The sequence below is a fragment of the Deinococcus koreensis genome, from assembly GCF_002901445.1.
In the GTDB taxonomy this organism is placed as follows: domain Bacteria; phylum Deinococcota; class Deinococci; order Deinococcales; family Deinococcaceae; genus Deinococcus; species Deinococcus koreensis.
In genome coordinates, this window is sequence record NZ_PPPD01000001.1 from 1,609,606 (window position 1) to 1,724,948 (window position 115,343).

Annotated in this window: 94 protein-coding genes and 1 tRNA gene (1 of these 95 running past the window's edge); 54 read left to right on the forward strand and 41 right to left on the reverse strand. The window is 69.9% G+C overall.

The genetic code is table 11. The features are described from left to right. Positions 1-957, reverse strand: the 5' portion of a protein-coding gene (der, locus tag CVO96_RS07695) for a ribosome biogenesis GTPase Der (protein ID WP_103311729.1). Its footprint begins 369 nt before the window's first position; only the first 957 of its 1,326 coding nucleotides appear in the window; the start codon lies at positions 955-957; the stop codon falls past the left edge of the window. Between the two features lie 923 nt (positions 958-1,880). Here der and CVO96_RS07700 point away from each other — a divergent pair. After that, the gene (locus CVO96_RS07700; RefSeq protein ID WP_103311730.1) at positions 1,881-2,750 is read left to right on the forward strand and encodes a sulfurtransferase; all 870 of its coding nucleotides are present in this window, start codon (positions 1,881-1,883) and stop codon (positions 2,748-2,750) included. Next, positions 2,747-3,235, forward strand: a complete 489-nt coding sequence (locus CVO96_RS07705; RefSeq protein ID WP_103311731.1) for a hypothetical protein — start codon at positions 2,747-2,749, stop codon at positions 3,233-3,235. The genes CVO96_RS07700 and CVO96_RS07705 overlap by 4 nt, the downstream gene beginning before the upstream one ends. Positions 3,236-3,251: 16 nt before the next feature. On the opposite strand, the gene xseA is transcribed toward CVO96_RS07705, so the two are convergent. Next, the gene (xseA, locus tag CVO96_RS07710; protein WP_103311732.1) at positions 3,252-4,457 is read right to left on the reverse strand and encodes an exodeoxyribonuclease VII large subunit; all 1,206 of its coding nucleotides are present in this window, start codon (positions 4,455-4,457) and stop codon (positions 3,252-3,254) included. Positions 4,458-4,487: 30 nt separating this feature from the next. Continuing rightward, a complete protein-coding gene (locus CVO96_RS07715; RefSeq protein ID WP_103311733.1) occupies positions 4,488-4,850 on the reverse strand; it encodes a fluoride efflux transporter FluC in 363 nt (120 codons plus the stop codon). A gap of 106 nt (positions 4,851-4,956) precedes the next feature. Here CVO96_RS07715 and CVO96_RS07720 point away from each other — a divergent pair, with 106 nt between their 5' ends. After that, positions 4,957-5,874, forward strand: coding sequence for a magnesium transporter CorA family protein (locus CVO96_RS07720; RefSeq protein ID WP_103311734.1), 918 nt, complete (start codon positions 4,957-4,959; stop codon positions 5,872-5,874). Between the two features lie 378 nt (positions 5,875-6,252). Then, positions 6,253-8,871: a S8 family serine peptidase gene (locus tag CVO96_RS07725; RefSeq protein WP_103311735.1), complete on the forward strand. Its 2,619-nt coding sequence runs from the start codon at positions 6,253-6,255 to the stop codon at positions 8,869-8,871. A 78-nt stretch (positions 8,872-8,949) separates the two neighbouring features. Here CVO96_RS07725 and CVO96_RS07730 read toward each other — a convergent pair whose 3' ends face one another. From CVO96_RS07730 to CVO96_RS07740, 3 genes are read right to left on the reverse strand one after another with little or no spacing between them, the layout of a single operon-like run. After that, complete coding sequence (locus CVO96_RS07730) at positions 8,950-9,678, reverse strand: alpha/beta hydrolase (protein WP_103311736.1); 729 nt, start codon at positions 9,676-9,678, stop codon at positions 8,950-8,952. Continuing rightward, entirely contained in the window at positions 9,675-10,475 is an 801-nt protein-coding gene (locus CVO96_RS07735; RefSeq protein WP_103311737.1) for a MerR family transcriptional regulator, read from the reverse strand. The genes CVO96_RS07730 and CVO96_RS07735 overlap by 4 nt, the downstream gene beginning before the upstream one ends. A 56-nt stretch (positions 10,476-10,531) precedes the next feature. Continuing rightward, complete coding sequence (locus tag CVO96_RS07740; RefSeq protein WP_103313352.1) at positions 10,532-13,099, reverse strand: polynucleotide kinase-phosphatase; 2,568 nt, start codon at positions 13,097-13,099, stop codon at positions 10,532-10,534. Positions 13,100-13,205: 106 nt separating this feature from the next. Here CVO96_RS07740 and CVO96_RS07745 point away from each other — a divergent pair, with 106 nt between their 5' ends. Continuing rightward, positions 13,206-14,795 (forward strand): hypothetical protein, encoded by a 1,590-nt coding sequence (locus CVO96_RS07745; protein ID WP_243398211.1) that lies wholly within the window; start codon positions 13,206-13,208, stop codon positions 14,793-14,795. Between the two features lie 6 nt (positions 14,796-14,801). Here the strand turns inward: CVO96_RS07745 and CVO96_RS07750 are convergent, their stop codons facing one another. Continuing rightward, a complete protein-coding gene (locus tag CVO96_RS07750) occupies positions 14,802-15,707 on the reverse strand; it encodes a GNAT family N-acetyltransferase (protein WP_103311738.1) in 906 nt (301 codons plus the stop codon). A gap of 88 nt (positions 15,708-15,795) precedes the next feature. Then, positions 15,796-17,193 (reverse strand): 3' terminal RNA ribose 2'-O-methyltransferase Hen1, encoded by a 1,398-nt coding sequence (locus CVO96_RS07755; protein WP_103311739.1) that lies wholly within the window; start codon positions 17,191-17,193, stop codon positions 15,796-15,798. 197 nt (positions 17,194-17,390) lie between these two features. On the opposite strand from CVO96_RS07755, the gene CVO96_RS07760 reads away from it, so the two are divergent. From CVO96_RS07760 to nikC, 3 genes are all read left to right on the forward strand, one after another. After that, positions 17,391-18,962 (forward strand): ABC transporter substrate-binding protein, encoded by a 1,572-nt coding sequence (locus CVO96_RS07760; protein ID WP_243398212.1) that lies wholly within the window; start codon positions 17,391-17,393, stop codon positions 18,960-18,962. A gap of 111 nt (positions 18,963-19,073) precedes the next feature. Continuing rightward, positions 19,074-20,081: an ABC transporter permease gene (locus tag CVO96_RS07765; RefSeq protein WP_103311741.1), complete on the forward strand. Its 1,008-nt coding sequence runs from the start codon at positions 19,074-19,076 to the stop codon at positions 20,079-20,081. 2 nt (positions 20,082-20,083) lie between these two features. Continuing rightward, positions 20,084-20,938, forward strand: coding sequence for a nickel transporter permease (gene nikC / locus CVO96_RS07770; protein ID WP_243398213.1), 855 nt, complete (start codon positions 20,084-20,086; stop codon positions 20,936-20,938). A gap of 35 nt (positions 20,939-20,973) precedes the next feature. Here the strand turns inward: nikC and CVO96_RS07775 are convergent, their stop codons facing one another. Continuing rightward, positions 20,974-23,892, reverse strand: a complete 2,919-nt coding sequence (locus CVO96_RS07775) for a DUF4132 domain-containing protein (protein ID WP_103311742.1) — start codon at positions 23,890-23,892, stop codon at positions 20,974-20,976. After that, complete coding sequence (locus CVO96_RS07780) at positions 23,893-24,297, reverse strand: hypothetical protein (RefSeq protein ID WP_103311743.1); 405 nt, start codon at positions 24,295-24,297, stop codon at positions 23,893-23,895. Positions 24,298-24,437: 140 nt separating this feature from the next. Here CVO96_RS07780 and CVO96_RS07785 point away from each other — a divergent pair, with 140 nt between their 5' ends. Next, positions 24,438-24,845, forward strand: a complete 408-nt coding sequence (locus tag CVO96_RS07785) for a VOC family protein (protein ID WP_103311744.1) — start codon at positions 24,438-24,440, stop codon at positions 24,843-24,845. 196 nt (positions 24,846-25,041) lie between these two features. Continuing rightward, positions 25,042-25,932: a metalloenzyme domain protein gene (locus tag CVO96_RS07790; protein ID WP_103311745.1), complete on the forward strand. Its 891-nt coding sequence runs from the start codon at positions 25,042-25,044 to the stop codon at positions 25,930-25,932. Between the two features lie 198 nt (positions 25,933-26,130). Here the strand turns inward: CVO96_RS07790 and CVO96_RS07795 are convergent, their stop codons facing one another. Continuing rightward, on the reverse strand, positions 26,131-26,685 hold the full coding sequence (locus tag CVO96_RS07795; RefSeq protein ID WP_243398449.1) for a phosphoribosylanthranilate isomerase: 555 nt from the start codon (positions 26,683-26,685) through the stop codon (positions 26,131-26,133). A gap of 49 nt (positions 26,686-26,734) precedes the next feature. Then, positions 26,735-26,971: a hypothetical protein gene (locus tag CVO96_RS07800; protein ID WP_103311747.1), complete on the reverse strand. Its 237-nt coding sequence runs from the start codon at positions 26,969-26,971 to the stop codon at positions 26,735-26,737. Positions 26,972-27,031: 60 nt separating this feature from the next. Between CVO96_RS07800 and CVO96_RS07805 the strand changes: the two genes are divergently transcribed. Continuing rightward, on the forward strand, positions 27,032-28,363 hold the full coding sequence (locus CVO96_RS07805) for an aminoglycoside phosphotransferase family protein (RefSeq protein ID WP_133161765.1): 1,332 nt from the start codon (positions 27,032-27,034) through the stop codon (positions 28,361-28,363). A 9-nt stretch (positions 28,364-28,372) separates the two neighbouring features. Here the strand turns inward: CVO96_RS07805 and cobT are convergent, their stop codons facing one another. The 5 genes from cobT to CVO96_RS07830 all read right to left on the reverse strand — a co-directional run bounded on the left by cobT (position 28,373) and on the right by CVO96_RS07830 (position 32,329). Continuing rightward, positions 28,373-29,503 carry a nicotinate-nucleotide--dimethylbenzimidazole phosphoribosyltransferase gene (gene cobT, locus CVO96_RS07810; RefSeq protein WP_103311749.1) on the reverse strand — a complete coding sequence of 377 codons (1,131 nt, stop codon included), beginning with the start codon at positions 29,501-29,503 and terminating at the stop codon, positions 28,373-28,375. 81 nt (positions 29,504-29,584) lie between these two features. Then, the gene (locus tag CVO96_RS07815) at positions 29,585-30,181 is read right to left on the reverse strand and encodes a histidine phosphatase family protein (protein WP_243398214.1); all 597 of its coding nucleotides are present in this window, start codon (positions 30,179-30,181) and stop codon (positions 29,585-29,587) included. Beyond that, complete coding sequence (locus tag CVO96_RS07820) at positions 30,157-30,894, reverse strand: adenosylcobinamide-GDP ribazoletransferase (protein ID WP_243398215.1); 738 nt, start codon at positions 30,892-30,894, stop codon at positions 30,157-30,159. The genes CVO96_RS07815 and CVO96_RS07820 overlap by 25 nt, the downstream gene beginning before the upstream one ends. Continuing rightward, on the reverse strand, positions 30,891-31,652 hold the full coding sequence (locus tag CVO96_RS21405; protein ID WP_103311750.1) for a thermonuclease family protein: 762 nt from the start codon (positions 31,650-31,652) through the stop codon (positions 30,891-30,893). The genes CVO96_RS07820 and CVO96_RS21405 overlap by 4 nt, the downstream gene beginning before the upstream one ends. Beyond that, complete coding sequence (locus CVO96_RS07830; protein WP_103311751.1) at positions 31,649-32,329, reverse strand: metal-dependent transcriptional regulator; 681 nt, start codon at positions 32,327-32,329, stop codon at positions 31,649-31,651. The genes CVO96_RS21405 and CVO96_RS07830 overlap by 4 nt, the downstream gene beginning before the upstream one ends. 127 nt (positions 32,330-32,456) lie before the next feature. Between CVO96_RS07830 and CVO96_RS07835 the strand changes: the two genes are divergently transcribed. From CVO96_RS07835 to CVO96_RS07860, 6 genes are all read left to right on the forward strand, one after another. Beyond that, the gene (locus CVO96_RS07835; RefSeq protein ID WP_341476168.1) at positions 32,457-33,011 is read left to right on the forward strand and encodes an RNA polymerase sigma factor; all 555 of its coding nucleotides are present in this window, start codon (positions 32,457-32,459) and stop codon (positions 33,009-33,011) included. Positions 33,012-33,056: 45 nt separating this feature from the next. Beyond that, positions 33,057-33,326, forward strand: coding sequence for a hypothetical protein (locus CVO96_RS07840; protein ID WP_103311752.1), 270 nt, complete (start codon positions 33,057-33,059; stop codon positions 33,324-33,326). Next, complete coding sequence (locus CVO96_RS07845) at positions 33,323-34,105, forward strand: transcriptional regulator (protein WP_243398217.1); 783 nt, start codon at positions 33,323-33,325, stop codon at positions 34,103-34,105. The genes CVO96_RS07840 and CVO96_RS07845 overlap by 4 nt, the downstream gene beginning before the upstream one ends. 24 nt (positions 34,106-34,129) lie before the next feature. Further along, entirely contained in the window at positions 34,130-35,395 is a 1,266-nt protein-coding gene (locus tag CVO96_RS07850; protein WP_103311754.1) for a DUF1800 domain-containing protein, read from the forward strand. A 143-nt stretch (positions 35,396-35,538) separates the two neighbouring features. Continuing rightward, positions 35,539-36,714, forward strand: coding sequence for a DUF1501 domain-containing protein (locus tag CVO96_RS07855; RefSeq protein WP_103311755.1), 1,176 nt, complete (start codon positions 35,539-35,541; stop codon positions 36,712-36,714). After that, entirely contained in the window at positions 36,702-37,184 is a 483-nt protein-coding gene (locus CVO96_RS07860) for a hypothetical protein (protein WP_243398218.1), read from the forward strand. The genes CVO96_RS07855 and CVO96_RS07860 overlap by 13 nt, the downstream gene beginning before the upstream one ends. Positions 37,185-37,392: 208 nt before the next feature. Here the strand turns inward: CVO96_RS07860 and CVO96_RS07865 are convergent, their stop codons facing one another. After that, positions 37,393-38,499, reverse strand: a complete 1,107-nt coding sequence (locus tag CVO96_RS07865; protein ID WP_103311756.1) for a GGDEF domain-containing protein — start codon at positions 38,497-38,499, stop codon at positions 37,393-37,395. Between the two features lie 232 nt (positions 38,500-38,731). Beyond that, complete coding sequence (locus tag CVO96_RS07870; RefSeq protein ID WP_103311757.1) at positions 38,732-39,673, reverse strand: GNAT family N-acetyltransferase; 942 nt, start codon at positions 39,671-39,673, stop codon at positions 38,732-38,734. Between the two features lie 369 nt (positions 39,674-40,042). Between CVO96_RS07870 and CVO96_RS07875 the strand changes: the two genes are divergently transcribed. Next, positions 40,043-40,501 carry a GntR family transcriptional regulator gene (locus CVO96_RS07875; RefSeq protein ID WP_165795238.1) on the forward strand — a complete coding sequence of 153 codons (459 nt, stop codon included), beginning with the start codon at positions 40,043-40,045 and terminating at the stop codon, positions 40,499-40,501. A 137-nt stretch (positions 40,502-40,638) separates the two neighbouring features. Then, positions 40,639-42,612 carry a transketolase gene (gene tkt / locus CVO96_RS07880; protein WP_103311759.1) on the forward strand — a complete coding sequence of 658 codons (1,974 nt, stop codon included), beginning with the start codon at positions 40,639-40,641 and terminating at the stop codon, positions 42,610-42,612. 841 nt (positions 42,613-43,453) lie between these two features. Here tkt and CVO96_RS07895 read toward each other — a convergent pair. The 6 genes from CVO96_RS07895 to CVO96_RS07920 form a co-directional block, all read right to left on the reverse strand. Continuing rightward, positions 43,454-44,305, reverse strand: coding sequence for a sugar phosphate isomerase/epimerase family protein (locus tag CVO96_RS07895; RefSeq protein WP_103311761.1), 852 nt, complete (start codon positions 44,303-44,305; stop codon positions 43,454-43,456). Beyond that, a complete protein-coding gene (locus CVO96_RS07900) occupies positions 44,302-45,723 on the reverse strand; it encodes a CehA/McbA family metallohydrolase (protein WP_103311762.1) in 1,422 nt (473 codons plus the stop codon). The genes CVO96_RS07895 and CVO96_RS07900 overlap by 4 nt, the downstream gene beginning before the upstream one ends. 272 nt (positions 45,724-45,995) lie before the next feature. Next, positions 45,996-47,207, reverse strand: coding sequence for an ABC transporter substrate-binding protein (locus CVO96_RS07905; protein WP_103311763.1), 1,212 nt, complete (start codon positions 47,205-47,207; stop codon positions 45,996-45,998). 179 nt (positions 47,208-47,386) lie between these two features. After that, positions 47,387-48,205, reverse strand: coding sequence for a carbohydrate ABC transporter permease (locus tag CVO96_RS07910; RefSeq protein ID WP_243398219.1), 819 nt, complete (start codon positions 48,203-48,205; stop codon positions 47,387-47,389). Beyond that, complete coding sequence (locus CVO96_RS07915; protein ID WP_243398220.1) at positions 48,202-49,056, reverse strand: carbohydrate ABC transporter permease; 855 nt, start codon at positions 49,054-49,056, stop codon at positions 48,202-48,204. The genes CVO96_RS07910 and CVO96_RS07915 overlap by 4 nt, the downstream gene beginning before the upstream one ends. Before the next feature lie 343 nt (positions 49,057-49,399). Continuing rightward, the gene (locus tag CVO96_RS07920; protein ID WP_103311764.1) at positions 49,400-50,179 is read right to left on the reverse strand and encodes an HAD family hydrolase; all 780 of its coding nucleotides are present in this window, start codon (positions 50,177-50,179) and stop codon (positions 49,400-49,402) included. A 126-nt stretch (positions 50,180-50,305) separates the two neighbouring features. On the opposite strand from CVO96_RS07920, the gene CVO96_RS07925 reads away from it, so the two are divergent. After that, positions 50,306-51,667 (forward strand): MBL fold metallo-hydrolase, encoded by a 1,362-nt coding sequence (locus CVO96_RS07925; RefSeq protein WP_103311765.1) that lies wholly within the window; start codon positions 50,306-50,308, stop codon positions 51,665-51,667. A 515-nt stretch (positions 51,668-52,182) separates the two neighbouring features. Next, the gene (locus CVO96_RS07930) at positions 52,183-53,310 is read left to right on the forward strand and encodes a glycerophosphodiester phosphodiesterase family protein (RefSeq protein WP_103311766.1); all 1,128 of its coding nucleotides are present in this window, start codon (positions 52,183-52,185) and stop codon (positions 53,308-53,310) included. A gap of 608 nt (positions 53,311-53,918) precedes the next feature. Here CVO96_RS07930 and CVO96_RS07935 read toward each other — a convergent pair. After that, positions 53,919-53,995, reverse strand: a tRNA-Arg gene (locus CVO96_RS07935). Between the two features lie 159 nt (positions 53,996-54,154). Between CVO96_RS07935 and CVO96_RS07940 the strand changes: the two genes are divergently transcribed. The 6 genes from CVO96_RS07940 (at position 54,155) to pta (ending at position 62,702) form a co-directional block, all read left to right on the forward strand. Next, complete coding sequence (locus CVO96_RS07940; RefSeq protein WP_103311767.1) at positions 54,155-54,880, forward strand: roadblock/LC7 domain-containing protein; 726 nt, start codon at positions 54,155-54,157, stop codon at positions 54,878-54,880. Beyond that, positions 54,877-56,505: a hypothetical protein gene (locus CVO96_RS07945; protein WP_103311768.1), complete on the forward strand. Its 1,629-nt coding sequence runs from the start codon at positions 54,877-54,879 to the stop codon at positions 56,503-56,505. The genes CVO96_RS07940 and CVO96_RS07945 overlap by 4 nt, the downstream gene beginning before the upstream one ends. Continuing rightward, positions 56,505-58,517: a coiled-coil domain-containing protein gene (locus CVO96_RS07950; protein WP_165795239.1), complete on the forward strand. Its 2,013-nt coding sequence runs from the start codon at positions 56,505-56,507 to the stop codon at positions 58,515-58,517. The genes CVO96_RS07945 and CVO96_RS07950 overlap by 1 nt, the downstream gene beginning before the upstream one ends. Positions 58,518-58,693: 176 nt before the next feature. Continuing rightward, positions 58,694-59,143 (forward strand): tRNA (adenosine(37)-N6)-threonylcarbamoyltransferase complex ATPase subunit type 1 TsaE, encoded by a 450-nt coding sequence (tsaE, locus tag CVO96_RS07955; RefSeq protein ID WP_103311769.1) that lies wholly within the window; start codon positions 58,694-58,696, stop codon positions 59,141-59,143. Positions 59,144-59,271: 128 nt separating this feature from the next. Next, positions 59,272-60,471 carry an acetate kinase gene (locus CVO96_RS07960; protein ID WP_103311770.1) on the forward strand — a complete coding sequence of 400 codons (1,200 nt, stop codon included), beginning with the start codon at positions 59,272-59,274 and terminating at the stop codon, positions 60,469-60,471. A gap of 80 nt (positions 60,472-60,551) precedes the next feature. After that, complete coding sequence (gene pta, locus CVO96_RS07965; RefSeq protein ID WP_103311771.1) at positions 60,552-62,702, forward strand: phosphate acetyltransferase; 2,151 nt, start codon at positions 60,552-60,554, stop codon at positions 62,700-62,702. 385 nt (positions 62,703-63,087) lie between these two features. Here pta and CVO96_RS07970 read toward each other — a convergent pair whose 3' ends face one another. The 3 genes from CVO96_RS07970 to CVO96_RS07980 all read right to left on the reverse strand — a co-directional run bounded on the left by CVO96_RS07970 (position 63,088) and on the right by CVO96_RS07980 (position 66,704). Beyond that, positions 63,088-64,464, reverse strand: a complete 1,377-nt coding sequence (locus CVO96_RS07970) for an SAM-dependent methyltransferase (protein ID WP_103311772.1) — start codon at positions 64,462-64,464, stop codon at positions 63,088-63,090. A gap of 61 nt (positions 64,465-64,525) precedes the next feature. After that, positions 64,526-65,632 carry an LptF/LptG family permease gene (locus CVO96_RS07975; protein ID WP_103311773.1) on the reverse strand — a complete coding sequence of 369 codons (1,107 nt, stop codon included), beginning with the start codon at positions 65,630-65,632 and terminating at the stop codon, positions 64,526-64,528. A 28-nt stretch (positions 65,633-65,660) separates the two neighbouring features. Then, positions 65,661-66,704 carry an LptF/LptG family permease gene (locus CVO96_RS07980; protein WP_341476169.1) on the reverse strand — a complete coding sequence of 348 codons (1,044 nt, stop codon included), beginning with the start codon at positions 66,702-66,704 and terminating at the stop codon, positions 65,661-65,663. A gap of 92 nt (positions 66,705-66,796) precedes the next feature. Here CVO96_RS07980 and CVO96_RS07985 point away from each other — a divergent pair, with 92 nt between their 5' ends. The 3 genes from CVO96_RS07985 to CVO96_RS08000 all read left to right on the forward strand — a co-directional run bounded on the left by CVO96_RS07985 (position 66,797) and on the right by CVO96_RS08000 (position 73,487). Beyond that, positions 66,797-69,934 (forward strand): ATP-binding protein, encoded by a 3,138-nt coding sequence (locus CVO96_RS07985; protein ID WP_103311775.1) that lies wholly within the window; start codon positions 66,797-66,799, stop codon positions 69,932-69,934. A 189-nt stretch (positions 69,935-70,123) separates the two neighbouring features. Continuing rightward, positions 70,124-71,377 (forward strand): right-handed parallel beta-helix repeat-containing protein, encoded by a 1,254-nt coding sequence (locus CVO96_RS07995; protein ID WP_165795240.1) that lies wholly within the window; start codon positions 70,124-70,126, stop codon positions 71,375-71,377. 178 nt (positions 71,378-71,555) lie between these two features. Continuing rightward, positions 71,556-73,487, forward strand: a complete 1,932-nt coding sequence (locus CVO96_RS08000) for a S8 family peptidase (protein WP_243398221.1) — start codon at positions 71,556-71,558, stop codon at positions 73,485-73,487. Between the two features lie 80 nt (positions 73,488-73,567). Here CVO96_RS08000 and ddrC read toward each other — a convergent pair whose 3' ends face one another. After that, on the reverse strand, positions 73,568-74,263 hold the full coding sequence (gene ddrC, locus CVO96_RS08005) for a DNA damage response protein DdrC (protein ID WP_103311778.1): 696 nt from the start codon (positions 74,261-74,263) through the stop codon (positions 73,568-73,570). Positions 74,264-74,562: 299 nt separating this feature from the next. Between ddrC and CVO96_RS08010 the strand changes: the two genes are divergently transcribed. Further along, a complete protein-coding gene (locus tag CVO96_RS08010; RefSeq protein WP_103311779.1) occupies positions 74,563-76,467 on the forward strand; it encodes an acetate--CoA ligase in 1,905 nt (634 codons plus the stop codon). Positions 76,468-76,522: 55 nt separating this feature from the next. After that, positions 76,523-76,729 (forward strand): hypothetical protein, encoded by a 207-nt coding sequence (locus tag CVO96_RS08015; protein ID WP_103311780.1) that lies wholly within the window; start codon positions 76,523-76,525, stop codon positions 76,727-76,729. Positions 76,730-77,063: 334 nt separating this feature from the next. Here CVO96_RS08015 and CVO96_RS08020 read toward each other — a convergent pair whose 3' ends face one another. Together CVO96_RS08020 and fumC are read right to left on the reverse strand one after the other, a co-directional pair. Next, on the reverse strand, positions 77,064-77,405 hold the full coding sequence (locus CVO96_RS08020; RefSeq protein ID WP_103311781.1) for a hypothetical protein: 342 nt from the start codon (positions 77,403-77,405) through the stop codon (positions 77,064-77,066). 85 nt (positions 77,406-77,490) lie between these two features. Continuing rightward, positions 77,491-78,879, reverse strand: a complete 1,389-nt coding sequence (gene fumC / locus CVO96_RS08025; protein ID WP_103311782.1) for a class II fumarate hydratase — start codon at positions 78,877-78,879, stop codon at positions 77,491-77,493. Positions 78,880-79,451: 572 nt separating this feature from the next. Here fumC and CVO96_RS08030 point away from each other — a divergent pair. Further along, the gene (locus tag CVO96_RS08030; RefSeq protein WP_103311783.1) at positions 79,452-80,636 is read left to right on the forward strand and encodes a DUF4397 domain-containing protein; all 1,185 of its coding nucleotides are present in this window, start codon (positions 79,452-79,454) and stop codon (positions 80,634-80,636) included. Between the two features lie 414 nt (positions 80,637-81,050). Here the strand turns inward: CVO96_RS08030 and CVO96_RS08035 are convergent, their stop codons facing one another. Continuing rightward, entirely contained in the window at positions 81,051-82,283 is a 1,233-nt protein-coding gene (locus tag CVO96_RS08035) for an MFS transporter (RefSeq protein ID WP_103311784.1), read from the reverse strand. A gap of 72 nt (positions 82,284-82,355) precedes the next feature. Between CVO96_RS08035 and CVO96_RS08040 the strand changes: the two genes are divergently transcribed. The 5 genes from CVO96_RS08040 (at position 82,356) to CVO96_RS08060 (ending at position 88,790) form a co-directional block, all read left to right on the forward strand. Next, positions 82,356-83,000 carry a helix-turn-helix domain-containing protein gene (locus tag CVO96_RS08040; protein WP_103311785.1) on the forward strand — a complete coding sequence of 215 codons (645 nt, stop codon included), beginning with the start codon at positions 82,356-82,358 and terminating at the stop codon, positions 82,998-83,000. Positions 83,001-83,074: 74 nt separating this feature from the next. After that, the gene (locus tag CVO96_RS08045) at positions 83,075-84,076 is read left to right on the forward strand and encodes a YpdA family putative bacillithiol disulfide reductase (RefSeq protein WP_103313363.1); all 1,002 of its coding nucleotides are present in this window, start codon (positions 83,075-83,077) and stop codon (positions 84,074-84,076) included. A gap of 155 nt (positions 84,077-84,231) precedes the next feature. Then, positions 84,232-85,866 (forward strand): DUF1800 domain-containing protein, encoded by a 1,635-nt coding sequence (locus CVO96_RS08050; RefSeq protein WP_103311786.1) that lies wholly within the window; start codon positions 84,232-84,234, stop codon positions 85,864-85,866. Between the two features lie 84 nt (positions 85,867-85,950). Then, on the forward strand, positions 85,951-87,216 hold the full coding sequence (locus CVO96_RS08055; RefSeq protein WP_103311787.1) for a DUF1501 domain-containing protein: 1,266 nt from the start codon (positions 85,951-85,953) through the stop codon (positions 87,214-87,216). A 137-nt stretch (positions 87,217-87,353) separates the two neighbouring features. Beyond that, complete coding sequence (locus tag CVO96_RS08060; protein WP_103311788.1) at positions 87,354-88,790, forward strand: VanW family protein; 1,437 nt, start codon at positions 87,354-87,356, stop codon at positions 88,788-88,790. A 74-nt stretch (positions 88,791-88,864) separates the two neighbouring features. Here CVO96_RS08060 and parB read toward each other — a convergent pair whose 3' ends face one another. The 5 genes from parB to mnmG form a co-directional block, all read right to left on the reverse strand. Next, positions 88,865-89,707: a ParB/RepB/Spo0J family partition protein ParB gene (parB, locus tag CVO96_RS08065; RefSeq protein WP_103311789.1), complete on the reverse strand. Its 843-nt coding sequence runs from the start codon at positions 89,705-89,707 to the stop codon at positions 88,865-88,867. After that, positions 89,691-90,440 (reverse strand): ParA family protein, encoded by a 750-nt coding sequence (locus tag CVO96_RS08070; RefSeq protein WP_103311790.1) that lies wholly within the window; start codon positions 90,438-90,440, stop codon positions 89,691-89,693. Before CVO96_RS08070 ends, parB begins: the two co-directional genes overlap by 17 nt. 10 nt (positions 90,441-90,450) lie before the next feature. Continuing rightward, positions 90,451-91,188: a 16S rRNA (guanine(527)-N(7))-methyltransferase RsmG gene (gene rsmG, locus CVO96_RS08075; protein WP_207795287.1), complete on the reverse strand. Its 738-nt coding sequence runs from the start codon at positions 91,186-91,188 to the stop codon at positions 90,451-90,453. Next, positions 91,185-91,505 (reverse strand): hypothetical protein, encoded by a 321-nt coding sequence (locus CVO96_RS21255; RefSeq protein ID WP_207795288.1) that lies wholly within the window; start codon positions 91,503-91,505, stop codon positions 91,185-91,187. The genes rsmG and CVO96_RS21255 overlap by 4 nt, the downstream gene beginning before the upstream one ends. 93 nt (positions 91,506-91,598) lie before the next feature. Continuing rightward, positions 91,599-93,404, reverse strand: a complete 1,806-nt coding sequence (gene mnmG / locus CVO96_RS08080) for a tRNA uridine-5-carboxymethylaminomethyl(34) synthesis enzyme MnmG (RefSeq protein ID WP_103311792.1) — start codon at positions 93,402-93,404, stop codon at positions 91,599-91,601. A 417-nt stretch (positions 93,405-93,821) separates the two neighbouring features. On the opposite strand from mnmG, the gene CVO96_RS08085 reads away from it, so the two are divergent. The 8 genes from CVO96_RS08085 to dprA all read left to right on the forward strand — a co-directional run bounded on the left by CVO96_RS08085 (position 93,822) and on the right by dprA (position 101,925). Continuing rightward, positions 93,822-94,946: a thiamine pyrophosphate-dependent dehydrogenase E1 component subunit alpha gene (locus CVO96_RS08085; RefSeq protein WP_103311793.1), complete on the forward strand. Its 1,125-nt coding sequence runs from the start codon at positions 93,822-93,824 to the stop codon at positions 94,944-94,946. Next, complete coding sequence (locus tag CVO96_RS08090; protein ID WP_103311794.1) at positions 94,943-95,962, forward strand: alpha-ketoacid dehydrogenase subunit beta; 1,020 nt, start codon at positions 94,943-94,945, stop codon at positions 95,960-95,962. The genes CVO96_RS08085 and CVO96_RS08090 overlap by 4 nt, the downstream gene beginning before the upstream one ends. A 64-nt stretch (positions 95,963-96,026) precedes the next feature. Beyond that, the gene (locus CVO96_RS08095; RefSeq protein WP_103311795.1) at positions 96,027-96,260 is read left to right on the forward strand and encodes a hypothetical protein; all 234 of its coding nucleotides are present in this window, start codon (positions 96,027-96,029) and stop codon (positions 96,258-96,260) included. 44 nt (positions 96,261-96,304) lie between these two features. Next, complete coding sequence (locus CVO96_RS08100) at positions 96,305-97,891, forward strand: dihydrolipoamide acetyltransferase family protein (RefSeq protein ID WP_103311796.1); 1,587 nt, start codon at positions 96,305-96,307, stop codon at positions 97,889-97,891. 254 nt (positions 97,892-98,145) lie between these two features. Next, complete coding sequence (locus tag CVO96_RS08105) at positions 98,146-98,568, forward strand: hypothetical protein (RefSeq protein WP_103313364.1); 423 nt, start codon at positions 98,146-98,148, stop codon at positions 98,566-98,568. A gap of 123 nt (positions 98,569-98,691) precedes the next feature. Further along, on the forward strand, positions 98,692-99,351 hold the full coding sequence (locus CVO96_RS08110) for a response regulator transcription factor (RefSeq protein ID WP_103311797.1): 660 nt from the start codon (positions 98,692-98,694) through the stop codon (positions 99,349-99,351). Between the two features lie 124 nt (positions 99,352-99,475). Then, positions 99,476-100,846 (forward strand): sensor histidine kinase, encoded by a 1,371-nt coding sequence (locus tag CVO96_RS08115; protein ID WP_103311798.1) that lies wholly within the window; start codon positions 99,476-99,478, stop codon positions 100,844-100,846. Next, complete coding sequence (gene dprA, locus CVO96_RS08120) at positions 100,843-101,925, forward strand: DNA-processing protein DprA (protein ID WP_103311799.1); 1,083 nt, start codon at positions 100,843-100,845, stop codon at positions 101,923-101,925. The genes CVO96_RS08115 and dprA overlap by 4 nt, the downstream gene beginning before the upstream one ends. A 28-nt stretch (positions 101,926-101,953) precedes the next feature. On the opposite strand, the gene CVO96_RS08125 is transcribed toward dprA, so the two are convergent. Continuing rightward, the gene (locus CVO96_RS08125) at positions 101,954-102,241 is read right to left on the reverse strand and encodes a hypothetical protein (protein ID WP_103311800.1); all 288 of its coding nucleotides are present in this window, start codon (positions 102,239-102,241) and stop codon (positions 101,954-101,956) included. Positions 102,242-102,258: 17 nt separating this feature from the next. Here CVO96_RS08125 and CVO96_RS08130 point away from each other — a divergent pair, with 17 nt between their 5' ends. From CVO96_RS08130 to pyk, 5 genes are all read left to right on the forward strand, one after another. Next, the gene (locus CVO96_RS08130) at positions 102,259-103,221 is read left to right on the forward strand and encodes an NAD-dependent epimerase/dehydratase family protein (protein ID WP_103311801.1); all 963 of its coding nucleotides are present in this window, start codon (positions 102,259-102,261) and stop codon (positions 103,219-103,221) included. Between the two features lie 97 nt (positions 103,222-103,318). Then, positions 103,319-104,698 (forward strand): chromosomal replication initiator protein DnaA, encoded by a 1,380-nt coding sequence (gene dnaA / locus CVO96_RS08135; protein ID WP_103313365.1) that lies wholly within the window; start codon positions 103,319-103,321, stop codon positions 104,696-104,698. Positions 104,699-105,060: 362 nt separating this feature from the next. Further along, positions 105,061-106,143, forward strand: a complete 1,083-nt coding sequence (dnaN, locus tag CVO96_RS08140; RefSeq protein ID WP_103311802.1) for a DNA polymerase III subunit beta — start codon at positions 105,061-105,063, stop codon at positions 106,141-106,143. A gap of 688 nt (positions 106,144-106,831) precedes the next feature. Then, positions 106,832-108,100, forward strand: coding sequence for a phosphopyruvate hydratase (gene eno / locus CVO96_RS08145; protein ID WP_103311803.1), 1,269 nt, complete (start codon positions 106,832-106,834; stop codon positions 108,098-108,100). A 113-nt stretch (positions 108,101-108,213) separates the two neighbouring features. Next, positions 108,214-109,662 carry a pyruvate kinase gene (gene pyk / locus CVO96_RS08150; protein WP_103311804.1) on the forward strand — a complete coding sequence of 483 codons (1,449 nt, stop codon included), beginning with the start codon at positions 108,214-108,216 and terminating at the stop codon, positions 109,660-109,662. A 271-nt stretch (positions 109,663-109,933) separates the two neighbouring features. On the opposite strand, the gene tyrS is transcribed toward pyk, so the two are convergent. Continuing rightward, entirely contained in the window at positions 109,934-111,190 is a 1,257-nt protein-coding gene (gene tyrS / locus CVO96_RS08155) for a tyrosine--tRNA ligase (protein WP_103311805.1), read from the reverse strand. A gap of 167 nt (positions 111,191-111,357) precedes the next feature. Here tyrS and CVO96_RS08160 point away from each other — a divergent pair, with 167 nt between their 5' ends. From CVO96_RS08160 to CVO96_RS08170, 3 genes are read left to right on the forward strand one after another with little or no spacing between them, the layout of a single operon-like run. Continuing rightward, positions 111,358-111,939, forward strand: a complete 582-nt coding sequence (locus tag CVO96_RS08160) for an MOSC domain-containing protein (RefSeq protein ID WP_165795241.1) — start codon at positions 111,358-111,360, stop codon at positions 111,937-111,939. Beyond that, positions 111,936-112,523 (forward strand): YqhA family protein, encoded by a 588-nt coding sequence (locus tag CVO96_RS08165; protein WP_103311806.1) that lies wholly within the window; start codon positions 111,936-111,938, stop codon positions 112,521-112,523. Before CVO96_RS08160 ends, CVO96_RS08165 begins: the two co-directional genes overlap by 4 nt. After that, a complete protein-coding gene (locus tag CVO96_RS08170; protein WP_103311807.1) occupies positions 112,510-113,178 on the forward strand; it encodes a tRNA (adenine(22)-N(1))-methyltransferase TrmK in 669 nt (222 codons plus the stop codon). Before CVO96_RS08165 ends, CVO96_RS08170 begins: the two co-directional genes overlap by 14 nt. 406 nt (positions 113,179-113,584) lie before the next feature. Here the strand turns inward: CVO96_RS08170 and rny are convergent, their stop codons facing one another. After that, positions 113,585-115,282, reverse strand: a complete 1,698-nt coding sequence (gene rny, locus CVO96_RS08175) for a ribonuclease Y (RefSeq protein ID WP_103311808.1) — start codon at positions 115,280-115,282, stop codon at positions 113,585-113,587. Between the last annotated feature and the right edge of the window lie 61 nt (positions 115,283-115,343).

Below are 115,343 nucleotides of genomic sequence, written 5' to 3' on the forward strand. Positions count from 1 at the left end.
GTACACGCGCGGCGCGAAGGAGATGTGGTGGAGCTTCTGCTTCAGATCCTTCTCGGTGCTTTTCAGGTCTTGATCGGGCACCAGATCCCACTTGTTCACGACCACGATCACGGGCTTGCCCGAGTCGTAGGCGAGGTTCGCCAGCTTCAGCTCGTGGTCACCCAGTTCGGTGGCGTTCACGACCAGCCAGATCAGGTCGGAGCGCGCGATGGCCGCCTGCGAGCGCTGGATGGCGTAGTCCTCGATGGCGGTGTCCGGCTTCTTGCGGATGCCGGCGGTGTCGACCAGCACGAAGCGCTGCCCGCCGTAGTCCCACTCGACGTCCAGCGAGTCGCGGGTGGTGCCCGGCTGGTCGGCCACGATGGCACGGTCGGACTGGGTGATGGCGTTCAGCAGGCTGGACTTGCCCACGTTCGGCCGCCCGATCAGCGAGATGCGGATCGGCGCGACTTCCGGCACGTCCTCGTCGTCCTCGGGCAGATGCACCATGATGCGGTCCATCAGGTCGTCCAGCCCGCGCGCGTGCTCGGCGCTGATGGGCACCGGATCGCCGAAGCCCAGGCCCCACAGCTCGGCCATGTAAACCTCGTGCTTCTGGGAATCGATCTTGTTCGCCACGACGATCACGGGCGTGCCCAGCTTGCGAAGCCAGTCGGCGACCTCGTAGTCGGCGGCCGACAGCCCCTCGCGGGGATCGACCACGAACATCACCGCCTGGGCGCCTTCCATGGCCCACTCGGCCTTCTGGCGGATGGCAGCTTCCCACTCGTCGCCGCTCCAGAGCCCCCCGGTGTCGACCAGGGTGATGCGGTGGTTCTGGTGGAGCATCAGCCCTTCCTTGGCGTCGCGGGTCACGCCGGGAAAGTCGGCCACGACCGCGTCGCGGCGGCCGATCAGGCGGTTGAACAGGCTGGACTTGCCGACGTTGGGTCGGCCTACGATGGCTACTTTATGCATGGAAGCCCTCCACGCCCGTCAGGGCGGCGAGCGGAGCGAGTAGGAGAAATGGTGCCCAGACGGAAGTCTGGAGGCACATCCAGCACATATGGGCCGGAAGACTGAAGTCTGGGTACATGTCAGACGCTCCTTGCGGTGTCGGAGCTGCCCAGCGTCAGGGTGCTCCGCCGAAGCCCGGTTCTCACGGCGAGAACACAGGCATAGACGTGCGAGTATACAGGAGTGCTGGAAGGGCGGGCGGGGACGCCTCGCAATCGGCCACGGTATACATCCGGATCGCCCCCGACTCAGGAAAAGTTCGCCCTGATACGGTGTTTTCTGGGAAACTGCATAGGGTTGACTTCCGCTGAATCCGGCGCTATCTTTATCCCATCACCGCCGAAGAGGCGGGTTTTTCGTTTCTGGGCTGAGGATGATCGGCGAGCAGAGAGGGACTTCCCTCCGCGCCGGGCCCGCCGCCGTGCCGGACATGGCCCGCTGGTGACGATGCCCGCGTTATGTATCCGTCCCGGTGTCTGAGGGCGGGAATCTGTGTACTGGAGGGCATTTTCCGGATGCCCTGTATGGATTTGACTTCTTCCGCATTCCACGCTATCTTTTCCCTATCACCGCCCGAGAGGCGGATTTTTTGTTTTGGCCCGTCGACGATGAGGAGGAACAACCGGCAAGACACCCTCGGAACGGCCATCCTGAGCGGAGTGAGGGATCTGCCCCAACACGCCTCGTGCTATACATTCACACCCACGCTTGCCCGGCAGAATATCCGTACTGGACAGCGCTTTCGCCGCCCCCTGCATGGATTTGACTTCTCCTGCATGGCACGCTATCTTTTTCTTATCACCGTCCGCGAAGGGCGGGTTTTTTGTTTTGGGCCGGATTGAAGTGGCTGGCACGCAGACGGAGGACAGGTGTAGCCTCCCGGTATGACTCCCCCCACCTCTCCTCTGACCACCGCCGCCTGGCTGCTGGAGCACCACGCCGACGCGAACCTCCGCGTGCTGGACTGCCGCTACGCCCTGAGCGACCCGCTGGTCGGGCGCATCGCGTATCTGGAGGGGCACGTTCCGGGCGCGGTGTACGCCGACCTGGAGACCGACCTGAGCGGGCCCCTGCAGGAGAGCGGCGCGGGCGGGCGCCATCCCCTGCCCGACCCGGGGGTGCTGGCGGCGTGGCTGGGCTCGGTGGGCATCGGCAACGACTCGGTGGTCGTGTGCTACGACGATCCCGACACCGGGCAGGGCTTCTACGCGGCGCGGGCCTGGTGGCTGCTGCGCTGGCTGGGGCACCGCGCGGTGTCGGTGCTGGACGGTGGCTGGCCCGCCTGGGTGGCGGCCGGGGGCGGGGCCAGCACGGCCGAGCCGGCGCACGCACCCACCACCTTCGTCCCGGACGTGCAGGCCGATATGGTCGCCACCGCCCAGGACGTGCAGCACCGTGACCCCTCCACCCTGCTGATCGACTCGCGGGCCCAGGCCCGCTACCGGGGCGAGGTCGAGCCCATCGACGCGAAGGCCGGCCACATTCCCGGCGCCGTGAACCGCGAGTGGAGCGGCGTGCTGGATGGCCGGGGCCGCTGGCGCGATCCGGACACGCTGGGCGTGCATCTGGACGCCGGGGACTCGCCCACCATCACCTACTGCGGCAGCGGGGTCAGCGCCACGCCGAACGTGCTGGCGCGTGAACTCTCGGGCGTGCCGCTGGGCCCCCGCAACCGCCTGTACGCCGGCTCGTGGAGCGACTGGATCAGCGACGACACGCGCCCGGTGGCGACCGGAGAGGCCGAGGAGATATGAGGCAGCCTGTCCTGACGCTGCTCGCGGGCCTGCTGGCCGCCTGCGCCTACACCCCGCCCCAGGAACCCTTCCGGGTGGGCGACGTGTTCCGGGTGGAAGGTCCGGCCGTCACCGGGCCGCGCGTGTCGCAGCGATTCACGCTCAGCGGTGGCGGCAGACTCCGGGGTGACCGCTGGGAATACGACGCCGACGGCCCGAGCGCGCGCAGCGCCCTGCTCCTGGCGCGGGTGGACGGCGGGCTGGTGGGCATGGTCGATATGTCACAGGCGTACGGCCCGGGATCGGACGGCACGGTGACGGCCTGCTTCGTGGCCCCGGCGGCGGGCTGGAAGAGCGCCGAGGGGCTGCTGGTCAGGGACTCCGCCGCCGTGATGCTGGAACTCGCGGGCGGGCTGAGCGGCTCCGGTGCGGCCACCACGCTGCCCGCCCTGAGAGCCCTGGTGGGCGAGGCGCGCAGCGGCACCTGCACCCTCACGCGGGACTGAACGCCAGCCCCGCCGCTCAGGCGTCCACGCCGACCGCCACCTGGCCGTCCGAAAATTCCAGGATCAGGCGCTCGCCCGGCTGTACATGTGCCGCGCGGGTCACGACCTCGCCGTCCCGGCCCCGCACGAGGGCGTAGCCGCGCGCCAGGGTGCGCTCCGGCGTGAGCCCCAGCGCCTGACGCATCAGGGAATCCACGTCGGCGCGTGCGGCGTCCAGAAGGCGCTCCGCCGCGGTGCGGATCCGGTCACGCGCCCACAGCGCGCGGGCGTCGGCGTCCACGAGCGCCCGGGCCCCGTGGGCGCGGATGGTGCGGACGTCCTCCTGGGCCTGTGAGGCGGCCCCCAGCACCGTGCCCACGATCAGGGCGGCGGCCTTGCTGGGCGTGTCGGTGCGGGAATGCGCGACCTCGTCGGGCAGGGTGTCGTCGCGGGCGTGGCCCAGACCGGTGATGACGGGCACCGGGAAGGTCGCCAGGGCGCGGGCGAGGTCGAGGTCGTTGAGCCAGGCCAGGTCGCTCACGGCGCCGCCGCCGCGGATCACCACCAGGGCGTCCAGCGGCGCGTGCTCGTGCAGGGCGCGCGCCTGTGCCACCGCGCGCCCCAGGCTGGCCGAGGCCGCCGCGCCCTGGAAGGTGGCCTCCAGATAGCGGATCTGCACGATTCCGGCCGCCTCCAGCACGTCCACCTCGCGGCGGAAGTCGCCCAGGCCGGCGGCCTCCTGGGGGGCGATCACCGCCAGACGGGCGAAGTCCTGGGGCGCGGGCAGCAGGCGGTTCTGGCCGTAGACCCCCTCGCGCACCAGGGTCTCCCGCATCGCGTCCAGGCGCAGGGCCGCGTCGCCCAGGGTGAACTCGGGGGCGGTGTCCAGGATGTGCAGGGAAAAGCCGTACTGCGGGTGGAATTCGGGCGTGCAGAACAGCAGCAGCTTCTGGCCGGCCGAGAAGCCCCCGCCGGTGGCCTTGCGGAATTTCGCCTCCAGCAGGGAGCGGTCGCGGGCCCAGACGGTGGCGCGGCACCTGGCGACCTCGCCGTCCTCGCCGAGCTGCACGAGGTCGAGGTAGAGGTGGCGGCGATCGGTCAGCGAGGCGACCTCCGCACGCACCCACACGGCCCCCGGCACGCCCCGCGCGATGACCTGCCCGACATAGTCGAGCACCTCCGAGAGTTCCAGAAACTGCTCGGGCGGGCGGGTCACCTCCTTTTTCCGCTTTCTCCCGGTCACAGCGCCTCCCCGGTCACAGCGCCTCCCCGGTCACAGCCGCGCCCCCACCAGGCGGCCACCGACTGCCGCCAGCACGCCCAGCCCCACGCTCAGCAGGACGTAGCCCAGCGCCGCGCCACCGGCCCCCCGCCCGAGCAGGCCGTCGACCTCCACGCTGAAGGTGGAGAAGGTGGTAAAGGCCCCCAGCACCCCGGTGCCGAAGGCCAGCCGCGCCGCCTCGGGCCACACGCCGCGCCCCACCAGCGCCACCGTCAGGCCCAGCAGGAAGGAACCGACCACATTGATCAGCAGCACCGCCACCGGAAAGCCGCTGCGGAGCACCACGGGCGCCAGGGCGAGCTGCACGCCGTAGCGCGCCCCGGCCCCCAGCGCTCCCCCCAGCAAGACCCACATCCACGCGCTCACCGGCCCAGGATAACGGCGCCAGCCGCCTACGCCCCCACGCCCCGTACCCTCTGCCCTCCGCTCCCCACCTCCCGCCCCGCTCTACGATGCGCCCATGATTCGCGCCAAACGCCTGAGCACGGGCGAGGAACTGGACTGGACGGGAGAACCCCAGGGGCTCTGGATCGATGTGCGCGACCCCAGCGCCGACGACCTCGCGCGGCTGAGGGCCGCCTTCACGCTCAACCGCCTGGCGCTGGAGGACGCGCTGGAGCGCGGACACTGGAGCCGCGCCGAGCAGTATCCCGAGCACGGCTTCATCACGGTGCGCTCCTTCACGCGTCCCGAGACGCCCGACGAGTTCACCGAGCGCGTCTCGGTGTTCGTGTTCGCCGACACCGTGCTGACCCTGAGCAGCGCCGGCACCCGCGCGCTGGACGCCGCCTGGACGCTGGTGGGCCGCGAGGCGGTGAACACGCCGGCGGAGGTCACCTACGAGCTGCTCGACCACACCGCCGATTCGTTCTTCACCCTGGCCGACACGCTGGAGGCGCGGCTTGACGCCCTGGAGGAGGAGGTCTTCCGCTCGCCCCGCCAGAATCCGGTCGAGGCGGTCTTCGAACTCAAGCACCTGCTGGCCCACGCCCGCCGGCTGGCGACCGACGCCCGCGAGGCCACCGCGCTGCTGGGCCGGCACGCCGCCGCCAGCCCCGGCGATCTGGTGCGTTACCGCGACGCCCAGGACTCGTACTCCCGCGCCGCCGCCCGGCTCGACGGCCTGCGCGACTTCCTGACCAGCCTGCTCGACCTGCACCTGAACCTGCAGAGCCAGCGCATGAACGAGGTGATGCGAACCCTGACGGCCGTGAGCGTGGTGTTCCTGCCCCTGACCTTCATGGCGGGGGTGTGGGGCATGAACTTCCAGCACATGCCCGAGCTGCCCTGGCGGTACGGCTACGCGATGGCCTGGGCCAGCTTCCTGCTGGTCGGCGGCCTGCTGGCCTACTACTTCAAGCGCAAGGGCTGGTGGTGACGGGCGAGCCGGACAGCGCCAGGGGGATGTGGCCCGGCTCGGCACTGGCCCGCCGTCAGGCTGTCCTGATATAGAGGACAGGCGGTGAAGAGGAGGCGTCCGGTGACGCCGTTGGTGTGGCGGCGTGACGCATCCCGCGGGCTTCATCCGGGGCATCGGGGCGGAAAAAAGCCGTTCCCCGCGTGTCTATCGCCCTCCTGATCGGCTCTGACAGAACTCTGACTGACCCGTGAATGAAACATGGATCACACCCCGCGTTTCATGTCGTCCTTATGTTCTTTGGGACAACCCTTCAATTTCTCGTTCCACAGCGCACAGAGCCCTCATGCCGTCGGCCCGACGGCTGTCTCTGTCGTTGCCACCGCTTCAGGAGGATTCATGAAACCAGCCGCTCTTCCCCGCCATGTCGCCCTGACCCTGCTGTCCCTGAGCCTGGCCGCCTGTGGAGTTCAGCAGGCCCCCACCGCCCAGCAGGCCAGCGCGCTGCAGTCCCAGTCCGTCAGCGAGGCCGGCACCAACGAAACGGCCCGCGCCTGGTTCGTCGAGTTCAGGGAAAAGGCGACCAGCAAGGGCGGCAACCGCGCCGCCATCGCCCAGGAGCGGCAGGCCTTCCGGGCCCAGGCCCGGGCGCTGGGTCTCAAGGTCAAAGACCGGCTGGAGTTCGAGCGGCTGTGGAACGGCGTGTCGGTCGAGGTGAACGCCGCCGACGTGGCCAAGCTGCGCGACCTGGACGGCGTGAAGGCCATCTTCCCGGTGCTCAGCGTGCCCCGCCCCGAGGTGGCCTTTGGCAGCGAGGAGCCTGACATGGCCACGGCCATCGCCCAGACCGGGGCCGACGTGGCGCAGAGCGAACTGGGCCTGAGCGGCAGGGGCGTGAAGGTCGCCATCATGGACACCGGCCTCGACCTCGAGCACCCGGCCTTCACGGGCCGTGTGGTCGCCTCCTACGACTTCGTGGGCGACGCCTTCAACGGCAGCAACGATCCCGTGGCCGGTCAGGACACCGTGGACGACTGCGGCGGGCACGGCACGCACGTGGCCGGCATCGCGGCGGGGGGCGCCACCGCGAACGGTGCCAGGGGCGTGGCCCCGGAAGCCTCGCTGGGCATCTACCGCGTGTTCGGCTGCGAAGGCTCGACCCAGGCCGACATCATGGTCGCCGCCATGGAACGCGCCCTGAATGACGGCATGGACGTGCTGAACATGAGCATCGGCTCGGCCTTCAACTCGTGGGCGGAGTACCCCACGGCGGTCGCGGCGAGCAACCTCGTGGACGCGGGCGTGGTCGTGGCGGCGTCCATCGGCAACTCGGGCTCGGGCGGCGTGTTCTCGGCGGGCGCCCCCGGCGTGGGCGAGAAGGTCATCGGCGTGGCGAACTTCATGAACAGCCACGTCTTCCTGAACGAGTTCACGGTGGGCGCCGACAAGTTCGGTTACCAGAACGCCACCGGGGCGCCCACCGCGCCGACCAGCGGCAGCCTGGAACTGAAGGCCGTGACCCCCGTGGTCGGCTGCGACCCCCTGCCCGCCGGCTCGCTGATCGGCAAGGCCGCCCTGATCTCTCGCGGCACCTGCACCTTCGCCACCAAGGCCGCCAACGCGCAGAACGCCGGCGCCGCCGCCGTGGTGATCTACAACAGCACTCCTGGCCCCTTCGCGGGCACCGTCGCGGGCGCCGTGCCCATTACCATCCCCGTCGTGACCGTCTCGCGCGAGTTCGGCCTGAACCTGGCCACGCGCATCGCTGCCGGCCCCACCAGCATCACCTGGACGCCCAACAGCGGCAGCTATGTCAACCCCACGGGCAACACGCTGGACTCCTCCTCTTCTTACGGCCTCGCGGCTGACCTGAGCCTGAAGCCCGACCTGGGCGCGCCCGGCGGCCTGATCCGCTCGGCCTACCCCATCGAACTGTCGCCCGGCGGCAGCGGCTACGCCGTGCTGAGCGGCACCTCCATGTCCTCGCCGCACGTGGCGGGCGCAGCGGCGCTGGTGATCGAGGCCCGGCGCAGGGCCGGCCAGCCCATCGCGGCCGGTGACATGCGCGCCCTGCTGCAGAACACGGCCGAGCCCAAGCCCTGGAGCGCTGCCCCCACGGCCGGATACACCGACTTCGTGCATCGCCAGGGCGCGGGCATGATCAACGTGGTGCGCGCCGTGGGCGCCACCGCCGGCGTGACCCCCTCCAAGCTGTCGCTGGGTGAGAACGAGACGGCGGGCGGCTCCAAGACCCAGACCCTGACCGTGACCAACCGGGGCACGGCCGCCGTGACCTACACGCTGTCGCACCAGGGAGCGCTGACGAGCGGCAAGGGGGCGTCCGGCTACTACACGCCCACTGCCCTGCTGCCCGGCGCCACCGCCTCCTTCTCGGCCCCCACGGTGACCGTCCCGGCTGGCAGCTCTGCCTCCATCACCGTGACCATTACCCCGACCTCGGCCAACCAGACCGTGTACGGCGGCTACGTGGTGTTCACGCCCACCGGCGCCGGCACCCCCCTGCGCGTGCCCTACGCCGGCTTCCAGGGCGACTACCAGAGCCTGCCCATCCTGACCGGCACCAAGACCATGGCCCGCGCCAACGCGGACGGCAGCTTCACGCCGATCAGCACGCCGACCACCTTCACCATGCAGGGCGCGGACTACCCCAGCTTCCTGTTGCACCTCGACCACTTCGCCCGCACCCTGAAGCTGGATATCGTGGACGCCGCGACCATGCAGCCCGTGCACTCGCAGTTCTTCAACGCCAGCACCGACGAGTACCTGCCCCGCAACGCCACCCCCACCGGCAACTTCTCCTTCGCCTGGGACGGTCAGGTGAGCTGGAGCCGCGGCTTCAACGGCGTGGGTAACACCCACGACAAGCGCAAGCCCGTGCCCAACGGCAAATACATCGTGAAGATCACGGCCCTCAAGGCCCTGGGCGACGCCAGCAATCCCGCCCACGTGGAAACCTGGAGCTCGCCGGTCATCACGGTCAACGCGCCGAAGAAGTAAGCGTCCGCCTCTCAGCCGCCCCATTCGATCTGGGGCGGCTTGTTCTTCCTGTGAATTGACTCCGGTTTCAGGGCACCGTCAGGGCGCGCGCAGGAACTTCAGCAGCGCCGCCCAGTATTGCCCCGCGGTGCCCAGGATGTTGCGGTCGTCGCGCAGGCTGCTGGCCCCGTGCATCCCGCCGCCGCCCACCGGCTGGAAGCGCGTCACCCTGGATGTGCGGATCGCCCTCAGAATCACGTCCATCCGCTCACGCTCGGCCGGGTCGCCCCGGCTGGTGGCGAAGACCGGCACCTTCAGGGTCGAGGCGGCCCGGATCGCCAGGCCGTCGCCGGTGTAGTCGGCCGGGCTGAAGGCCAGGATGCCGGCCAGCTCGGGGTGCCGGGCCGCCAGGGGGAACAGCAGCATGGCGCTGTAGCTGCTGCCCAGCGCGAAGATCCTGGCCTTGGGATAGGTGGCCTTCGCCCACCCCACGGCCGCCTCCAGATCGGGCAGCGCCTGGGCATAGTCGGCAGGTGGCGCCGCTTTCGCCGTGCGGTTCACGGCGCCGAACATCCCGCCGCCCAGGCGCTGGTCGATGGCAAGGCTGGCGTAGCCCTCCCTGGCCAGCCGCGCGGCCACCGGATCGTATTCGTGCAGGTTACTGTCGGCCTGGTGAAACAGCAGCAGCACGCCCCTGGGCCTGGGCACGGCGGTGTGCTGGCCGTACACGGGAACGCCGTCGCTGGCCTTCAGGGTGACCGGCTGGGGGGCGGCCAGGGCAGCGCCGGCCAGCGCCAGCACGGACAGAGAGAGCATCAGACTCTTCATAGACCCTCCTTGACAGGGTGGACAGGTGCCCAGACTTCGGTGTGGGGCGACGTGCCGGGACGCAGCAGACACAGGTAGCGCTCGGCGCTGGGGCCGCCTCGCCGGTAGGCCGAGCGGGCCAGCCAGTCGCCCAGCGCCTGATAGGCGTGCAGCAGGGTCGTCAGGTCGCCGGACAGACGGGTGAAGGCGATCAGTCCCCCGACACCGGGTTCGCTGCCGGGCACCGCCAGCCTCACCGGCAACGACAGCACCACCGCGTAGTCATCCGGATCGAAGCCGCCCTGGGGTGGATGGTGCGCGTGGGGCGGCCCGGCGGCGCGCGTGCCCAGCCGGGCGGCGCGCTGGCGCAGCGAGCGGTAGCCCTCGTGCCGGTCGGCTTCACAGCGGCTCAGGGAGGTCTGGTAGCGCAGGCTCAACAGGGGCCAGGCCCGCTGCCGGCGGATCCGCACCTCGAAGTCCGGCAGGGCCCGGCTGGTCTGAGCCTCCCGCACCCGTTGCAGCGTCTGGGCGCGCTGCTGAAGCTCGGCTTGCAGGGCCGCGCCATGCTGCTCAAGGGCGGCGCCCACCCCCAGCTCGCCGTGCAGACAGCGCGCGATCAGCTCCAGCGGCATGTCCAGTTCGCGCAGGCGGTGAATCCGCTCGGCCACCGCCCGCTGGTGCCAGCGGTAGAAGCGGTAGCCGGTTCGGGCATCCACGATCGCCGGCGCCAGCAGGCCATGCTCCTCGTAGAGCCGCAGCGCCCGGATACTCAGCCCGGTCAGCTCGGAGAAGCGGCCAATGGAGATCAGGGGACGCACGCCTGCAGGGTAGAACTCTGCCGCAGGGGAAGAGTCAAGAGCCCGGCCGGGGCAGGCTACAGCCGGGCGTCTATGGGCTCACTTTCCAGCGCCAGCACGCCCAGCACGCACTCGTGGATACGGGCGTGGGGCGCACCCTCGGCGAAGCGCGCGAGGCCCTCCAGCCCCAGGTGGAACTCGCGCAGGGCGCGGGAGCGTTTGGCATTCAGCGAGCGGGCGCGCAGGCGGGCCAGGTGCTCGGGGCGGGTGTATTCCGGGCCGTAGATGATCCGCAGGTACTCGCGCCCGCGCACCTTGATGGCCGGCTGAAGCAGGCGCGGCTCGGGGTTCAGGAAGACCAGCGGCTTGACCACCATGCCCTCTCCCGTGCCCTCGCCGCCGGCCGCCGTGAGGGCCGTCCACCACGCGGTCGCCTGCGCCTCGGAGGCCGGGTCGGCCAGGGTCACCACGCGGTGGTCGGTGGCGCCGAACAGCGCCGGATCGGCCTCCGCCAGCGCCGAGAGGGTCTGCAGGTGCCAGAGGTGATCCCGGTCGCTGTGCACCGCGCCCGCCGACGCCAGCAGGTGGAAGGGCCGGAGCTGCACGCCCGCCGGGCTGTCCGCCCGGCGCACGTAGGCGCGGTAGGCGTCTCGATAGGCCGCCAGATCCGCTGCCCGCCCGCGGCTGCGCTCCAGCAGCGGCCCCACGTCCAGGCCACGCGCGGCGGCCCCCTCCAGCGCGGCCACGGCGGCGGGCAGCGCGGCGTTCCCGGCGGCCCCCACGGCGGCGTACTGGCCCCGCAGCAGTTCGCCCGCCTTCAGGCTCCAGGGCAGGATCTCGGCGTCCAGCACCAGCCAGTCGGTGTCCAGCGTGTCCCACAGGCCAGCCGCGCTTACAGCGGCGCGGGCGCGTTCCAGCACGTCCTGTTCCCAGGCGGGGTCGGTGAAGAAGGGGCGGCCGGTGCGGGTATAGATGCTGCCGGTACCCTGCTGGACGCCGAAGCGCTCCCGGGCGGCCTGCTCGCTCTTCGCCAGCACCAGAAGGGCGCGGCTGCCCATGTGCTTTTCCTCGCAGATGACCTGCCCCACGCCCTGGGCGCGGTAGTACGCGAAGGCCTCGGCGGGGTGCTCCAGCAGGTCAGGCTGCGAGCTGGTTTCCACCGGGCTCATGGTCGGTGGCAGGTACAGGCACCAGCGCGGATCGACACCGAAGCGGCTGAAGGTTTCCACCGCCGCCGCACGCTCGCCGGAGCGCAGCGAGATACCGCCGAAGGTGCGCGTGTCGATCCTCCCCGCCTGGAGGAAGTCGGCCAGATCGAAGGGCGCGTCGGCGGGGGCCGGCGCCTCCTGCAAGGGGCGGGCGGGCACCGCGTACTGGGCGTGGGCGGGCACCGAGACCGTCTCCATCTCCGGATAGCGCAGGGCCGTGAGCGACCCCCCGAAAGCGCAGCCGGTGTCGATGTTGAGGGTGCGGTTCACCCCACGGGGCGCCGCCACCGGGGTGTGGCCGTACACCACGAGCGCGGAACCGCGATAGTCGGCCGCCCAGTCGCGGCGCACCGGCAGGCCCAGGTCGTCCTTGCTGCCGTCCACGTCGCCGTACAGGGCGAAGGAGCGGACGCGGCCACTGCTGCGGCCCTGGTACCTCTCGGGCAGCCCCGCGTGCGCCACGACCAGCCGGCCGCCGTCCAGCACGAGATGGCTCACCAGGGCGTCGATGAAGTCGCGCACCTCGCGTTTGAAGGCGTCTCCGGCGGCGTCCAGGCCTGCCAGGGTCACGTCCAGGCCGTGCAGGGCGTTCACGGCCTTGCCGTCCAGCGCCCGCTTCAGCTTTTCCTCGTGGTTGCCGGGCACCATCAGCGCCGTGCCCGCGTGCACCATGCCCATCACCAGCCGCAGCACGCCCACGGAGTCGGGGCCACGGTCGACCAGATCGCCCACGAACAGCGCCGTGCGGCCGGGCGGCGGGGTCACCGTCTCGCCGTCCAGGGCGTAGCTCAGCCTGACCAGCAGGTCGCGCAGTTCGGCCAGGCAGCCGTGCACGTCCCCGATGAGGTCGAAGGGGCCGCTCAGGTGCTTTTTATTGGTGTAGAGCGCTGTGCGCGTGACCCGGGCGGCGTCCACCTCGGCCACCGACCGCAGCGCCCAGACGTGGCGGAAGCCCTCCCTGCCCAGGCCCCGGAAGGTGCGGCGCAGTTCGGCCAGTTGCCGCCCGATCACCGCCGGGCTGAAGTCCCGGTCTGTCCGGGCGGCGTGGCGGGCCTCCAGCTCGCTCCGGGGCAGATCGAGCACGATGGCGACGGGCAGCACGTCATGCTGCCGGGCCAGTTCCACCAGCCGGCGGCGGTCGTCCGGGCGCACCGAGGTCGCGTCGATGACGGTCAGGCGGCCGCGCGCCAGGCGTTTGGCGGCCACGAAGTACAGGCTCTCGAAGGCGTCGGCGGTGGCCTCCAGGCTGCTCTCGTCGTCGCTGACCAGGGCGCGGAAGGCGTCCGAGCTGAGCACCTCGCTGGGGCGGAAGTGGCGCGCGGCGAAGGTGGACTTGCCGGCCGACGAGGCGCCGACCAGCGCGACCAGCGCCAGTTCGGGCAGCGCCAGTTCGGGCAGCGCCAGCAGGGGTGAGGGGAGGTGGGGGGCGTCGGTCATGGCGTGGGGTCTCAGGGTGGATGCTGTCATATCGCGCCCCCGCGCGCCGTCCGCCGGATGGCTCAGCCCACACCAGGGCCGGGGGCCGCCTGAGTACCATAGGGAGGTGACCCGGAGCCGCCCGCCGCTGTCGCTGCTCGTTCCGCTGCTGGCCCTGACGCTGGCCGGGCCGGTGGGCGCCGCGCCGCCCACCAGCCCCGATCAGTGGTACGCGCAGGGCCAGAAGGAGCTGAAAGCCGGGCGCAGCGCCCAGGCCGCGCTGGCCTTCCGGCGGGCGGCGGAGCTGAACCCCAGCGCGGCCAACTGGCGGGCGCTGGGCGACGCGCTGGTGGGCGCGGGCGACCTGGCCGGTGCGAGCGACGCCTACGCCCGCGCGATCCAGGGCTACCGCGACCGGGGCGACACGGTGACCGCCCGCGCCCTGGAGAACAAGACCGCGCCCTACCGGCAGGACGCCGGGCTGTATGTGCTGAACGCCGCCACCGCTGCCCCCGTGCCCGGCTGCGCCCCCAAACCCGCCAGGTTCGAACCGGCCAGCGGGCTGTATCTGGGCATGTACGTGGACGAGACCGCCCTGCGCGGCTCGCAGATCAGCCTGGGGCCAGGGCTGGAGGGCGGCTTCGCGGTGTACTTCCGCTACTTCAAGCTCCAGCCGGGCATCGGCGAGGTGTTCCCCGCCCGCCTGGCCCAGGCGGCGAAACAGGCGGGCGGGGCCCTGCACATCGCCCTGGAGCCGGCCATACCGCTGCGGCAGGTCACGGAGGCCACACTGCTGCCCTTCGCGCGGGCGGCGGCGAACAGCGGGGTGCCGATCTTCCTGCGCTTCGCCGCCGAGTTCAACGACCCGGCCAACGAATGGAGCCGCGACCCGGCCCTCTACCGCGCGAAATTCCGCCTGGTGCACGACGTCATGGCCCGCGAGGCGCCCAACGTGGCGATGGTCTGGATGGCGATGCCCTCGCGGCTGGAGGTGCTGGATTCCTACTACCCCGGCGCCGACGCGGTGGACTGGGTGGGCCTGAGCCTGTACTCGGTGCCCTACCGCAACGGCAACCTGAAGGAGCCGACGCTGAACGAGAGCCCGCTGGACGTGCTCAAGCCTATCTATGACAAGTACGCCTGCACCCACCCCATCCAGGTCTCGGAGTACGGCGCCTCGCACCGCTCCAGCGCCGCGCCGGGGCAGGACTTCACGGGGTTCGCACTCGCCAGGCTGCGCGAGCTGTACTGGGGCGCCGCCCTGAAGTACCCCCGGCTGAAGAACATCAACTGGCTGAACCTGGACATGCTGAGCAGCGCCTTCGTGCAGGACAGGGGCGAGGGCCGCCGCAACGACTACCGCCTGAGCGGGGTGCCCGCCAAACTGGCGGCGTTCCGCGAGCTGCGGGACGTGGGGGCCTTCCGCACGCGCTTCGACCCGGCCTCCCCGGTGCGCGTGCCCCAGCCCTTCCCCACCCGCCTGAAGGTGCAGGAGGACGTGCAGGGCGCGCTGTGGGTCAAGACGCTGGACGCCGGGGTGAAGGTCGCCCTGACACTGGACGGCCGCCCCGTACCCACCGCCGCCGCCCTCCCCTACCGCTTCACGCTGCGGGCCGCAGAGCTGACGCCCGGCCCGCACACGTTGGAGCTGAAGGTCACCAGCGCCCGGGGTCAGGCTGTGCTGAGCCGGAAGCAGGCATTCGAGGTCGGGCGTTAAGAGAGGTCAGCCCAGCCCGGCTATCGAACGGTCGTACGCGATCCAGTCGGGCTCGATATTGGCACCTGAGCGGCGGAGCACCCCCAGGTAGGCCGCGTCCCGCGCGCTACCGGCGGTATTGAGGAAGGCACGGCCACCCTTCTGGACAGCCCGTGCCACCCGCACTTGGAGAGCCGTGCCCAGGCCACGGCGGCGGTGCCCCGGATGGACGATCAGCACGGCGTTCCACGCCTCCAGCCGCGAGCGCTCAGGCAAGGCGAGCCCCACGAGATCTTCGCCCTGCCAGGCCAGCACCGCCGCTTCCCACAGCGCGTCTTCGTCGCTCAGCTCAGCCGAGGCCAGCGGGATGGTGGGCGGAGCACTGACCTTGTCACCGCACGTCAGTTCGTAAAGCCCTTGCAGACGCGCGTCGTGCTGATTGGCCGCCGCTGCCTCCAGGCGGTAACCCTGCGCTGCCAGCCTGGTCTCCAGAGCCGCCCCGTCAACCCCCCGGTGCTGCAGGTGAAAGCCCCCGCCGAAGGTGCGATGCACTTCCCGGAAGCCCAGGGCTTCCACGTCCGGCCAGGTAGGCTGGTAGTCCTCGCGCACGCTGAGCCACAGGTGGGTACGCCCTGCCTGCTCGGCCTCCCCAGCGTGCCAGGTGAGATGCGCCGCTGCCGTACCGTCACCCAGCGCGTCTGGATGCAGGTGCAGTCCAATCCAGGCGTGCGTGGGGTGGAACTCGGGCAGCCAGCACGACGACAGTCCTGTGAGAACTCCCGCCGCCTCGCTGACAGCGTAGCCATGTCGCTCCTGAGCGAAGATGTGGGTCAACTTTTGGGCCGTGATGGAGAAATGGGGCTCACTGGTCGCGTTCTGCAGCAGCGCGGCCACGTGGGCGTCGCGGGGCTCGGCGGGCCGAAGGTCTCTCATGGTCGGATGCTGACAGCGACAGGGAAGCAGCGCGAATCTGCCGGATAGGCACGGTGACCTGCGCCCGGTTGCGGGCCACGTCCCCGGCTCACCCTGATCCTCCAGACGGTGAGCGCGATGTCTGCTCGAACACCCCCACCTGCGTCACCGCGCCGTAGTCCGGATGCTCGTCGCCTATCCCCTCGAACCGCACCCTGTAGCCGTACTGCCCGGCCGCCGCCTGGGCCCAGGCCTGAAATTCAGCGCGTGTCCATTCGAAGCGGTGGTCGACATGGCGCAGGGTCTGCGGCTGCTCGAACACCGCGTTGTACTCGCGGTTGGGCGTGGTGACGACCACGACGTCGGGGCGCGCGTGGCCGAAGAGGTTCTGCGTCATGGCGTCGAGCCGGTGCGGCTCCAGGTGCTCGATGACCTCCACCAGGGCGGCGGCGTCGTAGCCCCGCAGGCGGGAGTCGGGGTAGGCGAGGCTGCCGTGCAGGAGCGTGACCCGTTCACGCAGCTCGGGGCGCTCCTGCAGATGCAGGCGTTCGGCGGCGATCTCCAGGGCGCGGGCGCTGATGTCCAGGCCGACCAGCTCGCGGAACTGTGCTTCGGCCAGCAGGCGGCGCAGCAGTCGGCCCTCGCCGCAGCCCAGGTCGAGGACACGCCTGGCCCCGGAGTCGCGCAGCAGGGCGGCCACACGATCCAGGCGCTCGTCGTGCAGGCGCGGGCGCGGATCGGACGGGGGGGCAGCGGTCTCCTCGTCCAGACTCGGGAAGGCGTCGGTTGCCTGCCGCACCAGCTCGCGGAACCTCAGGAAGCGCCCGGCGATCAGCTCGCGCTCGGGGTGGGCGTCCAGCCAGCCGGCGCCGTGGCGCCGCAGCTTCTCGACCTCCTCCTGCCCGACAAAGTAGTGCTTGCGGCCGTCCATCACGGGCAGCAGCACGTACAGGTGGGCCAGCAGGTCGCGCAGGCGCACCGTGGCCGAGAGCCGCAGGTGAACGTAGGGCCGCTCGCCCCACTCGGGGTACAGGGGGTCGAGGGGAATCGGCGCGGTCTCGACCCGGTAGCCCAGCGGCTCAAAGAGGCGTCGGGGCAGCCCATCGGGGCCACGGGCGGCCACGCAGGGCAGCTCGGCGGTCAGTTCGATGGGCGTGTCGGCCAGCTCCGGGCGGTGGGGGCTGCGGCCGGTCATGGCGGTGCCGAATACCTCGCGCAGGGCCACGGCGAGGAAGCTGCCGGCGGCGTAGGGGCGGTCGTTCACGTAGGGTTCCAGCGGGCGGCCCTCACGGGGCTGTTCGCGGCGGCTCAGGGCCACCGGATCGACCTCCAGCACCAGCGCAGCGACGTTGCGCCCGGCGCTGGCCTCCGGGTAGAACACGGTCGCCGTACCGAAGGGCAGCGCCCGCGTGAACACGCGATCCGGGTGCTTGAACAGCAGATACCCCAGGTCGGTGGCGGGCCACGCGGCCTCCTGCGGCGAGATGGCGGTCAGCGTGAGCAGCATGGTCAGCGCAGGCTAGCGAGAGAACGGGCGGGGCACATCGGCCAGGTGGCCCACCCCCGCCCCTGAAGCTGCCCATGCCCTGCACGGGCGCGGCGAAGGTGACAGAATGCCGGTGTCCGTGAGCTGTCTCTGCGAGCTAGGCCCTGAACGTGAACCTGTGCATTCCTGAATTCCGGGGGTACTGTATGCGCCATGTCATGAACGCCGCCCTGACCGCCAGCCTGTCGCTCGCCCTGATGCTGCCCACGGCCGGCGCGCAGTCCGCCCGCCAGAGCACGCTGGTCATCGGTGGGGATTTCTCCGACCTGATTACCCTGGATCCCGGCGTGTCCTACGAGTTCTCGGGCTCGCTGGTCACCGGCAACCTGTACGACACGCTGGTCGCCTACGAGGGCAACGACCTGACCAGGCTGCGCCCGCGCCTGGCCTCGAGCTGGACGGTCACGCCCACCGCCACCGGCTCGCGCCTGACCTTCAGGCTGCGCGACGCCAAGTTCAGCACGGGACGCCCCGTCACGGCGGCCGACGTCGTGTACTCGGTCAACCGCGTCATCAATCTGAAAACCCCGTCGAGCTTCCTGTATACCGACGTGGCGAACCTGAAGGTGGGCAGCGTGGCCGCCCCGGACGCGAAAACCGTCACCATGGACATCCCCAAGACCGCCAACCCGAACATCGTGCTGGCGCTGCTGACCTTCAACGTGGGGGCCGTCATCGACTCGGCGGAGGCCAAGGCGCACGAGCAGAACGGCGACTACGGCTCGGCGTGGCTCAAGGATCATTCGGCGGGCAGCGGGCCCTTCGTGCTGAACCGCTGGGACAAGAGCGCGCAGGTGGCGCTGGACGTCAACCCGCAGGCCTTCCGGCGCTCGCCCAGCATCCGGCGCGTGATCCTGCGCTACATGCTTGAGGCCAGTGCCCAGCAGGCCGCGCTGAACTCCGGTGAGATCGACGTGGCGATGAACTTTACCCCCGACGCCTTCAAGGCCGTGGCCACCGGCACGAAATTCAAGACCCAGAAGGCCGACTCCTTCCTGCTGGCCTATCTCGGCATGAACAGCGCCAAGGGCATGCCCTTCGAGGACGCCCGTGTGCGCGAGGCCGTGCGCTACGCCATCGACCAGGAGGGCATCATCTCGGGCCTGCTGCAGGGCCTGGGTCGCAAGACGCAGACCATCATCCCCATCGGCCTGGCGGGCTCCGACCCCAAGATCTACTACCCGTACAACCCCGAGCGGGCCCGGGAGCTGCTCAAGGCCGCGGGCAAGGCGGACGGCTTCAGCGTGGATTTCATGGTCAGCACCGGCTCGTGCGCGGGCGGCGTGCCCTGCGCCGACCTGGCGGCCAAGATTCAGGCCGATCTGGCGAAGGTGGGCATCAGGGCGAACATCAAGCAGATGGTGAACAGCGAGCTGCTGACCGCCTACCGTGCCCAGAAGGCCCCGCTGATCCAGGTCTCCTGGGGCCCGGACTACCCCGACGCCGACGGCAACGGCACGCCGCTCTCGGACTTCGGCGCCAAGTCGCTCGCCTGGCGCAACGGCTGGAGCAATCCCGCTGCCAGCAAGCTCGCCCAGGCGGCCGCCATCGAGAGCGACGCCGGCAAGCGCCTGAACCTGTACAAGCAGCTGAACGCCCTGATGGTCAAGGAGGGCCCCTACGCCATCCTGTACCAGCCCAGCCGGCCCATCGTGTTCCAGAGCGGCGTCGTGGGCTTCAACCAGAACGCCAACGGCGACGTGCAGTTCGAAAAGATCAGCAAGAAGTAGGGCGGACGACCCCTCTGCCCCGCGGCGCTACGGCTCAGTCTGCTCCCCTTGAGGGATGGTGCCCCGAGGGGGTGGGGGGGTCACCCGCGGCGTTGTCGAAAAGGAGCCCATTTGCTCGTCTATGTCGTGCGGCGCTTGGCGCTGATGGTCTTTGTGCTGTGGGGTGTGACGCTCGCGGCCTTCGTGATCTCGCACGCCCTGCCGGCCGACCCGGCGGCGGCGGCCCTGGGCAACAATGCCCGCGAGGAACAGCTCCAGGCCTTTCGGGTCAGGAACGGGCTGGATCGGCCGCTGGCAGCGCAGTACGGCCTCTATATGGAGAAGCTGGCGCAGGGCGACATGGGCGCCTCGCTGCGGACGCAGAACGCCATCGTGGCCGACCTGCGGCAATTCTTTCCGGCCACGCTGGAGCTGACACTGGTGGCGGTGGTGTTCGCCCTGCTGATCGGCCTGCCGCTGGGGGTGGTGGCGGCGCTCACGCAGGGCAGACCGCCTGACCTGCTGGCGCGCACCTTCGCGTTGCTGGGCGGGGCCACGCCGGTGTACTGGCTGGCGATCCTGGCGCTGAGCGTGTTCCACGAGCGCCTGGGCTGGCTGCCCGGGCCGGGGCGGCTGGACGCCTACAGCCTCGCGCCGCCGGTGCAGACCGGCCTGGTGACGGTCGACGCGCTGCTGGCCGGCGACCGCGAGGTGTTCGTGGACGCCGTGCGGCACCTGATCCTGCCGGGGCTGGTGCTGGGCATGTATTCGGCCGCGCTGCTGACCCGCATGACCCGCTCGGCGCTGCTGGAGGTGCTGGGGCAGGACTACATCCGCACGGCGCGGGCCAAGGGCCTGACGCGGGCGCGCGTGATCGGACAGCACGCCATGAGAAACGCCTCGCTGCCGATCCTGACCGTGCTGGGCAGCCTGTTCGGCAGCCTGCTGACCGGCGCGGTGCTGACCGAGACGATCTTCTCGTGGCCGGGCATCGGCGGCTACGCCACCACCTCGGCGATCAGCCTGGACTTCCCGGCGGTCATGGGGGTCACGCTGATCGCCGGGCTGGCGTACTCGGTCGTGAACCTGCTGGTGGATCTGCTGTACGCCTTCTTCGACCCCCGGATCAGTTTCTCGTGACGGTGACCGCCCCTCTTCCGGCGGGCACCGGCAACGCCAGCTGGCGGAGATTGCGGCGCAATCCCGGGGCCATGATCGGGCTGACGCTGCTGGGTCTGCTGCTGGTCGCCGCCCTGCTGGGGCCCGGGCTGAGCGGCGACCCGGCCGCGCAGGATCTGGGCGCCCGGCTCCAGGCGCCCTCAGGCGTCCACCTGCTGGGCACCGACCAGCTGGGACGCGACGTGCTCGCGCGCGTGCTGAACGGGGCGCGCATCTCACTGGGACTCGGGGTCAGCGTCATGCTGGCCTCGCTGCTGGTCGGCTCGGCGGTCGGACTGATCGCCGGGCTGCGCGGCGGCTGGTGGGACGAGGCGCTGATGCGCGTGACCGACATCTTCCTGGCCTTCCCCAGCCTGATCCTGGCGATGGCGATCTCGGCGGCGCTGGGGCCCAGCCTGAGCAACGTGATGATCGCGGTGGCGCTGGTGTCGTGGCCCACCTACGCCCGCCTGATCCGCGCCCAGGTGCTGGCCCTGCGGGAGCGCGAGTTCGTCGAGGCGGCCCGCGCGCTGGGCTCCTCGCAGACCCGCGTGGCCCTGCGGCACCTGCTGCCGAACTCGCTGGCGCCGCTGCTGGTGCAGGGCAGTTTCGACGTGGGCAACGCCATCCTGACCGCCGCCGGGCTGGGCTTCATCGGCTTCGGGGCGCAGCCGCCCACCCCGGAGTGGGGCGCGATGGTCAGTGAGACGCGCAACTACATCGGGCAGGCGCCGTGGGCATCAAGTGCGCCCGCCGTGGCGATCCTGGTGACCGTGCTGGCCTTCAACCTGCTCGGAGACGGGCTGCGGGACATGTTCGACCCGCGGGCTGCGCGCTGAGCTGGCGAACCGCGCCGAATTCCGGATCGACGCCGTCAGCGCCCGATCTGCTGGAGAATCACGGGATCCGTGATGGCGGTGTCGTCGGCCAACAAGAAGGCCTTGCTGAGCACCAGCGACAGCACCCGGTCGCCATCGAAGTCGACATCCGGCCCGCTGCCCCGGCCGCCGGGGATGATGCACAGGTACTGGTCGTTCGGTTCCATCAGGATGTTGCCCGAGCCCAGGTGAATCTTGTAGCCGCGCCGCTCACCCCGCACGCGCAGGAAGCGGCCGTCCAGCGAGAGGCGTTCCCGGATCTGCAGGCGCGGGATCAGCCGTGCCAGGTACGCGGCGCGCGTCCTGGCCGTCTCGGTCAGCTCGCCGAAGGAATAGCTCTGCCAGTACTCGCGGAAGCGTCCACCGGGGCCGCCGTCCTGCCAGGTCGGGTCGTTGCCCACCGAGGCCACACCCACGAACAGATCCACGTCGCGCAGCACCTCCGAGAGCACCCGAGGCGGAATCTGCTCCAGCGGCAGCGGGGCCACGGGCTGCTGGGTCTGGTTGACCCACATGGTGTACCCGCCGCCACCGGCGTGGGCGTGGTTTTCCGGCGCACCGAGGGGATAGAAGCGCACCTGGTCAGTGCCCAGGCGCAGGTAGGTGCCCGAGTCGGTGCTGTCGGTGCCGTAGTCCTCGCCCACCCCCTCGATCCAGTATTCGGCGCGCAGGCCGTAGGCGGGCAGGTCGCGCATGGCGGGGGGGTAGGAGTCGTCCACCATCAGGCGCAGCCGGTTGCGCCAGCCGCGCAGGGCCGCCAACGCGTGAAACTGGTGCTGCTTCAGGATGTGCCCGGCAAAGCGGTTCGAGTATGTGTCCGTGCGCCGCTCGGCGTCGGTCAGCACGTACACTTCGCGCCACGCCTGCTTGAACGGCTGGCGGATGTCCAGGCTCTCCAGCCGCGTGCGCCACGCCAGCACCTCCTCCACGTCCCGCCCGATGGGGTGCCAGAGCGCCACCTCGGAGGTCGGCAGGACGGGCACGGATTCATGCTGCGAGTTCCGCAGGTCGCTGTCGGCCCACAGCGCGGGCACGCCGTCAACCAGCCAGAGCAGCCGCCGCGCGACCGTGCCGGCCAGCGGGTGGGCCAGATACCGCTCCAGCCACGCCTCACCTAGCCACACGCGCGGCTGAATCATCAGGCCGTCGAGCCGCTGCGAGAGCGACGCCACCGCCTTCTCGGCTTCCTTCTGCGCGGCCCTGAGGTCAGCCAGTTCTTCGGCGAAGTCCTTTTTGACCGCCGCCGGCACGCTCTTCAGCGCTTTGCCGCCCCGGTTGAAGCTCAGGTGCGCGCCACCCCCGTCCACCTTCAGGCGGGCCTCCACGTCGCCCAGCGCCTGCGCGCGCACGCCCGCCCCGCTCAGGCCCAGCGTGGGCACGCCCAGTTCCAGCAGGTCGTCGGGTGTGACGTGCAGGCGCTCAGCCACCACCTCCAGACCCTTCTGCACCTCTTTCAGCGTGCCCTTGAAAGTCACGGTCGTCGCCAGCCGCGCCAGCGCCGCCAGGGCCGAGCCGGACTCGGTGCGCGACAGGGCATACACGGCCGCATTGGCGATTTTCGGATCACGGGGGCCGACGCTGGGCACCTTCTTCAGCGCCGACTCCACCACGAGGGCCACCGCCCGAGTCAGGGCGTCGTCGGCCGCCAGGGGCACCAGCCACAGCAGCCCCTTGAGGGACAGCGCGTTGAACGGCTCAATGACCAGATTGACGTCTGCACCCTGGAAATTCGACCCCTCAAGCGCGAAGGTGCGCGACCTGGACAGGAGTGGAAGCGCTGCCGTCAGCACCTCACGGAAAGGAGCCAGACCCACCGCCTTCAAATACTTTTCTCCCTCTTTCAGCCATTTCGTGCTCGGTTTCCCCGCCGACGCTGTACGCGCGAAGGCCAGCAGCGCGGGCCAGGGCTGGCGCTGCTCAGGAGACAGGGCATCAAGGCGGGCGAGAAAGGCGTCCGACCACGCCTCACCGGGGTTGAGTTCGGGGGTGAGCACGGCCTTCCAGTCGTTCAGGTGGTCGGCATCGACTCCAGAGAACGCCGAGCGGCGGATGGCCGCCAGCGTCAAGGGGGGCAGGGTGCCCGCCTGCCGGGCGGCCTGGATGAGTGTCTCCAGCGCGGCGCCGGCCACGGATCCCCCGTATCCCCCCAGGGGCAGGTACTGCCTGTCCAGCATGTCCTGGATGATGCGCAGACGCACTTCGGAACTCAGGTCTTCGGGGCTCAGCCTGGACAGCCCCATCAGTCTGAAGTCCCTGAGCGAGTGCGCGGGCACGCTGGGGAACTCGTCTTCCAGCAGTCTCAGGGCCAGTCGTTCGGCCAGAGGGGGCGGGACAGGAGGAGCGCTGGGGCGCTGGCTGCCGTGGGCACGCTGCGCCAGAAAACGCTTGACGAAGAGGTTCAACCAGGCGTCCTCGGCCTCCCGACCGCTGCCCAACAGGCCCCCTTCCAGGTCATTGAGCACGTCCGCCTGTTCCTGCATCCGGCTGACGATTCTGCGCAGGGGTTTCCGGTGGGTCGGATCCTGGGCGTCTATGCAGCTCGCCAGGAGTTCAAGCGTGAGATTCCGTTCGTCCCGGGCCAGGAAGGTCAGCGCCCCCAGGGCCTCGCGCTCCATGGTCTGAAAATTGGTGCTGTGCCTGATCCAGGTCAGGACACGGTGGCGGGCACGCAGTTCAGGACGGACGGCGTGGCCGTCAGCCTCGAAGCCTTCCAGAACCTTTTCCAGCGCCTGCGTGAACATCCAGCGTTCCGCCAGCTCCAGCTCGCCCCGCCAGGACTCCTGCAGCACCGTGTCCAGGGCCTGCTCCCGGGTCTCGTAATCCACCGTGCCCAGCATGTTCATGATGCTGGGCACGGCCTGCTCACGGGCGCTGAGGAGCTGACGGATACGGGTGGCAACGGCTCTCGCCTGCACCTACCCCCCCACCAGCGGCACCAGCTTGATGAACGTCACGTCCAGCGGCTGACCCGACCGCAGCGTCACGGGTTCGTCCAGGGACTCGACCTGCCGCTCGCCCACCAGGATGATGATGCCCCTCCGGACGAACGCCTCCAGGGCGCGGGCGGACTGCTGCTCCCAGTCGATGCGGCGCGGGCGGGGCAGCACGGGGCTGTTCAGCTCCCGTTCCATGCCCTGGGGCACGACCAGCCCCCGGAAGCGTTCCTGGGCGCCGGCGTTGTACGCGGTGACCTCGTCGTACACGCGGCGGCGGATCAGTTCACGCACGGTGATCGTCTCTGTCTCGAATTCCAGCGACACGGCGGCAACGGGCCGGGGGCGGGCGGTGGTCTCGTCAAGGACATTCACGGTATAGGACACGATATGACCTCCTCATTCTGTTCACAGCGTAACACACTCTCGAACGTATGTGTCCCATCTCACCATGTTCTTCACGACAGCGATGCGTCACATCCGCACGTATCTTGATCGTCCGCTCTGGTCAACGGCGAGAATGCCGCATGACCCTGACCCTGAACTACGTCAGCATCCTGGTGTCCGACATGGCGCGGTCGCTGGCCTTCTACCGCGCGCTGGGCCTGCCCATCCCGCCAGCCGCCGACGCCTCGCAGGGGCACGTGGAGATCTCGGTCGGCGGCCTGCGGATCGCCTGGGAGACCGAGGCGCTGATGCAGGAGCTGCACGCCGGCTGGACCCGGCCCGCTGGAGCCGGCCGGATCGGCGTGGCCCTGCAGTCCGACTCGGCGCGCGGGGTGGATGAGGCCGCCGCCCGCCTGCGCGCCGCCGGGCATTCCGTCCCCGAGCCCTACGACGCCCCCTGGGGCCAGCGCTACCTGACCGTGACCGACCCCGACGGCGCCGCTGTGGACGTGTTCGCGTGGCAGTCCGGGCACGGCGCGGCCGACTGATACCCATTGCGGCCCAGTCGCTCAAGTTTGAGCGACTGGGCCCGACCGAAGGGAGAAGCAACCAGGACGCGTGGCGCGATGTGGAGGAACCTCCGGCGCTCTCCCGGAGGTTCCGGAATGGAGCGCCACGCGTAATGAACCACCGTCCGTCTGGGCGTCCGGCCAGGGGCTATGCTGCCCGGATGGCAGGGCAGGCATGAGCGGCCTCGTGTGGCTGGCGCTGGACGGCGTGGGGCACCCGCGAGGCGCGCCGCCGGGCTCCGTGTGGGAACAGCCCCTGCCCACGCTGCGCCCGCTCATCGACGCGGGCCTCGCGCTGGACGCGACCCTGGGGGTACCGGGGCTGCCGCAGTCCGGCACCGGCCAGACCTGCTGGCTGACCGGGCTGGACGCCGTGGCGGCCATGGGCGAGCATTTCGGGCCGCAGCCGGGGCCGACCCTGCAGCGGCTGCTGAGTGCCCACAGTCTGCCCAGGCGTCTGGCCCAGGCGGGAGGGCGCGTGGCGCTGGTCAACGAGTACGCGCCGCAGTACTTCGCGGCCCAGCTCCCTGCGGCCTCTCCGGGTGCCGCGCCCACCCGCAACCGCCTGGGCTGCTTTCCCTTCGCCTTCCGGGGGGCGGGGCTGCCGCTCAATCCGCCGGGACTGCCGCTCGTCCGGGCGTCGCTGGGGCTGGGCTTCCGCCCTCCCTGGACGCCCGTGCAGCCGGTGGCCGAGGTGGCGCGGGTGGGCGCGGCGCTGGCCGGGAGTGCCCGTGACCACGACCTGCTGGTGGCCGATCTGTGGTTCAGCGATCTGCTGGGCCACGAGGGCCGCGACCCCACCCCGCCAGGGGTGCAGGCAGCCGGCCTGAACTGGCTGGCCCGCCTGGACGCCCTGCTGGAAGGACTGCTGGAGGCCGGCGCGCGGGTGGTGATCAGCTCCGACCACGGCAATTTCGAGAATCTGGGCGTGAAGGCGCACACCCTGGCGCGGGTGCCCTTCGCCGGGGTGGGCGTGAACCTGGGCCAGCCCCGGGACATCGTGGAGGGGGGCCGGGTGCTGGCGGGGTGGTTCGGCCTGGGCCCCGTGGCCGACAGCGAATTTTAACCCGAGGCACGTTTGGGGCCCAAAGTTATCCACAGGCTTATCCACAATGCCTGTGGATAAGCTGTGGATAAGTCCAGACCACCACCCCCGGAAAACCCTGGGAATGGCTGTGCAGGACAACGTTTCTCTGAGAATTGGCAGGGCGTTCCATAGGTTCCAAAGTTATCCACAGGCGTCCGTTTCACTGTGGATAACTTGTCACCCTGCCCGGGCTTGCCGCACGAATTCGCGCACCGCTTCGGCGTCCTTCACTCCGGGACTGGACTCCAGCCGGCTCACCCCGTCCACTGCGGCGGGACGCAGGGCGGTGATGGCGGCCGCCACGTTCTGCGGCCCCAGCCCACCGGCCAGCCAGGCGCCCACTGGAAACACCGCCCTCAGCGCGTCCCAGTCGAGGGGCACGCCCCCGCCCGGCTGCGGCGCGTCCAGCATCAGGGTGACGCCGGGATGCGCCCTCCACACGTCTGCTCCGGCCAGCTCGGCCGGGCTCAGCACGCGCAGAACGGGATAATACGCGGCGACCTGCTCCACGTAAAGACTTGACAACTCGCCGTGGAGCTGCACGGCACTCACGCGCGCCGCCTCGGCCGTCCGCAGCACCTCGTCGAGCCCCTGGTTCAGGAACACGCCCACCCGGGCCACCGTGACGCCCACACTGAGGCCCGCCTCGCGCGCCACCTGCGGCGACACCAGCCGCCGGCTGACCGGCGCGAAGATGAAGCCCACGGCGTCGGCCCCGGCCTCGGCGCTCATCACGGCGTCGTGAACCGAGGTGGTGCCGCAGACCTTGACGCGCACGCGCTCACTCACGGGCTTCCAGGGCGGCCAGCCTCGCCTCCAGCTCGCGGTTCCTGCGCAGCAGGGCCAGCAGCAGCAGCGCGTAGTGGTCGTAGAGCTTGGGCCGCTCCATGCGGTGCTCGTTCGCCATCCAGCCGTTCAACAGTTCCTCGGAGCGGGCCAGCACCTCGGCGTCGGGCACGTCGCGCCAGGAGCGCTCTCCCAGGATCTCGCGGGCGAAGTTCAGTTCGCGGTCGGTCATGCCCCCATTCTGAGCCAGACGGCCGATGCGCCGCCGTGAGGGGCGTGACACGCTGGGGGGATGTCCGCCACCGCGCCTTCCGCACCCCCGGCCCCTGTCCCAGCGCCGGCCCCTGGCCCGCCGCCAGCGAGCGTTAGCCGCGAGACCACGCTGCACCTGCTGTTCGTGCGGCGCGGGCGGGCGGCGCTGCACACCTTGAGCACCGACCAGACCACCTATGACGGCGCGAACGTGCTGGAGGCGGCACAGACGGCCGGGCTGCGGGGGCGGCTCCTGCGCCGGCTCCACTTCACATCCTCAGGCGAGGTGGACGGGGTGCGCCGGGCCGAGGTGGTGTGGCAGCTGGACGCGGCCGCCGGGGCCCAGCTCGACTGGCAGCCGCTGGCCGCGCTGGGCGAGCGGGAGCGGGGCTGGGCCGAGGCCGCCTGCACGCCGCCGGCCAACGTGCCGTGGATGCACGCGGGCTGGCACGGCGGCGCGCGGGCTTGGCTGGACGCCGAACTGGCCGCGCAGGGCCTGAGGCGCGCGGGCGAACCCACCGTGCTCAAGCACGGGCAGATCAGTGCGCTGTGGCGCGTGCCCACAGACGCAGGGCCGCTGTACTTCAAGGCCGTGCCGGACTTCTTCGCACGGGAAGTGGAGTTCACGCCACTGCTGGCCCGCGAGCTGCCCGGCGCCGCGCCGCCCGTGCTGGCCGCCGACCGGGAGCGGGGCTTCCTGCTGCTGGGCGATTGCGGCGAGGTCAGCGATACCCCCGATCTGAACGCCCTGATGACCCACCTGGCGCGCGTGCAGCGATCCAGCCGGCCCCACCTGAGCGGCTGGGGGCTGCGGGATCGGGGGCCGGAGTACGTGCTGGGCTGGCTGGACGCGCTGTTCTCAGATGAGGTACTGATGCTGGGCCAGGAGGGAGGACTGAGTGCCGAGGAGGCCGGAGCACTCCGCACCGCGCGCCCGGAGCTGGAGGCCGCCCTTCATCGGCTGGCGGCCAGCCCGCTGCCGCGCACGCTGGGGCACGGCGACCTGCACGGCGGCAACGTGACCGTTCAGGACGGCGCCTTCACCCTGCTCGACTGGTCGGACGTGTGCCTGACCCACCCGTTTCTGGACGCGAATCCCGCGTACTTCTTCCCGCACGAGGTCTTCGACGGGGACTGGAGCCTGCACCACGACGTGCTGGACGCCGCCCGCGACGCCTACCTGCACGCCTGGACGGACTCTGCCCCGCTGGACAGCCTGCGCGCCCTGTTCGCCGACGCGCTGCGGGCCGGCGAGCTGTTCCGGGCGCTGGGCTACGTGGACGGCATCCAGGACGCCGTGGAGGACAAGACCGAGTGGCAGGGCGCCCACCTCGATCACCTGAGGCGACTGCTGACGCTGCCGGCCCCCTGAGCCGGAGGCTCAGCCCCCCGGCACGCCCGCCTCCTCGAACGTCCGCATCTCGCGCAGGGTGGCGGCGGCGCCCAGCAGCAGGGGCGCGGCCAGCACGCCGCCCGTGCCCTCGCCCAGCCGCAGGTTCAGGTGGAACATCGGCTTCAGGCTCAGGTGCGAGAGCTGCGCCGCGTGGCCGACCTCCGCGCACTCGCCCGCCGGGAACAGGAAGTCGCGCAGCTGGGGAGCGAGGGCCACGCCCACCAGGGCCGCGCTCCCCTCCACGAAGCCGTCGAGGATCACCGCGCGCCTCTGGGCGGCCGCCTGCAGCATCATCCCCAGCATGGCGGCGATTTCAAAGCCGCCGAACTCGGCCAGCACCTCCAGCGGGTTCGTGGTCGGCGTGCGGGCCAGCGCCGTGCGGATGACCCCCACCTTGTGGGCCAGCCGGGCGTCGTCCACGCCGGTGCCGCGCCCGGTCACGGCGGCCGGGTCGAGGCCCAGCAGCCGGGCGGTGATCGCGGCGGCGGGGGTGGTGTTGCCGATGCCCATCTCGCCGGGAATCAGGAGATCGGCGCCGTCGGCCACCGCCCGGCGGGCCAGCGCCGCGCCGGCCAGGATCAGGGTCAGCGTTTCCCCTGGGGTCATGGCGGCCTGGGCACTCAGGTCGCGACTTCCCCGGCGCACGGCGGCGCGGATCAGGGCGGGGTGATCCGGCAGCTCGGCGTTCACCCCGGCGTCCATCACGTACACCCGCGCGCCCACGGTGCGGGCCAGGGCGTTCACGGCGGCGCCGCCGGGGCCGGCCGGCGTGTCGGCCAGGAAGTTGGCGACCATCGCGGGCGTGACTTCCGGCGGGTAGGCGCTGACGCCGCCCTGGGCCAGGGCGTTCTGGGCCACGCCATGATCCCCGGCCGCGACCATCACCGCCACCCCGCGCGGATGGGGCCGCTCGCTGCCGAAGACGCCCGCCAGGCGCACCCCCAGGTCTTCGAGGTCGCCCAGCGCCCCGGCCGGCTTGGTGAGCTGGGCCTGACGCTCCCGGGCGCGGGACATGGCGGCCGCGTCGGCGGGCAGGACACTCTGGAGGAGCAGCTGGAGGTCGGCAATGGTTGGGTCAGTTGGGGTTGGTTCGGATGGAGTTGGTTCAGATGGGGTCATGGACGTCCTTTCAGGGAGCAAGGTGACGAAGACGGAGGGGCAGGGCGTGGGGCGTTCCGATCAGGGTCAGACGGCTCCGGCTCAGGTGGGTAGACCCACAAAACGCACCAGCCACCAGTGGCCCCCGGCCCGGCGCAGGGTGGCGACCGTCCCCGGCGGCGCCTCGGCCGCGCGCAGGCCCACGCTCAGGCGCAGCAGGGCCAGCAGGGGGCCGGCGTGGGTGAAGGCGGCCACCTCGCCCCCGGCGGGCAGGGTGTCCAGCCAGCGCCGCAGCCGGGCGTGGAAGGCGCGGCCCGTCTCGCCGCCGGGGGGGCCAGCCGGGCTGTCGGGGTCGCCCAGCGCGTCGATCCAGGCGCGCGGGAGGTCGCCGTGCGCCCCCTCCAGTTCGGCCCAGGTGTGCCACGCCATCACCCCGAAATCCGCTTCCCGCAGGGCGTCCACCACGGTCGCCTGCGGAAAGCCGGCCAGCGCGGCGGTCTGCCGGGCGCGGCAGGCCGGCGAGGTCAGGGCGGTGGCCGTGGGCGGCAGCGTCAACGCCGCGGCCAGGGCTTCCCCCGCGGGCGAGAGCGGGGCGTCCTCGTCCGGGCGGGGATAGCGGCGCTGGGCGTTGGGCGCGCTGGGCGCGTGGCGGATCAGGTGTAAGGTCAGCACGCTCAGCGGCCCCAGGCGAAGGCGCACAGGGCCGCCAGTTCGGCGCACACCACGATCATCCCGAACACGTCGCCGCTCAGGCCCCCGCCCAGCCGGCCGGCGGCGAAGCGGGCCACCAGCAGCGCGGCCCCCAGCGCCGCCAGCCATGCCACCCCGGCGCCGGGCAGCAGCAGGGTCGGGGCGGCGAGCAGCAGCGCCACGCCCCAGCGGCCCTCGCGCGAACGCGCGCCCAGCGACTCGGCGCGGGCGGCGGGGTACAGGTTCATGGGCAGCAGCAGCGCCGTGCGCGCCGCCACGGCCGCCACCAGCGGCGCGTAAGCGGGGATCGGCGCGGCCAGCAGACTCCACAGCGTCAGCAGGGCCAGCGCGCCCACCGCCAGCCCGAAGGCGCCCATGTGCAGGTCGCGCAGGATCTCCAGGCGCTGGGCCGGGGTCTTGACCGCGAACAGGGCGTCGGCGCTGTCGACCAGACCGTCGAAGTGCAGCATCCCGGTGAGCAGCAGCCACCCTCCCACGCCCAGCGCGGCGACCACGCCGCCGGGCAGCGGCAGCCCCAGCCACAGCAGCAGCGACACGCCGCCGCCCACCGCGTAGCCCGCCAGCGGGTAGTAGGCGCTGGCCCGCGCGAAGTCGCCCTCGCGAACCTCGCGGATATGGGGCAGGGGCAGGGTGGTCAGGAAGGTCAGCGCCAGGTGCGCGGCCTGAACCTGGGTGCGGAGCGGGGACTCTCGGGGGCTCACTCGCACATCCTGCCGTCTGCGTCGCCGTCCAGCTTCGGGTTGTAGCCGCCCTCGCCGCGCAGCACCGGGGCGTGGCCGGCGGCGCGGGCCTGGGCACACGAGGCGTAGGGCGCGCGCCGGGCAGGGGCGGGCGGGGCCGCGGGAGCCGCCCCGCCACGGCGGAAGTCGGCAGGATTCACGTAGGTGCCGGCGTGCAGGCCGCGCCTCGCCTTCCGGGCAGCGTTCTCCTGGGCCACGTAGTCGGTGCTGTAGTCACGGTAGGCCAGCGCGTACCCCCGAGCGACCATCCATCCGTTCACGTCCTGCCCTCCCGCCGCGCAGACCGCCACCGTGCGCCCGTAGCGGTCGGTGGCGCGTGGGGTACAGCGAACCGCCTGCTCCGCCAGCAGGCCGCGCAGGGCGCCCAGCGCCTCCTGGCCGCAGGCATATGTTTTCCCGGCGCGGCGGCAGGTCTGGTCATGTTCCGGGGCGTCGATGCCGAAGAGCCGCACGCGCGTGCCCCGGATGTCCAGCGTGTCGCCGTCGATGGCCGTGGCGGGGCCGGAGACGGGGGCGCCGGTGGGGCGGGTCGGCTGGGGGCGGGTCTGCTGGGGGCGGGGCGAAGGGGTGCGGCCGGCGGGTGGCAGTGATCCAGACCCCCGCCACAGCGCCCAGGCGCCCAGCGCCACGGCGCACAGCAGGAGCCCCAGCGCGGCCCACCCCCAGGCCGTCCGGCGGCGCGGACGGGCGCGGGCGCCGTCTGAGCCACGCGCCCTCACGGCGCCGGGCGACGACCCGGAGCGTGGACATGCACCTGCGCGGCCACGCCCAGCGAGAGCGTCAGCGTGCGGCCGGGGAGCTGCGCGGTCAGCGTGCCCAGGGCGCTGTCCACGGTCTGCACCCGGACATCGGCGCCGGGGGTCAGGCCGGCGGCCACCAGGGCGCGCAGCTGCCCGGCGTCGCCGTCGGGCACGCGGGAGACCACGCCGCCGTCGCCGGGCGCGAGCTGCGAGAGCCGGCGTTCGGAGCGCGCGGGCAGTTCGCCCTCCAGGGTGGGGATCGGGTCGCCGTGCGGGTCGTGGGTGGGGTCGCCCAGCCAGGCGGCGATGCGGGCCTCCAGGCGCTCGCTCAGGGCGTGCTCCAGGCGTTCGGCCTCCTCGTGCACCTCGTCGAGCGGCACGCCCAGGGCGCGGTGCAGGAACAGCTCCAGCAGGCGGTGGTGCCTCAACACCTCCAGCGCCACCCGCTCGCCCTCGGCGGTCAGCTGGGCGCCCTGGTACGGCGCGTGCGAGACCAGGCCCTGCTCGGCCAGCTTGCGGAGCATCCCGGTCACCGAGGCCGGAGCCACCTCCAGCGCCGAGGCCAGCGCCTGGGTGTTCACCTTGCCCGTCTGCCCCAGGACATACAGGTGTTTGAGGTAGTCCTCCGCAGAGCGGGAGAGGGCGCGGGCGGTCATAGAGTCAGTGTAGAGCAGAGTCCGCAGGGAGCCGCCGGCCGGGCCGCAGACCGCCTCCAGCGCAGGCCGGGCGCCCCGGCACGCCCCCGTGGAACTTTTGCAGCGCCTCTCCCCTCTAAGGTATGAGGTGACCTTGAATGATCCCTACGCCCTTCTCCCGGACGCCGAACTCGTGCGCCTCGCCGTGCGCGACGAGCGGGCCTTCGAGGTGCTGGTGACCCGCCACGCCCCGGCCATCCACCGGCTCGCAGCGCTCAACGTGGGGCCGGGCGCGGCCGACGACGTGGTGCAGGACGTGTTCATCGCGGTGTACCGGGGCCTCCCGGGCTTCCGGGGCGAGGCGCAGTTCTCCACCTGGCTGCACCGCGTCACCCTGAACGCCTGTTACAGGGCGCTGGGGGCCCGCCAGAACCTCTCTCTGGGCGACATGCCCGAACCCGCCGCACCCCACGATCCGGTGGGGGCCGGCGAGCGGGCCGACCTGCGGAGCCGGCTGGCCCAGGCCCTGCAGACGCTGCCCAGAGACCAGCGCGAGGCCGTGAGCCTGCGTGAACTCTCGGGCCTGGAGTACGCCGAAATCGCCGAGATCACCGGCGCAGGGCTGGGCACCGTGAAAAGCCGCATCAACCGGGGCCGCGCCGCGCTGCGCGAGTGGCTGACCCGGGCGGGGGTGGGGCCGTGAGGATGCAGAGGGCAGAGGGCTGAAGGCAAAAGATGGGGAGAGACGATGAATGAGCGTGAACTGGATGAGCTGTTCGCTGGAGCGCGGACAGAGACGGAAGCGGACAGAGGCGCGGCCGAACGGTTTCTGAGCGGGCACCGGCAGCGGGTGGCCCAGCAACGGTCACAGACCCGCACCGTGCGGGCGGGCTGGATCTCGGCGCTGCTGGCGTCGGCGGCGGTGGTCACGGGCCTGCTGGCGCTGCGCCCGGATGGAGCGCTGCCGTCGAGCGCGGCCTACGACGCGTATCAGAGTGCGCTGGGAGAGGGGTGGTGAGGCGGGCGGCGCCCCTGGCCCTGCTGCTGGCATCTCAGGCGCTGGTGTCTCAGGCCGGGGCCAGCGATCTGGACGACCTGCTGGCGGCGCTGAAGAAGGCCCGCTCCTTCGCGGCGCGGGGGCAGGTCGAGGTCACGGTGTTGTTTCCGCCCCGGGCCGTGCCCACCCGCACTGTGGGAGCGCTGCCGGCCCTGCCCATCCGACCGGGCCTGCTGGGCAAGACCTTCGAGGCCACGCGGGGGGAGGGCGAGCCGGTCGCGGGGCGGCCCACGGTGCGCTACGAGCTGAATGCCAGAGCCGGACAGGCGGCGCGCTGGACACTGTGGATCGATCAGGAGTGGAACGTGCCGCTGGCCTTCGAGGAACGCACGGCGCAGGGCGAGCTGGCCCGCCGCGCGGTGTTCCAGAAGGTGAACGCGAAGCTGTCGAGGGTCAATCTGGGCGTGTCCGCGCCCCCCGCCGGGCTGCGGGCCGCGCTGCTGAGGGCGGTGCCGGGGCTGCGGCTCCCCGCCGGGTTCACGCCGGTCGAGGTCAGGCGCCGGGAGGGCGGCGGGCTGGACGTGACCCTCAGCGACGGGCTGAACGTGCTGGCGCTGGTCACGGCCCCGAAGAGTGTGCGGGCCGCGCCGGGCGTGGCGACGCGGCGGGTGGGCGCAGGCTTCGTGTGGCTGGTCGGGAACCTGCCGCCGGGCGAGCTGAAGCGGGCACTGGAGGGGGTGCGCGGGGTGGACGAAGCGGGCCTGGGAACTTTTGTGCCCGTGGCGGACTCCAAGGAATAAGTTCCACCGTCCAGAGGAGACTGCATGAGCCTGAAGCCCCACACCCAGAAACTGTCGGCCGAGGACGCCGCGCACTTCCTGCGCCGCACCGCCTTCGGCGCGACCGATGCCCAGATCCGCGCCCTGAGCGGCCGGGGGGCTGCCGACGTGGCCCGTCAGGCGCTGAACTTCGACCAGCGCCTGGCCGCCGACAGTCCCTTCGATCCCTCCACCGGCGCCACCCCCGGCGCGATGCTGCAGCTCACGCGGGCGGGCTGGCTGTACGAGCTGATGTACGGCCCGCATCCGCTGCGCGAGAAGCTGGCGCTGACCTGGAGCAATCATTTCGTGGTGGGCACCGACAAGGTGCGGAACCACTCGGCGCTCTCGGGCTACCTGGCGCTGCTGCGGCGGCAGGCGGCCACCGAGAGCTTCGGGCGCTTCACGCTGGAGGTCGCGCAGTCGCCGGCCATGCTGCGCTACCTCGACAACGACCAGAACCGCAAGGGCAAACCCAACGAGAACTTCAGCCGCGAGCTGCTGGAGCTGTTCACCACCGGCATCGGCCACTACACCGAAGACGACGTGCGCGAGGGCGCGCGGGCGCTGAGCGGCTGGACGTTCACCGGCGGGCGCGGCAACAAGAACTTCCTGGAGAAGCAGACCTTCGTGTTTAACCCCAAGCAGCACGACACGGGCCGCAAGACCTACCTGGGCCAGACGGGCACGTTCAGCGGCGAGGACGTGATCCGGCTGGCGAGCACCCACCCGCAGACGGCCGTGTTCATCTCGCGCAAGCTGCACCGCGCCTTCGTGGCCGACACGCCCGACGAGAACGCCGTGCAGGGCAGCGCCGAGACCTTCCGGCGTAGCGGGGGCAACGTGCGCGCCGTGCTGGAGGAACTGCTGAGCAGCGAGGTCTTCTACGCCAGCCGGGCGCGGATCATCCGCTCGCCGGTCGAGTACGTGGTGGGCACGGTGCGCACGCTGGGCGGCCCGCGGCTGGAGCCCAAGCAGGTGCTGGCCCTGAGCGCCACCGCCGGGCGCATGGGCCAGGAACTCTTGAAACCCGACACCGTGAAGGGCTGGGACGGCGGCCGCGAGTGGATCAACGATTCCACCCTGCTGCTGCGCCTGCAGGTTGCCGCCGCCTTCACGCTGGGCAAGAACGCCCCCAGGGACACCCCCGCACCCTCCGATCTGGCGCTGGTGGGCCGCGAACGCTCGCCGCTGGCGGGCGCCCTGAGCAGCCTCAACCCCCGCCAGCGCACCTACCTGACCCTGATCAGCCCCGAATTCCAGCTGGCGTGAAGGCTATGAGCTCTGAGCTGTGAACCAGCACGACCCAACGACTGTTGCCCGCTCTGAGCTCGGGCTGCAATTCGAACAGCCCCCCCGCTGCCTCTCGCTCAGAGCTCATAGCCCAGAGCTCACCCCTTCCTCCGAGGTTCCCCATGACCAACAGACGCGATTTCCTGAAACTCTCCGCCGTCGCCGTGGCGGCAACCACCGGGATGCCGGGCTTTCTGGCGCGGGCCGCCGCTCAGGCCGGGGCCGGCGGCAAGACCCTGGTGGTGATCCAGCTCACGGGCGGCAACGACGGGCTGAACACCCTGATTCCGTATTCCAATCCGGCCTACTATGCGGCGCGGCCCACCATCGCCATTCCCAAAAAGGACGTGCTCACGCTGGGCGGCGACCTGGGCCTGCATCCCTCGTTCAAGCCGCTGATGGGCCTGTGGGACGCCGGGCACTTCGCCTGGATGGAAAACGTGGGCTACCCCAACCCGAACCGCAGCCACTTCGCCTCGATGGCGATCTGGCACACCGCCGACCCCGCGCAGGCGCAGGCCGAGGGCTGGATCGGGAGGATCGCCGAGAAGATCGGGGATCCCTTCTGCGCCAGCAACATCGGCGCCTCGACCCCGCTGGCGCTGCGGGCCTCGGAGTTCAGCCTGCCCAGCATCGACGGGGTGGACAACTTCCAGCTCAAGCTGCCCGAGGGGCTGAGCACGGCGTTTCAGGATGTCCTGGGCACCCCCCGCAGCGGCGAGGCCGACTATCTGGTGCGCGCCACCCGGCAGATGATGAGCAACACGGCGCGCGTGCAGGCCAACGTGAAGAAGTACAAGGCCGGCGCCACGTATCCCGAGACCAAGTTCGCCGGGCAGCTGCGCGACACCGCCCGCCTGATCGCCGCCGGGGTGGGCCAGCGGGTGCTGTACGTGTCGCTGGGCGGCTTCGACACCCACGCCGGCCAGCGCGCCGAGCAGGACGAGCTGCTCGCAGACCTGGCGGGCGGCCTGAGCGCCTTCCAGACCGATCTGGAGCGGCAGGGCCTGGCCGACCAGGTCATCGTGATGGGCTTCTCCGAGTTCGGGCGGCGGGTCGCCGAGAACGACTCGGCCGGCACCGACCACGGCAAGGGCAGCGTGATGTTCGCGCTGGGCAAGGGCGTGAAGGGCGGTGTGCATGGAGACAGCCCCGATCTGGAAGACCTGGCCGAAGGCGACATCAAGTACCGCCAGGATTTCCGGGGGGTCTACGCCGAGGCGCTGACCAAATGGCTGTCGCTGGACGCCAGGGCCATCCTGGGCGGCGACTTCAGGGGGCCGGCGTGGGTGGCTTAAACACCGTCAGACTGCTGCCGGGCGTGCTGGTCGCGCTGGTGGCCCTGTCGGTTCCCGCCGCCCTGGCCATGCCGCGCTTCCGCATTCAGGCCATCCCGCAGCTGCATTACGACACAGGAAACGCGCTGTGGGAACTCGACCGCCGGGTCATGGCCTGCACCTTCTGTCACGTGAAGGACTCGGGCGGGGCGCCCTGGAATCCGTTCGGACAGGCCATCCAGGCGGCGTTCCAGGCCGACGCGAAGGCGGGGGGGAAGGCGAAGTTCCCCGAAGTCCTGTACGCGACCCTGAAGGCTGGAGGGGACGCCGACGGGGACGGCTACCTGGACGCGCTGGAGGTCTACGCCCGCACCCTGCCCGGCGACCGGGAGAGCGTGCCGGACAGGCCCCTGAAGGAGCTGCAGGCCGCCTTCGAGGGCGCAGGTGGGATAGCTCAGTACGCGCCGCCGGAGGTCAAGGCCCGGCGCTGACAGACGGGACATCCTGTTCTCCGCGTGGCTGGAGAACTGCTCCAGGCTCCATCCACAGCCGATCCCCGGGCTCATACGCGTTGCGCTTCATTCCGGAACCTCCGGGAGAGCGCCGGAGGTTCCTCCACATCGCGCCACGCGTCCTGGTTGCTTCTCCCTTCGGTCGGGCCCAATCGCTCAAGTTTGAGCGACTGGGCCGCAATGGGTATCAGAGGTTCAGCAGCGTGTCCTTGTTCATGCGGTCGCGGCCATCGCGCTTGGCGCGGTACAGGCGCCGGTCCGCGAGGCGCAGCAGGCTGTCCACGTCCGGGGCCTCGCTGGCGTGGGCCATGCCGATACTCAGGGTCACCGGGGGCAGGCCGCTGTGGATGGTGCGCAGGGCGGCCAGGATACGGTGACAGCGCTGCTCCAGTGCCGATCTCTCGCTGGTGGACACCAGGATCAGGAACTCCTCGCCGCCCCAGCGCGCCACCTGATCCCCCGGCGCGGCGCAGCCCTCCAGCACCCCGGCCACGTGTTGCAGCACACGGTCACCGATGTCGTGCCCATAACTGTCGTTGATGGTCTTGAAGTGATCCAGATCCAGCAGCAGGACGCCCAGCCCTGTTTCGCCCCCTCCTGTCTTGCCCGGTCTCGTCTCGCGCCGCCCCGGAGCCCGCCAGCCCTTCCCGCCCCCGTCTGGGGCCGGCCGGGACGCCGACGCCTGCCGGGTGTAGTGGGCCTGCAGCGTTTCGTACAGGGCGCGGCGGTTGAGCAGGCCGGTCAGCGGATCGGTCAGGGCCAGATCGGCGTAGTGGGCGCGGGCCGAGGCTTCCTGGCGGATCTGCCGCCCCGCGAAGGTCATCTGCCCGACCAGAAAGGCCAGGAACACGAAATACAGCACAGGGATGGGTTCCGGCGGCTGGCGCAACAGGCCGATCAGGAGGATGCCCGCACACAGCAGAGCGGCGCGGATCACGGCCGCCCTGAACGCCCGCACACCGAACCACACCACGAGGAAGATGCTGAACATCAGCATGGTCTGGGCGCTGAACGGCCCGGCGTTGTGGAAGACGCTCCAGAGCATGAACAGCGCCCCGAAGTCCGAGGCCAGGCCCAGCAGCCCGTCGAGGCGCTGCAGGGTGATCCGGCGGTCAAGCACGGTCAGGATGAGCAGGCTACAGACCGCCATCCCGACCAGCGGCCGCCAGTCCCCGGCCGCCCACCCGTCGATGCTCAGCACGCCGTAGGCGACGGCGGCGCCCAGACAGCCGAACAGATAGCCCCTGCGGCGTGTGAGATCCAGGTGCTGCTCGGGCGGAACGGCCACCGGCATACCCCATGCTAGAGCCGGAAGTCCTGCACATTTCTTTCAGAAGGCCCGCTTTGAGAGCATTTATCCGAATGACAGCCTCAGCCAAACTGCGTCTGATGCTTCCATTCTCTGCTTCGCAGCTTTGCAAGCCCCAAAGACTCCATTCAATCCACTCACTCCGTTCGGTCAAAAGTGAACCGCTCTTTCGACAAATGCTTCAGGAACGTCGAGGGCCTCTCGGCGTGCCCCCCGGTCAGCGCCGGGGCAGGGTCAGGCGCTGTTCCCAGGTGATCCACAGGCGTTCGGGAACGTACCCCAGGCGAGCGTTCACGCGCAGCATGGGCAGGTTCAGCACCGTGCCGCCCGTGCCCGCGTGCGTGAAGCCCTCGGCCTTCGCCCAGGCCAGCGCGTGGGCTTTCAGGGCGGTGGCGAGCCCGCGTGAGCGGTGTCCCCGCTCGGTGACGGTGCCCTCGCTCTCGACCTCATCGCCATCCGGAGTCAGGCGGGTCAGGGCCACGATCTGCCCACGCCAGCGGGTGACGAACGCCGCCTCCTCCTGGCAGATGATGGAACGCAGGTCTTCGCGGGTTCGGGGGTCGGAGGTGGTGGTGGGATTGCGCGGCGCGTCGGCCACGCCCTGCAAGAAGAGCGCGTACACAGCGTCCCAGTCGGCAGCTGGCGCCTCCGGATCGAGCCGCGACATCTCGTAGCCGGCCAGAAAGAGCCGTTCCTCCCGGGGCTGGAAGCGGGCCGGGTCGAAGCCCGGCAGGTCGAGGTGGGCGCCCCACGACTGCCAGGCGTTGCGGAAGCCGGCCGCGTGGAAGAAGTCCATCTGCTCGCCGAAATCCTCGCGGGTCACGCCCAGCAGGCGCGCGAAGCGCTCCGGCAGGGCGGCGAGGAAGGCCAGGTACAGCGGCGTGAACGCCTCGCCGTCACCCGCCAGATCGAGGCGCAGGGCGTCCGGAGTGGCGTCCCCGAAGGGCGACAGCTGAGCGGTCGCCACGACCTCGGGGCCACGGACGGCCACCAGCCGGCGCCGCAGTGGATCGGCGGACACCCTGAACTGCTCGGGGCGGTAAGTCCAGTGCCCGCGCACCCCCTGCGTGACCAGCCTGGCCACGGCGTCGGCGTCGGCATTCTGGAAGGGGCGTAGCGTGAAGGGCGTGTCCTCGAGGGTCGGCAGGGAATCAGGCATGGCCCTATGGTGACCCAGCGGGCAGACCCAGGCGAACCGGGGCTTTAAGCCAGATGGCTGATCGCCGCATATGCGCCCGGCTGCCGGAGCGCGGGCAACGGGCAGGGCGGTGAATGTCGAGAGGCCCGGCTATTCATACTCATGCTCCATTCACAGATAGCCTTGACAGCATTACGCACGGGGCGTATTATGCTGATACCGGAACGGGAACGCCGTGGTGTGTTCGAAGGCCAGCCCGGAGGGACTGAGAAGCCCCAACCCAGCCAGCAGTCCGCGCCCCCATCCCCTGTGGTGGGGGCGCGCCATGGAAGGGGCCCCTGCGGCTCCACCCTTGACACCCGGCCGCGCAGCGCCGATGGTCAGGCCACCATGACCCCCGACGCCGCAGTGATGGACGCCCTGAAAAGCAGCCTCGAACTGGGCAGCCTCGACCCGGGCAGCCACGTGCCGGCCTCGGCCCAGCTTCGCCGGGCGCTGACCCGGCTGATCGAAGGGGGCAGCCTGCGTCCCGGAGACGCCCTGCCGCCCGTGCGGAGCCTGGCGGCGGCGCTGGCCCTGGCGCCGAACACGGTCGCCAAGGCCTACGCCGCGCTGGGCCGCGACGGCCTGACCGTCAGCCGGGCGGGGGCGGGCACGGTGGTCGCGGCCGGGGCGTGGCAGGGGTCGCTTGAGCAGCGCTCGGCCCTGCAGGGCTGGCAGCGGCACACCCGCGACCTGCGGGCCGCCGGGATCAGGGGCGACGACCTGCGCGCCGCCCTGGAGGCCGTGCTGCTGGACGAGGGGCTGGACGCGGACAACGCTGTCCCTGGGGCTGCACCACTGTCCTGAGCCGCGCCACTGGAGTCCGGGCAGGGGCCGCACAGCCTCTGTTTCTGTACACTTCCGGGTGCCGAATCCAGGCCTCCCTAAAGGCCTGATCTATAAGTGTACTGTGTACACCATCTCCCCCCGCGCTAGGATGGGGCATGGCAAATGACGTCGCGCAGCTGAGCATCAACACCATTCGCACGCTGTCCATCGATGGCGTGCAGGCCGCCAACTCCGGGCATCCGGGGGCGCCGCTGGGCGCCGCGCCCATGGCCTACGTGGTGTGGCAGGAGTTCCTGCGCTTCAACCCGAAGCACGCCGAGTGGGCCGGGCGCGACCGCTTCGTGCTGTCGGCCGGGCACGCCTCGATGCTGATCTACTCGCTGCTGCACCTGACCGGCTACGACATGCCGCTACAGGAACTCAGGAACTTCCGCCAGTGGGGCTCCAAGACCCCCGGCCACCCGGAGTTCTTCCACACGCCCGGCCTGGACGCCACCACCGGCCCGCTCGGCCAGGGCGCCGCGATGACGGTCGGTATGGCGCTGGCCGAGGCGCACCTGGCCGCGCGCTACAACAAAGACGGCTTCCCCATCTTCGACAACCACGTCTACTCCATCCTGGGCGACGGCGACCTGCAGGAGGGCGTGAACCACGAGTCGGCGGCGCTGGCCGGGCACCTGGGGCTGGGCAAGCTGATCTGGCTGCACGACGACAATCAGGTGCAGCTCGACACCGCCACGAGCAAGGCCGAGTCCGAGGACACCGCCGCGCGCTACCGCGCCTACGGCTGGGAGGTGCTGAAGGTGGGGGACGGCACCGACCTGGACGAGATCCGCCGCGCCATTACCCAGGCGAAGGCCAACACGGCGCAGCCCACGCTGATCCAGGTGCGCACGGTCATCGGCTTCGGCAGCCCACGCGCCGGCACCTCCAAGGCCCACGGCGAGCCGCTGGGCGCAGAAGGCGTGGCCGAGACCAAGCAGGCCCTGGGCTGGGAGTACCCGCCCTTCACCGTGCCGGACGAGGTGCGCGCCCACATGGACGCCACCGGGCGCGGCGCGGCGCTGGAGGCCGACTGGAACACGATGATGGACGGCTACCGCGCCGCCCACCCCGAACTGGGCCAGGAAGTGGACGCCCTGCTGGCCCGCGACCTGCCCGCCACCCTCTCGGAACTGCTGCCCAGTTACGAGGTCGGCGGCAAGGCGGTGGCGACCCGCAACGCCTCGGGCGAGGTGATCAACGCGCTGGCGAAGGTGGTGCCCGGTCTGATGGGCGGCAGCGCGGACCTGTCGGGCAGCACCAAGACGACCATCAAGGACGGCGGCGAGATCCAGCCCGGCGACTACGCGGGCCGCAACGTGCTGTTCGGGGTGCGCGAGTTCGGGATGGCCGCCGCCGGCAACGGCCTGAGCCTCTACGGCGGCCTGCGCCCGCTCGTGGGCACCTTCCTGGTCTTCGCGGACTACCTGAAGCCGGCGTTCCGCCTCAGCGCCATCCAGATGCAGCCCGTGACCTACGTCCTCACGCACGACTCGATCGGCCTGGGCGAGGACGGCCCGACCCACCAGCCCATCGACCAGCTCGCCATGCTGCGCGCGGTGCCCGGCGCCCACGTGATCCGGCCCGCCGACGCCAACGAGACGGCCGCCGCGTGGCAGATGGCCCTGGAGTACGACAAGGGCCCCACCGCCATCGCCCTCTCGCGCCAGGATCTGCCCATCCTGCCGCGCAACCACGCCGGCGTGAAGAAGGGCGCCTACGTCGTCCAGGACGCCGAGGGTGGGAACGCCCAGGTCATCCTGATCGCCTCGGGCAGCGAGGTCAGTCTGGCCATCGAGGCCGCCACGGCGCTGAACGCCGAGGGCACCCGGACGCGGGTGGTCTCGATGCCCTGCATGGAAGTGTTCCGCGCCCAGGATCAGGCCTACCGCGACTCGGTGCTCACGCCCGGCGTGAAGAGGGTGGCCATCGAGGCCGCCAGCAAGGGCCCCTGGTACGAGTGGACGCAGGGCGGCCCGGTAATCGGCATGGACACCTTCGGCGCCTCGGCCCCGGCCGCCACCCTCTTCGAGAAGTTCGGCTTCAGCGTGGAGAACGTGGTGAAGGTGGTCAGGGCGGCGCTGTAAGCCGGCGTTGGGCAGGGGGCGACCGGGCTTACCCCGGCGTCCCCTCGCGCACCCAGGGAGCCTGAACGCTCGGCAGTTCCTGATCCAGCAGTGTCGCGGCGCCAAACAACAAACCCCGCATAGCAGCGGGGTTTTTCGTGCCAGAAGAAAGCCCCGGCCACCTCTACGGACGTCTACGCTGGTCTACAGATGCGGCAAAAAGAACGTGTCGGAGACAGTTTTTTCAGATCACTTCGTTGCGCCGATCTTCGGACGGAGACGGACATGCATGCTCGTGTTCGTCACGCGTTGGTCACGCCTCAGCTCCGGGGAAGGCGCGTGGGAGGACGCCTCACCCACGGGTCAACATGGAGAGAGCTTCGGGAACATGGAAGGTTTTTGCGTAGCATCCATCCTCCCCTTCAACCCCTTCAGGGAGTGGGCTGACAGTCAGGCTGGCTGCTCCCCGGTTGCCCAGGTGCTGCTGGAACACCGCGCCGGCGACCGCTTCGACGTGGTCTCGGCCGGGCTGGCGCCTGGTGCTACGGACTCCGATTGAATTCTGCAGAGATGCGGGTTCCATCCGGCTGGAGAAGAACCGAGGACGGATTCCGTATGAGGTCAATTCGCTGACCGTCCACGCGCTGCAGGACGCTGGGTCGCTCATGGAGTGTGGAGGGATGATGACGGCAGTGGTTTGTTGGGCCTGGAGGATTGCAAACTGCGTGATCTTGCCAGCCTCGAACGCCTGATCCTGCTTCTCTCTGAAGGGCTGCAGGTCGTGCAGCAGGGTGTGCGTCGCAGCAGGAATAGAGAGATTCCGGCAACCTTCCGGAAACTCGCCATGGGAGCGGCGGGGGACTTAACGGGCCAGATCCGCCTTGGAGAGAAACCGGATCCCCGCTTCGATCTCGCCCGGTGGAATTTCCAGGATGAGCCGGGGCTCACCGCCGACGTCCCGCAGGGCACGGAACACGGCGGGCCAGTGAATGGTGCCCTGCCCGGGCCGCCAGTGGCGATCCAGCATGCCGTCGTTGTCCTGGAGATGAAGGTGGCCCAGCAACTCGCCCGCCTCCACGATCCAGTGATCGGGGGACGGCCCGCCCCTGGACTGCATCAGGTGGGCATGCCCGACATCGATGCTCACCCGGACGGACTCGCTGCCGAACGAGCGCACCAGGGCCAGCAGCGGCGCGGGGTTCAGGTCGCGGATGTTTTCCATCATCAGCGTGCAGCCCACGCTCTGCGCCAGAGCCACGACCTCTCTCAGGGTGTCGTGTACCACGCCGATCTGGTCGCCCAGGCCGGTGCTGGAGGTGTGGGCCACCAGGGGATGTCCAAAGAAGTCGAAAGGGCTGTGGATGACCATATGGGTGGCGCCCAGTGCGGCCGCGAACTCCAGTCCCCGCTGCAGCCGCGCCACCGTGACGGCCCTCACGGCCGGATCACTCGCCATGACCGTCAGACCCCAGAACGGCCCGTGAATCCCGAGGCGGCCAGGGTATTCACCGAGATCCGCCCTGATGCGGGCGGCATGCGCCTGCCAGTCGGCGTCCAGGACGAGGTGGGAGACGGCGTCCTGAAGTTCGAGGTCGCGGCCGGCCTGGAGCCAGTCGCGCTGGGACGGGAGAGCGGACGAGGGCATGGCCGCACCGAGCAGCGGCAGGGCCGGCACGGGCGGGATGGACAACGCAGTGGGATGCAGGGTGGTCATGGTCTCTCTCCGATGTAGATAGGGTTGGACAGCAGCAGGGTGTTCTGCCAGTCCCGTCCGCCCGAGAATTCACTCTGAGCGGGGCGGGCGTAGACCTCGATGCGGTAATAGCCGGGCACCGGCTGCGAGTCCGTGAACTCCAGCTCGGTGTTGGCCTCGCCCGCCCCAAGGTCGAGGTGGGCGTGATACAGCCCGTTCTTGATCACGAACACCCTCACCGGGAAGGCCAAGCCCGCCAGGCCGACGTGGAGGGTGACCGTGTCCGAGACGGGGAGGGTACCGCCCATCTCGACCCTCAGGGAATCCGCCTCGGCGCTGAAGCGGAGGCCCGGCCCGAGCGAGACGTAGGCGCGGCCGGCTTTCAGGGCGCCGATCAGACCCGGCGGGTCGAGGTCGGCGGCGCCCAGGACGGTCACCACCTGACCCAGGCGGTGGCGCCCCGCGTGCGGATCGTGCGAGTCGGTGCCGGCCACGCCGGTGATGCGGTGGCCGGCCCGCAGCAGGCCATCCCAGAAGCTGAGCTGAGCTGCGTTGTTGGCACCTTCGAGGTGGTGGTAGATCTCGAACACGTCGCACAGCGACCAGTCGAACTCGTGGTATCGCCACCCCAGCCGGTTCGAGAAGGCGTGGTTGACGCCGAAGAGTCCACCCTGGGCATGAACCTCGTGGGCGACCGCGTTGATGTCCCAGGCCCGGTCAGGGTCATCCACGAAGGGATCGACCCAGGCGCTCAGGCCATGCAGGTTGGCGTGGCCACGGTGCCCGGTCAGTTCGGTCGAGCGCAGCACGGCGAGGTCGCTTCCCGCCTCAGCCTCCAGCTCCGGCCAGCCGGCCACCGTAAAGTGGTCGGTCAGGGCCAGGAAATCGAGTCCATAGCGCCGGGCCGCCCCCGCGAGAGCGCTGACGCTGACCTTGCCGTCGCTGTGATGGGTATGCGCGTGGAGTTCTCCCCGATACCAGCCGGCTCCGGGCCGCCCGTTGGTGGACGCTCGCCTGGGCGCCACCTCTGTTTCTGCCTGGGGTGTTTTTGCCTCGGGCCCGCCGGCCTGCGCCCGGGCCGTCAGCCGGTATTCGGTCGTCTCCTCGGTGTATTCCACATCGATCTGTGCGCGCCAGAGGCCGGCCTCAATCTGCCCGGGCAGGGCGCCCGGGGACGCCGAGCCTGCCCCCAGCTCCAGCTCCAGCACCACGTCTCCCAGCGCACCGGGATTCATGCGGGTGCCCCGGTAGCCCGCCGGGCCGAACAGCGACAGGAACAGCTGGCACTGCCGCTCCTTGTGAAACTGCAGGGTCACGCTCAGCCCGGAGACGCCGGCTGGAACTTCGAACTCGTGATGCAGGTAATGGACGCGCGGATGGGGTGAAACCTGACCCTCCACGTCCAGCATCAGGTCTTCCCCGGTGGGCACCGTGATCATCGTTGTCCTCCCGCTCCAGGGGGCGACCGCACCCAGCCGCTGACTCCGGCCTGGGTGCGGGCCTCACCCCAGGGCTTATACGGATTCCGTCCAATTCCCGTACATCCGGGACGGCACCGGATGCACGTCCATCTTCTCGGGCAGGACAGCGCCGCTGGCGACGCTTGCCCGCTCCCGGAATCCGTACTTTCTCCTTCTCCCTCTGCTGCGCAGCTTTGCAAGTCCGGTCGGATTGAAGCCCACACATGTGCGGGCTTCAATCGGAGTTGGTATTACTGCGTGTCTTTGAACAGGGGCGCGGTGCGTTCCACCAGATCCTTCAGGGTCGCGTCGATGGGCGCGTTCTGCACGAAGATCTTGTCGAGGGACTTGATGATCTCCTGGGTGCCCTGCACGTAGCCGGTGGTGCTGGGCCGGGGCCGGGAGTAGGGCAGCTGCTGGATGCCCACGCCCAGCCCCCGGTCGGTCGCGATGTACTTCTTGAAGGCGGGCAGGTTCGCCGTCGTCAGGGTGATGGGCACGTAGTTGCTCATCTTGATCCACTTGAACTGCTGCTCCGGCTGCGACAGCCAGGTGATGAAGGCCCAGGCGGCCTTCTGCCGGTCGGCCGGGATGTTCTTGCTGATCGCCAGGGTCGCGCCCCCCACCGGAACGACCGGCTTCTTGAAGAAGGGCAGGGGCGCCGTGCCGAACTTGAACGGCACACTCGCCTTGTAGGAGGGCCGGGTGGCCACGCTGTTCATCACCATCGCCACCTTGCCGGCCGCGAAATCCGCGTTGGTGTTGGGGCCCTGCAGCACGGCCGAGCCGTCCCTGAAGAAGCCGGCCCACTGGGTGATGACCTCCCGGGCGGCGGGCTGATCGAGGGCCAGACGCCCGCCCTTGACCATCTCCCCGCCGTTGCTCCAGATGGCCCCTTCCAGCACCCAGGGAAAGCTGGAGAGGGCGATGGCGGGCACCCCGGTGGCGGCCGTGATCTTCTTGGCGGCCTCACGCAGTTCCGGATAGGTGCGCGGCGGTGCGCTGAGCCCGGCTTTCTTGAGCAGGACGGGGTTGAAGTACATCACCGGGTTGGAGTTGTTCCACGGCATGCTGTAGACCGCCTTGTCGGGGCGGCTGACCTGGGCCCGGAAGACCCCCCAGAAGGCGTCGAAGCTCTTCTTGAAGCCGGGAAGGTCAGAGACGTCGACCAGGGCGCCCGAGGCCGCGAGGCGGGGGACATACGCGACTTCCAGGTGAAGGATGTCGGCGGCGGGCTGACCGGCGGCGATGCCAGCCAGGGCCTTTTGCACCACGCCCTCATAGTTGTTGCCGAACTCGGTGCGCACGGTCACGTCGCCCTGCGCGGCGTTGAAGTCGGCGACCATCGACTCGACGGCCTTGCCCAGCTCGCCGCCGAGTCCGTACAGGAAGGTGACCTCGGTCTTGGCGGACGCGGAGGAGAGCAGCAGCAGGGTGGACAGGGAGAGCAGGGTACGGGTCATCGGAACCTCGGTGGGGAGAGAGGGCGGGGGGCCGTGGGGTGCGGACGTGCGTGCCGGGCAGGGGTCTGAGCCGGAACTGGTCTGGCCTGGAACTGGTCTGGCCCGGAACGGGAAACTGGCAGGTAGGGTCATGACGGGGCTGGAGGGGTGGCGCTATCGGGCGCGCAGGAGAAGGCTGCTCAGCCCTTGACGCCGCTGGCCGCCGCGCTCTCGATAAACCACTTCTGGGCCAGGGCATAGATGATCAGCACCGGAAGCACCACGATCACGGTGGCGGCCATCACGACGGGGATGTTGCTGCCCTCCAGGTTCGAGAAGCTGGCCAGGCCGACCTGAACGGTGCGGTAGCTGTCCCGGTTGGTGGCGACCAGGGGCCAGACCAGGGCGTTCCACGACGCCAGGAAGGTCAGGACGCCCAGGGCGCTCACGGCGGGGGCATTGACGGGCAACAGGATGCGGAAGAGGAACTGCGCGGTGCTGGCGCCGTCGATCTTCGCGGCCTCCTCGAACTCGACCGGCGTGCGGAGGAAGGCCTGGCGCAGCAGGAAGATGCCGAAGGCGCTGGCCGTGAAGGGAACGATCAGCGCCTGATAGGAGTTCACCCAGCCGAACTGCTTGATGGTGATGAAATTCGGGATGAGCAGCACGTCGCCCGGAATCATCAGGGTGCCCAGCGTCAGGATGAACAGCGCATGTTTGCCGGGGAAGGTCATGCGGGCGAACGCGAAGGCGGCGAGCGCGCTGGTCAGCAGCACCGAGGCGGTGGTCGCCACCGAGATCAGGGTGGAGTTCAGCAGATACTGCGCGAAGGGGGCGGCCTTCCACGCCTCCACGAAATTTTCCCAGACCCAGGTGTCCGGCAGCAGGCCACCGACGAACACCTCCTTCTGGCCCTTGAAGGCGGCGAGCACCATCCAGATCAGGGGCATCAGGAAAGCGAGGCTGACGAGCAGCGACAGCAGTTCCTGGCCCAGGCGGACTCCCTGACGCGGCTTCACTGGTAGTGCACCCGGCGTTCCGAGAGCTTCAGCTGCAGCAGCCCCAGTCCCAGCAGGAGCAGGAACAGCGCGACCGACAGCGCACTGGCGAAGCCCATCTGGAAGAAGGAGAAGGCGTTCTGGTAGATGTAGTAGCCCAGCAGGTTGGTGCTGCCGGCCGGGCCGCCCCCGGTCAGCAGCAGCACCAGACCGTAGGACTGGAAGGTGCCGACCAGCGAGATGAAGAACACCACCATGGTCGTCGGGGCGAGCAGGGGGATGGTGACCCGCCCGGCCACCTGGGCGCGGGTGGCGCCGTCGATCACGGCCGCTTCCTCGAGTTCGCGGGGAATGGCCTGCAGGCCCGACAGGAAGAGCACGGCCGGCAGACCCACGCCCTTCCAGGTGGCGACCAGGATCACGGAGGCCAGCGCCGTGTTGGGGTCGCTGAGCCAGCCCGGGCCCGGCAGGCCGACCGCGCCGAGCGCCTGATTCACCGGGCCGGAGGCCGGACTGAGCAGGTAGTTCCACACCACCGCCGTGGCCGCGATGGACACCACCACCGGGGTAAAAACAGCCCCGCGCAGCAGGCGCTGCAGCCGGGTCGGCGCGTTCATCAGGAAGGCCAGCGCCATGCCCAGGGCTACCTCCAGGAAGGTCACGCTCAGCGCGAAGATGGCGGTGACGGTCATGCTCCGCCAGAACTCCGGGTTGGCGAACATCGCGGAGTAGTTCTGCAGACCGACGAGATTGGGGCGCGGCTGGAGCATGTCGGCGTCCGTGAGACTCAGGTACATCACCCGGCCCAGCGGATAGTACGTGAAGACGGCGAAGACCACCAGCGCGGGCAGGATGTAGGGAGCGGCGCCCAACAGGTGGAGCCCCCCTTCTGACCGCGCCGGTCGGGTGGCACGGGGTAGTGTTTGCGTCTTGATCACTCGTACCTCCGCCGTGAACCTAACGACCGGGAGTCAGCGACCTGTCAATCACAGCGAACTGATAAAACCCCCCTCCTGGCCGCCACTCAGGTCAGGCCCGCCCCGCCTGGACAGGGAGGGCATCGAGGTCAGGCCGCACCCGCTGACCGCCTGCTGACGCCCGGGGCTTTCCCCCCGCTCATCCGGATTCCGTCCATTTCCGGACATCCGTACTTTTTCCTTCTCCCTTCGGTCGGGTTCAACCCGTTATCTATAACGGGTTGAACCGGAATCCGTATCAGAGGGGCACATACCGCTGAAGCCAGCGGGCCACACCCAGTTCTTCGGGGCCGGGCACATGATCGTCGATGAGCTCAGCCACCCCGGGGGCGAGCGTTCCCACGCCGATAGACCGGCCCGCCCAGGACAGCATTTCCAGGTCGTTGGGGCCATCGCCGAAGGCGACGGTGTCCGACTGCGCGATGCCGTAGTGGGCCGCGATCCGCTGCAGGGCCCGGCCCTTGTCGGCTCCGGCCGCCACCACTTCCAGGTAGTTGTGCTCCCACAGGTAGTAGGCGTTCTCGGGAAAGCGCCGGGAGAGCTCCGTCGCCAGGCCGGCGGCCTGGTCGCTCATCAGGATGAACTTGTGGGCGCCCTCGCCCCCATACTCGGCGGGCGTCCACAGCTCCCGGCCGTCCTGGCGGGCACGATCCCAGCGTTCATGTGCGGGATCACGGACATACATCCGGTCGCGGGTCGACAGGAAGAACTGGGCGCTGTTCTGGGCGCTGTCCGGGGTGAAGCGCTCCAGCAGATACGACACCACCTCGCCGTCCAGATGGCGCTCCAGATGATGGTCGTCGCCATCTGCGTGAACCCGCGCGCCGTTGCAGGTGCCGAAGTGCCGGCTCACCTCCAGACCCGCGAGCGCCTGCTGGGCGCCCGTGTGGTGGCGTCCGGTAATCACCGTGACCTGATGCCCGGCGTTCCGGAGGGCGAGGATGGCCGCGCGGGTGGGCGCGGGCAGCTCATCGTTTCTGGTGATGATGGTTCCGTCGAGGTCGAAGGCGAACAGCATGCCCGAGGCTAGGCCGACCAGATCAGCCTCCTATCAGGTCAGGTGTGGTGAGGGAAAATCCGGCGGCCAGCGATCCCTTCGCCCGTTGACGGCCCCTTGACCCTGGCCTCCTACGCTGCACCCCAGATGAACCCAGACCGGACTGCCAGGATCACCTTCTACAACGGCATGCGTACCATCGGCGGCACGCACATTCTGATCAGCGAGGGCGACAGCGCGCTGGTGTTCGATCTGGGGTTGAAATACGACCCCGCTGAAAACCTGTCGGCCACTGACCTACCTCCAGTCCGGGAAACAGAGGCCGCATTGCACGTGCGAACCCGCAATGCGCCGCCTGTCCGGGGCCTGTTCAGCGGGGTGCACGAGCAGGATCTCGCGTGGGCGGCGCAGGGTGGAGACTGGCCAGTCACCGAGTCCTTCGGTCACCTGGCCGCGTTCGTCAGCCACGCCCACCAGGATCACATGGGCCTGCTGCAGAACGTGGCGGCCGAGGTTCCCGTGCATGTGCACGAGGACACCCGGACACTGCTGGGGGGACTGTACCAGGGCGGACTCACGCCACCTCCGGGCGCGCGTCTCACCGGACACCCGGACGGTGGGCAGTTCGCCGTGGGCTCCATGCAGGCCACCGTGCTGCCCGGTGACCACGATCTACCCGGCAGCGCCGGCCTGCTGGTCGAGACGGGGGGCGGGACGGTCGCGTATACCGGTGACTGGCGACGTCACGGCCTTCATCCGCAGCGCATGGACGCGTTCATCGAGGCGTGCTCGTCGCGGGGCGTGGATCTGCTGCTGACCGAGGGCACCCGCTTCGGCCCGGCTGGCCAGCCGGCACGCCACCCCGAGCCGATCCCCGAGGGCGAGCTTCCGGAACGACTCGACCACGTCCTGACCCAGCACGCCAGTGGCCTGGTCGCCGTGAGCTTTTATCCCAGGAACGTCGAGCGGGTGGCCGCCTTCGCCGCCGTGGCGGCCGCCCACGGCCGGCAACTCGCCGTGCACCCGGAGACGTATGCGCTGCTCCAGGGCACCTGTGGTCTGCATTCCCTCGACCCGGCCAGCGTGCGGGTACTCTCCGACCACGCCGACTGGCAGGATGTGGCCGCCGATGCCTCGGGGTACCTGACCGAGCTTCGCCTTGAGGACTTCCCCCGGCTCGCGCTGTGCCTCTCGCGGCCGGGAGGCGTATTCGTTCACAGTGATGGAAGTCCGCTGGGCGAGTACGACCCAGCCTGGTCTGGGATGATGGCCTGGCTGCGGGAGCTGGGGATGGACTACCTTCCCCTGCGGTCTGGAGGACATGCGTCGCCTGAGGATGTCCGCGCCCTGGTCGCCGCCATCGCTCCCCGGCTGATGGTACCCATTCACAGCCGGTACCCGGAGAGCATGCTCGTCCGGGGAGTCCCTGTCCTTCTGCCTCAGCGCGGTGAACGCTTTGAACTCGGGCATCTGGTGTCCTCGGGGACATCCACGGTGGTGTTGCCATAAGCAGGCGAGGCCGCCCGCCCTGCTGTGACCCCCCTGAGTCCGTGCCACCCACTTCGGGAGTCAGCGGTCTGGGCGTCCGGAACTGGGCTGTGAGCCTGGAGAACCGGAGGGGCAGGTCGCCCGGAAGATTCCGGTAGGTGAAAATCCATGCCCAACTTCCTCAGCCCACTTACACCACACTTAGGGCGAACTCCGCGGTCGGAGAGTGGCTGGAAGACAGAGGGTATGGGCGAAGTCGCTCAGGTTCCCGGCAGTACAGAGAACCCTTCATGCCCCCTGTGATACGGGTTCCGAATGCCATCCGTTCTGTGTTCGGAATCAATCCGGGGCGGAGGGACTCGCAGAGCTCCGCAGGAGAGGAACATCCAGTGCTCTCCTGGGTGTGACGGAATGGAGCGGCAGTCCGTATGACAACACCCGGCCACAAGCGTTGACACAACCCTGACCTGCAGTCCACCGAAAATCCCGTCCCAGCCGTGACTCAGGCTTGACGCGGCGCCGCCACCATGGGAGGTATGGCGAACACTCTGCGTCTGGTGGGCACCCTGTCGGTTCTCGCTCTCACGGCCTGCACCTCCGGCTTCACGCCAGTGGTCGAGCCTCGTCCAGCTTTCGATCTGCAAGGTCACCGCGGGGGCCTGGGGCACGTGTCGGAAAGCACGCTGGCCAGCTTCGCGAACGGTCTGGCAATCGGTGTCACCACGCTTGAGCTGGACACGCAGGTCACGAAAGACGGCAAGGTCGTCGTGACGCACGACCGCAAGATCAGCGACCAGAAGTGCAGGGACACCGCGCCGGTCGTGCCCGCCGATCCCGATTATCCGTACGTCGGCAAGTTCATCGTCAACCTGACCCTGGCCCAGATCAAGACCCTCGACTGCGGCAGCCTGCGACTGAACAACCACCCCACCCAGCGTCTGGTGCCCGGCATCACCATGCCGGAACTCAGGGACGTCTTCAGGCTGGTCAAGGTCGCGGGCGCCACCGGGGTAAAGATGAACATCGAGACCAAGGTGGAGGCGGGCGCCCCGAGTGAAACCGCCCCCCGTGACGTCTTCGTCCGGGCGGTGCTGGGCGAGATCACCGCGTCGGGCCTCGAATCTCAGGTCACGCTGCAGAGCTTCGACTGGGGAGCGCTGATGCTGGTCAGGCAGCTCAAGCCCACATTGCCGGTGGTGGCCCTGACCAACGGGCAGCAGTTCCTGCAGATGGGACAACCGGGCCCATCGCCGTGGCTGGGCGGGCTGGATATCGATGACTTCGCCGGCGTCACCCTGCAAAGCAGGTACGTGGCGGCGGCCAAATCTTTTGGGGCGTCCGCACTTTCGCCCGTGCACGGCGATCCGCAGAACGCTCAGGTAGGCGACCCGGGATACCTGGCCTTCACCACCCCTGAACTGGTCAGGGAGGCGCACGCTGCGGGAATGAAGGTCATCCCCTGGACGGTCGATGACGAGCGCACGTGGGGCGCCCTGATGGACGCGGGCGTGGACGGCATCATCACCGACTACCCACAGCAGTTGCGCCAGTTCATGGACAGGCGCGGATACGCCTTACCACGGGCATACCCGCTGGAGACCACAGCCCTGTGCCGCCTTATCAAAGAAGACCCAGCCAACAACCGCGTGAGCTGCACGCCGTGAAGTGGGTGCTGGTCGGGCTCGCTGCCGGGATGCGACCGATGAGAGGATGACGCTCTGGCGCGTTGACGCACTGGGCCGGGTTCGAGAGACCTGGCCCGGTTCTCCCACTCGTGCCGAGCAACGTGGCCCCTCTCGAGCACGCCCAGACCGAGGGGAGGTGGCGCCGACCCCGTCTGGTGAAGTTGATTTTGAGCTCGTACAGCCCGGTCGGCACGCTGGCACCGCGTAGCATCCATTCCACGCTGGCGTCGTTGAGCGCCGTGTGTACCAGCCCCCCGACGGGCTTGCCGTCCAGCGTGATGGGCGCGTCCTTCAGGGTGCTGACGCCCTCGGCCCCGATCCGCAGACCGAAGCGCTGCCCGGTCATCACCTCGGCACCGTCAAGGGCGCGCACCTTGAGAAAACCCCGGATCCATCTACGGACGTCTACGCTGGCCTACGGACGTGCCGAAAAGGACGTGCCGGGGGCGGTTTTTTCAGTTCACTTCGGTGCCCTGATCCCCGGACATAGCCGGACATCCACGCCCGTATTGGCCACGCGTTGGTCACGCCACTCATTTCGACCCGAGCGGCCAAAACACAAACCCCGCGCCAGGCGGGGTTTTTTCTGGTGCACTCGCCGCGATTCGAACGCGGGGCCTGCCCCTTAGGAGGGGGCCGCTCTATCCAGCTGAGCTACGAGTGCCGGCGCCTGTCTCTCCTGCGCGGCAGGCAGACGGGAGTATACCAGAGGGCCGCGGGGCCCCTGCCGCCTGCAGCGGGCACTGCCCGCACGCGATCCAGGCGCGCAGGTGGTGAGACAAAAGTGTAAGCGGGGGCTTCCTATACTGCTCAGAGGTATCTGATGACCAATGCCGTCTATTCCATGACTGTGCGCGCCCTGAGCCGGGTCGTTTCGGAGCGCGCTGCCGAAAGTATGCTGCGTACCACCCTGCGTGACCAGCAGCTCGGCGCAGAGACGGTCACCGCCCAGGATGTCCAGCGCCTGATCGCCGGGCCGCTGCTCCAGCGCCTGTCGACGGTGCTGCCGGTGACGCAGGCCCGCCAGGAACTGCTGGGCCTCTCCCGCCAGCTCGAAGCCCAGTATCCCAAGGCGCCCACGCTCTTCACCCACCTGGGGCCGTCGGCGTCCTGGGAGGAGCACTCGGACGCGACCGCGACCAGCTGGGACGGCCTGAGCCTGGGCGAGGACGACTTCGAGTTCGACGACCCGGATTTCGCGCTCTCGGTGGGGGGCCGGGCCTACGACCTGGAGACCCCGCTGGGTCAGGAGGAGCTGCTGCAGGATCTGGGCCGGCTCAGCGGCGTGCAGGGCGTGATGGTCTGCCGGGCCAGTGGCGAGGTGCTGCGCGTCCGGGCGATCCGCGAGGCGGCCGGGCTGGGCTCGGTGATCGCGGCCAGCGCCCTGCTCTTCCAGAACCGCGCGCTGCGGCTGATGTCGGCCGAGCTGGGCGGCCGAACCGTCTGTGTGCGGCCGCTGGGGGCACACTGCGTCGCGGTCGTGGTGAATTCTCAATCCAACGTGGGGCGGTTACTTGTGGAACTACAGCAGTTGAAGGTGGCGGCGTGAACGCCCGGGCGCTGATCCTGGCCGCCGGCCTGTTCGCCAGCACGGCCGGAGCCCAGGATCTGGGGGCCTACCGGCAACTCTCGGGGGCGCTGGACGGCGCGGTGCGGGCCCGTGCCGGCTCGGCGCAGGCCGCCCTGGCCCAGTTGAACGCCGCGCAGGTCGCCTTCGACCAGCTCAGGCCGACCCTGCGCAACCGCCAGCTGAGCTCCGGCCTGCAGGACGCCCTGACTGGCGCCCGGGCCGCGCTGGGGCGCACACCCGCCGAACTCGAGGCCCAGGTGCTGCTGGGCCGCGGCCTGATGCGCAAGGCGCTGTACGACCAGACGCTGAGCCAGCTGATCTCCGGCACGCCGGGCCCCGGAGCGCAGCTCGAGCTGCTGACCCGCGAATACGGCCTGAGCGGCGACGGCGCCCGCGCAGCGCTGAAAGAGGGCCAGACCGGGCAACTGGAACGGGTGGCCTGGAGGCTGCAGCGCGCGGCGGCGGGGCGGGTGCTGGCCTCGCTGCAGGCCGCCCGGCCCGAGCAGTCCACGGCCGCCTATGTCGATCTGGCGCGCGCCACCGGCTGGTTCACGGCGCTCCCCGACTCGGGGACGGCTGGCGGCCTCAAGGTCTCGCAGTTCGGAGACGCCCTGCGGCAGCTGACGGCCGGGAACCTCCCGGAGCTGACCCGTTCCCTGACCACGCTGCGCCAGGGGGCAGGCGACCTCTCGGCCAGCCTGACCCGCGAGCCCCAGACCTCCAGCTTCCCGAAGCCGGCCACCGGCCCAGCTACCGGCCCAGCCACCGGCAAGGCCCCGCCGCTGAAGGTGGGGGCCGGTTCAGACCCGGCGTCCGTCAGGCCGAGTTCGCCACCTGCCGCCAGCGGCCCCGCCGAAACTGGCCCGGTCGGCGGCGTCCAGACTTCCACCGCCCAGACCGCAACCGTCCAGCTCTACGCCGCCCTGGGCCGGGCGCTCGCCGCCGCCGGGCACGGCGACAACGCCTCGGCCCGCGACCGGCTGGGCGAGGCGGTTCAGGCCCTGTCGGCGGTGCCGGGCTCGCTGCGAACCGCGCCGGGCTACACCGCGCTGGTGTTCAACCTGAGCGCCGCCCAGAGCCGCGTGGCCCTGCGGCCCAGCGATGTCCAGGCGCTGATCAGCCAGGCCGCCAACCTCGAAGCGGTCGCCGCCGGGCGCCCACCCAGCCGACTGGACGCCGTGTCGGCCGGGGTCGCGCGCGGATTCGGCGGCTGGATGCGGGTGCTCGTCTTCGCCCTGCTGGCCCTGCTGACGGCCGTCCCGCTGTACCTGCTGAACCTGGCTTTCGGGGCGCGCAACGTGTCCTGGCGCGCGGTGCTGTTCGGGCTGGCGCTGCTGCTGCTGCCCACCTTCCTGGAGGGCGTGTTCGGGCTGCTTGGGGCGCTGGGCGACCTCGCCAACCTGGGCGCGCTGCGGAGCCTCAGCAACCTGTCGCTGACCCAGGCCGCCTACGGGCTGCCGGTCGGGGCGCTGCTCTCGGCGCTCGCCATCGGGCTGCTGGCCTTCGGATTCCGGGGCCTGTGCCAGCAGTTCGGGCTGCTGGGCAGTTCCACGCCGCCCAAAACCACCACCCAGCACGGCCTGGAATGGGATGAGGATCTGTGATGAACGCGTCCCCCGGCCTTCACCGCCTGCCCGTGCAGATGCTCGGCGACCTGGTCTCGCCGCGCGCCCTGGAGCGCATCCTGCAGGACGCTGCCGAGGCGCGCGGCACCACCCCCGCCGAGCTGGACGGCCCCGCGCTGGAGGACATCCTCAAGCGTGAGGTCTTCAAACGCCTGCAGCTGACCGTGCCCGCCCCACTGGCCAAAAAGCGCGTCTCGGAGGTGCTTGACGAGCTGATGAAGGCCACCCAGGAGCGCAGCGTGCCCAGCGTCTCGGCGGCCTCGCTGGGCGCGCTGGAGGACGGCGCGCGCCGCTTCTCGCTGTACTTCGACTGGCCGGAGACCCAGCGCCTGCGCTCGCTGCTGGGCATCGCCCGCCAGGAGGAGGGCCAGGGCCGCGACGTCAGCGCGCTGGTGCAGGAGGGGCAGGATCTGATCGTGCAGCTGGAGCGCCGGCTGCAGGAGAGTCTGGTCGAGCAGGCGCAGGATCTGGCCGAGATGCGCGCCGCCTTCACGCGGGTGCAGGGCATGGGCAGCCGCGAGGTGCGGCGCCTCGAAACCCTGATCGGCCAGATCGACGAGGCGCAGACCCAGGGCACCCTGCTGCCCGGCGAGGTGGAGCGCGCCCGCACCCTGACCTTCTCGCTGCGCAAACTGCTGGAATCCTCGGTGGTGCAGACGGTCAGTGCGCCCGGCGGCGCGCCCCCCCCGCTCGACCCCGAAGCGCAGGCCCGCGTGCTGGCGCTGGAACAGGAGCACAACGCCCAGCAGCTCCTGACCCTGGAACGTGATTTCGCCGCGCTGCTGAGCGCCCGGCCGGAGCTGCAGGCCCGCCACGCCGAGGTACGCGCCGCGCAGCAGGCCGGAGGGCTGGACACGGAGGCGGTCGAGCGCTGGCGCGGCGAGCTGAAGCTGGGCCGCGACGCCCTGCTGGCCGAGCAGCGCGGAGAATTCGCCGGGCTGGAGCAGCAGCTCACGCCCTTCACCACCTCCGGCGAGCTGGCCACGGGCCTGCGGGTGCTGCTCGACGCCACCCGGCAGACCCTGGAGCTGGGCAATCTGGCGACCGACTCCCTGCGTGAATTGCGCGCCACCCAGGAGGCGCTCGGAGAGGGCGGCGAGGGCGGCACCCGGCTGGCGCTGCAGCAGGAGCTGCTCGATCTGGAGCGCTCGGCCCGCAACGTGCCGGCCGCCCAGGCCGAGCTGGAGCCGCTGCTGGCCCAGGCCCAGGCCCAGCTCTCGGCCGGGCAGGAGGTGGATCTGAGTGCGCCGTGGGCCCTGCTGGAGCGGCACATGGGGGCCGCCGCGCAGGAACGTGAGAACCTCGATCTGCGCGCCGACACCGTGATCCGCGAGTACGACGCCGTGCGCCATCTGGCCGGCGAGACCACCCAGCGGCTGGGCCGCCTGGCCGACAGCCTGCGCGCCCAGCGCCGCCTGGGCTCCATGAGCATCCAGGCGCGCACCCGCTACGCCCAGTCCCTGCAGGACGCCGAGATCCTGCTGGCCGAGGCCCACGCCGAGTACCGGGCCGCCCAGGAAGTGACCGCCTCGTTCGGTCAGGACGCCCTGAGCGGGCTGCTGGACGTTTTCGATCTGGGTGGGGGAAGTGAGCCGGCCGGCCTGGACGTGCCCAGCGCCCCCGCCGCAGCCGCCCCGCTGCCGACCCCTGCCCCGGCAGCCACGTCCATCAACGACCTGCTCTCCGGCTTGAGCGGCTTCGGGGCCCCGGCTTCCGCCCCTCAGGCCCAGGAATCCCAGCCCCCCCTCCCCGCCCACTCCTGGCTCATCCAGGGCGGCCGCATGACGGCAGGCCAGCCCGACGCGGCGCTGGGCACCATGACCGCGCTGCTGGAGCAGGCGCAGACCCTGGGCCTGCAGCGCCTGGACATGGCCGACGCCGCGCAGGTGTGGTCGGCGCGCCGGACGGCGGGGGGCGACTGGCGGCTGGCCCGCGCCGCCGACTGGGACGCACTGGACACCCAATCCGGCGCCTGGCTCGACGGCGCCTGATCCTGCAAGGGTGCGGGAGGCAGTCCAGCCAACGGAACTCGCCGAACTGCGAAGCGGAGAAAACTGATTTCGGGAGATGGACGTGCATCCGGGGCTCTCGCGGATGGCCGGGAATTGGACGGCCGTCCGTCTGACTCCTGATCGCAGAACCTGAGGGCTTGGGCATACTGAGCGGCATGTCCCTCTCCCCTTTTCCGCTGGCGCCCGGTGAGTCGCGGCGGCTGCCCGGCGAGCAGGCCCAGCGGGCACTCGGCGCGGCGGTCGCGGGGGCGCTCCCGCCTGGATCGCTGCTCTTTCTGGAGGGCGAACTGGGCGCCGGCAAGACCACGCTCACGCAGGGGCTGGTGGCCGAGCTGGGCTTCCCGGAGGGCGTCACCAGCCCCACCTACGCCCTGATGCACGTCTATCCGACCCCGGCCGGCAGCGTGCTGCACGTCGACGCCTACCGCGTGCGCGACGTGGCCGAGCTGTACGAGATGGATCTGGAGGCGTTGATCCTGGGCAGCCGCCTGAGCGTGATCGAGTGGGGCGAGGGCCTGTATGCCGACTGGCCCGTCGCCCCGATCCTGCGCCTGGAACATCTGGAGGGCGACGGCGAGGCCCGGCGCGTGACCCGGCGGCGCTGAAGGGGCCGGGCTGAGCTGATCGGGCTGGGCTGATCGGGCTGGGCTGGCTGGACTGACCCGGATTGGACGTCAAGGCGAGGTCAATTCCGCTCCACCGGCCCCCGGCGCAGACCTGGGACAATGAGGGCATGTGGACGCTGGTGTTGAACTGTGGAAGCAGCTCCGTGAAGTTCGCGCTGCTGCGGCCGGATTCGGGCGAGGTGGCGCTGTCGGGCCTGGCCGAGCGCCTGGGCTCGGAGGGCGCCGCGCTGCGGATAGACCGGGCCAGCGAGAAGGGGAGCGAGCGGCGCACCCAGGCCCTTGCCGGCGGTTCCTACCCGGCGGCCTTCGAAGCGCTGCTCTCGGAACTGGACGCGCTGGGCCTGCGCCCGGACGTGGGCGCCGTGGGCCACCGGGTCGTGCACGGGGGCGAGGCCTTCAGCGCCCCGGCGCTCATCACGCCGGCCGTGCTGGACGCCATCCGGGCCTGCGTGCCGCTGGCGCCGCTGCACAACCCCGCCAACATCGCCGGGATCGAGGCGGCGCGCGCGGCCTTTCCGGAGCTGCCCCACGTGGCGGTCTTCGACACCGCCTTCCACCAGACCATGCCCGAGGTCGCCTACCGCTACGGGGTGCCCGAGGTCTGGTACCGCCAGCATGGCGTGAGGCGCTACGGCTTCCACGGCACGTCGCACGCCTACGTGGCGCAGGAGGCCGCGCGGCTGCTGGGCCGCCCGCTGGAGGAGCTGAACCTGATCACCGCCCACCTGGGCAACGGCGCCAGCGTGTGCGCAGTACAGGGTGGGCGCTCGGTCGACACCTCGATGGGCCTGACCCCGCTGGAGGGTCTGGTCATGGGCAGCCGCTCCGGCGACGTCGACCCCGGCCTGCACGACTTCATTGCGCGGCAATCGGGCCTGAACCTCTCGGAGGTCACGGCGGCGCTCAACCGCGAGAGCGGGCTGCTGGGCCTGTCGGGGCTGAGCAACGACATGCGCGAGCTGGAGGAAGCGGCCGGGCGGGGGCACCCCGGGGCGCGGCTGGCGCTGGACGTGTTCGTGTACCGGCTGGCGAAGACGGTGGCGGGCATGGCGGTCGCCCTGGGCCGCCCGGACGCGCTGGTCTTCACCGGCGGTATCGGGGAAAACAGCGCCGGCGTGCGCGCGGCGACCCTGGCGCGGCTGGGCGTGCTGGGGCTGGAGCCCGATGACGAGGCGAACGCCCGCGCGGTGCGGGGCACCCCCGGAGTGATCTCCCGGCCCGGCCCGGTCGTGGCCCTCGTGGTGAACACCAACGAGGAACTGATGATCGCGCGCGGGGCGGCGCTGCTCCTCGCCCAGCCGGTCTGAACTGCCGGCCTGAATCGGCCCGCCTGAACCCTTCCCCCTCCACCCGATCCGCCCAACCGAAACCCCTCCAAGGAGCCCCCATGCAAACCCTTCTGATCGCCCCGACCCGCAACGGCGTGGGCCTGAGCAGCACCGCGCTGGGCCTGAGCCGCGCGCTGGAGCGCCAGGGCCTGAGGGTCGCCTTCCTCAAGCCCATCGCCCAGACGCACGAGACGGGCACCGACGACTCGGTTCATTTCGCGCGCACGGTCGCGCACCTCAGCCCGCCCGAGCCCGTCGCGCTCACCCGCGCCGAGGAACTGCTCAGCCACGGCGGCCAGGAAGACCTGATGGAAGAGGTCATCGCGCTCGCGCAGCAGGCCGCCGGGGCGGGCCGCACGGGCACGGGCAGTGAGGTGGACGTGCTGGTGGTCGAGGGGCTGGCCCTGACCGAGCGCAATTCCTACGCCTCGGGGCTGAACGCCGCGCTGGCGCGCAACCTGCAGGCCGACACGGTGCTGGTCAGCTCGCTCGCGGGGGTCAGTCCGGCCGAACTCGTGGACGAGCTGGAGATCGCCGCCGCGCTGCACCGCCGCTCCGACGGGAGCGGGCTGGCGGGCTACGTGCTGAACTTCGCCCCGCCGGGGCTGGACTTCGGCACCCTGATGGCCGAGCTGCGCTCGCGCAGTCCGCTCCTGGCGCGCGGCGAACTGCCGCTGCTGGGCGTGGTGGCCCTCTCGCCCGAGCTGCAGGCGGTCCGCACGCTGGACGTGGCCCGGCACCTGAACGCCGAACTGCTCAACGAGGGCGAGGCCGCCCAGCGCCGCGTGACCAGCACCGTCGTGACCGCCCGCTCGGTGCCCAAGATGGCCCACCTGTTCGTGCCCGGCGCGCTGGTGGTCACGCCCGGCGACCGCGAGGACGTGGTGATGGCCGCCGCCTTGAGCCACCTCAGCGGCGTGCCTCTGGCGGGGCTGATGTACACCTCCGGCAGCGAGCCCGAGGACTCGGTCGAGCGGCTGTGCCGCGCCGCGCTGGGCACCCCGGACGTGCCCAGTTCGCTGCCGGTGATGCGGGTCGAGACCAACTCCTTCCACACGGCGTCGGCCCTCTCGCGCCTGAGCCCGCGCGTGCCGCACGACGACCCGCAGCGGATGGACCGGATGCTGGATTTCATCGCGGATCGGCTGGACACCGCTGCGCTGGGCAGTCGCCTCCGCACCCGTCCGGACGGCGACCGCCGCCTGCCCCCCAGCGCCTTTCGCCACGAGCTGATCCAGAAGGCGCGCGCCGCCGGCAAACGCATCGTGCTGCCCGAGGGCGACGAGCCGCGCACCGTCAGGGCCGCCATCCGCTGCGGCGAGAAGGGGATCGCGCGCTGCGTGCTACTCGCGCGGCCCGACCGGGTGCGGCAGGTCGCCGAGGGCCAGGGCCTGACGCTCCCGCCGGAACTGGAGATCCTCGACCCCGATCAGATCCGCGAGCGCTACGTGGCCCCTATGGTCGAGCTGCGAAAGAGCAAGGGCCTGAGCGCCCCGCAGGCGCTGGCGCAGCTGGAAGACACCGTGGTGCTGGGCACCATGATGCTGGCGCTGGGCGAGGTCGACGGGCTGGTCTCGGGCGCGGTGCACACCACCGCCAACACCGTGCGGCCCGCGCTGCAGCTCATCAAGACCGCGCCAGGCGCCGCGCTGGTCTCCTCCGTGTTCTTCATGCTGATGCCCGAGCAGGTGCTGGTCTACGGCGACGCCGCCATCAACCCCAACCCGGGTGCCGAGGAACTCGCCGACATCGCCATCCAGTCGGCCGACTCGGCGCGCGCCTTCGGGATCACGCCGAGGATCGCCATGCTCAGCTACTCCACGGGCGAGAGCGGCAGCGGCGAGGACGTCGAGAAGGTCAAGGCGGCGACCGCCCTGGTGCGTGAACGCCGCCCCGATCTGATGGTGGACGGCCCGCTGCAGTACGACGCCGCCTCCGTGCTCAGCGTCGGGCAGGCCAAGGCGCCGGGCAGCGCGGTCGCCGGGCGTGCCACGGTCTTCATCTTCCCGGATCTGAACACTGGCAACACCACCTACAAGGCCGTGCAGCGCGCCGCGGGCGTGGTCGCCGTGGGGCCGATGCTGCAGGGCCTGAGAAAGCCCGTGAATGACCTCTCACGCGGCGCGCTGGTCGACGACATCGTGTACACCATCGCCCTGACGGCGATCCAGGCCACGCAGGTGGAGGGCGCGGTGCCCCCGACGGCCTGAGGCAGCCCGCCAGAGGGCGCGACCCGAACGGAGGAAAGCCTGTCAGGGGCTCAGACGGACTGCCGCCCCATTCCGTATTACCAATGATGCGGACAGTTTCATCACACCATCGCTGAACAACTCGGTCATGGCTCTCTGGGACGCCATCTGCGTTCCCCCCCTCCCAGCCTCCCCCACAAGGAGGGAGGAGCCAACAACTTCGTGGGCATCGCATTCGTTAGGACACTGAGCCGAAACTGTCCGGGCTATTGGATACCTGGAACAGAACTGGGTATCCCTCCATATCGCGAAATCCGTCCTCTTCCCTTCTCTGCTTCGCAGCTCTGCGAGTCCCTCCGCCCCGGATTGATTCCGAACACAGAACGGATAGCATTCGGAATTCGTCTCAGCGGTAGAGGTCGTCCCGGCTGAGCGGCAGGCTGACCTTCCTCTCCGTGTCCGGCTTGGCCAGCAGGCTCTGGAAGATGCTCAGGTGGCCCTTCTGGAAGTAGTACGAGGTCGCCCCCAGGTAGAGGCGCCACAGCCGGTGGCGTTGCTCGCCCAGGGCGGCGCGGGCCTCGGCGTGGTGGGCCTCCAGGTTCCGGAACCAGTGCTCCAGGGTGCGGGCGTAGTGCTCGCGCAGGTTCTCCACGTCGCGCACCTCGAACAGGGCCTCCGAGGCGTGTTTCAGGGTTTCCCAGACCGGCAGCAGCTCACCGTCCGGGAACACGTAGCGGCGGGCGAAGTTGCCGCTCTGCAGCCACATCGGCACCCGCGCCTGCCCGATACCGTCACTGATCGCGTGGTTGAGCATCAGGCCGCCGGGCTTCAGGGCGGCGTAGGCGGCGCGGAAGTAGATGGGCATGTTCTTTCGCCCGACGTGCTCGGCCATCCCGACGGACGCGATCTTGTCGAAGGCGCCCTCGCCGTGGGCCAGCACGTCGCGGTAGTCGCGCAGCTCCAGCGTGACGAGGTGTTCCAGCCCGGCCGCCTTCACGCGCGCCTGCCCCTCCTGAAGCTGCGCCGCACTGAGGGTCACGCCCAGCACCTGCACGCCGTAGCGCTGCGCGGCGTAGATCGCCAGCCCGCCCCACCCGCAGCCGATGTCCAGCAGCCGCTCGCCGGCCTTCAGGCGCAGCTTGCGGCAGATGTATTCCAGCTTGGCCTCCTGCGCCTCATCGAGCGTCTCCGTGCCCGTGGGGAAGTACGCGCAGGAATACACCATCCTCGAGTCCAGCCACAGCCGGTAGAAGTCGTTGGACACGTCGTAGTGGTACGAGATCGCCTGCTGGTCGCGCTCCCGGGAATGCGGTTCGCCTTCCAGCGTGGCGGTGACCGGCGGCGCGGCCGCCTGCGAGCCCCGGCGCAGTAGGGCGGCGTCCTGAAGGAGCCGGGCCACGCGGGCAGGGCCCGGAGCGGCGCCGAACTCGTCGGCCAGGGCCGCGAGCGCGCCGATATCGCCCTCGATCTCGAAATCGCCGCGCAGGTAGGCCTCGCCCAGCGCCACGTCCAGCGGCAGCTTCAGCATCCGGCCCAGCGTCCCTGGGCTGGTGAGCACCAGCCGGGCGCGGGCGGGCCGGGTCGCCGGCAGCACCTCGCCGTTCCAGAGCTGCACGTCGAAGGCGCGCCGCTGGGGCAGCACCTCGCCCAGCAGGCGGCGGGCGGCGGCCAGCAGCTGCGCCTCGCTGGCGGGCCGGGTCAGGTACTGCCGGGCGGCGAGGGCGGCCACGAGGCCCGCGAGGGGCGCCCAGGGCACGCGGGAACGGGCGGGAGGTGTCGGCATGGGGCAGGCTAACGTGCCGGCCAGAGCGCTGCCGACAGGTGTTTCTTCACCGTCTCCTGTGTCAGCGCCGCCGGGCCAGCCACAGCAGGCCCACTCCCGCCACCAGCGCGATCACGTCCGGCGCGTAGGCCGAGAGCACGGCGGGCAGCGCCCCCTTCTCGCCCATCACGCGGAACACGCTCCAGGTGGCGTAGTACGCGAAACTGAGCAGCAGCGCCCAGACCAGCCCCAGGTCGCGCCCGGTGCGGAAGGTGAAGACCGCCAGCGCCACGGCGAAGAAGGCCAGCGCCAGCGCGGCCAGCGGCTCGGCGAACTTGCGGTGCAGGGCGGTGAACTCGGCCGGCGACTGCACCCCCTGGGCCCGGTAGGCGCGGGTGCGGTTCCACAGCTCCGGCAGCGGGGTATAGATCGCGCGGGGCTGGGCGTTGCCGGTCTGCAGATCGGCCTGCACGTCCTGAACCGGCAGGGTGCCGCGCGTGAAGCTCAGGATGGTGATGGGCCGGCCGTCCTGGTACGTGATGCGCTGTCCACTTTCCAGCTCCAGCACGTTGCTGCCGCTTTTCAGGCGGCCCCGCCGGGCGGTGATGACCTCACGCGGGGGCTGGCCGGGCTGCATGGCCACGATCCGCAGGTCGAGCAGCTCGCCGCCGGGCTCGATCCTCCCCACCGAGATGGCGCGGTTCAGGGCGTCGCGCAGCACCACGCTCTGGCCGTCCGGCCCCACCCCGTCCAGACCGATCACACGCGGGTTGTCGAACACGATCTGCTGCTTGACCTTGCTCTCCTGCACCTTGGCCCGTGGCACCAGCCCCTCGCCGATGACAAACGCCAGCGCCGTGATGCCCAGGGCCAGCCCCAGCACCGGGCGAAAGAGCCGCGTGACCGGAATCCCGCTCGCCAGCGCCCCCTTGATCTCGGAATCCGACGACAGGCGCGACAGGCCCAGCAGCGTGGCGAACATCAGCGCGATGGGCAGGGCGGTGTAGGCCGCCTCGGGGATGTTCAGGGCCACGGCGCGCGCCACCAGCAGGGGGTTGGCGCCCTTGGCGAGCAGCGGGGCGATCACCTCCTTGAGCAGCCCCAGCACCACCAGCAGGATGACCACCGCCAGCACCCCGAACAGCGGCGGCAGGATCTCGTCCAGCACGTAGCGCTCGAAGCGCTTCACGCCCGAGCCCTCAGGAGTGCGGCTTCCCTCACCGCAGTCTCCACGCCAGCACGCCGGCCACCGCCAGGAACAGCAGATTGGGCAGCCAGGCCGCCAGCATGGGGTTCATGGCCCCGGCGCGGGCCAGCCCCGGCACGGTCGTCCACAGCGCGTAGAAACACACGATGAACACGACCACTCCGGCGAAGGCGGCGGCGCGGTTGCGGATCAGCAGGCCCAGCACCCCGGCCGCCAGCGCGAACACGATGGCGGTGAGCGGGTCGGCGTAGCGGGTGGCGAGCTGGAACTGGTAGTCGCGGCGATCCGTGGGGCTCAGCGTACCCCTGGCCAGCGTGGCGCGCAGCTCGGCCGTGGGCGCCTGCCGGGCATCGACCGGCGGCGGGGTCAGGGTATCCCGCTGGGGAAGCACCAGCGGCGTGGCCAGCTGGCGGGGGTTCTCGCCGGGGCGCACGATCCAGGCACCCTGCAGCGTCCAGGTCTGGCGCGCCGTGTCCCAGCTGCCGGTGCTCGCGGTGATGGTCTCGTTGCCGCGCTGCACCATGATCCCCTCGAGCTGGGCCACGTTCCCGCCCGTGTCGTTGACCACCCGGCCCGCGTAGTACAGCGCGCCCGGCGGGGCGTAGGTGTACTTCTCCTGGCGGGGCGGCGGGGGGGTGGTGTTGTAGATCTGATACCAGGCCCGTTCCCAGTTGGCCAGGCCGGCGGGCACCAGCCGGTCGGCATTCAGGAAGGCCAGCCCCGCCACCAGCGCGAAGGGCAGGGTCAGCGGCCAGATCAGGCTCAGGGGCCGCACGCCGCTGGCGCTGATCGCCTTGAGTTCGCTGTCCTGCTGCAGCCGCGAAAAGGCCAGCAGGATGGCGAAGGCCACCGCCATCACCAGCGTGCGGTTCACGATGGTGGGCAGGTAGGTCAGGAAGGCGAAGGCGGCCTTGCTCAGCGGCGGGTGGTAGGTCAGCAGCTTGTCGACCGTGCTGCTCAGGATGTCGGTCATCTGCAGCGCCATGAACAGCGCGACGCCGGCCCCGTACCAGCGGAGAACCTCCTTCAGGACGGAGCGGGTGAGGATGGACACGCTGGGAATTCTAGCGGGCGGGGATGGGAAAAGTTTGATGACCGGGCCGCCGGGGCCGACCCCCCGTCAAGGGGCCTCCGCTATAGTCAGGAATGGAGTCAGGAAGGGCGCCCCGACTGCAGCTGTTCGGCCTCCCGGCGCTGCTGGACGGCGAAAGGGTGGGGCCCCTGCCGCTGCAGCGGCCCACCTACCTGCTGCTGGTGCTGGCCCTGCGCGGCGAGTGGATCAGCCGCGAGGAACTGACCCGCCTGCTGCGGACAGACGACGAGGAACCGTCGTCCAGGGGCAGCCTGCGCCTGTTGCTGACCCGTGCCCGGCGCCTGCCCTGGGCGTCGCTGGCCCCACTGGAGTCCGGGGCCCAGCGGGTGCGCTGGCCGGCGCCCTCCGACGTGCAGCAGTTCCGGGAGGCGGTGGCGGCAGGACGCTGGGAGGAGGCCACCACCCTGTACGGCGCGCCCCTGCTGCGCGGACTTCCCCTGCAGGGGCTGCCGGGGCTGCACGACTGGCTGGAAGGCGAGCGGGCCGCCCTGCAGACCCTCTGGCTCACGGCGGTGCATGCCCGCGAGGCCGAGCTGGGGGCACGCGGGGATTTCGCCGGCGCCGCCACGCTGCTGCGCCGCGCACTCAGCACCGATCCGCTGTCCGAGGACACCCTGCAGCGTGTCCTGCGCGCCAGCCTGCGGGCCGGCCAGCGCCACGAGGCCCTGCAGCTTTTCGGGCACTTCAGCCTGAAGCTGCGGGAGGAACTGAACCTGGAGCCGCTGCCCCAGACCCTGGCGCTGGTCGAGGCCCTGCGGCAGACGGGGACACAGAGCGGTGAGGCGGATCAGGCGACGGAGGCTCAAACGGTGGCCTCCAGCGGCGGAAGCGCGGCCCCGGCCCTGATCGGCCGGGCCGCGCAGCGCCGGCAGCTGGGCGCCCGGATGGCGCGCGCCCGCGCTGCCCAGCCCAGGGTTCCGGACACCCAGTCCGCGCCGCTCGTGACCCTGCTGTCCGGCGAGTCCGGCTCGGGCAAGACCCGCCTGCTGCAGACCCAGCCCGGTTCCTGGGTGCGCTGCGCCGCCGGCCTGAGCCGGGTGCCGTATCTGCCGCTGCTGAACGCCGTGCGTGAGCTGGACGTGGCCGAGTCCGGGCCGGACGTCGGGCCAGACGTCGGGCCGGATGCTGGCTCAGCTGTCGGGCCACATATTGGGCCTGAGAGTGGGACTCCCGGCGCGCCGCCCGGGGGCTCCGGGCTGAAACCGCTGATCGCGGCGGCCGGGCACGCCCAGGGCACGCCGGACTCCGACAGGGAACGCCTGTTCGCTGCGCTGCTGGGCCGGCTCGGGGCCGGGCCGGGCGTGATCTTCGACGATCTGCAGTGGGCGGACTCCGGCACCCTGGACTGGCTGCGGTACGCCGCCCAGCGCGGTGTGCCGGTCTGCGGCGCTTTTCGTCCGGACGAGATCTCGCCGGCGCTGCAGGCCACCCTGGACACCCTGGAGGCGGCAGGCGGCCTGGAGGTGATTGCCCTGACCCCGCTGTCGGCCGATGATCTGGGGGCGCTCGCCAGCGCCTTTTCACCGGTGACCGGCCGCTGGCACGGCTTCCCGGGCTGGTTGCAGCGGCGCAGCGGCGGCAACCCGCAGTTCGCCCTGGAATGGCTGCGCTTCCTGCGTCAGGAAGGCGCCCTGCAGGGCGGCGGCGCGCCCCCGCTGGAACCGGCCCGCGGGCACCCGCAGGCGTCGGCGCCGGGCGATCTGGGCCGGCCGCCGGGCGCCCTGCCCGAACTGGTGCGGCGCCGGCTGGAGGGGCTGAGCGCGGCGGATCGCCGGGTGCTGGACGCCGGCAGCGTGCTGGGGGGCGTGCTGAGCCCGGCCCGGCTCTCCCCGCTGGTCGAGCAGTCCGGGTGGGAGGTCGGCGACGCCCTGGGCCGCGCGGCGCGCCTGGAACTGCTGGGACACGACGGCCGGCTGCACGACACGGTGCGGCAGACCCTCTACGACGCCCTGTCCGGGCCGCAGCAGCGGTTTATCCACGGGCGGGTGGTGCAGACGCTGGCGGGCGTACTGGACGCCCTTGAGCTGGCCGAGCACGCCGCGCTGGCGGGCGAGGAACCGGTCGCGGCCCGCCTGTGGTTCGAGGGAGCGCGGTATTCCTTCGGCGTGCGGCGCGGTTTCGAGCAGGAGGCCAGCGCCCTGTACCGGCGGGTGCTGCAGCTGCGGGGCCGCTCGCCCGACTGGTACCGGGCCTGCGCGTATCTGGCGGTGCGCGAGCGGGTCGACGGCCGCGCCGACGAGGCCCGCGCGCTGATCGACACCGTGCTGCGCGAGTCCGACGACCGCCTGGCCCGTGCGGTGGCCCGCGCCGAGGGGGCCAGCCTGGCCTACCTGGCCGGCCGCATGGACGAGGCGACCCGCCTGATCGGGCTGGCCGCCGAGGAGGCCGCGCCGCTGGGCGACCCCGGGCTGGCCCGCGACATCCTGCTCATCCAGGCGAACACTGCCCACTACCGGGGCGAATACGAAACCGCCCTGCATATCGCCGAGGGCGTGGTGGAGGCGCAGCGCCGCGAGCCGCTCAGCCACGGCGGCTGCAACTGGCTCAGTACGCTGGCCGCCAACCTGTGCGCGCTGGGCCGCTTCGGGGAGGCGCTGGAGTACTACCGCGAGCAACTGGAGGCGGCCCGCTTCCTGGGGCTGCGCGGCCAGCAGGTCACTGCCAGCAGCGACATCATCGCCACGCTGCACGATCTGGGCCGGATTCAGGAGGGCGTGGAACTGGCCGAGGCGGCGCTGGAGCTGGTTCAGTTCAACGACACCTACCCGCTGCGCTACCACATCGCGCTGGCCTACAGCCGTTCGGGGCGCCACGGGGAAGCGCTGGATCAGCTGCGCGAGGTGATGAACTCGGCGTCCGTGAACATGCGCGCCCACGCCCTGGCCCTGCTGGCCGAGGTGCATCTGCAGCTGGACGCAACCCCGCAGGCGCACGCGGCGCTGCGCGGCGGCCTGGAGCTGGTGGAGGGCTGCGACATCCTGACGGCCCGCGGGGTCATGGCCACCGCGCTGCTGCAGTTCGCCCCCGCCCCGCTGCTGCAGGAGGCCTGGCCCCTGATCGCCGGCCTGCGCCCGGAGACCCTACCTGCCTATCTGCGCGGCGATTTCGAATCGGCCCTGGCCGGGCGCCGGGGCCCGGGCGCGCTGTCTGAACCCCTGATGCCGGGCAGCGCTCTGCCGGGCACCAACTGAGCCCGGAACACGATCCGCCCTGCTCAGCGCCTATGAAACGCCGCTGAAACACCCGGGGCGTAGCGTGACCCCAGCGTGGGCTGCTTTCCGGCCTGTCCACGTTGCAGCCACCACGCGGGCCTTCCTCCTGTCGCCGTGCTTCCAGCCCTGGACACCTGATCCCACGATTACTCCACCCCTGGAGGACACATGTCTGCACGTTTTCCACGGCCCACCCTGCTCACCCCGCTGCTGAGCCTGCTGATCGCCTGCGGCGGCACGTCCCCGTCTGGCCCGCCAGCGCCCACGACGCCACCCGGCCCCGGGACGCCGCCCGGCCCCGGTGTTCCGCCGGGTACGCCGCCCGATACCGGCAAGTGCGCGGTCGAGTTCAGCGGGGTGGAGGACATCACCGTCGCCACGCGCATGGTGAATTCGCCGGCCGCCTGCGATTACCTGATCGATGGGGTGATCGACGTGACCTCGGTGCTGACCATCGATCCGGGCACGGTCATCAAGTTCGGGCAGGACAGCTCGGTGTATATCAGCTCGGGCGGCGTGCTGAACGCCGTGGGCACTCCGAGCCAGCGCATCAAGATGATCGGGCTGAACAAGACCAAGGGCTACTGGAACGGCATCTCGTTCAACGGCGCCCGCCCCAGCCGCATCGAGTACACCGACATCGAGAGCGCCGGTCAGACCGGGTACACCAAGAATTACGCGGCCATCAGCGGTGTGGACGGCACATTGACCTTCAAGAACAACACGGTGTCGGGCAGCTATGCCACGGGCATGAGTATCAGCGACCTGAACCGGCTGTACATCAAGGAGTTCGCCAACAACGTGTTTTTCGACAACGTGGGCTACGGACTGCGCGTCAGCACCCAGCAGGCGAGCGTGCTGGACGCGGCCAGCGACTACACCGGGGCGAGCAGGGGACTGCCCAACGGCGCTCCGTACGTCAAGCTCGACTGGGACGACACCGCCAACAGCACCACCCTGCACAGGCTGAACGCGCCGTACTACGTGAGCATCGCGGTGTACTACGTGGGCGGGCTGCTGACCATCGAACCCGGCGTGAAGATCGTGATGGACAGTGGCGCCGCCTTCAACCTGCATGGAGGCGCGATCCGCGCGGTCGGCACGGCCAAAGACCCGATCATCTTCACTGGCGAAAAGCCTGAACGGGGGTACTGGGACGGTCTGGACTTCTTCTATTCCGGGTCGGCGAACAACCGCCTGGAACACGTGCAGGTGCTGTATGGCGGCGGAAAGGGAGCCAACGTCTACGTCGGCCACGGCTCATACCTGAACATCCTGAACAGCCGCGTGGCCCACAGCAGCGGCTATGGCATCTGCCTCAACAGCCTCGATTTCGGCGACGCGAACGCCGATATCGACATCGGCACCGGCATGACGTACGAGGACAACCCGGACGGCAACGTGAATCTGGACTGCAGCTGAGGACTCGCGGCTGTTCCGGGCCCGCCCCGGCCGGGGGGACATGGTGAAATGGGACGGGTGAAATGGGACTCGGGCTGACCGTGACAGGTCTGTCCCCCCGGCCACCGCCCGAATGAGTTCCCGCCGGCTCCCCATCCCTGACCCACTGCCTATCCTCTGGCCCCCTCAGGAGATCCTTATGCCCCAGCTCCGCCACGCCCTGATCGGTCTTTCGCTGCTGCTCGCCGCCTGTGGGGGCTCGACCGGTCCGTCTCCGCAACCCCAACCCCAGCCACAGCCCCAACCTCAGCCGCCCGCCCTCAGCTCTATCGGTGGGGTCGTGGAGTCGCCGGGCGGCCGGGCGGGCACGTCCGCTCCGGTGGAAGCTGGGCAGATCATCTCCAGACCGTCGTGGTGGACTCAGCGCTCGGAGGTCGGGCGGCGGCAGGCGGCGGCAGGTGCGACCACCCGGGGCATCATCCCCGGTCAGTTCATCGTGAAGCTGCGGCCCGGCCTCAGCGCCCAGGCCGCAGAGCCGGCGACGCTCTTGGGCCGCCTGAGCGTGAACGGCGCCGCCCTGGAGCTGGTGCGCCCGCTGGGGCCGGCCGGGTTGGGGCTCTACCGTGCCCAGCCGGGCCTGTCGGTGGCCGGCAGCGCCGCGCTGCTCTCCAGTCTGGCAGCCCGCCCAGACGTGCTCTACGCCGAGCCCGACCGCTGGATGCACGCCATGAAGACACCCAACGACACCTTCTACCCGGTGCAGTGGGGCGCCCAGGCCATGAACCTGCCCGCCGCCTGGGACATTACGACCGGCAGCGCGGTCACCGTGGCCGTGGTGGACTCGGGCATCGTGGCGCACCCGGATCTGGCCGGTCGCCTGCTGCCCGGCTTCGACTTCGTGCAGGACGCGGCCAACGCCGGAGACGGCAACGGTGCCGACGCCGACCCGACCGACGAGGGCGGGGACAGCGGGTACCACGGCGCCCACGTGGCCGGGATCGTCGCGGCGGCGAGCAACAACGGCCGTGGCATCGCGGGGGTCAGCTGGGGCGCCCGGATCGTGCCGGTGCGTGTGCTGGGCAAAAGCGGCGGGGGCCCGATGAGCGACATCCTGCTGGGCATCTACTGGGCGGCCGGCGGCGAGCTCAAGGGCGTGCCCGTCAATCCCAACCCGGCCCGCGTGATCAACCTCAGTCTGGGCGGGGCGGGCGAGTGCTCAGCTGCCGAGCAGGAACTCTTCGATGCCCTGGCCGAAGCCGGGATCGTCACGGTGGTGGCGGCGGGCAACGAGAACAGCGACACCAGTACCAGCAGCCCCGCCAACTGCCGGAACGTGATCGCGGTGGGCGCGCTGGGGCCGGACGGCAAACGCGCCTACTACTCCAATCACGGCGCCCGCATCGATCTCATGGCGCCGGGAGGCAACACCGACCTGCTGCTCAAGATCGGCAGCGAGCAGTTTCCGGCGGGCATCCTGAGCACGGTCAAGGACGACCAGAGTGGCGAGTTCGTGTACGCCTTCTACCAGGGCACCTCGCAGGCCACGCCGCAGGTGGCCGGGCTGGCCGCGCTGCTGCTGGGCAAAGAGCCGGGCCTCAGCCCCGCGCAGGTGCTCGCGCGCATGAAGGCGGCGGCCCGGCCGGTCAGCGACGCGAGCTGCGGGGTGAAGTCGGGCTGCGGCGCCGGCCTGATCGACGCGGCCGCGACCCTGAAGGGCTCGGCGACCCCCACACCGACCCCGGCTCCGGTGCCTGCCCCGGTGGCGCAGATCAAGACCCTGGTGGCCGCGTTCTACGTGCTGCAGCAGGGCTTCGATCTGGCGCGCAGCCCGGCCACCCTGCTGGAGCCCAGGACGCTGAGGAATCCCTATCAGCTCAAGAACGCCCAGCCCGGCAAATATCTGGTGGGCGCGTGGCAGGACATCAATTCGAACGGCGAGGTCGATGAAGGCGAGCCGCTGGGCGCCTACCCGGACTTCGTGACGGTGGATTCGGTCGCGCGCACCATCATCGGCATCGACATCACCCTGGAGCCCTACCGGGCGAGCGCCACAGCGACGCGGGCGGCCACGGCCCAGACGCCGCTGCAGTCGCTGGCCCAGGCCATTCAGGAGCGGGCACCGACCCGGTAGCGCAGCCCTGCCGAGACCTCCGACACATCAAAAACGTCTCCCGGAGTCAGGTGCTCCGGGAGACGTCCTGTCCTTCCTGCTTACCCCGCCTGGTTGGGCAGCGGCGTTTCCCAGCCCAGGCGTTCTCGGCGGGCCACGAACTGGTGCAGCCTCAGGATGGCGTCGTTGCCCTGGGCGCCGCGTTCCTGGATGGCGCGGGCGGTGGCGGTGTCCAGGTAGGCCAGCCGCAGCAGTTCGGTGGGGTTCAGGCCGTCGCGGGTGGACTTGACCCCCCGTTCGCGGCGGATGGTGGCCGAGTCGGTGCCCAGCACCGAGCGGTTGGAGATCGAGCCGAGCTGGCCGTAGACCGTACCGTCGCCGCCGTGGCGGGCCACGGTGCTCATCAGCTCGCGGCGGGCGTGGGTGCTCTCCAGGCGGGCGGTCAGCCAGCGGCGCGCCTCGGGGTCGGGGTTGCGCTCGGCAATCTGGGCCGAGAGCCGCACGTCGCCCTGCATGGCGCGCACCAGCAGTTCCTGCGCGCGCTTTCGCCAGCGCCTGGCCTGAGGCGTGCCCAGCGTGAACGCCAGCCGGGCGAAGTCGGGCACGCTCAGCGTGGCCTCGGGGCCGGCGCCGAAGTCGCGCGTGGGGCTGTCCAGTTCGTGCTCGGCGGCCAGGGCCGACCAGGCGCTGTCGCTCAGGCCGAGCTGGGTCAGGGCGGTGGGGGCGTGCAGCAGTCCGTCGGCGCTGACGGGCAGCCGCACGGTGCCGAATTCAAGGGTCAACGGAGCGTTCTTCATACGAAGATTGTATCATAAATTCTGTACAGAGCATAATTGTGGGCTGATCCCGTCTTCATCTTCGGCGAGAGAAAACGGACGTCTGGAACGGCGTTTTAGGAATCGGCATGAGGATGAATTCTATCCTCCGCGCCCAACTGACCGATCCTCCGGCTCCCTCTCCGGCGACCTCCATCCAGGGGCCCTGAGCGGTGGGAGCAGCCCGGAACACAGGCACCGGCCGGGCACCGTTCCCGCCTTACACTGAGGCGCACGCACAATCCGCTCCTGCCGACGTCACCCCGCCCCCGGAGGCTTCCATGACCGATCCACAGGCCAGCTCCACCCAGGCCACCGCGCCCGGACGTGTCCCCACCCCCCTCAGCGTGAGCGGGCGCCTGCATTCCGACCCGCAGGCCGATATCGAGCACGCGGAGCGCGACCCGGAGGGCTTCTGGCTGGCCCAGGCGCAGGGCTACGAGTGGACGAGGGCCCCCACCACGGCCCTGATCTGGGAGCGGCCGCACATGCAGTGGTTCGCGGACGGCGAGACGAACATCACGCTGAACGCGCTCGACCGCCACGCCCGCGGCGAGACCCGCACGAAAGCCGCCTTCATCTGGCTGCCCGAACAGGGCGAGGCCCAGGTGCTCACCTACGGGATGCTGCACGAGCGGGTGGAGCGCGCCGCCGCCGGACTGCGGGCGCTGGGCGTGGGGCTGGGCGACCGGGTGGTGATCTACATGCCCCTGACCCCGGAGGGCTGTATCGCTATGCTGGCCTGTGCGCGCATCGGGGCCGTGCACTCCGTGGTCTACGCCGGCCTGGGCGTGAGCGCGCTGCGGGGCCGCATCCAGGACGCGGGCGCGCGGGTGGTGGTCACGGCCGACGTGGGCCACCGACGCGGCAAGCTGGTCGACCTGTACGCCATCGCCGCCGAGGCCATCGCGGATCTGCCGGAGGTCGAGCATCTGGTGCTGTGGGAGCGCATCACGACCTACTCGCGCGAACACGACGCCCGCACGGTCGCCTGGGAGAGCCTGTTCACCCACGGCCGCGCCCCGGCCGTGCCCGTGAACGCCGAGCACCCGCTGTTCATCCTGTACACCTCCGGCTCCACCGGCCGGCCCAAGGGCGTGCTGCACAGCCACGCGGGCTACATGATCGGCACGGCGTACCACCTCCGGAGCCTCTTCGACGTGCAGCCGGGCGACGTCTTTTTCTGCACCTCCGACATCGGCTGGGTCGTGGGGCACTCCTACATCGTGTACGGGCCGCTGGTGGCGGGCGCGACCGTATTGTTCCGCGAGGGGGCGCCCGACTTCCCCGATCCCGGCGTGCTGTGGCGCGCCGTCGAGCGGTACGGCGTGAACGTGCTGTTCACCGCGCCCACCGCGCTGAGATTGTTCATGAAACTGGGGGCCGAGGTCGCTGCGCCCTACGACCTGGGTTCCCTGCGCGTGATCGCCTGCGCGGGCGAGGCGCTGAACCCGGAAGCGTGGCGCTGGGCGCAGCAGCACCTGGGCGGCGGGCTGGGCGAGGGCGCGCACGCGGTCGTGATCGACAACTGGTGGCAGACCGAACTGGGCGCCCCCACCCTGGGCACCCACCCGCGCTGGCCCGCCCGCCCCGGCTTCGTGGGCCGCCCGCTGGCCGGTGTGGACGCCGACGTGGTGGACGAGCATGGCCAGCGCGTGCCAGACGGGCAGCAGGGCTTCCTGGTGATCCGCCGGCCCTTCCCGTCCATGATGCGCGGCATCCACGGCAACCCGCAGAAGTACGCGGAGATCTGGAACGAGAATCCCGCCGGCTACCTCTCGGGCGATCTGGCGATGCGCGACGAGCACGGCTACATCTCCATCCTGGGCCGCGCGGACGACGTGCTCAGCGTGGCCGGGCACCGCATCGGCAGCGCGGACGTCGAGGACGCGCTGGTCTCGCACCCCGCCGTGGCCGAGGCCGCCGTGATCGGCCTTCCCGACGAGCTGAAGGGACAGAGCATCGTCGCCCACGTGATCCTGCGCGCCACGCACAGTGACAGCCCTGGCCTGCGCGCCAGCATCAGCGAACATGTGCGCCGTGAACTGGGGCCGATCGCCACCCCCGGCGAGGTGCATGTGGTCGCCGCGCTGCCCAAGACCAGAAGCGGCAAGATCATGCGGCGGCTCCTGCGGGCGCAGGCGCTGGGCGAAGATCCGGGCGACCTGACCACGCTGGAGGGGTAGAAACACCCAACGTGGCCCTCACCGCCGCCCACACCGGCCCCCCTACACTTCCGCCATGCCCGCCGAAGCCCACCGCCAGCGCGAGAAACCCTGTGCCCGCTGCGGCCAGCCCTCTCCGGTCATGTACCGGATCGTCCGCCGCGAGGCCGAGGGCTGGGTCTTCCTGTGCCCACCCTGCCGCCGCGTGGAAGCCGAGGACAACCCCGAGTACCGCTACGGCGGCACCTGGAAGGCGGCCAAGGGACGTGGCGGCTCGGCGTAGCGGGTGAAGAAGTGAGGGTGAAAACAAAAAACCCGCCCTTTCGCGGACGGTGATAGGAAGACTATAGCGTGGTATGCACGGGAGGTCAAGGACACCGCACTGGATCAGAAAAATCGCCTCTGGGACAGCCTCCGCAGATCGGACACGCGCGAGCAGGTGCATAGGGCTCAAGCTGACCAAAATAAAAAACCCGCCTCTTCGGCGGTGATAAGGAAAAGATAGCGCGGTATGCAGCGGGCGTCAAGCGCATCCCCTGAGGCCCGATTCTGACGTGTGGGACAGGGCTTTCTCTCATATTCGCCGCCGACCCGATGTATAGCAGGGAGCGCCTTGTTCAGCGGGGCGGCCGGCTGGCACCGCGGATGACCTCCATCCAGTTCACGGCGATGTACAGGGGGAGGAAAGCCAGCAGGGTCGAAACGGTCGTGAGCGCCGCCGATCCCAGGAACAGGGCGAGCCCACCCCCCCCAGGCACGAGGAACCTGGAGATGAGGGTATTGAAGAACAGCAGGGGCAGGAACGACGTCACGATCACCGATCCCAGCACACCCCAGGCCGCCCGCATCCCCAGGTCGCCGCGCCCGACCCAGACCCCGTAGGCGAGGATCAGCCCCGCCGCCAGAAGGCCGAAATCGGAGCCCAGATTCCCCAGGTTGAAATTCGTGTTCGTGTTCATGCCTGACGGTACCGGAAAGACGCGGCTTTCCCGAGCAGAAGTGAGGCGGCGTCATCCAGACCGCCGCCCCTCTCCCCTCCCCTGCTCAGTTGTGCGTCATGTCCAGGGGCACGACCCACTGGGCGAATTCCTCTTCCGTGACGTGGCCCAGGGCTAGCGCCGCCTCTTTCAGGCTGCTCCCCTCCTTATGCGCCTTCTTGGCAATCGCAGCGGCCTTGTCGTAACCGATGTGCTTGTTCAGGGCCGTGACCTGCATCAGGTTGATCGAGAGGTTGTGCTCGATCTGGGTCAGATTCGGCTCGATGCCCACGGCGCAGTGGTCGTTGAAGGCGAGGCAGGCGTCGCTGATCAGGCGGACGCTCTCCAGCACGGCATGAACCATCACCGGCTTGAAGACGTTGAGCTGGAAGTTGCCCTGCGAGCCCGCGAAGGCCACGGTGGCGTCGTTGCCGAAGACGCGGGTGGCGACCATCGTCAGCGCCTCGCTCTGCGTGGGGTTGACCTTGCCGGGCATGATGGAGCTGCCGGGCTCGTTCTCGGGAATCACGATCTCGCCGATGCCGTTGCGGGGGCCACTGGCGAGCCAGCGTACGTCGTTCGCCATCTTCATCAGGGCGCCCGCGAGGGTTCGCAGAGCGGCGGAGGTCTGCACCAGGGCGTCGTGGGCGCTCAGCGCGGCGAACTTGTTGTCGGCCGAGCGGAAGGCGAAGCCGGTCTCCTCGGCGTACTTCTGCGCGGCCAGGTCGCCGAATTTGGGATGGGCGTTCAGCCCGGTGCCCACCGCCGTGCCGCCGATGGCGAGGTCGAGCAGTCCTTCCCCCGCGTGGCGCACCTCGGCGAGCGCGTAGTCGAGCTGCGCGACCCAGCCGCCGATCTCCTGGCCCAGCGTGATCGGCGTGGCGTCCTGCAGGTGGGTGCGGCCGACCTTGACCAGCCCGGCATACGCCCTGGCCTTGGCGTCCAGCGTGTCCCGCAGCTTCCCGACCGCGCCGTACAGCCGCTCGCTCAGTTCCAGTACCACCGCGATGTGCATGGCGGTCGGGAAGGTGTCGTTGCTGCTCTGGCCGCGGTTCACGTGGTCGTTGGGGTGGACGGGCGCCTTGCTGCCCATCTCGCCGCCCGCGATCTCGATGGCGCGGTTGGAGATGACCTCGTTGGCGTTCATGTTGCTCTGAGTGCCCGAGCCCGTCTGGAACACCACCAGCGGGAAGTGGTCGTCGAGCTTCCCGGCGATCACCTCGTCGGCGGCCTGCACGATCAGGTCGGCCACCTCGCGGGGCAATTCGCCCAGCTCGGCGTTGGCCTGCGCGGCGCCCTTTTTCAGGATGCCCAGCGCCCGGATGATGGGCCGGCCCCACACGAAGGTGTCGCGGCCGATGGGGAAATTGTGGATGCTGCGCTCGGTCTGCGCGCCCCAGTAGCGGTCAGCGGCGACTTCCAGGGTGCCCATGGTGTCGGATTCTCTGCGGGTCATGGGCCTGATTTTAGGGGGCGAGGGCGGTCACGGCGCAGGGAACATGGCGCAGGCCCCTGCAAACCCCAGGCACCGGGTGCTCACCAGCCTGGCCTGAGAATTTTCTGAGCCGCAGGCGGCTATGAGAGGAGCGTGGGAAGCCTGAGGATCGACGGAGAGGGCGGCCCAGCAGGCGGGCAGAGGCTGCCAGGGAAGTCACTTCGGGCAGGTGCCCCTCTCATCTCCAGCGCGCACCGACGACCATCTACGTGTCACATTCATGTGTCAGATGAGGACAGGCGGGTGCGGGCAGCTCTCTGGTGGTCAGGCTCCGGCGTCCTGGGTCATCTGGGATGAGTTTTCCATGAGTTTTTTGCCGTCACCCTGTCAGGGCTGAGTCATGCTTCATCCGGAGAACGCTGTGGCGAAGCTCAAAAGAGTCGAATTTGGTGCACAATACTCATTTGAACTGTCTCAATCTCCCCTTCATCTTCGATTGGAGCCAGCCCCGCAATTGCCAGATTGAACATCCGGTTACGTTGAGGCGCCTCGTCCCGAAGCTCCCCCCCCACGGTGTCGCGGCAGGAGACGTCATGAAGATCACCCGATTGACCGCAGTCGTCTGCACTCTCTCGCTGGCGTTGATGGCGTGTGGCACCAGCACCCCCCAGGCGGGCACCCAGCCTGCCCCGGCCCAGGCCGCGACGGCCGCCCAGATGAGCGACGCCCAGGCGCAGACCATGCTGGGCGCCGAGTCGCTGCGGCCCTCCAGCGGAGCCGTGACCAACGTCACCTACGCCTTCAAGGGCACGGTCACGCAGGGCCCCAGCACCGGCACCGTGCTGGCCGGAGATCTGAAGCTCAAGGTGCGGGCGCTGCGAAGCGGCCTGAGCTTCCTGGAGGGCACCCTGGCGGGCACCGTGGGGGTGCGGGGGCTGCTGTTCAAGGACGGCAGCAGCATCCTGGTCTTCGACGTGGAGCCTCAGGGCATCATCGGACGTGGCAAGCCCGGCGAGGCCAGGATGCTGAGCGGGGTCTTCTTCGGGCCGGACATCGGTGGAGGCGACCGGGGCACCTGGACGGCCACGCTGCAGGCCGCCCCTCCCGCCGAGGCGCCGAAAAGCGGTGCCCGCGCGCTGCACGCTTCCAGCGATACCCCGGCGGTGGATCTGCTGATCGACGGCGCCAAGGTCTCTCCCGCCGGCGGTTTCGCCTTCCGCACCACCTTCCCGAACAACGCGGCCGGCGGCGGTTACGCCCAGTTGCCCTCCGGCAAGCGCCAGGTCAAGGTCTGCGCCGCCGGCACCACCGTCTGCCCGGTCGCCGCCGCCCTGAATCTGGCTGCGGGGACGCGCTACACGGTCGCCGTGATCGGCACCCTGAGCCCCGACGACGACCACGGCAAGACCCCGCGCCCGCTGACCCCGCTGGTGCTGCAGGACAGCGCGGCCAGCAAGCCCGACAAGGCGCAGGTCAGGCTGGTTCACGCCGCCGCCACCCCCGCCGCCAATCTGGTGGATGTGTATGTCACGGCGCCTGGGGCCGACATCGGGAAAATTTCTCCGGCCATCGCAGACTTCCAGTACAGCAAGGATTCGGGATACCTGCCCCTGCCCCCGGGCGACTACCAGGTGAGGATCACGCTGCCGCACACCAAGACCGTGGTCATCGACTCCGGCAAGCTGTCGCTGATGGCGGGCAAGGTGTTCACCGCCTTCGCCGTCGATCCGCTGCCTGGCACCCAGGCCTTCGGCGCGGTGCTGCTGCAGGACAACTGAGAGGGATTTCGGCCATATCCATTCTATCCGGGAAGGCGTCAGATGCTCCAACGCCTGGACATCCGTCCTTGTTCCTTCCACCTGCGCCCCCGGTTCAGCCCGTTATTCAACGACGGGTTGAACCGGAATTCGTCTCAGTCGCCTCCCGGAGTTCTGGAGGCGACTGCAGCGCAGCCAGCCGTGCGGCTCCAGGCCACCCGCCAGCGAAGAACCGGCGATCGGGACATCGAGAAGCCGTGCGCGCCACATCCCGTGACAGGAGCAGGGATGGTCGCGCCCAGCTGATATCGAATTCGAACGATTCCAATCTCTGCCCTGGGAAGATCGGCAGAGATGTTCATCGTCCCACTCGGTATGGAACTCATCCTCGCTTGGCTCGGGTTCGTCCCCTACCCACCTTCGTCCCGGCTGAGTTCAACCCGCCAGCGCCTCGGCCGGCGGGTGCAGATCGGGCAGGCGACGTTCGGAGAGCACCACCAGCAGCCAGGCCACCCCGCCCAGCGTCATGAGCAGCGCGGCCAGCCCGAACCACAGGGGCAGAGGCAACTGGTCGAGCACCGGCGAGAGCAGCAGCAGGCTCAGCGGCATGCCCAGGCTGGAGACCATGCCCAGCACGCTGAAGACCCGGCCCAGGTAGTCGGCGGGCACCATCTGCTGCAGCAGGGTATTCAGCGGCGTGTTCAGGACACCGAAGCCGAAGCCCAGCGCGGCGGCGCAGGCCAGCAGGGTGCCGGTGACCGGGTGCAGCCACATCACCGCAAACACCCCCGAGGTGAGCCCCAGTCCGGCGGCAGTGGCCCGGCGCGGCGCCAGTCGCTGGCCCAGCACGGCGATCAGCGCCCCCGACAGCAGCATCCCGGCACTTTCCAGCGCCAGGAAGGTGCCGTAGCCCTGCGCGCCGGCGCCCAGCGACTCCATCAGCTTGGGCGTCACGACCATCAGCGGGGCCAGGGTGGCGTTCAGCACCAGCCCGATCAGCGGCGTGAACATCAGCGTGCGCGAGCGGCGCATGAGGCGCAGGCCGTCCAGCAGGTCGCCGAACAGGGACGGGCGCGGGCCGCTGGGCACCGCCCGGGCAGGCAGCCGCACCAGCAGCAGCAGGGCCGCCATGATCAGAAAGCTGAGGCCGTCGAGCACGATGGCGGCGGCGGGCGAGAAGCTCGCCACGATCCAGCCGCCGGCCAGGGTGCCTGCCAGCCACGCGCCCTGACCGGCGCCGCCCAGCAGGCCGTTGGCGCGGGCCAGCTCCTGGGGCGGCACCAGCGCCGGCACCGCCGCGCCGCCCGCCGGCTGGGCGAAGATGTTCGCCAGACCGGTCAGCAGGGCCGCGCCGTTGACCAGCCACAGCGGCACCTCGCCCCAGGCCAGCGCCAGCCCGCCCACCAGCAGCTGCAGCGCGCCGCGCGCCACGTCCGCCCCGATCAGTGGCAGCTTCAGGTTCACGCGGTCGACCCAGGCGCCGGCCAGCGGCATCAGCAGGTGGGGGGCCAGCGAGCAGGCCAGGGTCAGCGCCATCTTCCCCGCCGAGCCCGTCTGGTGCAGCACCAGGAAGCTCAGGGCGATGCCCGCCAGCGCGCTGCCGAACTGCGACTGGGCGCTGCCGATCAGCCAGATCACGAAGGAGCGGTTCCACAGGTGGGGGGGCATACGCCGAGTGTGGGTCAGGTCTACCTGAAGAGAAACGCCTGAATTGAGGTAGAGCGGTTCTATGCTGCCGGTATGGAAGCGGCCGGTGTAGAACCTCCCGCCCGGGTCGCCGATGCCCGGCAGGCCGCGCTGCTGCTGGACGTGGGCCTGCGCCCCCTGCTGGGGCTGCTGATGAAGGCGCCGCGCAGCGTGAGCGAGCTGGCGGCCGAACTGGGGGTGAACCCGAACCGGGCGCAGTATCTGGTGGGCCGACTCCACACGGCCGGGGTGGCCCGCGTCGGCAGCGTGCAGCCGCGCGCCGGCCGCGCTGTGCGGCGCTACGCCGTCCACGGGCGCTGGTTCATCCCCTTCGAGGTCACCGGGGCGGAGACCCTGGAAGCCTTCCTGGCCGCGCAACTGGTGCCACGTATCGAACAGATGGTGAACCTGACCGTGCAGGTCATGCGCGGGCACAGCGACGGCTGGGGGTACTGGCTGCAGGCGAGTGAGGCCGGCGGCAGCCTGCGCGCCGGGAATGCCGACGATACGGCTGCCGATCTCTTCGACGGTTCCACACCTCTGCTGGCGAACATCAACACCCTGACCCTCGCGCCGGCCCAGGCGCAGCAGTTCAAGGCCCGACTGCTGGAACTGTTTCAGGAATTCGAGGCCAAAGAGACGCCCGGCGCCGACCCCTACAGCCTGGCGATCCTGCTGGTACGCGGCGAGGTGCGCTGAGAGATCGAGCGCTGAGGCCCCATACCGTGCCCTCCATGCAGTGCGCCGCCTTCCCCTTTGGCAGAATGCCCGGCATGAGTCTGTATGACGTCGCCATCGTCGGGGCCGGGCCGGTCGGTCTGGCGGCCGCCATCGCCTGCAAACGCGCGGGCCTGAGTTACGTGGTGCTGGAGAAGGGCTGCGTGGTGAACGCCATCTTCGAATACCCCACCTACATGACCTTTTTCACCACCGCCCCGGAACTGGAGATCGGCAACCACCCGATGGTGACCGGGCATGACAAGCCGGACCGGCGCGACGCGCTGATGTACTACCGGCTGGTCACCCAGCGCGAGGCGCTGGACGTCGAGCAGTACACCGAGGTCACGGGTCTGCACGCCGCGCCCGCCGGCTTCACGCTGGAGATCGAGAAACGCGACGGCACGCCCGGTGTGGTCGAGGCCCGCCGCGTGGTCGTGGCGACCGGCTACTACGACCACCCGCTGCACCTGGGCATTCCCGGTGAGGACGGGCAGAACGTGAGCCACTACTACAGCGAGGCCCACCCCTTCATGGGCCTGGACGTGACCGTGATCGGTGCCGGGAACTCGGCCGCCGACGCCGCCCTGGATCTGTGGCGCGGCGGCGCGAACGTGACGATGGTCGTGCGTGCCCCCGAACTGAAGTCCACCATCAAGTACTGGGTACGGCCCGATCTGGAGAACCGCATCAAGGAAGGCAGCGTCGCCGCGCAGTTCAACTCGCGGGTGGTCGAGATCCATCCGGAGCACGTGACCGTGCAGCGTGAGGACGGCACGACCTGGGATCTCCCCACCCACTACACCTTCGCCCTGACCGGCTACCGGCCCGATCTGTCGTTCCTGTCCGGGCTGGCGCTGGCGACGCACCCCGACGAGTGCCTGGTGCTCAGCGAGCACTACGAGAGCTCCGTGCCCGGGCTGTTCGTGGCGGGCAGCGCCGGCTTCGCCGGCAAGACCAATCAGGTGTTCATCGAGAACGGCCGTTTCCACGCCGATCTCGCAGTGGCCGAGATCGTGCGGCAGCTGAGGGGACAGGAGCAGCTGGCAGGCGTCTGACCTGGGCAGTGGTTCCGTCCGCTGACCCGGCCGGGTAGAGTGTAATACATCTTACGATCTTCTTTCTTCTCACCTGGCTGGCAACCATCCACATCGTCCCTTAGCTTACCTTCGGGTCAGTTGGGTCTGGCCGGACGGCCGGGCGGGAGGGTGGCATGAGTGGAGAGCGCGTCGGGCGGCGAACCGTACTGAAAGCGGGGGTACTCGCCACCGTGCCGGCCGTGCTGGCGCGCGCCGAGAGCGCCCCCCCGGCGCCTGCGAAGGCGGCTGCCCCGGCCTTCTCCCGCCCGCCGCTGGGCGTGATCGTGCTCTCGCGGCTGGGCTTCGGGAGCACCCCGGACGACCTGCAGGCCTTCCGGAAGCTGGGCGCCGACGACGCGGCCCGGCTGACCCGCTGGCTGGACGCCCAGCTCAGCCCCGGCGAACTGGACGACCGGGGCTGCGAGGAGCGGCTGGGGGGACTGGACAGCCTGAAGGAGTCCCTGCCCGACCTCTGGAAGACCTACTACCGGGGGGCGCCGGAGGGCGAGCGCAAGTACGAGGTGATCTGGCAGCCGACGGTCGAGACGCGGCTGGCGGTGCTGACCCGCATGGTCTACAGCCGCCGCCAGCTGCACGAGGTCGTGACCGGCTTCTGGCGCGACCACTTCAACGTGCATCCCGACAAGGACGAGCGCATCCCGGCGCTGCTGCCCCACTACGACGCCACGCTGCGGCGTCACGCGCTGGGCAGCTTCCGGACGCTGCTGGGGGCCGTGGCCCACCACCCGGTCATGCTGTACTACCTCGACAACGCCAGCTCCACGCGCGCCGGCCCCAACGAGAACTACGCCCGCGAGCTGTTCGAGCTGCACACGCTGGGCGCCGAACATTACCGGGGGGTCGGCCGCCAGAGCGCCGTGCCGCGTGTCGGGGGCGTGCCGGGCGGCTATGTCGATGACGACGTGTACGAGGCCACGCGGGTGCTCACCGGCTGGCGCACGGCCGACGACCCCGACAGCACCTTCGGCGACGGCGGCGGCTTCGCCTTCGATCCCCAGGGCCACGACCGTTTCCAGAAGACCGTGCTGGGCCACTATTTCCCGCCCAACGGCGGCGAGCAGGAGGGCGAGGTGCTGCTCGACCTGCTGGCGGCCCACCCGGGCACGGCGCGGCATGTGGCCCTGAAGCTGGCCCGCCGGCTGATCACCGAGACCCCGCCTCCCGAACTGGTCGAGGGCGCGGCTCAGGTGTTCCTCAAAGCCCGCAAGGCGCCGGATCAGCTGGCCCAGGTGGTGCGCTTCCTGGCCGCCTCGGACGCCTTCCGCACGAGCTGGGGCGAGCGGCTGCGGCGGCCGCTGGACGCGCTGGCCGCCACCATGCGGGTGCTCGGGAGCGACCTGCAGGCCCGGCCCGGCGAGTTCTGGCCGCCCGGCTGGCTGGGCCAGGAGGTCTACGACTGGCGGCCTCCCAACGGGGCCCCGGATCGCCGCGCGGCGTGGAGCGGCTCGGGTCACCTGCTGCGGCGCTGGACGATGGCCCGAGCCCTGAGCGGCAACTGGTGGAAGGAGGTGCGCAGCGACGTGCCGGGCGCCACCCCGCCGCACCTGAAGACCCCGCTGGAACTGGCCGACCACTGGGCCGTGCGCGTGCTGGGCCAGCCGCTCCCTCCAGGCAGCCGTGCGGTCGTGGCCCGGCAGCTCGCCGCCGGAGGAGAGATCACGGCGCCCCTGAGCCCCGAACAGATCCGCGAGCGCCTGCCCGACGCCGTGGCCTTCGTGCTGATGACCCCTGAGGCCCTGGTCAGCTAGCGGTTCACGCTCGGGCCGCGGTGACCGCCCGCGACCCGACGACAGCTCAAGACGACACCGTGCCGGACGAGGAGGATCGCCCCTATGCAGACCAACCGACGTGGATTCCTGATGGGCTGTTCGGCCGCCATCGCGGCGCTCAGCGGGGCGCGGCTGGGCACGCTGGCCCTGGCCGCGCCCGACGCCGGCAACGGACACGCGCTGGTGGTGCTGTTCCTGCGCGGCGGCTGGGACGCCCTGAACGTGCTGCCCCCCCTGGACGGCCCCGACCGGGGCATCTACGAGGCTGCGCGGCCCGGCCTGAAACTGCCGCGCAGCGGCGAGCGGGCGGCCCTGCCCCTGGGCGACCAGTTCGGGCTGCACCCGGCGATGGCCCCGCTGCGCGAGCTGTATCAGGCCGGAGCGCTGGGGCTGGTCACCGCCACCGGCCTGACCGGCGAGACCCGCAGCCACTTCGACGCCATGGACTTCATCGAGCGCGGCTCCTCCGGCGAGGTCGGCCTGGGGCCCCTGGGCGACGGCTGGCTGGCCCGCCACCTCGCCAGCGCGCCGGGAGCGGCGGGCGGGGTGGACGTGCTCTCGCCGGCGCTGAGCGTGGGCGGCAGCCCCGCCGCCTCGCTGCGCGGTCAGGACGCGCTGGCCCTGCAGGACGCCGGAGACTTCCGACTCGACGATTCTCCCGAGGGCCGGCGCTGGCTGGAGGAGGCGCTCTCGGGCCTGTACCGGGGCGAGAGCTGGCTTCACCGCGCGGGCCAGCACACCCTGCGCGACCTGCGGATGATCGCCGGAGCGCAGCTCGCCGCGCCCAAGGGGTATCCCGACAGCGAACTCGGCCACAGCCTGGGCACGGTGGCCCAGATCCTGCGGGCCGGGCTGGGCGTGCGGGTCGCCACGGTGGACTTCGGCGGCTGGGACACCCACGAATACCAGGGGGACGGCGGGCAGGGCCACCTCGCGGAACTGCTGGGCGAACTGAGCACGGCCCTGCACGCCTTCTGGGCCGACGTCTCGGGCGCCGGCCTGGGCGGCAGGGTCACGGTGATCGTGCAGAGCGAGTTCGGGCGCCGGCTCACCCAGAACGCCTCGGGCGGCACCGACCACGGCCACGGCGGCCTGAGCCTGCTGCTGGGGGCCGGGGTGAAGGGCGGCCGGATCCACGGACGCTGGCCCGGGCTCGCTCCGGGCGCGCTCTACGACGGCGCCGATCTCGCCGTGACCACCGACTACCGGCAGGTGCTGGGCGAGGTGCTGGGCGGCCCCGCAGGCAATCCCCACCTGGACAAGGTGTTTCCGGGCTTCAAGGCCGGCCCGGCGCTGGGTGTGGTGAACGGGCCGGCGGCCGGGGGCTGAACGTACCTGCCGTCCCGGATCCGCGAAGGACGGGGCCGGGTGCTGTCCGGGCGGGCCCACACCTCGGGCGCCCTGGGTGAAGGGCGGCCCGGCCACGCTTCACTGTTGCCGCCTGCCTGCGTGGGATACTCCGAACCATGAATTCGCGTTCTTTGCGGGCCCTGGGCCTTGGAGTGCTGCTGCTCCAGGCCGGTCTGGCCCAGTCAACCAGTCTGGCCCAGTCGTCGAGCCTGGCGCAGTCGTCCACTCCGGTCATTCCGGCCCTGCCCCCGGCTCCCGGCGCACCCACCGAGCCCGCCCCCCCACCCGTGCCGGTGGAACCTGCGCCCGTCGAACCTGCACCGGTCGAACCGGAACCCGTCGAACCGGCTCCAGCTGAACCGGTGCCCGCCGAACCAGTGCCGGCCGCGCCCGTGCCGCAGCCCCCCCCCGAGCCGCCCAGGCCCGAGATCACCGTGCCGGCCCCCAAGGTCACGGCGCCGCTGCTGATCAATGTGGAAGCCGCCTGGCCCGCCCTCGTCGGCGGCAAGAAGACCACGGTGCCCTTCACGCGCACCCTGACCATTCCCGGCCCCCGGGTCGCGCAGCTCCGCCAGCGCGGCGCCATCACGCCGAGCCTGGAGGCCGACCTGAAGGCCTTCATCGCCGGACTGCCCCTCAGCGCCCAGGACGCCCGCTTCGAGGAACTCTGGGATGGCTGGGCGGTCGTGCAGCGCAACGGCCTGCGGATCGATGAAGCGCGCACCCGCGACAATGTGCTGGCGGCCCTCCTGAACCCCAGGGCGATCAAGGTGAACGTCGTGGTCACCGGCCAGAGCGCCCCGAAACGCACGCTGGACTTCTTCCTGAGCAGGGGCATCACGGCCCACCTGAACACGGGCGAGACCAACTACTACGGCAGCAGCCCGGCGCGGATGACCAACATCCATGTCGGCGCCAGCCACTTCAAGGATCGTCTGCTGGACGCCAGCGCGGTCTCCTTCAACCAGATGGTCGGGCCGGTGAGCCTGAAGACGGGCTTCGTGACCGGTCTGGTGATCGCCGGCGAGCGCACGGCCGACGGGGTGGGCGGCGGCATCTGCCAGGTCAGCACCACCGTGTTCCGAACCCTGTACGGCGCCGGGCTGCCCATCCTGCAGCGGCAGAACCACTCCTATCAGGTGCATTACTACGACCCCCAGGGACTGGACGCCACCATCTACCAGCCCACCCTGGATCTGCGCTTCCGGAACGACACGGGCGGCGCTCTGTGGTTCCAGGCCGACTGGAACGACGAGGAATCCCGGCTGAGCATCAGCGTGTTCGGCAAGGCGCGCGACTTCACGGTGGAACTGGCCGCCCCGAAGACCCTGAGCACCACCCCCTCGCCGGCCGACCGCCTGATTCCCGACCCCTCGCTGCCGGCCGGCCAGCGCAAGCAGGTCGACTGGGCCGCGCCCGGCGCCGTCATCGAGGTCACCAGGAAGTTCGTGCGGAACGGCAAGACCTTCAAGCAGGACGTGCTGAAAAGCTCATACCGCCCCTGGCCGAACATCTATCTGGTGGCTCCGGACGTGGTGGGCGCCCGTCGCTGACGTCGGCGAATACCTCAGGAACAGATCGAGGGGAGAGGCCAGCTGGCCTCTCCCCTCCCCTGTCGGGCCTGCGCTCAATCCGCGCTGTACCCCAGGATCTCCAGAATCCGGTCGAGTTCTTCCCGGCTAGCGTAGCTGAGTTCGACCCGGCCCTTGTCCTCACCAGTGATCTTCACGCGGGTGCCGGTGCGGCGGCTGAGATCCAGCTCGACCTGGCGGTAGGCGCGCGGCGGGTTGACCTTGACCGGTGGCTGGGGGCGCGCCTCACGCCTGAGCCCCTCGGCCTCGCGCACGTTCAGGCCCCGGCTGCGGATCTGCTCCAGCGCCCACAGGCGATCCTTGTCCGGCTGGGCCAGGATCGCGCGGGCGTGGCCGGCGCTGATCTCTCCGCCCTCCAGCGCGTTCAGGGCCGGGTCGGGCAGGGTCAGCAGGCGCAGGGCGTTGGCGATCGTGCTGCGGCCCTTGCCCACCGCCTGGGCCACCCCCTCCTGGTTTAGCCCGTGCTCCAGCAGCGACTGGTAGGCCCGCGCCTCTTCCAGCGGCCCCAGATCCTCGCGCTGCAGGTTCTCGATGATGGCGATTTCCAGCGCTTCCCGGTCGGCCAGGTCACGGATGATCACCGGCAGCTCGGTCAGCCCGGCCAGCTGACTGGCCCGCCAGCGCCGCTCGCCCGCCACGATCTCGAAGGACTCGCCACGCGGGCGCACCAGCAGCGGCTGCAGGACGCCTTTCTCGCGGATGCTCTGGGCCAGCTCCGCCAGCGACGAGGGTTCGAACACCTGCCGGGGCTGGTAGGCCGCCTGCACGATGCGCTCGATCTTCAGCGACTGCACCTGAGGGCCGACCGGGCCCGCCTCCGTCACCGGGCGGGCGAGCAGCGCCTCCAGGCCCCGCCCCAGACTAGATTTTTTCGACACGCTGCAGCACCTCCTCGGCCAGTCGCTTGTAGGCCGCCGCGCCGCTCGACAGGGGCGCGAAGGCGTTGATGGGCTTGGCGAAGCTGGGCGCCTCGGACAGCCGGACGTTGCGCGGCACGACGGACCAGAAGACCAGCTCCCCGAAGTGCTGGCGCACCATCGTCTCGACCTCCTGCGACAGGTTGGTGCGGCCGTCGAACATGGTGAGCACCACGCCCAGCACCTTCAGCCGGGGATTGAGGCCGCCCTGCACCCGCTCGATGGTTTCCATCAACCCGGCGAGGCCCTCCAGGGCGTAATACTCCGCCTGCAGCGGAATAAGCAGCGCTTCGGCCGCCGCCAGGACGTTCACGGTGAGCGGTCCCAGGCTGGGCGGGGCGTCGATGATCACGAGGTCGTAACCATGGACGCTTGCCAGCAGGCGTCCCAGCGCGTCCGGATCCTCCGAGAGTTCCACCCCGGCGCCGGCCAGATCCGGGGTGGAGGGCAGGACGTCCAGCCCCTTCTGGGCGGTGGGCCGGACGAACTCGGCCACGCGCGAGGGATCGCCCAGGGCCTCGTAGAGCCCCTGTTCGGCGCCGCGCAGGCCCAGCCCGCTGGTCGCGTTGCCCTGAGGATCCATGTCGAGCAGGAGCACCCGGCGTCCTCCGGCGGCGAGGTAGGCGGCCAGGTTCACCGCTGTGGTGGTCTTGCCCACGCCACCCTTCTGGTTGACAATCCCGAGTGCTTTCAAAGAATCACCGTCACTTTGCATCCCAGAATAACGGTTGCTGCGCCGGAATGCCTTCGCGGCGGGGGTAGCGCTCAGGGGTAGGGCGGGTCTTCTCCACCGTCACCAGGGTGCGCCCGTCGCCCAGGATCGGCAGGGCGAAGGGATCGACGTCCACGACCCGTCCGCCGACCTCGTGGGCGGCGCGCCCACCGGCCTCCAGCTCATCCGCCTCGATCGGCCCCTTCTGCGCCACCAGCAGGCCGCCAACCCGCAGCAGCGGAAGGGCGAGTTCGACCAGCACCGGCAGCGCCGCCACGGCCCGCACCACCACCCGGTCGTACCGGGCGCGGTGGGCGGGTTCTCGGGCCAGGGTCTCGGCCCGGCCGACCAGTGGAGTCACGTTCGGCAGCTCCAGGGCCTGCGCCGTTGCTCTCACGAAATCGATCTTCTTGCGGATGGAGTCGACCGGCGTCAGGGTCAGTCCGGGTCGCAGGATCGCCAGCGGCAGCGCCGGGAACCCGGCACCGGTGCCCAGATCCACGACCCGCAGGGGCCCCTTCAGATACCCACCCCGCAGACAGGTGGCCGAGTCGACGAAGTGCTTGAGGACGATGTCGGCCTCGGACTTCAGGGCCGTGAGGTTGAGCCGGCGGTTGCCCTCCTGCAGCAGGTCGAGGAGCCGTCCGAAGGCCTGCTCCATGTCCGCAGTCAGGTCGAGTTCCAGGCTCGCCAGGCCCTCGCGCAGCAGGCGCTCTCCCTCTGGCGTCACAGGCCATACCTCGCCTTCATGTCCTGATAGCGCTCCGAGACATGGGCATCGATGTCGGCCAGCGGCAGGGCGTCCAGCAGGGGCACCAGGGTGTCCCGCAGCAGCCCGCCCCGCACCATCCATTGGTAATAGCTCCGGCCTCCGTGCGTGTAGGGACCGTACAGCTTGGAACCCGGGCACAGCCGAACCAGGGTGTGGAACAGCTGCTGATGTCGCGTGTGCATCCGCACGGTGATCTGCGGTTGTTTGCCGTCGCCTCCGAAGTGCCCCTCCCCGATCAGCACTCCCAGCAGCAGGCCTCGTTCAAATGCGTCCAAGGAAACCTCCGTGTTGTTTCACCGTCAAGTTTCCCGTGAAACATCTTCAGGGTCAAGTCTGGTGTCGCACGCCTCAAGCTTCTTGTTTCACCGTCAAGTTTCCCGTGAAACACCCCTGCGCTTGAGGTGCACCAGCAGCGCGCTGATATCGGCGTGCCGCACGCCGGGAATGCGCGCGGCCTGGGCCACCGTCGGGGGCCGGTGCCGGAGCAGCTTCTCCCGTGCCTCCAGAGACAACCCCTCCAGGCTGGAGAAATCCAACTCCGTCAGGCTCAGGCCCTGGGCCCGCGCTTCAGAGGCCAGCTGCAGTTCGGCGCGGTCGATATACCCCTGGTACTTCACCCGGATCTCCAGGGCCTCCCGCTCGGCCGCGTCCAGGGCAGGCAGACGGATGCCCAACGCCTCCACGTCGCCCAGACGGAATTCCGGGCGTCTCAGCCAGGCGTCGCCGGTCTGTCCCTGAATGCGCTGCGAGGCCAGGGACAGACGGGCCTGCTCGACCCGCTCGTACTTCTGCTCCACCCTCCGCAGTTCAGCCTCGTCCACCAGACCCAGGTCATACCCCGTCCGGGTCAGCCGCTCATCGGCGTTGTCCTGCCGCACCAGCAGGCGGTGTTCCACGCGGCTGGTCATCATCCGGTAGGGCTCGTCGCTGCCCTTGAACACCAGATCGTCCAGCAGCACTCCCAGGTAGCCGCAGCCCCGCTCGAACACGGGCGACGACCCCCCGGTGGCGCGGCGTGCGGCGGCGACGCCGGCGACCAGCCCCTGGGCTGCCGCCTCCTCGTAACCGCTGGTGCCATTGATCTGCCCGGCGGTGAACACCCCCGGCATCACCCGCGATTCCAGATTCAGGGTCAGCTCAGTGGAATCGACCACGTCGTATTCCACGGCGTAGGCGTAGCGCTGGATGACCGCCTGTTCGAAGCCCGGCAGGGTTCTGACCAGGGCGTCCTGCAGGTGGGGAGGCAACGACGAACTGAAACCCTGGAGGTACACCTCACTGGTCTGGATACCGTCCGGCTCGACGAACAGCAGGTGTCGGTCGTGGTGGGCGAAGCGGACGACCTTGTCCTCAATGCTGGGGCAGTACCGTGGCCCGAGGCCCTCGATGTCTCCGGCATACATCGGGGACTCGTGGAGATTGTCGTGGATGAGCTGGTGCGTCTCGGGCGTGGTGTGGGTCTGCCAGGTGGGGGACTCGGTGGCGCGTGGCCCAGGCGTTCCGGTGAATCCACGGGGCAGGGGATCGGCCGGAATCTCCAGCAGATCCTGAAACCGCACGGAATCGGCACGGACGCGGGGCGGGGTGCCGGTCTTGTACCGCTTGAGCACATGACCCGCGCGGGACAGGGGAGAGGAGAGGAAGCGCGAAGGCGGCTCTCCCTGGCGGCCCTCCGGACGCGACTGTCGCCCATACCAGGCCAGCCCCCGCATGAAGGTGCCGGCGGCGATCACCACGCTGCGGGTCGCGAAGCGGCGACCGTCGGTGGTGACGACGATCCAGCCGCCCTGCCCGTCCGGCTCCAGATCGGCCGCCTCACCCCGCAGGATCTCCAGCCCAGGGTGCCCGAGAATGACGTCCTGGGCGTGCTCCGCGTAGGCGTCCCGTTCATTCTGAACCCGCAGGGACTGTACCGCCGGGCCCTTGCTGGCGTTGAGCACCCGGGTATGGATCGCCGTGGCATCGGCCAGCCGGCCCATCAGCCCGCCGAGCGCCTGCACCTCGAACACCAGCTGGCTCTTGCCCGGCCCGCCCACGGCAGGGTTGCACGGCATCCGGCCGATGGTGGCCGGGTTGCCGATCATCAGGGCCACCCGGGACAGCTTGGCCGCCGCCCAGGCCGCCTCCAGACCAGCGTGCCCGCCACCGATTACCACCACGTCCCAGGAACTCATCTCAACCGAGCAGTGTACCCGCCCCGGGGTCGCCCAACGGTGACGCTGCTTGCTCCCTGGGGCGGGTGCAGCGGGAAGCGAGGCGGTGATGCGACGAAAGGGGAGGGCCGCAGCCCAAGAGACCCCCACAAGCGTTTTGACACCCGACCTATAGCACTCGGAGTGAGGGAGTGAGGAGCTGCGACCGTGGCTCTCACCGTCGACCCGCGAATGACCAGTCGAGCGTCCAGCACACAGTTCAAGGCCATTCCGTTGACCAAGCCATCCTGCCTCCGTCCAGCCATCAGAGACACCAGGGCGATATTCCTGCGACACCCTCAACCACTACAATGCCTAACAAGTGTTTTCTAGACAGATTCCTGGCGGCCCCGCGCTGGCCCACACGGCCGGGGCGCCCAGCGAGGAGGCCGCATCCCCATGATTGAACCCCACACCCCAGCCCCCATCCGCTATGTGGCGGAGGACGGCCAGGTCGTGCAGGAATTGCCCGCGACCTACACGCCGGAACTGCTGCGCGACCTGCACCACACCATGCTCCGTGCGCGCGAATTCGACCGCAAGCTGATCACCCTGCTGCGTCAGGGGCGCACCACCTTCTACGCGCAGTCGAGCGGCATGGAGGCGACCCAGGTCGGGCTCGCCCGCAGCATCCGCACCGGACACGACTGGGTCTGGCCCTACTACCGGGATCACACGCTGGGGCTGGCCCTGGGCGTGCCCATGTTCGAGCTGATCAGCCAGTGCCTGGGCACCAACTCCGACCCCAGCCGCGGGCGTCAGATGCCGCACCACTTCGCCTCGGCGCGGATGAACTTCGTCTCGGTCAGCTCCAGCATCGCCTCGCAGGTGCCGCCGGCCGCCGGCAGCGCCATGGCCCAGAAATACCTGGGCACCGACGAGATCACGGTCTGCACCTTCGGGGACGGCGCGACCAGCGAGGGCGACTGGCACGCGGGCATGAACATGGCGGGCGCCGCCGGGGCGCCATGCCTGTTCGTCTGCGAGAACAACCAGTGGGCGATCAGCACCAACCTGCGCGGACAGACGGCCAGCGAGACCATACACATCAAGGCGAAGGCCTACGGGATGCCGGGCTTCTACGTCGACGGCAACGACATCGTGGCCGTCATGGAGGTCTGCACGCACGCGGCCGACTACGTGCGCGCCGGCAACGGCCCCGCGCTGGTCGAGTGCCTGACCTACCGCGTGGGCTCGCACAGCAACGCCGACGCCGACGCCGAGAAGAGCTACCGCACGCGCGACGAGGTGGACGAGTGGCTGGGCCGCGACCCGATCGTCCGCCTGGAGAAGCTGCTGGAGGGCCTGGGGCAGCCTATCGGCGCCGAGGAGCGGGCCGACCTGATCGCCCGGACGCACCGCGAGGTCGACGAGCACGTGCTGGCTGCCGAGGCCACCGGCTCGCCGGACTGGCGGATCATCTTCGAGGACGTGTACTCCGACCTGCCCAGCCACCTGCGCGACCAGGCGGCGGCGCTGCGCTCGGAGATGGAGGGCGCCGCGTCCCAGGGAGCGCGGGCATGACCGCCACGCAGGAACGGCAGGCGGCCCAGGGCACGGGAGAGCCCCGCGTCATCAACCTCATTCAGGCGGTGACCGAGGCGCTGGCCGAGGAACTGGAACGCGACTCGCGGGTGGTGCTGTTCGGCGAGGACGTGGGCGCACGCGGCGGCGTCTTCATGGCGACTGCCGGCCTACAACAGCGCTTCGGCAAGACGCGGGTGTTCGACACCCCGCTCTCGGAGGCGAGCATCGTGGGGGCGGCGGTCGGGATGGCGGCGCGCGGGCTGCGGCCCATCGCGGAGATCCAGTTCGCCGATTACATGGGGCCAGGCTTCGACCAGATCATCTCCCAGGCGGCCAAGCTGCGCTACCGCAGCGGCGGGCAGTTCACGGCGCCGCTGGTGATCCGCACGCCCTCGGGCGGCGGGGTCAAGGGTGGGCACCACCACAGCCAGAGCCCGGAGAGCTACTACACCCACACGCCGGGCCTGAAGGTCGTGATGCCCAGCACGCCCTACGACGCCAAGGGGCTGCTCAAGGCCGCCATCCGCTCCGACGACCCGGTGATCTTCTTCGAGCCCAAGCGGCTGTACCGCGCCGCCAAGGGCGAGGTGCCGGGCCACGACTACACCGTGAAGATCGGCGAGGCCGCCATTCGCCGCGAGGGCCAGGATCTCAGCCTGATCGGGTACGGCGGCGTGATGCCCGATCTGGAGAAGGCGGCGGACGCCCTCGCGGCCGAGGGGATCAGCGCCGAGGTGATCGACCTGCGCTCGCTGGTGCCCTGGGATCAGGATCTGGTCGTGGGCTCGGTGCAGAAGACCGGCCGCGCCGTGCTGGTCAGCGAGGCGCCGCGCATCTCGAACTTCATGGGCGAGGTGGCCTACGTGATCCAGGAGCAGGCCTTCGATTCGCTGCTCTCCCCGGTCGGGCAGGTGGCGGGCTTCGACACCCCGTACCCGTATGTGCAGGACAAGGTCTACCTGCCGGGCGCCAACCGGATCCTGGCGGCCTGTGTAAAGGTGCTGAACTACTGATGCCCGGACACCAGACACACACCCCTTTGAGCCCCACCGTCCCACCAGGGGAGGGGAGAGGGGCATGAAGCCTGACCTCTCCCGCATGGTGATGGGGCCGGTGGGGCTGGCCCTGGGCTTCGGCCTGTATGCCAGTGTGGGCAAGCTGGCCGAGCCCTGGCAGAGCCTGCTCATCGGCGGCATGTTCGCCCTGCTGGGTGTGGCCGCCTTCCTGTACGCCCAGGGCGAACGCTGGATCCAGGGCCTGGGCGCCCTGCTCTTTATCTACGGCCTGCTGCGGGCCACTGTCCTGCGCTGAGCCCTTCGAGAACCGGCCCCCATTCGAGAAACGAGGTTGATGACGTGAGAGAAGTCCTGTTGCCCGAACTGGCCGAGAGTGTGGTCGAGGGAGAAATCCTCAAGTGGCTGGTGGCCGAGGGCGACCCCATCGCGCTGGAACAGCCGCTGTGCGAGGTCATGACCGACAAGGTGACCGTCGAGTTGCCCAGCCCTGTGGCGGGCGTGCTCAGCAGACGCATGGCCCAGGAAGGCGAGGTCATCGCCGTTCACGCGGTCATCGCCCTGATCGACGAGGGCGGGACTGCAGCCGCGCCCGGAGCCACGCAGGCGATCCAGGCCAGCGCGGAGAACCCGGGGACAGGCGCGGCCACCCTGCCCCCCCAGGCGCAGGAGGAGCGCGAGCAGGTGGGTCAGGAGCACATGGACACCGGCGGCAGCATCGTCGAGGCGGGGCACCTGTCCAGGGGCGCCGACGACGATTCCAGCAGCCTGTTCAAGGCGTTCGCCTCGGACGAGCAGGTCAGGGTGCAGGGGCTGGGAGAGCGCAGCGGCAGCGGGGCGCCGGGCAGTTCCACAGCCGGTACCGGTACCCTGACCCGCGCCCCGGCCCCCGGCCCGGCCGCCCGAGCCGATGGCCGCGTGCTGGCGGTTCCGGCGGCGCGGCAGCTGGCCCGCGAGTTGGGCGTGGAGCTGACCCAGGTGCAGGGCAGTGGCCCCAACGGCCGCATTCGCGTGCAGGATGTAATGTCCTACGGGCAGCAGGGGCAGGGGGGTCAAACAGGGCCGGCTCAGCAGACGGCTCCGGCGGCCGCTATTCCTCAGCCTCCAGTTATCCCCCAGACTCAGCCTTCCGTGGCGCCGGGTGCGCCCGCGTCCGGCAGAGCGGCCCCCGGCGGCCTGCCGGTCGCGCCCGTGCAGTACCGCACGCCCCGGGGCTACGAGGCGCTGGAAGACCGCGTGCCGCTGCGGGGCATGCGCCGCGCCATCAGTGCGCAGATGCAGGCCAGCCACCTCTACACGGTGCGCACCCTGACCGTGGACGAGGTGAACCTGAGCCGGCTCGTGGACTTCCGCGCCCGCGTGAAGGACGAGGCGCAGGCGGCCGGCGTGAAGCTCTCGTACCTGCCGTTCATCTTCAAGGCCGTGGCGGTGGCCCTGCGCAAATTCCCCAGCCTGAACACCTCCTTCGACGAGGCCACCCAGGAGATCGTCCAGAAGCGCTACTACAACATCGGCATGGCGGTCGCCACCGACGCGGGCCTGACGGTGCCCGTCTTGAGGGACGTGAACCACAAGAGCATCTTCAATCTGGCGCGCGAGGTCGTGGATCTGGCGGGCCGGGCGCAGGCGGGCAAGCTGCAGGCCGATGAGCTCGCGGGCAGCACCTTCAGCGTGACCAACATCGGCTCGATCGGGGCGCTGTTCTCCTTCCCGATCATCAACGTGCCGGACGCCGCCATCCTGGGGGTGCATTCCATCGTCAAGCGGCCCATCGTGGATGAGCATGACCAGATCGTGGTCGCGCACATGATGTACCTCTCGCTCTCCTTCGACCACCGGCTGGTGGACGGCGCCGAGGCCGCGCGCTTCTGCAAGGAGATCATCCGCCTGCTGGAGAACCCGGATCGCCTGATGCTCGAAGGCGTGTAGAGGGGCGCCCGGTGGCTCGCGGAGCTGATTTGATGGATGGCCGCTGGCGTCACGGACATGGACGCGACCTGAAGGCGGGGGCGCCCTTCGTCACGGTGGCGTCAGCTTGCCGGGATAGTCTGGGCCGTCAGGGAGCAGGACGACTGCTCCTGCACGGCGCTGCAGGCGGAGTCCAGCGGCCCCGCACGCACGCGCCCCTCCCACTTTCCGCCCTCCACATCAGCCTCTCGCAGGAGAACAGGTACACTCGCATGATGATCCGCCGCGCCCTCTTCACACTGACCGTCCTGGCCCTCGCCGCTCCGGCGCAGGCGCTGGAGATGATCGTGTGGGACCGTGAACTCCAGACCAAGCTGGGCGACGGCAAGAGTGTGGGCGGGAAATTCAACGTGCGGATGGTGGACAATTACGAAGGCCCGGTCGTGATCCTGTTCGCCCTGACCGACGACGAGAAGGCCCGGGGAAGCTTCCCGAACCTGAAGAGCCGGTACAACGGCCTGCTCAGCGGAGGCGAGCTGTCCCTGCAGGCCCCCGCCCAGGGCGGCGAGCGCGCGCTGAACACCACGCTGAGCCTGTCGAAGTTCCTGACCCCCTATAAGCTGACCCTGAACATCCAGCCTGCCGGGCAGTCGCTGAGCCTGCCCGGCCTGAAGGCCCCCAGCGGGCAGAGCAGGTGAGCCAGGCGGCCGACCCCGGTAGAGGAGCCGCCTGGCCGCTGAGTCCACAGGGTAGGATCGTCTCACCGAGCCCCACCCGGTTCCCCCACCCGGTCTTCGTGACCCCGACCTAAGGAGACGTCTATGCTGGCGCAGATTCTTGTTGTGGAAGACGATCCCCATCTCGGGCCGCTCCTGAAGGAGTACCTGTCGGCCGATTATCAGGTGCACCACGCCGCGACCCTGAAGGACGCGCAGGCCTGGCTGGGCACGCACACCGCGCAGCTGATCCTGCTCGACCTGAACCTCCCGGACGGCGACGGTCTGGACCTTGTGCAGGCGCTGCGGCAGTACTCCAGCACGCCGGTACTGGTGCTCTCGGCGCGCAGCGGCGTACAGGAACGCGTGCAGGGCCTGAATGCCGGCGCCGACGACTACCTGACCAAACCCTTCGCCATGCCCGAGCTGGACGCCCGGATCACCGCCCTGCTGCGCCGCACGGCGTCGGGCACCGGCGTGAACCTGGGCAACACCAGCCTGTCGACCAGCTCGCTGCTGCTCACGGTGGACGACAAGAACGTGAACCTCACCGAGCACGAGGCGCGCATTCTGGAACTGATGATGCGCACGCCCGAGCGGGTCTTTTCGCGCGCCGACATCGAGTCTCACCTCTACGGCTGGGAAACGCCCAACTCGAACTCGGTCGAGGTGCGGATCTCGCAGCTGCGCAAGAAGCTGGAAACCGCGTCCAGCGACCTGCGGATCCGCACCATCCGGAATGTCGGCTACGTCCTGCAGGCCTGAAGTGAGGGCCATGCCGGGAGCCGCCGTGGACACGACCACGTAGACTCCGAGCATGACGACCCCCACCCGCCCCGACAGCCCCGTGCGCCCCCCAGAGGCCGCGCCGGCCCGTCGGGGCGCGGTCATGACGCCCGGCGCCGGCCTGTATTCGGCCAAGGTCGCCTGGCGCCACTCGCTGCGTTTCCGGCTGGCCCTGACCTACTCGGCGCTGGCGCTGGTGCTGATCATGCTGGTCAGTGCGGGCATCGTGGCCCTGCTGCTCAGCCGCATGGATCAGCAGTTCAACGACCGCCTGAACGAGCGGGCCGATGCCCTGGCCGAGCGCTACACCGTAACGGGCCGCGACCTGGGCCGGACGCCGAGCGGGGTCGGTGTGTACACCATGGTGATTGACCCCGATGGCAAGGTCACCGGTGCCAGTACGATCCTCCGGGACTTTGTCGACGCGACCTTTCCCTTCGAGAACCAGAGTCGCGTGACCATCCAGGACACCCAGGTACGAGCGGTCAAGCGCAAGGCGGGCAACTTCGGCACGCTCTGGGTCGGCCTGCCCGAAGACGACCTGATCGCCGCCCGACAGAGCGCGCTGAGCGCCCTGCTGGTGGCGTTGTTCTTCACGCCGCTGATCCTGCTGCTGATCGGCTGGTGGGTGGGCAAGCGCTCGCTCTCGGGGCTGGAAAGTGCCGCCACGCTGGCCGACCGCATCGACCCGACCCGCTCGCTGGAGACCCTGCCGCTGCCCGGCCGCGAGGACGAGATCCACCGCCTGCTCAGCGCCATCAACCGCCTGCTGGTGCGGATTGAGGCCGGGCAGGCGCGCGAGAAGCAGCTGCTGGGCCAGATCGTGCACGAGCTGGGGGCCCCGCTGACCGTGCTGCGGGCCAGCCTGACCCGCGCGGGCGAGCGCACCGCCGACCCCGAGGTGCTGCGCGCCGCGCTGGTGGCCGATGAACTGACCTTCACCACCCAGGACCTGATGCAGCTGGCGCGCGGCCAGCTGGAGATCCGGCTGGCCTGGCACTACATCCCGGCCACCACCCTGCGCGACCGGCTGGACCGTCTGGTGCCCGGAACCACCTTCGCCGGCAGCTGGGGCAGCGGCATCCTGTGCGACCCGGACCGCCTGACCCAGGCGCTGCGGAACCTGCTCGCCAACGGCCGCCGCGCCGCCGGGCCGCAGGGCGCGGTGACCCTGACCCTGAGCGAGACGCCGGAACACCTGATCTTCACGGTGCGCGACACCGGCCAGGGGCTGCCCCCGGAACTGGGCGAGCGGATCTTCGAGCCCTTCGTCAGCGGGGCCGGCAGCTCCGGGCTGGGGCTGAGCGTGAGCCGGCAGATCGCCGTCATGCACGGCGGCAGCCTCAGGGGCCGCAACCACCCGGAGGGCGGCGCCGAATTCACGCTCTGCCTGCCCAACGCCGCCCTGGGAGACGAGGACGATGTGGACGACGGTTCCCTGGACGACCCGGCCCCCGCTATCCTGACCCGGTGACCACTTCCGTCCTCGCCCCGGCCGACGAGCTGCTGGCCCTGCTCACCCTGCGCTTCACGCCCCAGCTGGGGCCACGCCGGATCGAGGGCCTGCGCCAGCACTTCGGCAGCGCGCGGGCCGCGCTGAGTGCCGGCCTGGGCGAACTGCGCGAGGTGCCGGGGCTGGACGTGAAGAGCGTGGCGGCGATAGGGGCCGCGAAAGCGGCTGAACAGGCCCAGGCCGAAGTCCTGAAGGCCTGGGAACTGGGCGTGACCCTGCTGGGACGCGGCCTGGACGGCTATCCGGAGGCCCTGGAAGCGCTGGGCGACCCGCCCCCGATCCTCTGGGTGCTGGGCGACCTGCCCGAACTGCCGGTGGTGCCACGCGCCGTGGGCATCGTGGGCACGCGGGCCGCCAGCCCGCACGCGCACACCCTGACCCGCCAGATCGCCACCGACCTCGCCCGCGCCGACGTGACCGTGGTCAGCGGCCTGGCGCGGGGCGTGGACACCAGCGCCCACACGGCCGCCGTGGATGCCGGCGGCGTGAGTATCGGCATCCTGGGCAGCGCCGTGAACCATGTCTATCCCAGCGAGAACGCGCGCCTCGCCGGCCGCCTGACCCTGCTCAGCGAGTATCCGCTGGGCACGCCGCCCGCGCAGCACCACTTTCCCACCCGCAACCGCCTGATCGCCGCGCTCTCGGCGGCCACGCTGGTCGTGGAGGGCGAACTCAAGTCCGGCTCGCTGATCACCGCCACGCACGCGCTGGAGTGTGGCCGCACGGTGTTCGCCGTGCCGGGCCGGGCGGGCGACCCCCGCGCTGCCGGCCCCCACCGCCTGCTGCGCGAGGGCGCCGTGCTCACCGAGAGCGCCCAGGACATCCTCGACGAACTGGGCTGGGGCGCCGCCCTGGCCCAGCCGCTGCCCGACCTGCCGCCCGAACAGGCCAGGGTCTATGGCGCGCTGACCACGCTCTCGACCCTGGACGACCTGCAGGCCAGCAGCGGGCTGCCCCTGCCGGAACTCCAGACCGCCCTGCTGATGCTGCAGCTCCTCGGCCTGGTGGAAGAGGTCGGCGGCCGCTGGACACGGCGCTGAGACCGCTCCGTCCCAGGAACCCTCCACCTCAGCTGTGCTGCGGGCCGTAGTCCTTCTCCACACTGATCCTGGGAGAGCCTTCGATGGTCACGCCCTCGCGCTCCGGGGCCCCCAGGGCTTCGAGCACGTCACGCACGCCCACCCGCAGTTTGCCGGCCTCGCCCACCACGCTGCCCAGCGCGGGGTCGAGCGCCAGGCTCCAGCCGCCGCCGAACCATTCCACGCGGGCGCGCACCACCTCGCCCCGTTCGAGGGCCGCCAGTTCCAGATCGTCGATCCGCACCCGGATGCGGCCGTTTGTGAAGCGGATTTTCATGGGCGCAGAATACGGGTATGGACATCCTGATTCTGGGCGGCACGAAGTTCGTGGGCCGGCACATCGTGGAAGCCTTCTTGCAGGGGGGGCACCGGGTCAGCATCCTGGCGCGCGGGCAGTCGCCCGACGAGCTGCCGGCGCCTGTGGAGAGACTGCGCGGCGACCGGGGCGAGGCTGGTGGGCTGAACGCCCTGCAGGGCCGCCGCTGGGACGCCTGCGTGGATGTCAGCGGCTACACGCCGGCGGCGGTACGCGCCAGCGCCGAGCGGCTGCGGGAGCAGGTGGAGCGATACGTGTTCATCAGCACCGCCAGCGTGTACGCCCACCCCGAACGCCACCCGGTGCGCGAGGACGATCCCCTGCTGCCCCCCAGCGCCGACGACGTAAACGAGGTCACGGGCGAGACCTACGGCCCGCTGAAGGTGCGCTGCGAGGAGATCGTGCAGGAGGTCTACGGCGAGCGGGCGACCATCCTGCGGCCGCAGATCGTGGCGGGGCCCTTCGATCACACGGCCCGCTACCCCTACTGGGTCGACCGCGCGGCGCGGGGCGGCGAGGTGCTGGCGCCAGGAGACGGCACCGACCATGTGCAGGTCATCGACGCCCGTGACCTGGGCCGCTTCAGCGTGAAGATCGTCGAGGGCGGGATCGGCGGCGTCTTCAATCTGGCCGGCCCCCGCCTGAGCTGGGCCGAGTTCCTGCAGGTGGCGGGCGCCGCGCCCGTGACCTGGGTGGGCGTCCACGAGCTCAGGGCCCACAGTCTGGGCTTCCGCGAGCTTCCTCTCTACCTGCCCGACAACGACGCCCAGGGCGGCCTGATGGATGTGGACAACTCGCGGGCGCGGGCCGCCGGCCTGACCCTGACCGACCCGGCCCAGACGGCGCGCGACACCCGGGCCTGGAGCGCCGGGGCCGGCCTGGAGTACGCCCTGAGCCCCGAGCGCGAGGCCGAGGTGCTGGCCGCCCTGCGCGGCGCCTGAGGGTTTCTCTCTCCCTCCGGAGAGAAGCGGGGTGGGTGGTATGCTACCCGCGCACAACAGGCTGACAGCGTTGGTCGACAGAAGGGAGGTGCGCGTTATCTCGCAGGAAATCTGGGCGGACGTGCTGGGGTACGTCCGCAGAAATATTTCAGAGGTGGAATACCACACCTGGTTCGCGCCCGTGAAGAATCTGGGCGTGCAGGAAGGCTCGCTCGTGCTGGGCGTACGCAATTCCTTCGCGCAGGAATGGTTCCGCAAGCACTACCTGGAGTTGCTGGAAGACGCCCTTCGCAGCCTGGGCGCCGAGAACCCGGCGGTCAGTTTCCAGGTGCTGCCGGCCCAGCAAGAGGCCATGCTGCTGCCCAGCGACCCGCCGCCCGCCCCCGCCGGCCGCGCGCAGGGCCTGGGATCGGCCTCGCCCTCGCCGGCCGACAACCGCAAGGTGCTCAACCCCAAGTACACCTTCGAAAACTTCGTGGTGGGGCCGAACAACAACCTGGCGCACGCGGCGGCGCTGGCGGTCGCGGAGTCGCCGGGCAAGGCCTACAACCCGCTCTTCATCTACGGGGACGTCGGGCTGGGCAAGACCCACCTGATGCACGCGGTCGGCCACTACATGTCCGAGCGCTTCCCGGAAAAGCGCATCGAGTACGTGTCCACCGAGTCTTTCACCAACGACCTGATCAACGCCATCCGCGACGACAAGATGACGCTCTTTCGCAACCGCTACCGCTCGGTGGATCTGCTGCTGGTCGACGACATCCAGTTCCTGGCCGGCAAGGAGCGCACGCAGGAGGAGTTCTTCCACACCTTCAACGCGCTCTACGAGAACCACAAGCAGATCATCCTGAGTTCGGATCGCCCGCCCAAGGACATCCAGACGCTGGAATCCCGCCTGCGCAGCCGCTTCGAGTGGGGCCTGATCACCGACATCCAGTCGCCGGAATTCGAGACGCGCGTGGCCATCCTGAAGATGAACGCCGAGCACAACCGTATCGACATCCCGCAGGAAGTGCTGGAGCTGATCGCACGGCAGGTCACGGCCAACATCCGTGAACTGGAGGGCGCCCTGATGCGGGTCGTGGCCTTCGCCTCGCTGAACAACGTGCCCTTCTCGCGCGCGGTGGCCGCAAAAGCCCTGAGCAACGTATTCGCGCCGCAGGAGGTCAAGGTCGAGATGATCGACGTGCTGCGGCAGGTGGCCTCCCACTTCAACATGCCGCCGGACGTCATCCGCGGCTCCGGCCGGGTGCGCGAGGTCGTGGTGCCCCGGCAGGTCGCCCAGTACCTGATCCGCGAGCTGACCGACCACTCGCTCCCTGAAATCGGGCAGTTCTTCGGCCGCGACCACTCCACGGTGATGCACGCGATCAGCAAGGTCACCGAGCAATTGGGCAAGGACATGGAGGTCACGGGCGCCGTGACGACCCTGCGCCGCAAGATGCAGGGCCTGGAAGACGAGGGTCTGGACGCTTAATGCCGCCCTGTGATTTCTCCGGGAGCAGAATAAGTTCCAAAAACCGTTCCAAAACGGTGTGCGTAGTTTCACAAGCTGTGGATAAGCCTGTGGATAAGCTGTGGATAACCCCCGATTTTCTGTGGATAACTTTGTGGATAACCAGCCTCCCCAAGAGCCCTGTGGATAACCCCCGATTTTGTCCACAGGTTATCCACAGGTTCAGGGCACTTATCCACAATTTCGTCCACAGGACAAACCTGCGCTGGGCGCGCCCCTAAGCCACTTTTCCACAGTTTCCACAGGCCCTATTACTACTACTACTATCTTATTTAAGTATAAGAACAGGTAAAAGATAGGGAAGGCAGACAGAGAGGTCAGGCATGAAAGCAAACGTCACCAAGAAAACTCTGAGTGAAGGACTCGGCCTGCTCGAACGGGTCATTCCCAGTCGCAGCAGTAATCCTCTGCTGACCGCCCTGAAGGTCGAGGCGAGCGAGGCAGGACTGACGCTGAGCGGCACGAACCTGGAGATCGACCTGTCGTGCTTCGTGCCGGCGGAGGTACGAAACCCGCAGAACTTCGTGGTGCCGGCGCACCTGTTCGCGCAGATCGTGCGGAATCTGGGCGGCGAACTGGTGGAGCTGGAAATCACCGGCAACGAACTGGCGGTGCGCTCCGGCGGCTCGGATTTCAAACTGCAGACCGGCGACCTGGGCGCCTATCCGCCGCTCAGTTTCCCGACCCACGCCGACGTCAGCCTGAACGCTGAGGAACTCGCCAGATCCTTTTCCAGCGTGCGCTACGCCGCCAGCAACGAGGCCTTCCAGGCGGTCTTCCGGGGCATCAAGCTGGAGCACCGGCCTGAGGGCGCCCGGGTCGTGGCCTCGGACGGCTACCGGGTCGCCATCCGCGACTTTCCCGCAGACGGCAACGGGCGCAACCTGATCATCCCGGCCCGCTCGGTCGACGAACTGATCCGGGTGCTCAAGGACGGCGAGGCGCGCTTCACCTACGGCGACGGCCTGCTCAGCGTGACCACGGACCGTGTGCGGATGAACCTCAAGCTGCTCGACGGCGATTTTCCCGACTACGAGCGGGTCATCCCCAAGGACATCAAGCTGCAGGTCACCCTGCCCGCCACCGCCCTGAAGGACGCCGTGAACCGCGTGGCTGTCCTGGCCGACAAGAACGCCAACAACCGCGTCGAGTTCCTGGTTTCCGAGGGCAAGCTGCGCCTGGCCGCCGAGGGCGACTACGGCCGCGCCCAGGACACCCTGGACGTCACGCAGGGGGGCATCGAACCCGCCATGAGCCTGGCGTTCAACGCCCGGCACGTGCTCGATGCCCTGGGCCCGATCGAGGGGGAGGCCGAGCTGCTGTTCTCGGGCTCCACCAGCCCCGCCATCTTCCGCGCGAGTGGGGGAGGCGGCTACATGGCCGTCATGGTCACGCTGCGCGTTTAAGGGGCCAGCCAGCGCCCGCACGGGGTATTGCTGGGGTTCGATGGAGGTTGAGAATATGTAGTTGGCTCAACAGGAGATAGGCGATCCGCCTTCCGCCAAGAATTGGGATCGCCTATCGCGCCAGATGAAGTTTGGTCTACTCCGCCCCCCTTCTGTCCGACCAAGTTACTCGTCGTTGACTTAACCGACAAGTGTTGAGTTGCCGGCCGGTCGCATAGTTGCTTTCTAGGAGAGCATTTTGAGCGTCCGAGTATATCGACTTTTATTGGCGGTATTGGCCTTAGCCGCCCTCGCCCTAGTCTTGTTGACCGCCGCAATGGGTAAGATCGAAATGGGCATTTGGACAGGTGGGAGCGCACTCGCTGTCGCAATCGCGGGCTTTTTTGTGGTCTTACAGAAGTTGAAGTGATGCCGAGCCGATGCGCCTAAAAAGTTATCCACAGAATTCTGGCCTGTGGATAAAAAATGGGGATAACTTTCGATCTGGTGGGAATTTATCCCCTCTTCATGCTCCCGGGCTGCGGTTCAGGGTGCGCTGGGGTAGGAGGGACGAACCCCGACCCAGACCGCCTGAACTTAGACCGCCCGAATCCGAACATGACCGGCGGCCCGTATAGTGTCAGAGGTACACCTACTCGCCCTGGTGACACCAGCCTGTGGGCGCGGGGTCGGAACTCGGAGGAACGACATGAACATCGAAAAAGTGATCGCTCGTGAAGTGCTGGACTCGCGCGGGAACCCCACGGTCGAGGCCGAGGTGCATCTGGACAGCGGCTTCAGGGGCCGCGCCATCGTGCCCTCGGGGGCGAGCACCGGCACCCACGAGGCGCTGGAACTGCGTGACGGCGGCTCCCGCTATCTGGGCAAGGGCGTGCAGCAGGCCGTGAAGAACGTGAACGAGGCCCTGGGGCCGGCGGTGGTGGGTCTGGACGCCAGCGATCAGTTGGGCATCGACGCCGCGCTGATGGCGCTGGACGGCACCCCGAACAAGGGCAAGCTGGGCGGCAACGCCATCCTGGCCGTGAGCCTGGCCACCGCCCGCGCGGCCGCCGAGGAGCTGGGCATTCCGCTCTATCGCTACCTGGGCGGCTCGAACGCCAAGACCCTGCCGGTGCCCATGATGAACGTCATCAACGGGGGCGCCCATGCCGACAACTCGGTGGACTTCCAGGAGTTCATGGTCATGCCGGTAGGCGCGCCGAGCTTCCGCGAAGGCCTGCGCTACGGCGCCGAGACCTTCCACGAGCTGAAAAAAGTACTCTCAGGGCGCGGCTACAACACCAACGTCGGCGACGAGGGCGGCTTCGCGCCCGACCTGAAAAGCAACGAGGAAGCGCTGGAAGTGCTGCTGGAGGCCATCCAGAGGGCCGGTTACGAGCCGGGCGAGGACATCTGCATCGCCCTTGACCCGGCCGTGACCGAGCTGTTCAAGGACGGTAAATACCACCTGAAGGGCGAGGGCCGCGAGCTGACCACGGCCGAGATGGTGGACTTCTGGGCTGACTGGGCGAGCCGCTACCCGATCATCTCCATCGAGGACGGTCTGGCTGAGGACGACTGGGACGGCTGGCAGGCCCTGACCGCCAAGATTGGCGACAAGGTGCAGCTGGTCGGCGACGACCTCTTCGTGACCAACCCCGAGAGGTTGCAGCGCGGCATCGATACGAATGTCGGCAACGCGATTCTCGTCAAGGTCAACCAGATCGGCTCGCTGACCGAGAGCATGGACGCCATCGAGCTGGCCAAGCGCCACCACTACGGCACCATCATCAGCCACCGCTCGGGCGAGTCCGAGGACGCCTTCATCGCCGACCTCGCCGTAGCGACCAACGCCGGGCAGATCAAGACCGGCAGCGCCAGCCGAAGCGACCGCATCGCCAAGTACAACCAGCTGCTCCGCATCGAGGACGCCCTGGGTGAGCGCGCGGTGTACCCCGGCCGCAAGGCGCTGCGCTAGGGGGCTCTGAGCTTTGAGCTCTGGGCTGTGAAAACCCCGACCCTCATAGCCCAGAGCTCATAGCTTCTTCCCCTCTGGAATTGCTTCCACCCCCACAACGGAGTCTCCAAGACATGAAACATTTCGACCGCGCCACCAAGATCGTCGCCACCATAGGCCCCGCCAGCCGCAGCCCGGAAGTCCTGGGCAAGATGCTGGACGCCGGGCTGAACGTGGTTCGCATGAATTTCAGCCACGGCAACCCGGAAGACCACCGCCAGACGCTCCAGATGGTGCGCGAACTGGCGGCCCAGCGCGGCACCGTGATCGGCATCCTGCAGGATCTGCAGGGCCCCAAGATCCGCGTGGGCCGCTTCGCCGAGGGCGCCGTGACGCTGGCGGCCGGCGACCGTTTCGTGATCACCATGGACGACGTCGAGGGCGACGCCGTGCGGGTCAGCTCGACCTACAAGGGGCTGGCGCAGGACGTCCACCCCGGCATGGCGCTGCTGCTCGACGACGGCAACATGGCCCTGCGCGTGGAGGGCGTGCGCGGCAACGAGGTGACCACGCGGGTGGTGGTCGGCGGGGTGCTCAAGAACAACAAGGGCATCAACGTGCCCGAGGCCGACCTGAGCGTGCCGGCGCTGTCCGAAAAAGACGTGCAGGACATGGAATTCGGCGCCGAGCTGGGCGTGGACTGGGTGGCCCTGAGCTTCGTCAGATCGCGCGACGACCTGCTGCTGGCCCGGCACTACCTGGCGCGCTTCGGCTCGCGGGCCAAGCTGATGGCGAAGATCGAGAAGCCGCAGGCCGTCGACCGCTTCGAGGACATCCTGAAGGAAGTGGACGGCATCATGGTGGCGCGCGGCGACCTGGGCGTTGAGATGCGCGCCGAGCAGGTGCCCACCATCCAGAAGCGGATCATCCGTATGTGCCGCGAGGCGGGCAAGCCGGTGATCACCGCGACCCAGATGCTGGAGAGCATGATCAGCCTGCCGCGCCCCACCCGCGCCGAGGCCTCGGACGTCGCCAACGCGATCTACGACGGCACCGATGCCGTGATGCTCTCGGCCGAGTCGGCGGCGGGGCTCTACCCGGTGGAGTCGGTCGCCATGATGGATCGGATCGCCCGCGAGGCCGAGGCCAGCGAGCACTACCAGCTCATGCAGCAGCAGATGGTGATCGACGCCGAACTGGCGCAGGACTCGATCGCCTTTGCGGCCTGTTCGATCGGGGAAAAGCTGGGCGCGGCGGCCATCGTGACCTTCACCTCCACCGGGGGCGCGGCCACCCGGGTCGCCAAGTACCGCCCGGCCCTGGCGATCCTGGCCCTGACCCCCAACGAGACCACCCGCAACCAGCTGGCGCTCTCCTGGGGCATCCACCCCATGCTCAGCGAAGATCCCCACGACACCGACGACATGGTGCGGATCGCCAACGACGAGCTGAAGAAGACCGGCTTCGCGGACACGGGCGACCGCTACGTGATCACCGCCGGCGTGCCCTTCGGCGTGCGCGGCACCACCAACATGCTGCGCGTGGAGAGGCTGCGCGAGGAAGACCTGAGCCGCCGGGTCTGACCGGAGGCCAGGGTCTTCCAGGGCCAGCGCTTTCCGGGATCGGGGCGGATATTCACCCCGATGCATGTCAGCCCCAGGTCAGTCTTTTTTATCCACAGGGACGTGAACTTTCCACACGTCGCCTGTGGATAACTCTTTGAATGACCTGGGGGTTTATGCAGTGTGGGACGTGCTATACCGCCTGCTGGCCTGAGCGCGTCAGCCTGTGTATAACTCCGGCGATTTCAGCCGTCCCAGCGCTTCATGAAGGCCACGTGAAGGTGCACGGAGCTCAGGACTCTAGGGTCAGGCGCGCGAACTTGTCCTTACCTTTCTGCAGCACCGCGCCGCCGGCCGAAGTCAGATCGTCCCGGCTCAGGTGGCCCTGGGGGTCAGGGTAAGTCTCACCGTTCAGTTTCAGGCCCCGGTTCTGGATCAGCTTGCGGGCCGCGCCGTTGCTGGGTTCCAGGCCGGCGAGCACCACCAGCTTCGCCATGCTGATGCGCTGGGTGTCCAGGCTGTTGTCCAGTTCCGCTGCCGGGATCGCCACGGTCGGGATGTTCTGGGGAATGCCGCCCCTCGCCACGCTCCTGAAGCGTTCCTCGGCGGCCTCCAGATCGGCGTCCGGATGGAGGGACGCCACGACCTCCCGCGCCAGCTCGCGGTGGGCGGCCACCGGATGCCCGGCCAACAGTTCGTCGATCCGGGGGCGGGGCAGGTCGGTCAGCAGCGTGAAGTAGTTGTCCAGCAGGGCGTCCGGCACCTTCATCAGGCCGGCGAACATGGCGTGCGGCGCGTCGGTCAGGCCGATGTAGTTGTCCAGGCTCTTGGACATCTTCTCGGTGCCGTCCAGGCCGACCAGCAGGGGCAACGTGATGACCACCTGCGGCTCCTGGTCGTAGTCGCGCTGCAGGGCGCGGCCCACCAGGTTGTTGAACAGCTGGTCGGTGCCGCCCAGTTCGATGTCGGCCCGCAGCGCCACCGAGTCGTAGCCCTGGGTGAGCGGGTAGAGGAGTTCGTGCATGGAGATGGGCACGCCACCCTCGAAGCGCTTCTTGAAATCGTCGCGCTCCATGATGCGGGCCACGGTGTAGCGGCTGGCGAGCCGGATCACGTCGGCGTAGCCCATGGGTTCGAGCCATTCGGAGTTGAAGCGCAGCTCCAGCACCTCGGGTTCATCGCGCAGGATCAATTTGCACTGCTCGAGGTAGCTCCGGGCGTTCTCGCGGGTCTGCTCCAGCGTGACCGGCGGGCGGGTCTTGGACTTGCCGGAGGGGTCGCCGATCATGGCCGTGAAATCGCCGATCAGCATGATGACCTTGTGGCCCAGATCCTGAAACTGGCGCATCTTGCGCAGGATCACCGCGTGGCCCAGGTGCAGGTCGGGCCGGGTGGGGTCGGCGCCCAGTTTCACGCGCAGGGGCTGGCCGGTCTCCATGCTGCGCCCCAGCTTGCGGCGCAGGTCGTCTGCAGAGACCAGATCGATCACGCCGCGGTTCAGGATCTCGAGCTGCTCGTCAATGGGGACGTTTCTGCGAATCTCGTTCATGGCTCACTCCATAAAAAAGGGCGGCGCACTCGCTTTTCACGGTGCGCCGCTCGGGGTTGGACTTCAGGCAAACAGGAACCCGACCACCTCAGCGGCTACTTTGATATGCACGTCGGGTCGAGTGCCTCATGCGCCCAGTGTAGCAAGGGTTCGCTAGCATACGGGGCGTGAAGACCATGCAGGAGTTGCGCGCGACCTTGCCCCGGCCGGGGCGGGTGGAGTGGATCGGCCTGCGCCCGGCCCGCCGCGTGCCCCTGGTCGGCGTGCAGGAGACCGAGGCCCATCCGCTGGTGGGCCTGATCGGCGATCACGGCAAACTCGCCCCGCCCCGTCTGACGGCCCTGAGCGGCGCGCCCGGCGAGGTCGCCACCCCGGCACAGACTCCGGCTGTCCCCGGCGGCCCCGGACGGCGGCAGGTCACGCTGATCCAGGCCGAGCATCTGCCGGTCATCGCGGCCCTCGCCGGGCTGGAAGCGGTCACGCCGGGGATGCTGCGGCGCAACATCGTGGTGTCCGGGCTGCCGCTGCTGGCCCTCAAGGACGCCCGCTTCCAGATCGGCAGTCCGGAGGGGGGGTGGGTCATCCTGGAGGGCACGGGCGAGTGTCATCCCTGCTCGCGCATGGAGGAGAACCTGGGCGAGGGCGGCTACAACGCCGTGCGCGGTCACGGCGGCCTGACCGCGCGGGTCATCCAGGGCGGCCTGATCCGCGTGGGCGACCAGCTCCGGGCGCTGGACTCGGCCTCATGACCCGGCCCCCGCCGGACAGCCGTGCCCGTTCGTGGACCCTGGCCCGCGCTTTCGGCTTCACGCGCCTGATCGTGGAACTGGGGGTGCTGAGTTCCTTCGCCTTCAGCCTGGCGCTGTTCGTGGCGGCCATCGCGCAGGCGTACGTGACCATCCGCGCCGCGCTGGGCGAACTGGGGCAGCCGGAGACCACCAAGACGCTGATCATCGCGGCGGTCGAGCAGGCCGACACGCTGCTGGTCGGCATGGCGCTGCTGATCATCTCCTACGGGCTCCAGTCGCTGTTCGTGGGGCGCCTGCAGAACGTGCCCGCCTGGCTGCACATCGACTCCTTCGACGACCTCAAGCAGAAGCTGATCGGCATCGTGATCGTGGCGCTGGCGGTCAACTTCTTCTCGGTGGCCCTGAACTGGCGGAGTGGGTCGGACATCCTGGTGTACGGCGCGGCCATCGCTGCCGTGATCCTGTCCGTGGGCACCTACTCGGTGATCCTCAGCCGTCAGGGCGCCGCGCGTGGTGAGCACGTCAGCCCGCCCCCAGCCGGCCCTTCAGTCCCCCCTCCAGCGCCTTCCGATGCCCAGCCTTGACGCCCGCCTGGAGGCCGTCCTGGGCCTCGTCCACGCCCACAGTCATGCCGATATCGGCAGCGACCACGCCAGTCTGCCCATCGAACTGATCCACCGGGGTCAGATCGTGCGCGGCGTGATCGTGGAGCTGAACTCCGGCCCGCTGCTGCTGGCGCGCCAGAACGTCCGGAGAGCGGGGCTGCAGGATCGGATCGACGTGCGAGCCGGAGACGGCTTCTCGCCCCTGGCCCCCGGCGAGGTTCAGAGCGCCAGTCTGAGCGGGATGGGGGCCCAGACGATGCTGGGCATTCTGGATCGGGCGGGGGAGACGTTGCCCCCGGCGCTGATCCTGCAGCCCAACGACTCGCCCCGGAGGGTGCGGGTCTGGGCGCTGGCCCACGGCTACCACCTGAGCGCCGAGCGGCTGGCCGAAGGTCACTGGACATACCCGGTGCTGCGGCTGGAGCAGCGGGGCGGCCCCGACCCGGCCTACGCGGGCCTTCCCCTCGACGCGGCCCTGCGCTACGGCCCTCACCTGCTGGGCAGCGGAGACCCGCTGGCGCGCCGGCAGGTCTGGGCCGACATCGTGCGGCTCTCAAAGGTCGCGGCTCCCGGCCGCCCTGCCGAGGGAGATCTCGCGGTGGCCCAGGCCGCACTGAGCTGGCTCAACCGTTGAACAGACAATAAAAAAGCCGCCTTCATCGGCGGTGATAAGGAAAAGATAGCGTGCTATGCGGTGAGTGTCAAACGTATTCTGGCGGGCCTGAGGATGTCGTCTGGGACGATCAATTCCACTCTGATCCCGTGAGGCGGCTGCATATTCACCCGCCTGGGGTCGGTAAGGAGTGAAAGTGCCGCTCTGAGACTCCCGGTGGCCGGGGCAAAACGAAAAATCCGCCTCTTCGGCGGTGATGGGAAAACTATAGCGCACTATGCAGACCGGCGCAACTCCAGCCACGTCGATAAAAAAATCTCGTCTGACGCGTCAAATCCTGCCCCAGCTCAACTGCGCCCCTGCATACACCCATAGAAGAAGGGGGCGGCCCGCCTGCGCGTGACCACCCCCTCTGCCCATCCAACGGCTACCGGGCAACCTCCACGGCGCGGCTTTCGCGCACCACGGTCACCTGCACCTGCCCCGGATACTCCATGTCCTGTTCGACCCGGCTGGCGATCTCGCGCGCCAGCAGGGTCGCCTGGGCGTCCGTGACCTTCTCGGGCTGAACGATCACCCGGACTTCACGGCCGGCCTGGATGGCGTAGGCCTGCTGCACGCCGGGGAAGGACACCGCGATCTGCTCCAGCTGCTCCAGTCGCCGCACGTAGGATTCCAGCTCCTCGCGGCGCGCCCCGGGCCGGGCCGCGCTGATGGCGTCGGCGGCGGCCACCAGCACCGAATACAGCGTCTCGCCGTTCTCCGGGTCGTGGTGGTGGGCGATCGCGTCGATGACCTCCTGCGGCTCCCCGAAGCGCTTGGCGAGGTTGATGCCGATCTCGACGTGGGTGCCGTCGATCTCGCGGTCGATGCTCTTGCCCACGTCGTGCATCAGGCCGGCGCGGCGGGCCAGAGAGGCGTCCAGCCCCAGCTCGTCGGCCATGATGCCGGTCAGGTGCGCCACCTGGATGGAGTGCTTCAGGACGTTCTGGCCGTAGGAGGTGCGGAAATACATGCGCCCCAGCAGCTGCACCAGCCCCGGCTTGATGCCCACCACGCCCGCCTCGATGCCCGCTTCCTCGCCCTGCGCGTGGATGAAGGTCTTCATCTCGTCCTGCGCCTTGTGCACCATCTCCTCGATGCGCGTGGGGTGGATCCGGCCGTCGGCGACCAGGGCGTCCAGCACGTGCTTGGCGACCTCGCGGCGCACCGGGTTGAACGAGGAGAGGATCACCGCCTCGGGCGTGTCGTCGATGATCAGGTCGACCCCGGTCAGGGCTTCGAAGGCGCGGATGTTGCGGCCCTCGCGGCCGATCAGGCGGCCCTTCATGGCGTCGTTGGGAATCGGCACCACCGAAACGCTCAGCGCAGCGCTCGTCTCCGAGGCGCTGCGCTGAATGGCCTGCGCGATCACATGCCGGGCGGTGCGCTTGGCCTCCGCCGTGGCCCGCTCGTGCATGGCCTTGATCCGGATGGCCTTCTCCTCTTCCAGCGCCTCGTCCAGCCGGGTCATGATCTCCTCGCGCGCCGCCTCGGGCGAGAGGTTGGCGACCTCGTACAGCTTCAGGTCGACCTGCTTACCGCGTTCAGCCAGTTCGGCTTCCTGCTGGTTCAGCTGCCCGAGCCGGCTGTCCAGGCGCTCCTCCAGGGTATCGAGCTTCTCGCCGCGGGCATCGAGCTGCTCGGCGCGGCGGTTGAGGCGCTCGATCTCCCGCTTGAGTTCCTCGCGCTCGCGGCGGGTTTCCTGGCGGTCGCCGGCCAGGGTCTCCCGTTCGCGGGCCACGTCCTGCTTGGCCTGCGCCCGCTCGGCCTCGGCCTGCGTCCGCAGCAGGGCGATCTGCTCGCGCTGCGAGCCCAGTTGGGTGCCCAGGGCGGTGACCTGAGCCTCACGTTCTCCGGCTTCCTGAATCCGTCTTGTTGCGTCCTGCCTGGCCTGGTCGGCCTGCTCCCGTACCTGTCGCGCCTCCGCCTCTGCTTGCGCCCGAATGCGTTCCGCTTCCGCACGAGCTTCCCGTTGAAGTCGGTCATCCAGCTCGGCCCGCCTACTCAGGCCGCGTGACTGCCCCCCCAGGAACCCTCCGACCAATCCCGCCAGGAGCGCCACAATGACCCAAACAATCGTCATGCTGGCTCCTTTCGGTTCTTTATGGGCCATGCCACACGGGCACGCCCGACACCACTGTTGA

What these genes read in the sequence shown, in the direction of transcription:
- CVO96_RS07700 (WP_103311730.1), top strand. Translation starts at nt 1,881, where the DNA reads ATGACTCCCCCCACCTCTCCTCTGACCACCGCCGCCTGGCTGCTGGAG.
- CVO96_RS07705 (WP_103311731.1), top strand. Translation starts at nt 2,747, where the DNA reads ATGAGGCAGCCTGTCCTGACGCTGCTCGCGGGCCTGCTGGCCGCCTGC.
- CVO96_RS07715 (WP_103311733.1), bottom strand. Translation starts at nt 4,850, where the DNA reads ATGTGGGTCTTGCTGGGGGGAGCGCTGGGGGCCGGGGCGCGCTACGGC.
- CVO96_RS07720 (WP_103311734.1), top strand. Translation starts at nt 4,957, where the DNA reads ATGATTCGCGCCAAACGCCTGAGCACGGGCGAGGAACTGGACTGGACG.
- CVO96_RS07725 (WP_103311735.1), top strand. Translation starts at nt 6,253, where the DNA reads ATGAAACCAGCCGCTCTTCCCCGCCATGTCGCCCTGACCCTGCTGTCC.
- CVO96_RS07730 (WP_103311736.1), bottom strand. Translation starts at nt 9,678, where the DNA reads ATGAAGAGTCTGATGCTCTCTCTGTCCGTGCTGGCGCTGGCCGGCGCT.
- CVO96_RS07740 (WP_103313352.1), bottom strand. Translation starts at nt 13,099, where the DNA reads ATGACCGACGCCCCCCACCTCCCCTCACCCCTGCTGGCGCTGCCCGAA.
- CVO96_RS07750 (WP_103311738.1), bottom strand. Translation starts at nt 15,707, where the DNA reads ATGAGAGACCTTCGGCCCGCCGAGCCCCGCGACGCCCACGTGGCCGCG.
- CVO96_RS07755 (WP_103311739.1), bottom strand. Translation starts at nt 17,193, where the DNA reads ATGCTGCTCACGCTGACCGCCATCTCGCCGCAGGAGGCCGCGTGGCCC.
- CVO96_RS07760 (WP_243398212.1), top strand. Translation starts at nt 17,391, where the DNA reads ATGAACGCCGCCCTGACCGCCAGCCTGTCGCTCGCCCTGATGCTGCCC.
- CVO96_RS07785 (WP_103311744.1), top strand. Translation starts at nt 24,438, where the DNA reads ATGACCCTGACCCTGAACTACGTCAGCATCCTGGTGTCCGACATGGCG.
- CVO96_RS07790 (WP_103311745.1), top strand. Translation starts at nt 25,042, where the DNA reads ATGAGCGGCCTCGTGTGGCTGGCGCTGGACGGCGTGGGGCACCCGCGA.
- CVO96_RS07795 (WP_243398449.1), bottom strand. Translation starts at nt 26,685, where the DNA reads ATGAGCGCCGAGGCCGGGGCCGACGCCGTGGGCTTCATCTTCGCGCCG.
- CVO96_RS07800 (WP_103311747.1), bottom strand. Translation starts at nt 26,971, where the DNA reads ATGACCGACCGCGAACTGAACTTCGCCCGCGAGATCCTGGGAGAGCGC.
- CVO96_RS07805 (WP_133161765.1), top strand. Translation starts at nt 27,032, where the DNA reads ATGTCCGCCACCGCGCCTTCCGCACCCCCGGCCCCTGTCCCAGCGCCG.
- cobT (WP_103311749.1), bottom strand. Translation starts at nt 29,503, where the DNA reads ATGACCCCATCTGAACCAACTCCATCCGAACCAACCCCAACTGACCCA.
- CVO96_RS07830 (WP_103311751.1), bottom strand. Translation starts at nt 32,329, where the DNA reads ATGACCGCCCGCGCCCTCTCCCGCTCTGCGGAGGACTACCTCAAACAC.
- CVO96_RS07840 (WP_103311752.1), top strand. Translation starts at nt 33,057, where the DNA reads ATGAATGAGCGTGAACTGGATGAGCTGTTCGCTGGAGCGCGGACAGAG.
- CVO96_RS07850 (WP_103311754.1), top strand. Translation starts at nt 34,130, where the DNA reads ATGAGCCTGAAGCCCCACACCCAGAAACTGTCGGCCGAGGACGCCGCG.
- CVO96_RS07855 (WP_103311755.1), top strand. Translation starts at nt 35,539, where the DNA reads ATGACCAACAGACGCGATTTCCTGAAACTCTCCGCCGTCGCCGTGGCG.
- CVO96_RS07865 (WP_103311756.1), bottom strand. Translation starts at nt 38,499, where the DNA reads ATGCCGGTGGCCGTTCCGCCCGAGCAGCACCTGGATCTCACACGCCGC.
- CVO96_RS07870 (WP_103311757.1), bottom strand. Translation starts at nt 39,673, where the DNA reads ATGCCTGATTCCCTGCCGACCCTCGAGGACACGCCCTTCACGCTACGC.
- CVO96_RS07875 (WP_165795238.1), top strand. Translation starts at nt 40,043, where the DNA reads ATGACCCCCGACGCCGCAGTGATGGACGCCCTGAAAAGCAGCCTCGAA.
- tkt (WP_103311759.1), top strand. Translation starts at nt 40,639, where the DNA reads ATGGCAAATGACGTCGCGCAGCTGAGCATCAACACCATTCGCACGCTG.
- CVO96_RS07895 (WP_103311761.1), bottom strand. Translation starts at nt 44,305, where the DNA reads ATGACCACCCTGCATCCCACTGCGTTGTCCATCCCGCCCGTGCCGGCC.
- CVO96_RS07900 (WP_103311762.1), bottom strand. Translation starts at nt 45,723, where the DNA reads ATGATCACGGTGCCCACCGGGGAAGACCTGATGCTGGACGTGGAGGGT.
- CVO96_RS07905 (WP_103311763.1), bottom strand. Translation starts at nt 47,207, where the DNA reads ATGACCCGTACCCTGCTCTCCCTGTCCACCCTGCTGCTGCTCTCCTCC.
- CVO96_RS07920 (WP_103311764.1), bottom strand. Translation starts at nt 50,179, where the DNA reads ATGCTGTTCGCCTTCGACCTCGACGGAACCATCATCACCAGAAACGAT.
- CVO96_RS07925 (WP_103311765.1), top strand. Translation starts at nt 50,306, where the DNA reads ATGAACCCAGACCGGACTGCCAGGATCACCTTCTACAACGGCATGCGT.
- CVO96_RS07930 (WP_103311766.1), top strand. Translation starts at nt 52,183, where the DNA reads ATGGCGAACACTCTGCGTCTGGTGGGCACCCTGTCGGTTCTCGCTCTC.
- CVO96_RS07940 (WP_103311767.1), top strand. Translation starts at nt 54,155, where the DNA reads ATGACCAATGCCGTCTATTCCATGACTGTGCGCGCCCTGAGCCGGGTC.
- CVO96_RS07950 (WP_165795239.1), top strand. Translation starts at nt 56,505, where the DNA reads ATGAACGCGTCCCCCGGCCTTCACCGCCTGCCCGTGCAGATGCTCGGC.
- tsaE (WP_103311769.1), top strand. Translation starts at nt 58,694, where the DNA reads ATGTCCCTCTCCCCTTTTCCGCTGGCGCCCGGTGAGTCGCGGCGGCTG.
- CVO96_RS07960 (WP_103311770.1), top strand. Translation starts at nt 59,272, where the DNA reads ATGTGGACGCTGGTGTTGAACTGTGGAAGCAGCTCCGTGAAGTTCGCG.
- pta (WP_103311771.1), top strand. Translation starts at nt 60,552, where the DNA reads ATGCAAACCCTTCTGATCGCCCCGACCCGCAACGGCGTGGGCCTGAGC.
- CVO96_RS07970 (WP_103311772.1), bottom strand. Translation starts at nt 64,464, where the DNA reads ATGCCGACACCTCCCGCCCGTTCCCGCGTGCCCTGGGCGCCCCTCGCG.
- CVO96_RS07985 (WP_103311775.1), top strand. Translation starts at nt 66,797, where the DNA reads ATGGAGTCAGGAAGGGCGCCCCGACTGCAGCTGTTCGGCCTCCCGGCG.
- CVO96_RS07995 (WP_165795240.1), top strand. Translation starts at nt 70,124, where the DNA reads ATGTCTGCACGTTTTCCACGGCCCACCCTGCTCACCCCGCTGCTGAGC.
- CVO96_RS08000 (WP_243398221.1), top strand. Translation starts at nt 71,556, where the DNA reads ATGCCCCAGCTCCGCCACGCCCTGATCGGTCTTTCGCTGCTGCTCGCC.
- ddrC (WP_103311778.1), bottom strand. Translation starts at nt 74,263, where the DNA reads ATGAAGAACGCTCCGTTGACCCTTGAATTCGGCACCGTGCGGCTGCCC.
- CVO96_RS08010 (WP_103311779.1), top strand. Translation starts at nt 74,563, where the DNA reads ATGACCGATCCACAGGCCAGCTCCACCCAGGCCACCGCGCCCGGACGT.
- CVO96_RS08015 (WP_103311780.1), top strand. Translation starts at nt 76,523, where the DNA reads ATGCCCGCCGAAGCCCACCGCCAGCGCGAGAAACCCTGTGCCCGCTGC.
- CVO96_RS08020 (WP_103311781.1), bottom strand. Translation starts at nt 77,405, where the DNA reads ATGAACACGAACACGAATTTCAACCTGGGGAATCTGGGCTCCGATTTC.
- fumC (WP_103311782.1), bottom strand. Translation starts at nt 78,879, where the DNA reads ATGACCCGCAGAGAATCCGACACCATGGGCACCCTGGAAGTCGCCGCT.
- CVO96_RS08030 (WP_103311783.1), top strand. Translation starts at nt 79,452, where the DNA reads ATGAAGATCACCCGATTGACCGCAGTCGTCTGCACTCTCTCGCTGGCG.
- CVO96_RS08035 (WP_103311784.1), bottom strand. Translation starts at nt 82,283, where the DNA reads ATGCCCCCCCACCTGTGGAACCGCTCCTTCGTGATCTGGCTGATCGGC.
- CVO96_RS08040 (WP_103311785.1), top strand. Translation starts at nt 82,356, where the DNA reads ATGGAAGCGGCCGGTGTAGAACCTCCCGCCCGGGTCGCCGATGCCCGG.
- CVO96_RS08045 (WP_103313363.1), top strand. Translation starts at nt 83,075, where the DNA reads ATGAGTCTGTATGACGTCGCCATCGTCGGGGCCGGGCCGGTCGGTCTG.
- CVO96_RS08050 (WP_103311786.1), top strand. Translation starts at nt 84,232, where the DNA reads ATGAGTGGAGAGCGCGTCGGGCGGCGAACCGTACTGAAAGCGGGGGTA.
- CVO96_RS08055 (WP_103311787.1), top strand. Translation starts at nt 85,951, where the DNA reads ATGCAGACCAACCGACGTGGATTCCTGATGGGCTGTTCGGCCGCCATC.
- CVO96_RS08060 (WP_103311788.1), top strand. Translation starts at nt 87,354, where the DNA reads ATGAATTCGCGTTCTTTGCGGGCCCTGGGCCTTGGAGTGCTGCTGCTC.
- mnmG (WP_103311792.1), bottom strand. Translation starts at nt 93,404, where the DNA reads ATGAGTTCCTGGGACGTGGTGGTAATCGGTGGCGGGCACGCTGGTCTG.
- CVO96_RS08085 (WP_103311793.1), top strand. Translation starts at nt 93,822, where the DNA reads ATGATTGAACCCCACACCCCAGCCCCCATCCGCTATGTGGCGGAGGAC.
- CVO96_RS08090 (WP_103311794.1), top strand. Translation starts at nt 94,943, where the DNA reads ATGACCGCCACGCAGGAACGGCAGGCGGCCCAGGGCACGGGAGAGCCC.
- CVO96_RS08095 (WP_103311795.1), top strand. Translation starts at nt 96,027, where the DNA reads ATGAAGCCTGACCTCTCCCGCATGGTGATGGGGCCGGTGGGGCTGGCC.
- CVO96_RS08105 (WP_103313364.1), top strand. Translation starts at nt 98,146, where the DNA reads ATGATCCGCCGCGCCCTCTTCACACTGACCGTCCTGGCCCTCGCCGCT.
- CVO96_RS08110 (WP_103311797.1), top strand. Translation starts at nt 98,692, where the DNA reads ATGCTGGCGCAGATTCTTGTTGTGGAAGACGATCCCCATCTCGGGCCG.
- CVO96_RS08115 (WP_103311798.1), top strand. Translation starts at nt 99,476, where the DNA reads ATGACGCCCGGCGCCGGCCTGTATTCGGCCAAGGTCGCCTGGCGCCAC.
- CVO96_RS08125 (WP_103311800.1), bottom strand. Translation starts at nt 102,241, where the DNA reads ATGAAAATCCGCTTCACAAACGGCCGCATCCGGGTGCGGATCGACGAT.
- CVO96_RS08130 (WP_103311801.1), top strand. Translation starts at nt 102,259, where the DNA reads ATGGACATCCTGATTCTGGGCGGCACGAAGTTCGTGGGCCGGCACATC.
- dnaN (WP_103311802.1), top strand. Translation starts at nt 105,061, where the DNA reads ATGAAAGCAAACGTCACCAAGAAAACTCTGAGTGAAGGACTCGGCCTG.
- eno (WP_103311803.1), top strand. Translation starts at nt 106,832, where the DNA reads ATGAACATCGAAAAAGTGATCGCTCGTGAAGTGCTGGACTCGCGCGGG.
- pyk (WP_103311804.1), top strand. Translation starts at nt 108,214, where the DNA reads ATGAAACATTTCGACCGCGCCACCAAGATCGTCGCCACCATAGGCCCC.
- tyrS (WP_103311805.1), bottom strand. Translation starts at nt 111,190, where the DNA reads ATGAACGAGATTCGCAGAAACGTCCCCATTGACGAGCAGCTCGAGATC.
- CVO96_RS08165 (WP_103311806.1), top strand. Translation starts at nt 111,936, where the DNA reads ATGACCCGGCCCCCGCCGGACAGCCGTGCCCGTTCGTGGACCCTGGCC.
- CVO96_RS08170 (WP_103311807.1), top strand. Translation starts at nt 112,510, where the DNA reads ATGCCCAGCCTTGACGCCCGCCTGGAGGCCGTCCTGGGCCTCGTCCAC.
- rny (WP_103311808.1), bottom strand. Translation starts at nt 115,282, where the DNA reads ATGACGATTGTTTGGGTCATTGTGGCGCTCCTGGCGGGATTGGTCGGA.